Below are 98,567 nucleotides of genomic sequence, written 5' to 3'. Positions count from 1 at the left end.
AATTTCACCACTTGTACTCGCATGGTCAATTGCAGCAATACTTAGAATAGCATTAGGATCTGCAACAGTAGCAGGCCTTACAGCGGCAGGTATTGTAGGACCATTAGTTGTAGCAACAGGAGCTAGTCCAGAACTAATGGTATTAGCTACAGGTGCAGGAAGTTTAATATTCTCACATGTTAATGATCCTGGATTTTGGATGTTTAAAGAATATTTCAATCTATCAATACCAGAAACTTTAAAATCATGGTCAGTATTAGAAACTATAATTTCTGTTGTTGGTTTAATTATGGTTCTATTATTAAGTACAGTTATACATTAAAGTTTAATACAGGAGAAGCTATGCTTCTCCTGTATTAGTTTGTTAATAAGGAGTAAAACCTGTTGATGAAGCTATAGAAACTTTAATACCATATATTTCAAAGGGTGATATCATAATAGATGGTGGTAATTCATTTTTTATGGATACAATACGTAGAAGCAAAGAACTTGAAGATTTGGGCTTTAAATTCATATGCACAGGGATTTGCACTTATGAAAGCTGCATCAATGGAGTATAATTGGGACCTTGAATATGGGAAAATTGCCTAAATATTCAGAGGTGGGTGTATTATAAGAGCTCAATTTCTTAACAAGATAAACGAAGCTTATGAAAATGATGCTAATCTTAAAAACCTAATGTTAGATTCGTAATTACAAAGATAAAGTTACCCCCCAAAAGACTGATTTATTTGATATTGTAAGTTTAATAAAGATAAAAGATTTTTTGTTTTTATAGTTTCTATCTATTTCGCAAATATTGCAATGGGAAGTAATAATAGTTATATTTCATTGCTTATTCAAAAGACAGGTGGAGATGTCTCACAGCTTGGATTATTATGGTTTATTCTTGCTATAAGTGAATTACCCATATTCTTTTTTGGAACAAAGCTTTTAAAATAACATGGAGAACTTAATTTATTTATCTTTGGAATGGCACTCTATATAAAACATAGGATGTCTAATTTTGCGCCCGAAATGGGCGAACAAGCTATATGCTTTACGTACGATTCGAAAAGTGTTCCATGATCTTTGCCCAAATACGTTGCGTTTCAAGGAATTCGTCATAATGGTTTTTCACATTTTTATGGTACTTTTCGAGTTCAGATAAGACATTAATAAATTGAGGCTTTCCAAAATAAGCACAAATTTTAGGCAATGTAACAGTCAGCCTATCCCTCATTTCTTTAATCTTTTTATCATAACAATCTGGCTGCGTTATATAGAGTAGTAATGGCTTATAACGAATCCAACCTATACATGCATTGTAAAAGCGAGTGATAATTTTATCAGTATCAGCTTTAATGAATTTCAATCGAATTGGTAGAACACCTTCTAAAAGGTGATTGTATGTTGAGAATCCATCATGGAATGTGTAACATGGAACACGCATGACCTTTCTATCGCTTAGACACGTAGCTAAAAAAGTATCCTCTCCTCTAGCTCCTGGTGGATTGTAAAAAGGAAAAATACGTTTAGGATCCGTAAGGTTAATACATAGATTTGCTCCAGATATAAACTTTGAATGGTTTATTTCCTCAACCTCTACAGCATCCTGACTAGTTAATATCTTTGTGTCAGCATATGTGATTCCACCATTTTTCATAACAGATTTTAATTTGTCCCATTTGATTATATCGTTGCTTATGGCCTCAATAAATGATCGAAAATCTCCTTCACTCATAGTGTCGTTAAATTCCATATACGGGATGGGAGATATATATCCACAGTGATGCCCATGAGTTATGTCTGCATTAGTTATATTTTTAAGATGTTCTGACAAAACAAACTGCCCGCCCCAAATTGCAGAATTAAGTGTATTAGTCACTGCCATAGGGTACTCGTCGTCATCTAGAAAAACCAAATAATCCATATTGCACTTTATAGCATTATATAACACAGCATTACGCTTGGCTGCGTATCCTTTGCCAAAAATCAAGTTACATTCATCAATAGTGATTACATTTTCCCGAGTTAAATAATCAATTTCTTCTTTTATAGAGACGCTTCCAATAAAAACTTTACTATCTATCTGCTTAACTAAATCTGGGTGTACATTAGTGTAATCCGTTATTTGGGTTTTATTATAATGAAGATCATATGCAACAAAAAGATTTAAACTGATTTTTTTATTTTCAACCAAACCAGATTCCTTCCAGTTGTTTATATTGGTTCTTAGCACCTTTTGAAAACTCTTTCTTCCAGTAGCAAAACCTATCCCTACTTTGATATCTTTTACCTCCTGCATTTAATCACACCTCCTTTTATAAAATAAATGTCAAATCAGATCTGTAACGTAATTATACCATAACCATCAAAAAAATTATTAATATAATGGTTTGTATGTTATAATGAAACATATTAGATTGTTAATTTAATATTAGAACAAAACTTAAATGATGCTTAATATAATAAAAAAGAATATTAACGCCTAGGCCATTGTGTAACTTAGCTATTGAATGAAATTTAGTATAATGATAAAGAATATATATCAAAATTAAGAATGCAAGATAGGTTTTATCCTATAAAATACAATAAAAAGTTAGTAAAGACACTATCAGCAGTTTGAAGCTGATAGTGTCTTTACTATTATAATACATCTAATTAAAATATTATGTTGTAAATGGAAAAAGTAAAGGAGGAACAAGTATGTATTTAATCCCATTGCCACGGAAGATAACAAAGCAGGATGGGTTGTTTTTGATAGGACACAATACTTCTATTGTGTTAGAGGCGGAGCAAAATGACAATGATTTGGAAACAGCAAAGTTATTACAACTGGAAATTAAAAAAGTCATCGCAATTACGTTACCAATTAAAAAAGTGTTACAAGGTTCAGAAAATATTGTAAAGAATAGTATTCACTTTGAATGTAAAAATAAAGATATAAATGAGGAAGCTTACAAGCTAATTGTAACAAGTAATAAAATTACCATTGTAGCTTGTTCTAGTCGCGGTTTTTTATATGGGACAGCAACACTAATACAGTTATGTAAGATATCACGTGCAGAAATTGAATGCACAGAAATTGAGGATGAACCATCCTATTCAAACAGAGGATATATGCTCGACGTTAGTCGCGGAAGAGTACCTACTATGGACAGTCTAAAATCTATGGTTGATAGATTATCTCTTTATAAAATCAATCAACTTCAGTTATATATGGAGAACTGCCTGCGTTTAGATGGTTTTGAAGAAATTTGGTCTCAAACTGATCCTTTTACCCCAGAAGAAATTTTGGAGCTAGATCATTACTGCTATATAAGAGGCATTGAGTTAGTCCCATGCATTGCATCCTTTGGACATTTGTATGATTTACTCCGCTCAGAGAGCTTTGGTAAATACAGAGAAATGGACACAAGTATGGGAGAGGCATTTACTTGGTATAACCGAATGAGATACCACATCATTAATGTTTCTGACCCAGAAAGTTTTACCCTTATAACTAGTATGCTCGATCAATACATTCCTTTGTTCCGTAGCGATAAAATAAACATTTGTTGCGATGAAACATTTGATTTGGGGAAGGGTAAAAGTGCTTCCATGGCTAAACAAATGGTTTATGGAGAGTTGTATCTTTCTTATGTCAACAAGTTAGTAGAATATCTTGAAGTTAAGGGAAAAAAGGTAATGATTTGGGGGGATATTGTGCAGAACCATCACGAACAGATGGGTAAGCTGAATTCACAGGTTACCTGCCTCAACTGGTATTACAATTATGGAGCTAAGGAGGAAATTGTTAAAATATTTTCTGATAAAGGTTTAAAACAATATGTATGTCCTAGCGTATCTGGTTACAGCCGATTAGTTAATGAATATGACATGAGCTTTACTAATATCAGGGAGATGGCGATGCTCGGAAATCAGTATCATGCGGTGGGATTTTTAAATACCGACTGGGGAGATTGTGGACATATTAATATGCCTGCGCTTGCTATTCCATGCATGATTTACGGTGCAGCACAAGGCTGGAACATTGAAGATGACAGGAATTTCAGTACAATAGACCAGGCTGTTTCATTGGTTGAATATGGAGACCGTGAAAAAAATTTAATGGGATTACTGCGGGAACTCTCTCACCAAGATATAATCACTTTTAATGATTTGGCATTTTTCAGAGATTATAAAGTATACAATCAGACTTATAATGAGTGTGGAGTTTCTATGTATGAAAAAGCTAAAGTTGAAATGATGTTGGTTTCTGAGGATCAACTTAAAACAGCAGTTTTTAGATGCACAGAAATTAGTAATTGCCTTAAACAGAATGCTACTGGTTCCTATGTAGACCACCAAGAGGAAATGTTAGAGTATTATCTTGCTGCGCGCGGTGTAGCACTGATGCAGAAATTGACTTTAGTCATTAAAAAATATGAATATGGTCAGGATGTGCATCCTTTAGATACAAACTATGAACTGGCTAGTAAGCTGGAATACTGGCTAATGGATTACTGCATAGAGTGGAGAACGGTCAGTCGAGAGAGTGAACTGTATCGAATAAAAGAATTTATTTGGCAAATATGTACCATCCTCAGAAAATATGATGCAAAATTTGAAAATTGATCCTAACTGCGAATAGAGTATCAAAATAATTAATTATAGAAGCTGTGGACATTAGTTCACAGCTTTCAAAATTAAAACGATAGCAATATTCTATTTATAAAAACTGCTTTCGACTATTATATAAAGATTTATAACCCAAGTTTAGAGATAAGAAAATTGTTGTACAAACTGAGCAGCAAATGGCAATCATAATAGCTATTTGGTACATAATGGCTGTGGTAGGTAATGTACCTGATAACATTTGTCCTGTCATCATTCCAGGTAAAAAAATTATTCCCATCCCTAGCATGGAATTCATGGTAGGAATTAAGGCAGTTTCTAAAGCATTATTAGCAAAGGGTTTTAGAATATCTTTAGGTTCCACTCCTAAGTTAAGTAAAGTATTAATTTTATTTTTTTCTTTGCTTATATCATCCATAAAAGTCTTTATTGCAATGTTTACTCCAGTCATTGCATTACCAATAATCATCCCAGCGAGTGGAATAGTGTATTGAGGGTTAAATATAGATTTTCCAACAACTACGGATACAAAAAATATTAAAACAAAAAGTCCACAAAACGTTAAAGAACATGCTATTGCAATCTTAAAATTGTTGTTTAAATCTTTTCTACCTCCGATTACTCTATGAATAGAAAATGATATCATAAGTATTAAGAAAATTATAGTAAATAGTGGATTTGGATTTTTAAAAACATATTGAAGTATGTAACCCACAAGGACAAGCTGAAGAGTCATCCTTAAACTTGCAACTAAAAGAAGCTTCGATTGATTAACCTTAGATTTTTTCATGATTATGAGAACTACAATAAGAAGTAAATAAATAAGTGAAAACTTGAAAATACTTAGCTGAACAACGCCTGCCATATCTAAGCCCCCTTAACTATTTCAATTTTATTTTCACTAAATTCATCAACAATAGTTTTATTATGGCTTACAATTACAAGCTCAATGTTTTTAGTTTTGCAGAAATTCGTTATATTTATCATCATTTCATGACTATTTTTTTCATCTAATGCAGAAGTTGGCTCGTCAAGTAATATAACACTTGGGTTTAATGATAAAAAAATTGATATGTAAACCCTTTGGCGTTCTCCACCAGACAAAGTAGAGGCATTTTGGTCAAGTGGAACATTTACGCAGCAAAGATTTGTGATGTATTCGATATATTCTTTATCAGGCATAGGTTTTTTTCTAAGTGCGTAAAAAGTTTTAAAATTATCGGTTATATTCTCATCAAAGAGAAATACCTCCTGAGAAACTAGACTTACTTCACGTCTTAGCACTATAGGGTCATATGAACTTACTGGTTTATTTTTATATAATAATTCCCCAGACCTTGCATTTATAGACTGGTTCAATAGCTTTAAAAAAGTGCTTTTTCCACATCCACTTTCACCTACTATAAAATTAATTTTTCCTTGCTCAATTTTTACGTTTTTATAAATTAAATTGTCCTTGTAAATAAGATTACTCGCTTTAAATAAAAATTCCTTCATTTTAATTCCTTTCAAATCTATATTTTATATATGATTATTCAGTATTAACTTTTAATATTTATTTTCAATAGATTTATTATATCATTGTATACGATAAAAGGAGACGATTTAATATCATCTCCCAAATGTATTCTACCATTGCGCCGGTTTACAAATTATTTCTTTTATTTTAGTTTGAAGTATATCTGAGCTATGAGCTGGCCTAAGTATTATAGCACTATCAGCGCCACGTCCAGTGCCACCTATTGATATAATATCCTCGTCATATGGTATCATTCCACCATCTAATGCCATTGTAGATATTTCTACGCAAACTTTAATTCCTTGACCAAACATTCTTAAGGAATAAGCCATAACCTCAATTGGAGATATTCCTCCAAACTTTTTAGAAAGGCTTCTCTCTGCTCCTGAAAGGGCATGAGATGAAGTATAAACCTTAAAGCCATAGCTTTCTAATTCTGTTCTTGTTTTATAGGACATTTCCTGAGTACCTGCCTCTTTATAGCCGTTTGCATGAGTAACTACAACTATATTTATCCCACAATCTTTAAGCACTTTTGCAGTTTCACCTTCATTAGAGGCTACCACAATATAATTAATTCCTCTATCTTTTGCAGTTTTAACAGCAAGTTTTACTGCCTCTTTTGTATTAACATTTCCACATTTCTCAAAATACATTATGTCACTCCTCTATATTTGTCTTCCATTCCATGTTTTTAAAACTTCTTTTATCGTTTCATCTATTATTTATATTTACCTCGATAGAGTTTTGTCATAAGTCCAGCAATCACATTGTCTTTTTTTAGTTCAACAGCTTTATATCTGCATAACTCGTGGCAACACATACATTCAATACATTTAGAGTAGTCAATTTTCTTAGTTTCCTTGTCTATTGCTTGAACAGGGCAACTCTCTACGCACATATTACAACTTTTACATATTGAGAGATTAATCGTTGGTCGTGTTTTTAGAAAATTAATAACCTTTATAAGTGCCTTATAGTTTTGTTTCTTTTTACTAGTGAATTTTTTAGGTAATTTAAATCCTTTAAGTTCTGGAGGAGAATTATAGTCCCCACAAACATGAATGTTCTCTAATTTCCACTCTCCTATGTTTCTCTCTCTAGCTGCATTTAGTATGGGAAGATCAATTATATCTAGTCCTATCATTTTTGTTGCAACAGTATCAAGAGCTAGAGGATCTGTACTTATAAGTATTTTATGTGCATTGTAAACATCACCTGCGGTAGGTCCTTCACCCTGCATTGCAGTAATTCCATCCATAATGTGTAGTGCTATTTTAGAATTTTCATGTATATCTGCCAGCATGCTTCCAAAATTCTTTGGATCTGGTAGTAGCTTATGATATTCTGCTTTTCTAAGCCCAGGTATAAAACCAAATACATTTTTAACTGCCCCTGTGTATATAGCTGCTGTATGGGTCTTGAATTTTGGAAGGCTAATAACTAAATCTGCATCAAATATAGGTTTTGCTAAATACATCTTAGTAGCGTAATCAGATTTTATCAAACATTCTTTAACACCTTCTCTGTCAAAATTCTTAATTTCTGCTCCAGTCTCTAAGGCTACTTTATTTAAACCGGATACTTCAAAGCTTTGCTTTGTAGGTGCTATTCCAGCTATTGCACCACCTGAACTGTCTCCAATCCAAACTGTACAGTCCATTTTTTTTAGAATAATAGCTATGGCTCGTACAAATTCCGAGTGAGTAACAGCAGCAGTTTCTGAAGATTTTGGACCAATTAAATTCACTTTTAGTAGTACTTTCATACCAGGCTTTACAAAGGAACCCCATCCACCTATAAAATCCATGCCAGTGGTTAGCTTTTCTATAACAGCATCTATATTATAGCTTTCGCACTCCTTAATTATTACTTTGCTCATATTTACACCCCTTTAAACATGATATTTTAATATGTCTTAATTTAATAATAGTATACCATTTCATGGTATATATTAACATGGTATACTAGTAACAATAATTAATGTTCATCAGATAGTAATATTAATATGTTACTATCTGATAATATTAATAAAAATCTATTAAAGGAGATTAAGTATGAAACTAAAATCTTGTTCAGATATTACATATCCAATGCTTCAAATTGATTTAAAGAAGGTATATGAAAATGTAAAATTCATGGTAGATTTGTGTAATTCTCAGGGGATAAGCATTACAGGGGTAGTTAAGGGGTTTAATGCGATACCAGAAGTTTCAGAGCAGTTTGCAAATGCTGGGTGCACATATATAGCAAGCTCAAGAATGGATCAAATAATTAAACTAAATGAATATGGCTTAGGTAAACCTTTTATGATGCTTAGAATTCCAATGTTTAGTGAAATAAAAGAATTGGTTAAGTTTGCTGATGTTAGTCTAAATTCTGAAATAGAAACATTAAATTTAATCCAAAAGGAATGTGAATTACAAGGCAAAACACATAAGGTAATTCTAATGTTTGACCTTGGGGATTTAAGAGAAGGTGTTTTTGACGAGGAAGAATTTATTAGCTTAGCAGAATATGTAGAAAATCACCTTGGAAATGTTGAGTTATATGGAGTAGGAACGAATTTAGGTTGTTATGGAGCGATAATTCCGACGGTAGAGAATTTGGGGAGATTATGCACCATTGCTGAAGTAATAGAAAGTAGAATAAATAGAAGATTAGAAATGATTTCCGGGGGAGCTACAAGTTCACTGCCTTTAGTAATAGATGAGAAGATGCCTAAAAGAGTAAATAACTTAAGGATAGGCGAGGGAATATTATTAGCAGAAGACTTAGAGAAGTTCTGGGGATATGATATGAAACATATGCATAAGGATACTTTTGTCCTAAAAGCTCAGGTAGTTGAAATAAAATATAAACCCACATATCCTATTGGGGAAGTATTTATAGATGCTTTTGGATATAAAGCAACTTATGAGGATAAGGGAATAAGAAAAAGGGCGCTACTAGCAGTGGGAAAACAGGATTTTGGGACACACGATAAGCTAATTCCACAAAGGCAAGGTGTCAAAATTGTAGGAAGTAGTTCGGATCATTTAATTATAGATATTGAAGATTGTGATATTGAAATAAAATTAGGAGAAATACTCCAGTTTTCAATGTATTATCCACCACTTATGTATTTGAGTGGAAATCCAAGCATACCAAAAATTTTTATATAATTTTGAAAAAATTGACATATAAAAATATATATGATAGGATTAGGGTGATCTCTTTGCACTGCATACAAATCTACAGTACAAACTGAGCAGGCGATGAACTCCAAAAGAGTTCGTGGGGCTGGGCCTAAATGGCAACAGGATGAATTATACACCTGTGGGACAGTTTATTGTTCTACGGGTTTTTTATACCCATTTTTAGAACAAGTGTGAAGATTGCAAGTTCTGATATTGGAGAAAAGGTTGTTATAAAGAAATTTAAACCGAGCATTTTCAAAAAGAATTCAGAAAAGAACGTATATGAAGCCGTTATATTGTCAAAACTTGTAGATAAAAGAATCCCAGAGTTTTTAGGTGTAATAAATCAAAACAATTATTTCTAAAAAAGTTGTTAGGGCTTGAACTAACATACGAAAATATTGATGATATAGAAACGGATTTTATAAAGGTATTTAGGGGAGCAACTCCAAAGGTGTAATATAGTAAAAGATGTCCATGTTCCCCTAAAATGCTTTAATATTAAGGATGTGTAATTATGCAAACCAGATTTGATAGAAAGTATCTTAAAAAAATATTATATGTTGTCCTCACAGCTACACTTATTTTTATAAGTTATAATGTAGTCTTTAATTTCAGAGAAATTTTTAATAATACTATTAATACAGTAAAATCTATATTTTCAATAATTTCTCCACTTATTATTGGTTGTATAATTGCTTATCTATTATATCCATTATCAAAAATCATAGATTTGTTTCTTATTAAACGTCTAAAACTAAAATATAAAACCCATTTAATTAGTATTGTTTTAACATATTTAGTAGTAATTTTATTATTTATTATACTTATTTATAGCATTTATGCAATGATTGGTGGACAAATTAGTAGTAATGAAACGTTATCAGTTATGTTTGCAACTATTGGTGATTATATAAAACGATATAATGAACTTTTTGATTTTATTAATAAAAAAATTACTGAGAGTGGTCTTTCAATTGATATAAAGAGCTATTTATCGCAAGCTATAAAGCAAGTATACTCCTATTTATCATTTTCTATAAATAGTATCATTGGCATATTTGCAGGTATAGGCAACATCCTTGTAAATAGTTTTATTGGATTGTTTATTTCTTTCTATTTATTAAAGGACTATGAGTTTTTCAGAAAACTCTATTTGAATTCAGTGAGTCTTATAATGAAGGAAAGTAAATTTAAGAGCCTTAATAAAACTATATTTGAAATTAATTATATTATATCTAGGTTTATAAGAGGGCAATTGCTTGATGGTTTAATAGTTGGATTAATTAGCAGTATTGGATTGTCTATTATAGGTCTCGATTTTGCTATTCTTATCGGATTTACTGCAGGTATTGCTAATATTATACCCTATGTTGGTCCATTAATTGGAGGTATTCCAGCAATAATTATTGGTCTTCTTAGCCCGAATCCAATCATAGCTTTGTGGGCAGTGATTGTACTACTTGCTGTGCAACAACTTGATGGTGCGGTTATATCGCCGAAAGTGGTAGGAGATAGCATGGGACTTCATCCAATATTTATAATCATGGCAATAACAATAGGTGGTTCAATAGCTGGCATTATTGGGATGCTTTTATCGGTACCTATTGCTGGTATAATAAAATTATTCTTAATAAAGATTGTAACAAAACGTACAAATGACCTGAGCTCTTAAGATACATTATAAACAAAGAAGGGATTTTTTAAATTTTGTAGAATGTTATACTATAGTATTTTATTTTCAGGAATTAATTAACAAAATTAGTTTAAATAGATTAAAGCGCAAAGGAGAAAAAAATGGAAAAAGATATGAAAATTGCAGTCTTGATTGATGCTGACAATGTATCTGATAAGTATATAAGATATATAATTGATGAAATTTCAAATCATGGAACACCTACATATAAAAGAATTTATGGGGATTGGACCAAACCTCAACTAGCTTCATGGAAAAATGTACTGCTTAATTATTCTATTAGTCCGATACAACAATATAATTATACAACAGGTAAAAATTCAACGGATGCAGCACTTATAATAGATGCTATGGATATACTTTATTCAAAAAATGTTGATGGATTTTGTATTGTATCTAGTGATAGTGATTTTACTAAACTAGCAGCCAGGCTAAGAGAAGCTGGTATGTATGTTATTGGTATGGGAGAAAAGAAAACTCCTACACCTTTCATTTCAGCTTGTGAAAAATTTAAATATCTTGAAGTATTAGCTTCAATGGCACCAAAACAGATTGAGCCTACTAGTAATAAAGGGGCACAAATACAAGAAGAATCAAAAGGCGGTATGATAAGTCCCGATAAATTGGTAGAGGCTATTAAAACTATTATAACTGAAATTTCAGATGAAGACGGCTGGGCATTTTTAGGCGAATTAGGTAGCACTCTTAATAAGAGATATCCAGATTTTGATACCAGAAACTATGGTTATACAAAACTTACACCTTTTGTTGCCTCTTTAAAACATTTTGAGATTAGATCAACAAAAACTAGTAATCCAAGTATAAGTCTTAAATATATTAGAAATAAAGTATAAACAAAAATAAAAAGTCGATGAGATAAAATATCTCATCGACTTTTTACCGTAAGGAATAAGTAAGAAGTATTTAATTAAAAGAATAAAATTTAAGATAGTTAGGAAGTGATAAAAAGATGAAATCTGTTAAACTTACAAATAAGCAAGCTCGCCAATTCATTTTATTAAAACAAGGTTTAATGGGAAAGTATAAGTTTTCAAAAGAAAAAGGTGTTTGTGATTATATAAAGCAAGCAGGGTGTATTCAGTTTGATCCCATTGATATCTGTGGCAAAAATGCTGAATTGGTATTGCAATCAAGGGTAGAAGGCTTTTCTAAAGAGATGCTGGATAAGCTTTTGTATAAAGAAAGAAAGCTTATAGATTATTTCGATAAGAATATGTCTATATTCAGTGTTGATGATTGGAAATACTTTGCGAGAATACGTACTTATTACTATAATAATGGCAGAAGTATGGATAAAGTAAATGAGGCAGCTGTAAAGATAAAGTCAATTTTAAAAGATAGGGGATATGCAGCTTCAAAGGATATAGATTTAAATGAAAAAGTTGACTGGTCTTGGAATCCTACTAGATTATCTCGAGCGACACTTGAAACTATGTATTTTCGAGGAGAGCTAATTATTCATCATAAAAAAGGATCAATTAAGCATTATGCTCTTTCTAGTGAACATATATCTAAAGAGTTATTAAATGCCTTAGAACCAAATTTAACTGAGGAAGAACACATGTCGTGGAGGGTTCTAAGACGTATTGGAGCAGTGGGGATGCTTTGGAATAAACCATCAGATGTTTTGCTTGGAATTGATGGTTTAAAATCTGCTAAACGAAATCTTATATTCCAGCAATTATTAAAGGATGAAAAGATTATAGAAATTCAAATTGAAGATATAACAGATTCTTTTTACTGCTTGTCTGCTGATAGATATTTAATTGATATGGTATTATGTAATAAAGAGTATGAAGGCAGAACGGAGTTTATTGCTGCTCTTGATAATATGATTTGGGATAGAAAACTTATAAAAAAAATTTTTAACTTTGACTATAAATGGGAGATATATACTCCTATTGCAAAACGAAAATATAGTTATTACGTTTTGCCAGTTTTATCTGGAGATAGATTTATTGGTAGAATAGAAATAGTAAATGATAGAAAACTAAAACAACTTATAGTAAGAAACTTATGGTTTGAAGATGATATTGATAACCCAGATAGATTTGAAAAAGAAATTAATGATTGTCTTAAGAGATTTTGTATATTTAATAAATGTGAAAGTATTAAAATAGAGTATAATGGTTTATAATAGGATATTAGTAAAAATAGGGGGGTAATTAATAATGTATAAAAAGATGCCAGTATTATTTGTTGGACACGGAAGTCCTATGAATGCAATTCTCGATAATTCATATACAGAAGCTATTCGTAAATCTACTGAAAATATACCAAAACCAGAAGCAATTTTAGTGATTTCTGCTCACTGGGAAACCGATGGAACATTTATTACGGCTTCAGATTCACCCAATCAAATCTATGATTTTTATGGTTTTCCGCAGGAACTTTATGATATCAAATATAATCCAACAGGTGCTAAAAAGTATGCGGAAATGGTTGAAGAGGAGCTAAAGGATTCGGATGTTAAACTCACTGATACATGGGGGCTAGACCATGGTGCTTGGTCAGTGCTTTCTCATATGTATCCGAAAGCTGATATTCCAGTATTTCAAATGAGTTTAAATAGGTTAGGCGATGAACAGTATCATTATAACCTTGGAAAAAAATTATCAAAACTTCGAGATAAAGGGATCTTAATAATAGGAAGTGGAGATATAGTGCATAACTTAGGAAGAATGGATTATGATATGAATGCGACTCCATTTGATTATGCCACTGAATTCGATAATTATATTTGCGAAGCTATAGTTAATAGAAAACACGATAATATTATATCCTATCAAAGAATAGGGAAAAGTGCTTTATTATCTGTACCTACAAAAGAGCATTATTTACCACTACTTTATATAGCTGGTTTGCAGGAAGAAACAGATAAAGTTAAATTTATATATAAGGGTATACAGCATGGTTCCATGTCTATGACCAGTATACAAATAGGTTAAAACTAAAAATAGTTATAAATAATTTATTTGGTAACCATCCTATTAAATAGGATGGCTACTTTATTATGTAATTTAAGAGAATGTTTTGAAAATAGATGAATTTATGATATAATGTAGGTTGTCTTGCTTTTACAGTAGTTATAGCTTAAAGATTTTTAAACTATAAGAAAATGCTTTAGCGGACATAAACAATTTAATATTTAAATAAATTGTTCTATAAATTTAGGAGTGGGAGAGAATGGAAAAGAAATACAATGATCTAAAGATTGCAGAACGAGGTGCACGCACAAGTATTATTGCTTATATAGTGCTCGCTGCATTAAAGCTGGGAATTGGGCATTTATCTGGCTCAAAAGCTCTAACAGCAGATGGACTTAATAATACAACAGATATAGTTGCCTCGATAGCTGTTCTAATTGGATTAAAAATATCAAGAAAACCAGCCGATGATGATCATCTTTATGGTCATTTTAGAGCTGAGACTATAGCATCGCTTATTGCTTCTTTGATTATGATAGGTGTAGGGATTGATGTTTTATATAATGCAGCTCACTCTATTATTTTCTTTAAAGCGGAGGTTCCGGACGTAACTGCAGCTATAGTTGGTATAATTTGTGCTATAGCGATATATCTTGTTTACCGTTATAATAAAAAAATTGCTATTCAAATAAATAGTTCTGGACTTATGGCTGCAGCTAAAGATAATCTTTCAGATGCTTGGGTTAGTATAGGTACATCTGTGGGCATTGTTGCGTCGCAATTTGGTTTGCCTTGGATAGATCCATTGGCAGCAGTTTTGGTGGGCATATTAATTGTAAAGACTGGTTGGGATATTTTTAGTGAAGCAACACATAACCTTACAGATGGTTTTGATGTTGAGCAACTAGTTAATATAACTCAATGCATAAAAAAGGTTGCAGGAGTTAAAAGTATTAAGGATATTCGCGCTCGCGTAAATGGAAATAATGTTCTTCTGGATGTAATAGTAAGAGTTAGTGCTGATTTAACAGTAGTTGAAGGGCACAATATCACGGAAGAAATTGAAAAAAAATTGAGAAGTGAGCTTGATATTACAGAAGCAGTAGTTCATGTAGAACCTGAAATGTAAATAACTTAAATATGAAATTTATAACTTTATAAATGCAATTTAATAAATTAAAAGCTGTGAAGAATTCTTCACAGCTTTTATTATTAAAGTAAGGGGGGGGCCCTTTGCTTTAATTAATTAACTATATTTAAATGATAACATAAAATTGTAAAGAGATAATGAAGGGAAGGTTACATGTTTGTTAATTATTATTACAAAAATGCCTTATATTAAGCAGTTTTAATAAGGTAAAAACAAAAAAAATGGTAGCTTTAGTAAAATACATGAAATATTGAGTGACATTATGGAAAAAACGAGTATAATATACCCAACACTAATTTACGATAAGTAATAAGATTATGTGTATGGATAGCTGTTATTTTTTATGAAGAGGTGTAGCTCTAAATATACATACTAATCTTATAAGAGAAGCAAATGCAGAGCCTGGGGAAATGGCAAAAGGTAATATGTAGGAGGGAAAAATTTAGGGGGAAAAATTATGAAAGTTAAAGTTACAAAATTTGGTGGGAGTTCATTATGTGATAGCATCCAATTTAAAAAAGTAAAAGATATTGTTTTATCGGATGCAAGTAGGCGTTATGTTGTACCATCAGCTCCAGGTAAAAGAAACAAAGGTGATTATAAAATTACAGATCTTTTATATTTATGTCATGAACATGTTAAAAAATCACTACCATTTGATGAATTATTTAAATTAATTGAAGATAGATATACTCTTTTATGTAGTGAATTGGAGCTTTCTATTGATATGTCAAAATATTTAAGTGAGGTTAAGAAAAAAGTAATCAATGGGGCTTCAAAAGACTATGTAGCAAGTAGAGGTGAATATTTAAATGGTTTAATATTAGCTGAATACTTAGGGTATGAATTTATTGATGCCGCGGAGATTATTATTTTTAAGAAAAGTGGCCGTTTGGATGAGATTGAAACCTACAAGGCTATAAAAAGTAGATTATCAAAGGTAGAAAAAGCAGTAATACCAGGATTTTATGGCGCAACCAAAGATGGTGTTATAAGGACATTTTCTAGAGGTGGCTCAGACATTACCGGGGCAATAATTGCTAAAGGCACAGGGGCAAAGGTTTATGAGAACTGGACAGATGTGTCAGGATTCTTAATGGCAGATCCAAACATCGTTGCCAATCCAAAACCTATTAAAGAGGTAACATATAAGGAACTTAGGGAACTTGCATATATGGGGGCAAATGTTTTTCATGAAGAGGCTATTTTTCCTGTTAAAAATGATGGAATACCAATAAATATAAAAAATACAAATGATCCACTAGGTGAGGGTACATTTATTTTAAATGTTAAATCAAAGGTTGCCACTGGAAATATTACAGGAATAGCAGGTAAAAAAGATTTTACAGTAATAGCAATTGAAAAGACACTTATGAATAGGGATGTTGGATATTGTCGCAGAATTCTTTCAGTTCTTGAAAGCAATGATGTAGCCTTCGAGCACATTCCATCGGGCATAGATTCTATTTCACTAGTAATTGATGACTTAGAACTTGATAATAAAATTGATAAAATATTAGAAGAAATTGAAAATTCCTGTAATCCAGACTCAATAATAACTCATCCTAATATGGCGCTCATAGCAGTTGTTGGAGAAGGTATGATAAAAACTAAGGGAATATCTGCTAAAGTGTTTGGCGCATTATCAAAATGTGATATAAATATCAGAATGATAAATCAAGGGTCAAGTGAATTAAGCATAATTGTTGGCGTAGAAAATGATGATTTTGAAAATGCTATTAGGGCAGTGTATAAAGCATTTGAAAATTAATTATTATAATCAAAGATGTTCATCAAACGCGGTAATGTTATAATAAATGTAGGTTAAGAGGGGGAGAAATTAATATGGAAAAAGTTAAAATAGCAATTTTAGGTTTTGGTAATATTGGTACCGGTGTGTGGAGAATATTACAAGAAAATAAAAAAGAGATAATGAAACGCTCAAATTATGAAATAGAGGTATCTAAAATATTAGTAAATGACATAAATAAAAAAAGAGATATAGTGCTTCCTGCGGGAATATTAACAGATAATATAAATGATATTATAAATGATGATAGCATAAAGATAGTGGTTGAACTTGTTGGGGGACGGGAAGAGGCTAAGCAGTATATGATAAGAGCAATGAGAGCTAAAAAACATATTGTAACTGCTAATAAATTGGTTATTGCAAATTGGGGCGAGGAATTATTTAAAATAGCTGAAGAGGAAAACGTATTATTTTATTATGAAGCAAGTGTAGCAGGTGGAATTCCAATAATACGTGAAATTAATGAGAGTCTTACAGCAAATAGAATTGAGCAGATAATTGGAATTATAAATGGAACAACTAATTATATATTGAGTAAAATGACCAATGATGGAATTAGCTTTGATGAGGCATTAAAAGAAGCTCAAGCAAAGGGTTATGCAGAGGCTGATCCAACTTCTGATGTTGATGGTTTTGATGCTGTTTATAAGCTTGCTATAATGGCTTCACTATCTTTTGGAACTAAGGTTAATCATGATTGTATTTATAGGGAAGGAATAAGAAAAATTAGTGCTGTTGATATAGAATATGCTAGAAAATTTGGTTACACAATAAAACTTTTAGCAATAGCAAAGCGTGATAATAATAAGTTAGAGCTAAGAGTACATCCAACACTAATACCTTCAAGTCATCCAATGGCAAATGTAAATGATGCTTTTAATGCAATTTTAATAAAAGGAAATGCAGTTGGAGAACTAATGTTATATGGAAAAGGAGCAGGAGATCTGCCAACTGGGAGTGCAGTTGTAGGAGATATAATTTCTATATTAAGAAATAATGTAAGACCTTCTGACCTTTTGATACTAAATGAGGACTCTGATTTTAAAGAAGTGAAAAAATCAGAAGAAAATGAATCGGAATTTTATATAAGGCTTAATGTTAAAGATAAAGCAGGAGTTTTAGGAGATACAGCAAAAATATTTGGAAGCAACAACGTTAGCATTACATCAATAACTCAAGATGTAGTGGATAAAGAGTATGTGTTACTTGCATTTATTACACATAAAAGTGAGGAAAAGAATATAAGAAATTCACTTGAGAAAATAAAACAATTGGAAAATGTTAACGAGATAGAAAGCATAATTAGAATAGAATCCTTTAATTAAAAGCAAATTTGATATTTAGGTCAAGAATGTCACTAATTTTAAATATATAATTTAATAAATCCTCTTAAATCTGATATTTTTGTATTTTACATTATATTATTTTTAAGAGGATTTTTATGGTTAATTTTGATGGGGTAAATTGAAAGCTTTTCAAGCAATTTTTTTAATATACATAATAATCAAACAATTGAATAATAACTATCAAAATAGACATATATAATTCGTTTAATTGCAGAATAAAACATCTTATGAGTCGTTTTTATAGAAAAAGTTAGATTAAATCAATCTAAGCCTAACAAAACTAGTATTATGGAAAAATTGAAGGATTTTTTTTTAAAAACTTCTAAATTTTTAAAATTATTAATAAAATAGTATTGAAATGCTTTAATTTTTATGATATTATTAATAAAAATTATGAATTATGAATAATTTATAAATTATAAATTCATAAAAACATTATCTAAAAAAGTCTATTCATGAAATATTATTCATCTATATGTTAAGAAAGATAGAAATAATATTTTAACAAAGGGTTGAAGTAAACAAAATTAGGGGGGTTATTAAATGTTCAAAAAGAAAATTTCATTATTACTATCAATGGCTATGACTGTAGGACTACTTGCAGGATGCGGCGCAAAAACAGCTGACACTACTGGGGATATTAAAATTGGAGTTGTATTGCCACTAACTGGTGCAGTTTCATCTTTCGGTAAATCTGGTCAAAATGGTATAAAATTATTAGAAGATCAAGTAAACAAAGCAGGCGGAATTAATGGACGAAAAATTAAGTTTTTCTTTGAGGATGATGAAGGCAAACCAGATGTTGCAACAACAGTTGGTACAAAACTTATAAGTAATGACAATGTTGTAGCGATAGTTGGACCATTAACAAGTGGATCGGCTATAGCACTAGGACCTATAGCTACTCAAAGTAAGATTCCAATGATAACGGGAACAGGGACGAACCCTGATGTTACTATAAAAGGTGGAGAATATGTGTATAGAGCCTGTTTCATAGATCCTTTCCAAGGAACAGTTTTAGCAAAGTTTGCAGCAGGAGATTTAAAGGCAAAAACAGCTGCAATTCTTTATGATAACGGTAATGATTATTCTAAGGGATTGGCTGAGTTCTTTGAAAAGAATTTTATAGCAGCAGGTGGAAAGATTGTTGCCAAAGAAACGTATGCTACAAACGATAAAGATTTTAAAGCACAACTTACAAAAATAAAACCAACAAAACCAGATGTAATATTACTTCCTGATTACTATTCAACAGTTGGTAATATCGCAAAACAAGCAAGAGCTATTGATATAACCGTTCCATTACTAGGTGGAGATGGTTGGGATTCAGCTGATTTGTTTAAGGTTGGAGGGACTGCAGTTAATGGATGTTATTTATCTGATCATTATTCAGCACAGGATACAGCAGCAATCGCTGTTGCATTTAGAAAAGAATATACAGCAAAATATAACTTACCTGCAGATGCTATGGCAGTCTTAAATTATGATGCTGCAAAAATAATGGTGGAAGCAATAAGAACTGCTGGTAAAACAGATGGACCAAGCATTATAGCAGCACTCGCTAAAACTAATATTGATGTAGTATCTGGTAATGTAACTTTTGATAAAAATAGAGATGCAATAAAAGGAGCTGTAATTTTAAAAGTTGAGAATGATAAGTTTAATTTCGTAAAGAAACTTATTCCTTAATATAAGAAAAGGCAGGCACATTTCACTAGTACTAACAGGTGGAATGTGTCTGCATATATAATTAAAAAGGTGAGAAATGGGGGAAGGTAAATGGATTTTTTACAACAGGCAATTAATGGTCTATCACTTGGTTTTGTATATGCAATAATTGCAATAGGTTATACAATGGTTTATGGAATTATAGGGCTTATAAATTTTGCTCATGGAGATGTTTTCATGGTTGGAGCATATTTTGGATTTTTCGCTTCAACTAATTTACATTTAGGATTTATCCCATCCCTATTAATAGCAATGGGAGGAGCTGCGCTATGTGGTGTAATTGTTGAAAAGATAGCATATAAACCTTTAAGAAACTCGCCAAAGCTATCTATATTAATTACAGCTATTGCGATGTCAGTACTTCTTGAAAATTTAGTTAGGTTAAAAATGACTACTGATCCGCAAACATATCCAGAAACTCTTTTACCACAAAAGATAATTCATTTTGCTGGATTAAGTATTGATAATCGACAAATTATTATTATATTAATATCCATTTTACTTGTAATAATACTACAATTTATAGTTTTCAAAACAAAAACAGGTAAAGCTATGAGAGCAGCTTCTTTTGATAAGGATGCAGCAGCACTTATGGGTATCAATGTAAACTCAATTATATCTATAACATTTGCAATTGGTTCAGCACTTGCAGGAGCAGGAGGAGTGTTATTTGGAATTTTATATTCTAGTATAGACCCTTATATGGGTATAATGCCAGGTCTCAAAGCTTTCGTTGCAGCAGTGCTCGGTGGAATTGGCATAATTCCAGGTGCCTTATTGGGAGGACTAATAATGGGACTAGTTGAGACCTTTAGTAAGGTTTATATATCCTCTAGTTACTCGGATGCTATTGCATTTTCAATTCTTATTATTATTTTAATTGTAAAACCTTCTGGCTTGCTTGGTAAGAAAACCAGAGAGAAAGTGTAGGTGAAAAGCATGAAAAAAGAATTTAGAAATACTCTAATATTACTTGGTGCTTCAGTTTTATTATTTGCTATTTTAACTATTTTAATGGACTCTGGAGTTTTAAATATATATTATTCAAGAATAGTAGTATTAATTTGTATTAATGTAATTCTAGCAGTAAGTTTGAATCTCATTATTGGAGTTACAGGGCAACTAACGCTCGGACATGCGGGCTTTATGTCTATAGGGGCTTACTCTGCTGCAATGGCTACAATGGCAATGAATCTACCTTTTCCTATAGCGTTACTTTTTGGTGGAATAGTTGCTGCAGTAATTGGATTTCTAATTGGGATGCCTACTTTAAGGTTAAAAGGGGATTATCTTGCTATAACAACATTAGGATTTGGAGAAATAATAAGAGTTGTAATTACAAATATTGACCAACTTGGAGGAGGACGTGGACTAGCAGGTATACCTCCTAAAACTAATTTTGCTTGGGTATTTTTTATAATGGTATTTACCATTTTAATAATCTATAACATAGCACGGTCATCTCAAGGAAGGGCTATGATGTCTGTTAGGGAAGATGAAATAGCAGCAGAAGCTATGGGCATTAATACTACAAAGTATAAGATTATGGCTTTTGTCACTGGCTCCTTTTTTGCCGGAATCGCAGGTGGACTATTTGCTCATTATCTAATGTATATCAAACCAGAACAATTTAATTTCTTGAAATCAGTAGATTTTGTTACTTATGTAGTTATGGGAGGAATGGGTAGTTTAACTGGTAGTATATTATCAACAGGTATACTCACAATTCTTCCAGAAGGTTTAAGATTCTTAAATGATTATAGAATGATTATTTATCCATTAGCGCTTATAATTATTATGAGATTTAGACCACAAGGTTTGCTAGGAACAAAGGAATTATCTATGAAGGTGTTCGATAAATTTTCAAAAGGGAGTGATAAATGATGTCACTACTAAAGGCAAAGGATCTTACAATAAAGTTTGGTGGGCTTACGGCTGTTTCTGATTTTTCACTTAACCTTGAAGAACATGATCTTGTAGGGCTAATTGGACCAAATGGAGCAGGAAAAACTACAATTTTTAACATGCTAACAGGAGTTTATTCTCCAACGTCTGGAACTATAGAATTTAATGGGGAATTTATACAAGGAATAAAACCATATGAAATTACTAAAAAAAGGATTGCCAGAACTTTTCAGAATATAAGGTTATTTAAAGAGTTAACAGTTTTGGATAATGTGAAAATATCCTTTGATTATAAAGTTAAATATAATTTGTTTCATTCAATACTTAGACTTCCAAAGTTTAATAAAGAGGAAGCTGAAATTGAAGAGAAAGCGCTTAAAATTCTAAAAGTGTTCAATCTTGAGGGTAAAAAGGCTGAGCTTGCGTGTAATCTTCCCTATGGAGAGCAGCGAAGACTTGAAATAGCAAGGGCACTAGCAGCAGAACCTAAATTATTACTGCTAGATGAACCAGCAGCTGGTATGAATCCACAGGAAACACATGAATTAATGGGACTTATAAATTGGGTAAGAGATGAATTTAAGATAGCTATTTTATTAATTGAACATGATATGAAACTCGTTATGGGAGTTTGTGAGAGAATAATAGTTGTTGATTACGGTAAAGTAATTGCAGAAGGAACACCGGATGAAATAAAGAATAACCCTAAGGTAATAGAGGCATACCTTGGTGAGGAGGTAACTGATGCTTAAAATAGAAGGGTTAAATGTAAATTATGGTGCAATACATGCTTTGCATGATATTAGTATAAATGTAAAGGTAGGAGAGATAGTTACACTTATAGGTGCCAATGGTGCTGGAAAAACTTCAATACTACGAGCTATTTCAGGTCTCATTCCTATTAAGTCAGGAAGTGTAATGTTTGAGGATAAGCCAATTCATAAAACACCCTCTTATAAACTTGCAAAGCTAGGCATAGCGCATGTTCCAGAAGGAAGAAGAATTTTTGCAAACATGACAGTTAAGGAAAATCTTGAACTAGGAGCTTATATTAGAAAAGATAAGAGTAAAATACAAGAGGATTATGATATGGTTTTTGACAAATTTCCAAGACTTAAAGAAAGAATAAAGCAAATGGCTGGAACATTAAGTGGTGGAGAACAGCAAATGCTAGCTATGGGTAGAGCTCTTATGGTAAGACCTAGAATATTATTACTAGATGAACCATCTATGGGACTTGCACCACTCGTAGTAAGAAATATATTTTCTATAATACAAGAGATTAACAAGACGGGAACTACGATTTTACTTGTAGAACAAAACGCACATATGGCACTTTCAATTGCAAATAAAGCTTATGTTTTAGAAACGGGGAAAATAGTTTTAGAAGGCAATGCGAAAGAATTATTAACTAATGATTCTGTAAGAAGTGCATATTTAGGAGATTAAAAAAAGACCTTTATGGTCTTTTTTTTATAAACAAATCATTATAAAATAAATATTTTATTCGCAGTCAAATAATTTTCTGGCAATTTTTACAGTTTGAGTTGCATCTTTTGCATAAAAGTCGGCTCCTATCATTTTTGCATATTCCTCATTTAAAACTGCACCTCCGACAACAACGGTGCAATCCAAATTGTTATCACGAAGTGCTTTTATTGTTTCTCCCATGCTCCTTACAGTTGTAGTCATAAGTGCACTCAATCCAACTAATTTAATATTACCATCACGTACTGCATTAACTACAACATCTTCGTGTACATCTTTACCAAGGTCTATAACATCGAATCCATAATTTTCGAGCAGTATTTTAACTATATTTTTACCGATATCATGTATGTCACCTCTGACAGTTGCAAGCACAATTGTACCTTTGCTTATTTTTTTATCTGTGCTTTTCATCATTTTTTCTTTGATTACCTCAAAAGACTTTTTTACTGTTTCTGCAGATTGCAATAATTGAGGTAAAAATATCTCTCCACTTTCATATTTACGTCCTACAATATCAAGTGATGGAATTAAATAAGTATTCACAACGTCCATTGCTGGCATTGTTTTTAAAAGTTCCATTGTTACTTTTGTGGATTCTTCCTTCATACCATCAATAATAATTCTATTTAAATCCTTAGTTTTAGATTCATCTATAGTAACCGCTTTTCCATCAAAGGACGAATAAGCAGATATATATTTTTCCGAATTTATATCTTTATTCCACAAAACATTAAATGCATTAACAGTAGACATCATAGCCTCGGATAGAGGATTGAGTATTGGGGCATCAAGTCCAGCTGTTAAGGCAGCAGCAAGGAAAGTTCTATTAAGTAGCTCTCTTTGTGGCAAGCCAAAGGACACATTGCTTACACCAAGGGTAGTTTTAACGCCTAGTGTGGTCTTTACAAGCTCTACAGCCTTAATAGTTTCCTTTACCTCAGATTGCTGAGCAGATGCAGTTAAAACAAGGCAGTCAATTATAATATCTGATTTATCTATTCCATACTCCGCGGCCCGACGTACAATTTTCTCGGCTACCTTAAGTCTACCTAAAGCCGTTGGAGGAATGCCATCCTCATCTATGGTGAGTCCTATTACACATGCACCGTACTTTTTAACTATAGGAAATATTGAGTCCATTATTTCATCTTTACCATTAACAGAATTTATAAGTGGTTTCCCATTATATATTCGAGATGCGGCCTCAATTACGTCTGCACGTACACTGTCAATTTGAAGAGGAAGATTTACAACACTTTGAAGTTCTTTTATAACTTTTATCATAACTTTTTCCTCATCAATTTCAGGAAGGCCTACATTTACATCAAGTATATCCGCTCCTGCATCTCTTTGATTAATAGCTTCATAAAGTATATAGTCCATATTATTATTTTTTAAAGCCTCTTTGAGCTTTTTCTTGCCGGTAGGGTTTATTCTCTCACCAATTATTTTTATTTCTTCCCCAAGGGATACTGTTAATGAAGGGGAACTTACCGCTGTAAATCTTTTAATATCACGTTTTACAGGTTTTAAACTGTCTAATATATTTTTTATAGCTCCTATATGATCACTTGTGGTTCCACAGCAACCTCCAAGTATAGTTACACCCATTTCTGCCATGATTTTCGCATACTCTGCAAATTCATGTGCATGAACATCAAATACTGCTTCCCCGTACTCTAGCCTTGGAAGGCCTGCATTTGGCTGAACTATAACTGGAATACTAGAGTATTTAAGTATCTCTGTAATTATAGGAAGCATTTCATTTGGGCCTAGGGAACAATTTACCCCAATAGCATCCACTCCAAGGCCTTGAAGTACATTAACCATAGTTATAGCGTCTGTTCCTGTTAATGTTCTCCCATCACCTTGATATGACATTGTGCATATTACTGGAAGTGAACTATTTTCCTTTGCTGCAAGGATAGCTGCCTTTGCTTCATAAATATCGGACATGGTCTCAATAAGTATTATATCGGCTCCTTCTCGTACGCCAATATTTATCTGCTCTGAAAAAGTCTCATATGCATTATCAAATGATAATATTCCAAGTGGCTCCATTAGCTGTCCAATAGGTCCAATATCAAGGGCAACAAATTTATCTCCAGCTGCTTTTCTTGCAATGTTCACAGCATTTGTAACAATTTGTTCAACTGTATACTTTGTGTTTTTAAGTTTGTATCTATTTGCACCAAATGTATTTGTTGTTATAACATCGCTTCCTGCGTTTAGATATTCTTTATGTATTTTTTCAATTATTTCAGGATGTAATATATTATAACTTTCAGGGAGTTCACCCCTCTGAATTCCGTATTTTTGAAGCATTGTTCCCATAGCTCCATCAAATAATAAAAAGTTTTTTAAATTTATTTTATTTCTCACAATATCCCCCATCCTTTCTAAAATTACAATTTATATTTTTACAATTTCCACAGCTTTTATCCTTTTGGGGACTCCTAAATTCGCTTAGGCCTATAAACGCAGTTACCGATTTTCTTGGTAACATAATATTATTTTCAGTAACAGATAAACCTATTTTTTTATATGATTCCAAAACATTTAATATCTCTGATTGATTATCAATTGAAAAATCTCCATATCCCGGACTATACCTTGTTGTAATAAATAAATTATCTTTTAATGCGTTTTCCATAATTTCATTTTGGACTTCATCACATAAGTATTCTATTGCTGTTGTTGCACAGGCATCCATAATTAGACCCTTTGTAATATTAAATCTTGAGTAGTATGATATTTTGCTATCAACTTCGGAACCTAACGTGGCAGCCATAACTACACATTTTTTTGAATTTAACAGTAGATTTTTTATGTCAGTATCTTTTAAAACTAAAGTGCTACCCGTGAGGAATATCATATCATTTTTTCTTTCAATATCAAAAATTTCATATACAAAAGACTCCTTACAAATATCAATAATCTCGCTGCAGCAGATATCAATTAAATCCATCATATTATTATCAATATTTTGATTTTTATAACCTAAATATCTTAACACTTCTTTTTTATCAATTTTCATAAGAGCCTCCTATCAGTTTTATAATATAATAAAGTATAATTCTAATAATTGCAATTAAAACATTATAATATTTCATTTTGTGTTGACATTTAATTCTATGTGAGTTACAATAAAAAACAATAATTTAATATATTTCTTATTTAGAGAGGCGGAGGGACTGGCCCTATGAAACCCGACAACCAATATTCATATTCGAATATAAAGGTGTCAATTCCTGCAGAACATAGTTCTGAGTAATAAGAAAATCAGTTTTTTACGGATTGTAATATAGAAAACTGCTTTCTTACCTGAAAGCAGTTTTTTTTATATACATATTAATAGTTTAATAACCAACAAAATTAATGGGTTTGGGAAGAAAAAGATTACAAAAGGGAGTGTTATTATGAAATATATAGTAGTGCTAGGTGATGGAATGGCAGATTATCCTGTGGAGCAGTTAGATAATAAAACACCGCTTCAATATGCTAATACACCAACTATGGATTATATGGCGAAACATGGTACGTTAGGTACCGTTAAAACTGTACCAGAGGGTATGCCAGCAGGGAGTGATACTGCAAACATGGCTGTTTTCGGTTATGATCCATTTGTGTATTACAGTGGACGGTCACCTTTTGAAGCAGCAAGTATGGGAGTCCCAATGTTAGATACAGACATAACCTTTAGATGTAATTTGGTAACAGTGTCGGACGCTAAGCCTTATGAAGAAAAAATTATGATTGATCATAGTTCTGATGAAATAACAACTGAGGAAGCAAGGGAATTAATTAAAGCAGTAAGTGAGTATTTAAGCACCGAGGTTATAAAATTTTATCCAGGTATTAGCTACAGGCATCTCATGATTTGGGATAATGGACCTTATGCGTGGGAACTTACACCACCACATGATATTCTAGGTAAAAAGGTAAAGGATTATATGCCAAAGGGACCTGGTAGTGAAATAATTGAAGAAATGACAAAGAAAAGTTATGAATTTTTATCTAAACATGAAATAAATAAAAATAGAGTGGCAAGGGGACTTAAACCAGCTAATTCAATATGGATTTGGGGTGAAGGAAAGAAGCCTCTATTATCTAGCTTTTATGAAAAATATAATTTAAAAGGCTCAGTAATTTCTGCGGTTGATTTAATAAAGGGAATAGGAATGTGCGCAGGAATGGATGTAATTGATGTAGAAGGCGCCACTGGAAATATTCATACTAATTTTAAAGGGAAAGCAAAGGCGGCTCTTGATGAAATGGCAAAGGGTAAAGATTTTGTTTATATTCATGTTGAAGCTCCAGATGAATGTGGTCATAGATATGAAATAGAAAATAAATATAAAGCCATAGAGCTTATAGATAATCAAATAGTTAAGGTTATTAAAGATGAAATGCAGAGAATAGGTGAAGATTATAGGATGATAATACTTCCAGATCATCCCACACCATTATCTCTTCGAACTCATACAAGTGAACCTGTACCATTTTTAATATACCAAAGCAATGATGAAAAGAACAACCTAAATGACGTTTATAATGAATTCACATCAAAAGATGCAGGTTTGTATTTCCCAGAAGGATATAAGTTAATGGATTATTTTATAAAGGGCATCTATTTTATAAAAGGGAGTATATAAAAGGATCAGATAAGGAGGATAATATTATGAAACAAATATATTACAAGAGCACCCGTGGAAATGAAAATGAAATAAGTTCAGCAGAAGCAATTGCAAGAGGACTAAGTGATGATGGTGGGCTTTTTGTGCCAACGTCGATTCCTATGTTAACTATAGGGCTTGAAGAATTAAACAAAATGAATTATAAAGAATTAGCATTCACTATAATGAAGGAATTTCTAACTGACTATGAGGAAAATGATATTAAAGAGTGTATAGATAAGGCCTATGATGAAAAATTTGATACAACAAAAATTGCACCACTTGTAAAACATGGTCAAACATATTTTTTAGAGTTATACCATGGTCCAACCTTAGCGTTTAAGGATATGGCTTTATCAATATTACCTTATTTATTAAAAAAAGCAGTAAAAAAGTTAAACATTAATAAAGAAATGGTTATTCTTACTGCTACATCTGGGGATACAGGAAAGGCAGCACTTGAAGGTTTTTCAGATGTACCTGGTACAAAAATAATAGTATTTTTTCCACAGGAGGGTGTAAGCGAAATTCAAAAGAGGCAGATGTTAACTCAGTCTGGGGATAACACCTTTGTAATAGGTATTGAAGGGAACTTTGATGACGCACAAAATGGAGTTAAACAGATGCTTACAGATGAGAATCTTCTGAAAAAACTTGCGAAAAACAATAAAATGTTTTCATCTGCTAATTCAATTAATATTGGAAGGTTAATACCACAGGTTGTTTATTATTTTTATGCATATACTCAGCTTTGTAATAGTGGAGAAATCAAAAAAGGTGAAGAGATAAATTTCTGTGTACCTACTGGAAATTTCGGAAACATATTAGCTGGATATTATGCGAAAAAAATGGGACTTCCTATTAAAAAGTTAATTTGTGCTTCTAATGAAAATAAAGTTTTATTTGATTTTATAAATACAGGCACATACGACAGGGTGAGGGATTTTGTAATTACCATGTCTCCATCAATGGATATATTGATTTCAAGTAATCTTGAGAGACTTTTATATGCTATAAGTGGGGAAGATTCACTAAAGATAAAAAAACTTATGGATGAGCTTAAGAGCCATGGTAAATATGAGATTGATAATGATATGAAAAAAGAGTTAAAGGACTTCTTTGGGGGTTATGCAAGCGAGGAAGATACAGCAAAGGCGATAACAGAGGTTTATAAAACTACTAGTTATGTAATTGACACGCACACTGCAGTTTCTTATTCTGTTTATCAAAAATATTTAGAATCTACAAAAGATGCTACAAAGACAGTTATTGTATCCACTGCAAGCCCATATAAATTTACACCAGATGTTATGAAGTCAATAGATGAAAAATATATAGGATTAAATGATTTTGAACTTATAAAGGAACTTAGTTTAATAACAAAGGTCGATATTCCAGTGGGAATAAAGGATTTAGAAACAAGACCTTTGCTTCACAAAACTGTCTGTAAAAAAAATGAAATGCAAATACAAATAGAAAAAATTCTTAAATTATAAATTATACTTTTTATATAAAAGTGGGGAAGGGGAGGTTGGTATGGAAAAGGTAAGAATAGCAATTTTAGGTTTTGGGAATATTGGAACTGGCGTGTGGAAAATATTAAAAGAGAACAAAAAAGAAATAACAAAACGATCTAATTATGAAATAGAAGTAGCTAAAATATTAGTAAAAGATATAAATAAGAAAAGAGATATTGCGGTCCCGAGTGGAATTTTAACAGATAATATTGATGATATTATAAATGATGACAGTATAAAAATTGTGGTTGAACTTATTGGGGGACCAAGCGAGGCCAAGGATTACATGATACGGGCAATGAAGGCTAAAAAACATATTGTAACTGCAAATAAATTAGTTATTGCAAACTATGGCAAAGAGCTTTTTAAAATAGCTGAGAAAGAAAATGTATTATTTTACTATGAAGCAAGTGTAGCCGGTGGAATTCCAATAATACGTGAAATTAAGGAGAGCCTTACAGGTAATAGAATTGAACAGATAATCGGAATTATAAATGGAACAACTAATTATATATTAAGTAAAATGACCAATGACGGGGTTAGCTTCAATGAGGCACTTAAAGAGGCTCAAGAAAAGGGTTATGCAGAGGCTGATCCAACATCTGATGTTGATGGTTACGATGCTGTATATAAGCTTGCTATAATGGCTTCCCTATCCTTTGGAACAGAAGTTAATTATGATTGTATTTATAGGGAAGGAATAAGAAACATTAGTGATATCGATATAGAATATGCGAAGCAATTTGGTTATGCAATAAAACTTTTAGCAATAGCTAAGGAAAAGAACAACAAATTAGAACTGAGGGTACATCCAACCTTAGTACCAGCAAACCACCCAATGGCAAATGTAAATGATGCTTTTAATGCAATTCTAATAAAAGGAAATGCAGTTGGAGAACTAATGTTATACGGAAAAGGGGCGGGAGATTTGCCAACTGGTAGTGCAGTTGTAGGTGATATAATATCGATTTTAAGAAATAATGTAAAACCATCTGATCTAAATGAAGTAGCTGCAGAATTGGATTTTAAAGAAGTGAAAAAATCAGAAGATAATGAATCTGAATTTTATATTAGGCTTGATTTTAAAGATAAAGCAGGGGTTCTAGGAGATACAGCTGCAATATTTGCAAGCAATAATGTTAGTATTGTATCCATTACTCAAGATGTGGAGCATAGGGATCATTCAACACTGGCATTTATTACACATAAAAGTACTGAGAAAAATATAGAAAATTCACTTAAAAGGATAATAAAACTGGACAGTGTAAATAAGGTAGAAAGTAAAATAAGAATAGAATCATTTAATTAAATTTGGAATAAAGAACATATAAACAAATCCTCCTAAATCTTATATTAATGTATTTTATAATATAAGATTTAGGAGGATTTTTATAATTGTAGTGACGATCAACTATTTACTACTTTGTTTTTAGCAATAGGATTTAAATCATATAATTCAGAAGATCTATTTCCTTTAAAAATCACACTATTTTTAAGTTCATTGTAACTCATTGTACTTGCAATTATATATAAAGGCCTGTTTTTACTCTCATCAGAAATTCTACCAATATATAACCCCATAATAGCTAAAACGCAAAACATAATGCCAAACATAATTAGACTTATGGAAAGAATAAGCCCTAAATTTAATATAGCAGTTTGATTAAGTAACGAGGTTATAATACAACTAATGAATAAAACAGTACCAATGATACCACTAAATGCTCCAAAATAGCCAGCAAACATTAATGGTTTATAAGAAAAAGATGTTATTCCATCAAAAGCTAATGTCATCATTTTTTTTAGAGAATATTTCGTTTGGCCAGCAAATCTTTCTTGGCGTACAAATTCTACAAAGGTTTGTTTATATCCAACCCAACTAACTAAACCTCTTATATATCTATTTTTTTCTGGTAATGAATTTAGAGAATCACATACTGTTCTGTCGATTAGTCTAAAGTCTCCAGCATCCACTGGAATATCAATACTCGTCATGCTTTTTAGTAATCTATAGAAAGTTTTAGCAGTGAATTTTTTGAAAAAGGTTTCACCCACTCTTTTAACTCGTTTACCATATACGACCTGGTAACCTTCTTTCCATTTTTTAATCATGTCTATTATTGCTTCAGGGGGATCTTGTAGATCTGCGTCTATTACAATAATAGCATTCCCAGAGGCTTTATTCATACCAGCAGTTATTGCAGCCTGATGTCCAAAGTTTCTTGAGAAATTTATAAGTTTTATTGTCTTGTCTTTTCTACATATATTTTCTACCATGTCTCTAGTTGAGTCATAACTTCCATCGTTAATAAATAAAATTTCATAATTTTCTAATGTAGAATCCATTACGGATTTTAATCTTTTGTAACTTTCCTCTATAACAAGTTCTTCATTATACAAGGGTACTACCACAGAATAAATTATTCCATTACTCATTTCTATCATTCCCTTCAATTTAATTTCTAGATTTTTAATCCAATTTAATTTCCTAATGTCTCTCTATAATAAAAATTATAAGGGCAAATTGTAGCACCAGTATCAAATCAATATGTAAACTTTATGTGAGGGTAAAAAGTGAAAATCAAGTAAGCATCAAATAATTACAAATTTAGCTTATATAGCTTATATTTTTACCTAATAATAGTATAAAAAGATTTTAAAACCACAATTTACATAATATCAGTGCTATAATAAATAAGTACGAAATCATCATATTTCGAATAAATATTGGAGGTAACAAATGAAAAAAAGAGTAGCTTTTATAGTGATGTTAATGACTATGGCAAGTTCCCAAATTGCATTTGCTGATAGTGGAACAGTTAATGCCACTTCATTAAATGTTAGACAAAAACCTTCGCTTTTGTCATCCATTACAGGTTCTCTTTCAAGAAACACAGTAATAAATACACTTGCAAAAGAGGGCGATTTTTACAAAATAAGCTATAAAGGAAAAACTGGATACGTATCTAGTTCATACATAAAAATAGTGAAAAAAACTACTACGACTACAAGTGTAGCGTCAACGTACATTGAGAAATATGGACAAATAACAGCAAGTTCTTTAAACGTAAGGTCAGGAGCTGGATCAACTTATCCGGTGACTGGTGTTATAACACTTGGAAGTAAAGTGACAATGTATTCAAGTTTAAATGGGTTTTATAAGATAATTTATAAAGGAAAAACAGGTTATATAAGTTCACTATACGTAAAAGTTACAGGAGTTAAGACAACGGCTACAAATAGTCCAAGCAGGGGTACTTTGCCTGTGGAACAATCTACTCAGTATATTAAAAATGGGAAACAATATGATTTGGATATAAACTTAAAAAGTTTAGTATCATATTCAAATGCTTTTTTGGGGACACCATACTTATGGGGTGGCACTACGCCAGCAAAATTAGATTCTTATGGTAAATATATAAGTGGCGGATTCGATTGCTCAGGTTTTGTACAATATGTGTATAAACACTTTGGTATAAATTTGCCAAGAATAACTATGGACCAAATAAATATAGGCGCATCTGTTAATATAAATAATCTTGCTTACGGTGATTTAGTCTTTTTTACAACAAATTTAGCTTCACCTTATGAAGTATCACATGTTGGAATATATATTGGAAATAATAAATTTATACATTGCCCTAAACCTGGTGATGTTGTAAAAATATCTGAACTAACTGCATATTATAAAGATAATTTTGTAATAGGTAAAAGAGTAATAAAGTAAATAAATTTATTTAATTATAAAAGGCTGCCTATTATAGGCAGCTTTTTATAATTAAATTATTTTATAGTTTATTATTGTTTTTAATTTTGTTAAACAATTCTGAAAACAGATACAGTTCCAATAGGTCCAACTAAACCTACCAATACTATACTAATAGGACCACTTGAATTATTAACAAATCTGAAAGTTTCCCCTGCTGTTGCGGCATAGATTCTATTAGAGCCGCTTATTATTGGATTTGTTGCTGTAATAGATATACCGGCAATAACTCCACGAAGGGATGATACCAAGTCAATTTCTATAGAAACTGTCCCAGGATTTGGAGTAACAGCTATTTTCCAGTCGATTACATAAACACCTGTTGTATTAACTGTAAATACACCTGTTGCTGGATTATAACTTAAGTCAGGGCCTACAATACTTACAGTATCATAAATAATAGTGCCTCCAACTGGAATTGATAGTTTATTTGTTGTTATTACACCATTTAAATAGGAATTAAAACTTGGACCTGTAGGACCTGTAGGACCTGTAGGACCAGTAGGACCAATAGGACCAGTTGGGCCAGTAGGACCGATAGGACCAGTAGGGCCAATAGGACCAGTAGGGCCAATAGGACCAGTAGGACCAGTAGGACCAGTAGGACCAATAGGGCCAGTAGGACCAGTAGAACCAGTAGGACCAATAGGGCCTGTAGGGCCAGTAGGGCCAGTAGGACCAGTAGGGCCAGTAGGACCAGTAGGTCCAGTAGGGCCAGTAGGACCTGTAGAACCTGTATTACCAATAGGGCCAGTTGGACCTGTAGGACCTGTTAGACCTCTAGGACCTGTAGGGCCAGTTGGACCAGTAGGGCCAGTTGGACCAGTAGGACCTGTAGGGCCTTCTGCACCTGTATTACCAGTAGGACCTGTAGGACCAGTTGCACCTGTAGGACCAGTTCTTCCTGTAGGACCAGTTGGACCTGTAGGACCAGTAAAACCTCTAGGACCAGTAGGACCTGTAGGACCTGTAGGACCTGTAGGACCAGTTGGTCCAATTATACATGCTGGAAAGCAATGATTGACGCAATCACATTTATCATCACAATGTTTTTTTTCATCACATTTACATTTATCATCACATTTCCTTTTGTCTTCACAATGTTCTTTTTTAAAAATAGGACTTCCATAAGTTGAATCTATCTCGGTACAATGATACTTTTTAGAAGAATCATCATTGGATTTACCCATAATATACACCTTCCTTATATATATTTTCTTTATATAAATTGCAGATATTCTTTGAATAAGATATTGATAGTTTTTTATATAATATGCATATGCTTTCTTTACATAACATATAAGACTGTCCGTACATAGTATGCAGATACTTTGTTTTACGATATATAGATATATTAAAAATATTAATTAAATTTTAAAAAAATATAGCACAAAAAATAATCAACCAAAATAATATTTGGCTGATTATTTTCTATATTATATAAAGAGAAATAATTTTACATTTATAAACTATCTAAATAAAATTTATGATTTGATAATAGCCTTTCATCATTAGGTGAAAGTTTAATAGCTTCATTAGAGAATTCTATTGCCTTATCTATCATTTTTAAATTATAACAGCCTAAAGCTGCTAAATCATAAGGATTAGAATCCCAAGCATTTGCTTCGTTAGCAAAGTTAAATGTTTTTTCCTTGATTTTTAGTGCTTCGTTTGCATAATAATAAACACCGAGCCAATCCTTCTCCCTATAAGCTAATAAAGATAACTCTATATAGGGTTCTCTTAATGAAATAGTTTCACTTATTGCTTTATGGAACCATTCTTTAGCGCTTAATATTTCCTCTTTTTCAAGATATGCCCTTGCAATAAACCTCATAGCAGATGATCTTTCTTCTATATAATTTGATGTAGGAAGTGATAAATAATTTTTTAATGTTAAAATACAATCATCCCAGTTACTATCAAACATATATTCACGTCCAAGATAATATATGTTTCTACTACTATTAGGATTTTCTTCAACTGCTAATTTTAATAATGGAAGATTTAAACTTCTGTTTTTTGTTGCATCAGGATAGTGATTAAGCACCATACCCTCAATATAAACTTCTTTTTCAGCTCCATCTCCTAAATATTCTAAAATCTCATGTGTTGGATATATCCATTTAAACCCATGTCTTGCATGAATTCTTTGCCAAGTATATTGTACTGATGGGGAACCATCCGCATTAATGCTCCAATTATATAGATATAATCCTCTTGTGGTTTCTTTTTTCCATGCTTTTTCTAAATGACCTCTCCAACCATCCTCAATAACATCATCAAGATCGGAGGATACACAAATATCTATATCATCTGGAATGAATTTTAAGCATTCATTTCTTGAATAATCAAATCGAAATGGATTAGCATCTATAGAATAAACAATAGCTCCTCTTTCTTTTAGCTTTTTAATTGTATTATCTGTAGAACCTGTATCTGCAACTACAACAATATCAGCTTCACTAACATGATCCATCCAACGATCAACAAATTTCTCCTCGTTTTTACAAATTGCATATACACAAACTTTATATTTATTACTCACGTAAAAACCCCCAATTAAATTAATAGTCATCATACATTTCAGTATATGATTATAAATAATTATGGGTGACATACTAATACAAAGCAAAAGCAACCAACAAATTGTTGGTTGCTTTTGTAGCGTTTATGAATATTCCTAAGCATAAACATCAATTATGTTATTATTAGGTTTGTCAGTACTGCTACTGGTACTGCTTGATTTTGATGAATTATTTTTATCTATGTTTAAGCTATTATCAATACCTTTTGATGATGATACCCTAGAACTAGAATCTGTTTTGCTAGATTCCGTTTGTTGAATTTGTGATTGGATTTGTTGTATTTTAGCGTTTATTACATCAATTTTTGCCTTTTTTGTTTTTGCATCATCATTACTTGAATTAACCCCATTTAATTGTGAATTAAGTGACGATAGTTGGGATTTAAGCGAACTTACATCACTGCTACTACTAGTTGCTGTTGTTAAATTAGATGTTGATTGAACTAATGAAATACTCATATTTTTAGACTCCTTTTATTTTAATTTTATTAAGAATACATAATATTAGCTTCTAAAACTAAATTTCGTTAATTAAATGATTTCTAAATGAGTATAATAAATCGATAATAACTATAAATAAAACTATAGAAAGATCAATTATATAATCTGTTGATGTGTTATATAAAAATGGGAAATAGCACAATAATGATGTTAGAGGTATTATTATAGCTATATAAAATTTCTTTGGAAAACAAAATGCATATAAGAGAGAGATTATATCTGCCATAAAGAAATACCGCTCATGCATCCTTGGCAATAGAAAGGGCACAACAACAGCAAATATTAATGATAATTCTATAATATTTTCATATTTTATAACCTTTATATATCTTACACTTACATAAATAATTATAAGTACAACTACAAAAGCAAATAAAATTCCAATATTACCTACAAGTGTTGTATTGCTAAAGAAATTATTAGAAAACCATTGATATATAGAGGGTGCATTATAAGTTAAATTTGTATACTCTCCAGATTGGTTAAAATAAGTAAGTAAAATATCTTTAAAAGGTCTACCCATGATTAAACTAGGTATACTTAAGACCAGATAGGTTAAAGGTATAATAACAAATTGATATATTTTAACTCTATTTTTAAACAATAAAATTCCGAATAATGGGAATGAAAATATTGCTTGTAGCTTAAAGGATAATGCAATCCCATAGAAAATTATTGATATAATCGTTTTTTTTTGTAAAATATAATAAATAGAACCAATGACAAAGGAAGTATAAATTATATCGCATTGGGACCATACAGACCCGTTAAAAATAACTGTTGGAATGAAAAGTAGAAGTCCAAAAGATATATAGCCAAATTTTTCGTTTTTATATTTCATTTGAACAATTTTCATAATAAAAAATGCAGCCATTATCTCAAAAACAAAAGATATCATTTTTATATAAAATAATTTATTTATATTTGTATAAGTGCCTATTGTTAATAAGTATAGGTAAGGTTGGGTGTAATCGCCCATTGAACTTTTTAAGGCGCTAAAACCACCACTATTTTTTATAGTATCAAACCACCTACTTAAAAAGGCATTATAGTCTGCGCTTGCAAATGGCAAACCAGGAATTCTAACAATTAGGGCAAACCATATAATAGAAGCCAATTTAAGAAATTTCTTTAAAAAAAATTTATTCTTATCCATAAATATCCTCCAATCTAGTTTTTGATTTTTTGAGAATCCCCAATTGAAGAACCTCCATTCTGGTTACCATCATCATTTTTCTGAAATTGACCTTGAGAATTTCCACCATTTTCATTTTGAAATGAATTATTAGAAGCTTCATGGCTTGTGGTATATTGGTATGCATACAAAATTGTACACATCATAATTGAAAGAGTTACCATCACAGTTAACGCGCTCTTTATTATGTATTTTTTTATTTTTAAGGTTATCCCCATCTTTACTACTCCTTTAAATTTTCTAGTAAAAGCAGATCCTATTTATTTTCTTAGAATCTGCTAATATAAAAGTTTAGTACCTATTATTATTTTGTAGTATTGGCACCTTTTAAATCATATAAAACTTCTGAACTTCCACCACCAGATTGTTGAGCTTTTGAATTTGATGAAATCGTAGTGGCAGTAGTTTCAGTTGATGTTTCAGTATTTGTTGCTGGTGTTTTAGTAGTCGACTGAGTAGAAGTTGTATCCTTCCATTCACTCTCTGCAACCAATTTACCAGCTGATTTAGCCCATGTCATGATTTCGTCACTTGAGCCTTGACCTCCTATCATTACGTATCTAACTTCACCTTTCTTAACCAGTGCCTTAAACTGGGTTAGTGTTAATACTTTATCAGTTCCGAAAAAGCCCCAAGTCATTACAGATTCATCAGTGTTAAGTATTATATCTGTTGCGTTACCGCTGGTAGAGGATGTAACAAGAATATATTTCTCAGTTGTTTTATTTTTAATTAAGAATTTTATTAATTTTGAAGTATTAGAAGTACTAGAAGTATTCATGCCGAATCCACCCTTTTGAGAACTAGAAATTAAACTAAGTCCTGCAGAGGGGAAGGTTCCAGAAATAGCGTTAAACATAGTAGTTCCTGACCAAACAATAGGGGTTATCAAAAGACCTACTAAAGCAATAGCTACTAATGATTTTTTAAACATTACATTTCCTTTTTTTCCTATCTTAAGGATAACAAGTAAAAGTGACGAAACAAAACATAAAACAGACATTGTTATCATTAAAATTTTAGTTATACTTGAGGTGTTATAAAAATAGGATAAAACTAAAAGTTGAACTAATCCATCTACAATTAGAGTTACCGGTAGAATCCAAGATGTTAATCCAGCTTCTTTATAAAGTTCCCACATCGACACAATTCCAATTCCGGCCAGAGCAGCAATTGGTGGAGCTAGCATTGTTAAATAATAGGGATGAAATAAGCCAGTTGTGAAGCTGAAATATATAAATTCAGGTATTAACCACATTGACCATAATATTAAAGCTAATTTTTTCTTATTACTAAATTTTGGTTTGAGTTTTTCCTTTAATGCTGCTGCTATAAAACCGAAAACAGCAATAGGAAATAGCCAAATTATTTGATCAGACATACCAGAAGTGACAAATAATCTTGTAATGCTAGATACCGCGCTACCACCCATGCTACTGTTACCGCCGCCACCAGCATTTCCGCCTTGAGCCTGACCACCTTGTCCTCCTGTTGGCCTCGTGCCACCTTGACCATAACCGGTTGGTGGAGTACCTCCTTGCATTCCTCCTTCAGTGGATGTACCAGCATTGTTTTTTGAAGCAGCGGTGACAATATTAGTACCAGTAGGAGGGGTGCCACCCTTAAATCCTTCCATGTTCGCACCTTGTGTTTTAGAGCCACCCATGCCTCCAGTTCCAGTGGTAGTGCTTCCAATTCCAAGCCGTTCTAGTCCATTATGTCCTATTATAAGTTCTAGTTCTGAGTTATTTGTACTACTTCCCACATATGGCCGGTTTGCAGCAGGGACTAAGTCTACTATAATAGCCCAGGAGAAAGAGACAACAAGTAGAACCAGAGTTCCGCAGATAAGATGAATTATTCTCTTTTTAACAGAAATAACGTTTGATAAAAGATAAGTTAAATATATAGCTGGAATCACCATATAAGCTTGAAGCATTTTTATGTTAAAACCAACACCAACAATAGCTAAACTAATTAGAAGATATTTAAGCTTGCCTTTCTCAGCGGCTATAGAAATAGCCCAACATGCAAGTAGAAGAGTTAAAACTAGTAAGTTATCACAAGTATTATTTCTACTTACCGCAACGAAAATCGGTGTTACTGCAAGGAATAGTGCTGAGAGAAGACCAGCTGTGCGCCCAAATGATCTTTTAACAATAATGTATATTATTAAAACAGAGATAACTCCGGCTAGTGCCTCTGGAAGAAGGAGACTCCATCCACTAAATCCAAAGATCTTAGCGGAGATTGCTTGAATCCAAAAACCTAGAGGAGGTTTGTCGATGCTTACAAAACTGGTAGGGTCAAAAGATACGAAAAAGAAGTTTTTCCAGCTCATAGTCATGCTTTTAACACCAGCTGCATAATATAGATTTGAATATCCCTCGATGCCTAAGTTTGTAAAATTTAATATTCCGGACAATAATAAGATTAGGGATAATAATAGCTTTTCTTTTGTAAGTTTTAATTTTTTCATTTTAATTTTCTCCTTTTTAGAATGATTATTGATAAAACAGGTTTCAAACCCTTTATTATTTTAGTCTATATATCCATTTACTGCTGGATGAAATACCCACAGCTTATATGATAGAAAATTTGATATTTGAGCTACAAAGGTAACAATTATTTTGGATATATAAACGTTAATATTTAAGCTCTTTATTAAAAAATTCATTGTTATAAGGGTTATGAGAAGTGAAATTAAGTTAACTACAATAAATTGAAAAAGTTCATTTTTAGTTTTTTTATTAGATTTTGTTGTAGAAAAAGTCCATTTTTTATTAAGTACAAAACTGTTAACAACTCCAAAGCTATACCCAATTATCTGACTACCAATATAATTTAGCCCAATAAATCCATTAAATAATGTAAATATTAAAAAGTCTATTAAAGTATTTGCTATCCCAACTAGTGAAAATCTGGTTAGATGCTTAAGCTTTCCATTTAAGATCACATTTGTAAGGTTAAGGAATGGCTTCATGTTTTTCACCTCCATTAAATCTTGAATATGTTATCATAGTTACCCTCAGGTATATTAATTACATCTCTTAATGAAGATTATAATCATAAATTGTATTAGTAGTATCAAATAAATATGTGAGCTTTATGTGATTGTGTGCAGCACGTAAAAAGCAACCAACATTTCTGCTGATTGCTTTTATTTATAGCGGATATTTAATTAAAAAACTAACACCAATATCTCTATTCGTAACCTTTATTTCTCCATTATAATAATTAATAATTTTCATACAAATAGCAAGCCCAAGACCAAATTTCCCGGTTTTATCTTTATAGAAATTATCAAAGATATGAGATAGATGTTCCTCTGGAATATTAGGCCCATCATTATATATCTCAACCACTGCAAAAGCACCTTCTTTTTTTAAGCTTACGCAAATTTTATCTTTAGCATATCTAAGGCTATTATCTAATATATTTTCAATAGAAACCTGTATTTTGTCCACGTTTCCAATTATAGTAGCATCGTCTATGTTTAAATCCCATTGGATATTATTATTAATTACTTCAAATCTCTTTATAATATGGTAAAGTAAGCGTTGCATATTAATTTCACTATTTTCAAAGTTATTTTCTAAAACATAATCAAGTGTATTCAAATATAACACCTGCTTAACTTTCTTTTCGAGACTTATGGCCTCATCCCTTATTATTTCAGCATTTTTCTCCACAGACTCTACATATACACCATCAATAATAGCCTCTGCATGACTCATAATTACCATAATGGGTGTTTTCAAATCGTGGGATATACTCTGTAAAAACATTTTTTCTTCTTCAGCAGTGCGTTTTAATTCTTTCTGCATTAAATTCATCGAGTTCGCAAGGCGCCCAATCTCGTCATCATTTTTAACATTTATCGGCTGGTCCCAATCTTTACGGGATATCCTAATAGTATAATTTTCAAGCTCCTTAAGTGGTTTAGAAATATAATTTGCAACTAATTTAGCAGTTAAAAAACCTATAGCTATAAATATGAGCCCTACCCAAAGCACCATGTAAAGCAAGCCATTATCTTTCATTTCGGGCATAAAAGTTATTAAATATGACTTTCCAGAATTTTCGTATTTGATTGAACTTATAATAAAAATGAACTTCATATTATTATAAGTCCCTTTAAATTGTTTTTCATAAAGAGTACCATTTGTAATGAAACTTGCCATCCAAAGTTTAACAGCATTATCATTTATTTTAATAGGTGAATTAGGATCATTCTGAGCTGCCGGTGGTAATCCGTGCGCTTTGTTTATACTTATAATCTCAGTTTTATTATTTTTATCCACATTAAAAATATAATAATCGCTTCCTTTTAAGTTTCCGATGTTTCCTAGCCCATCAAATCTATTAGGTTGTGTAAAATTATTAGATTTTAGCAAAAAATCGTGAGCTACTTTTAAGTCTTCCGTTTTAGCCTTCTCAGTTATGGTTTTAAAAGCAACAAGATAGAAAAATGAAATGCTAGAAATTATTATAAGTATTATTATCGTAAAAGTTGTCCAGATTCTCATGGTTAGTGAGTTGAATTTAAATTTTAATTTACTCATGATTTGTACACCAATTTATAACCATATCCATATACAGTTTCTATAGTGAATTTATCTATTTTTTTTCTAAGTCGACGTATAACATCATCAACTACTCGATCTGAACCGAAATAATCATCGCCCCAAACAGTATCTAATATTTGATCTCTAGACACTAAATTATTTTTATTATCAATAAAATAACAGAGCATCTCAAATTCTTTTTTGGTCAAAATAATTTCTATATTTCCCATAAAAACTGTTCTTTGTTTCTTACTAATAAGGTATCCACCCATATTTAAGTTATCATCGATTTGATTGGTTTCTTCTTTAGCTACGCCATAAATTCTCTCTAAAAGTTTATTGGTCCTTATAATGAGTTCTCTAGGTAAAAATGGTTTTGACAAATAATCATCACTGCCTAGCTCTAGTCCAACTACGCGATCAAGTTCCTCATTTCTCGCAGACATAAAAATAACAGGTGTATTTTTATTGTAGGCTTTAATAGCTTTTATAATTTCATAACCATCAGTATCTGGAAGCATTATGTCTAGTATCCAAAGATCTGGTTTATCCTTTATTTTCTCTATAGCAGAATTACCATTAGAAAAAGTAGTTACTTCATAACCCTCACGTTGTAGATATTTTTCAAGCAAAAGATTTAAACTTATTTCATCCTCAACAAGATATATTTTCATTGACAAGTAAATCACCCCTGATTTTTTAATTACTAAGTTCTATAATTTATAAAAATAATTTAAATATGACCCATAAAATACCTATTATCTTATATTCTATCATATAATTATAAAAACATTTTAAGATATTTATGTTAAAATTATGTGATTGTGAATAAAATAGATATTTATTTACATATTCAATAAAAATGTAATATAATTAAAATGGGAATTAATATATTTAATAAAATATAAAGGAGATAAAAATGAAAAAATTATTTAAAAACTATAAATCTACAATTATACTTTTGGGTTCTGTGTTACTTGGAGGTATCATTGGCAGTGTTATGGGGTCAAAGGCTTTGATTCTAGAACCTTTTGGAAGCTTATTTATAAATTTAATGTTTATGATTTTAGTTCCATTAGTATTTTTTAGTGTGGCCTCTGCAATGGCTAACATAAGTGGAATGAATAGACTTGGCAAAATTATGGGTAGTATTATGTTAGTATTTTTATCTACAGCACTTATTGCTGCTATTATTGGAACAGTAGGCGCTCTTATTATGAAGCCAACTAATGGTCTTAATATAGAAATGTTTAAAAATTTAATGAAGAGTGCCGTAGAAACTCAAACAAGTGAAAAAGTTTCATTTTTAAATCAGCTTGTAAATACATTCACTGTTTCAGATTTTGTTAACCTACTTTCAAGAAAGAATATGCTACAACTTGTTATATTTTCAATTATTTTTGGCATATCCGTTTCTCTTTCTGGTGAAAAAGGAAAACCTCTTGCTAATTTACTAGAGGCCGGTTCCGTTACTATGATGAAAGTTGTTAAAATTATAATGTATTACGCACCTATTGGCCTTGGATGTTATTTTGCTTCCATTGTTGGTCAACTAGGAGGTCAAATTTTAAATGGATATTTAAAAATATTTATATTATATATAATTATTTCTGTAATCTATTATTTTGGATTTTTTAGCCTTTATGCATTTATTGCAGCCGGGAAAAACGGTATAATAACATTTTGGAAAAATGTTGTTACACCTTCAGTTACAGCTTTAGCAACTTGTTCAAGTGCTGCTTGCATACCAGTTAACCTAGATGCTGTAAAGAAAATTGGTGTACCTTATGATATTGCAGAAACAGTAATTCCGCTTGGTGCAAATATGCATAAAGATGGGTCTGTATTTGGAGGTGTTATGAAAATTACACTCTTAATGGGCCTATTTGGTAAAGATATAACTAGTCTGAGTTCTATTCTTGGTATTATTGGCGTTTCACTTCTCGTAGGGGCAGTCATGGGAGCTATTCCGAGTGGTGGAATGATTGGAGAAATGTTAATATTAAGTGTATATGGATTTCCTCCAGAGGTTCTTCCAATTATTGCAGTTGTTAGTGTAATTATAGATGCCCCAGCGACAGTGCTCAATTCTACTGGAAACACAGTATGTTCTATGCTAGTAACTAGACTTGTAGAAGGTAAAAATTGGTTGAAACATGATAAAAAAATTGTTGTAGAGTCAAATATGTAAAAAATGTTTATGTTTTTAAATAAGTGTGTAAATACAATTTTATTTAAGTATTAATTAAGGGAAGCCATTTGGCTTCCCTTTTAATTGTAATTTGTCTAAAATTGTAATAATTTTAGTTTGATATATTTAGGAAATAATATATAATAAGTAAGTAATGGTAAAATCATGAGAGAAAAATAGTTTTAATATAAGATTTATACAAAAGATTATAATCATAATACTTATAGGGCATGTATTAAAAAGTGGGGGTTATATAATTGTGAATACTTTTGTTGAGAAAAGTCAAAGTTTAGACAATCAAATGGGGATAATACAGTTGCAAAAGAAGCAGTTAGAGTATCAAGAAAAGCAGTTAGTGCAGCAAGAAAAACAGATAGAGCATCTAAAGCATCAATTAGATCAGCAAAGTATACAGCTGACAAATATAATAGAAAATTTAGCTGAGGGAGTAGCTTTTGTAGATAATAAAGGTAATTATATAATGGTGAATTCAGAAGCAAAGAGGCTACTTTATAGGGCGAGCAAAGGAGTTGTTTTATCTGATGTTTTTAAAAATATTAAATCATTTGAGTTGATGGGCAATGGGATACCATACGAAAATTACCCTTCGATTAGAGCGTTAAGGGGTGAAAGTGTAAAAAATGTTAGATTGCTCGTAAGCCATCCTGATAAAGAGTATTTTGTTGAAGTTAGTTCAATGCCAATTTATAATGACAATGGTGATTTAGCAATGGTAGTTTCGTATTTTCATGATATTACTGAATCAATAAAGAAATCTAGGAAAATTGAAGAACAGAAAAAACAATTAGAAGCTATTATAGAAAATATTGCTGATGGCATTTGTATTATTGATAATAAAGGAAAATATATATTATGTAACAAAGCATCAAGAAAAATATATTCCCCAAAATATAATTATCCACAGGAAGTATGTCATGGGTGTATTAGCTGTAAACGAGAGCTTTATGATATTGATCATAAGAAAATTGACTCGCATAATATTCCGGAAAGTAGAGTTATTCGGGGTGAAAAATTTGAAAATATGAGGGTAACAGTAAAACATCCTCATATAACTTCAGAAATAGAAGTTAGCGGAACGCCTATTTATGATAGTGAAGGAAACGTTATTTTAGGAGTGCTTTGCAGTAGGGATATGACAGATTACTATAAGCGTGAAGAAGCTATAAGAAATAGATTTGAAATATTGGATAGAATTATAGATACTTTTAATTTACCTGTTGCCAGATTATCATGTCCAGATTTATTGATTGTTGATATTAATAAAAAGGCATTTGATTTTCTTAAATTGGTAATGCCAAATGCAAAATCAATAAACAAAATTATAAATACTAAATTTGAAGAGTTATTTAGCAACTTGAAAGAAAGTGAATATTACCAGTGTATTAGCAAAGTGCTAAAAGAAAAGAAAACTAAGTGTTTGAGTAAAAAAAACCATTTGGTAAATGGCAAAGCGATGTATTGGAATGTTATCTTTGAACCTGTTTTTTTCGTAGATGGAGAAATTGAGGAAATATTAATTTTAATAATAGATGTTACTGCTGAAATAAAGTCGGCTATAGACATGGAAAAAGCATTGAAATTGCAGGGAGAATTTCTTGTTAATATATCCCACGAGCTTAAAACACCACTAAATGTTATATTTGCAACAGCTCAATTATTTAACATGTATTGTACTAGTGGATCCCTAGACAAGAAGAAGGATTCAATTGTTAAATATATAGATTCAATCAAGCAAAATAGCTATCGATTATCTAAAATGATTAATAACATAGTTGATTTATCTAAAATTGAAGCAGGATTTTTTAAACTTAACTTGTCAAATATTAATATAGTCGATTTTGTAGAAGAAATAGTGATGTCTGTAACTAATTTTACTGATAGTAAAGGGTTAAATATTATATTTGATACAAATATAGAAGAAAAAATTATTGCTTGTGACCCTGAAAAGATGGAGAGAATAGTCTTAAATCTTATATCAAATGCAATAAAATTTACAGATAAAGGCGATGAAATACTTGTATCCGTTAAAGCTGAAAACGAATTTGTTGAAATATCAGTCGCAGACAATGGGATTGGCATTGAGGATAGAAACCTAAATATGATATTTGAAAGATTTAAGCAGGTAGACAAATCACTATCAAGAAATTCAGAAGGTACAGGTATTGGATTAAGTTTGGTTAAGTCTATTGTAGAATTACATGGTGGCAGTATTTATGTTGAAAGTGAATTTGGAAAAGGAAGCACATTTACAGTTAAACTAAGTTCAGCAATGGCACTACATCCAAATACGTCATATAATAACAAAGTTAAGAGTGGAGATCAAAATATTCGAGTTGAATTATCAGATGTTTATTCATAAACATGTTTAATGGCTTTGTCTTTCTTTCTAATTAGTTTATTTAAAGTACCATATAAATTTATGATATAATAGATAAACATAGTTAGAATAATATATAGAAGATTGTACATAAAGTACAATAATAGCTATGTATTTAAGGTGTGTTTAACATGTTCAAATGAAATGGTTGTAGTAAAATGATTATAATATATAAGAAAATTTTGATGCAAAACAAGAGAAGAGGATGTATATGGAAGGTATAATGCTATTTATGCTAGGTGCACTAAAAATTACAATACTTGATTTAACGTTATCCGGTGATAATATTGGTATTATTGCACTTGCAACAAAAAAATTATCGCCAGAATACGCTAAAAAAGCTAGTTTTATAGGAATATCAGGAGCTATAGGACTAAATGTGTTTTTTGCATGTATTATTACTCAAATAATGAGTATACAGTGGTTACCAATTAAATTAGTTGGCGGACTAATTCTGATAAAAATCACATGGAGTTTCATTAAGCCTGAGTGCCAGGGAGAGGATTGTGTAGTAAAGAAAGCAGATAATTTTTGGGGAGCTGTAGCTACTATTATTATTGCTGACATTAGTATGAGCCTTGACAACGTGCTTGCTATAGCAAGTACAGCAGATGGTAATGACCTATTAATTATTGTTGGTGTTTTGATAAATATACCTATAATTTTCTTCGGAAGTCAATTTGTTTCAAATTTAATGAAAGAACACCCTATTGTTATATACTTAGGTGGCGCAATATTGGCACATACCTCTTTTAAAATGATATTAGAGGATAACATAACAATAAAATACATAGGTCTTGATCCTACACTTTCAACGATAATTCCAGTGTTACTTGGCATTGGTGTATTTATTTATGGATATGTAACATTAAGAAAAAATCATAGTGAGTATGGTTTGAGTATAAAAGGTAAGTAAGTATATGATATTATTATATAAAAAAGCAATCATCAGAAATGATTGCTTTTTTTGTATTCAGTATTAAATTAAGAAACTAACACCAATATAACTTTAAGAAGTAACTATAGTTAAGAGATAACAACTTCTTCCTCTTCCTCCCATACTGGACTTGGTCCTCTTAAGTAGGATATAAAAGCAGCTAAGAGACTAAATATAAAACAGATTGTAAATGCTGTTCTAAGCCCTGAAATAAATTGCGCTGTAGCGATTCCGTTACCACCTACTTGACTTCCGATGAAAAGTGCCTGCATAGCTTGTGGAGAAATACTAGTTGATATAATTGCCATGCAGATAGCAATACTTAAAACCATACCAGCATTAGTAAGCATTGTTCTAAGGCCAGCTGCGATACCTCTTTTATCAGCAGGTACTGCACCCATTATTGCGCTTGTATTTGGTGCGAAGAACATCCCTGATCCCAGGCCCATAATTGACATCCAAATAACAAGTTCAATTGTTGAGGTGTCAGCCGTTATCATCATAAGCCCTGCAAGGCCTACAGCGGAAATAACTAACCCAACTGAACTTAGAATTCTTACACCATATCTATCGGATAACCAACCACTAAATGGTGATACAATCATCATAGCTAAAGCAAATGGGGATAAAAGTATTCCAGCAAGCATTGGATCAATCCCCTTTACTCCTTGAAAGTAGAATATCAGTAAAAAAGTTACTGCGCCTCTAGCAACGCCGTTTAGAAAATTAGCTAAAAAGGCAAAGGCAAGTACTCTAGTTTTAAGTAATCTTAAATCAAGCATTGGATACTCAATTTTATTTTCTATATTAATAAATAATCCTAAAAGAACTATAGAAGCTATAAATAATGTTACTACATATATGTTTGTCCATCCGCTAAAGCCACCTAAAGTTAAGGCCGTTAGTAGAGCAAGCATACCTGCGGAAAAGGTAACCATACCACTAATATCAAATTTTTGTTTTTCAGAAATTAATTTTGTTTCTTTAAGACTAAAACCTGCCCAAAATGTTCCTATAACACCTATTGGAATGTTGACATAAAAAATACTTCTCCAACCAATACCGATAAGAAAACCTCCAAGAATAGGCCCCGCAACTGCAGCAACACATATTATCATACTATTTATTCCTAAGGCTTTAAGTAACTATACTCATACTTGTTTTTAAGTCTTTCATAATAACGGGAAGTGCTATCATTAAAGTACTCCCGCTAAGAACTGAAAAAAGGGCCCCTAATGTGGTACATAAGAGTGCCGTCCATTTGTAATCAATTTTTTTCATTAGTTTATTCCTCCTGTTTTGTTCGACGAAATTCTTCTAGCTTCGTTAGAGCTATTTTAAACTTTTCTCTAGATCTCCTAAGGGAAAGTTCTTTTTCTTCGATTGAAGCTATTTGTTTTTTAATAAGGTTTATCGAATTATCTACCATAATATCATCTTTTAAGTCTTCTTTAAAAATTCGTTTAAAGTCTTTTTCTAAGTCTAGAATTGCTTTAACATCATTTAAGCAGAATCCTAGACATTCTCGTAAATCCTTTATTCTATTAATTTTTTCAATATCTTCTTCGCTGTATAATCTATAAGAAGCTTCAGTTCTTTTAGGGATTATAAGTTCCAATTCTTCATAATATCTTAAAGTTCTTTTTGTAAGTCCAGTTTTAATAGCAACTTCTTCGATTTTATAATATTTTGTATCCATGATTCACCCCCAATGAAGTATTCTACACCACTATAACATTCACGTCAAGGATACAGTTGTGAATGTTAGTGACTCAGTTTTAATGATTATTATAAATTATAAAAAAAATAGTGCAAAGATTTGTCTAAACACAAATCTTGCACATTTCAAGATAGAGTAAATTATTTTATTTTTATGCCTTTCTGTATTTTTTAAGAGCCAGGGTATTTAATATAAGAAATAATAATGCGTATCCTACGAGCATCAGTAAATCATTTTTAACATCTATTAAACTCTTTCCTCTTAGCATTACATCTCTTAGTGCTTCTGCTCCATAAGTCATAGGAAATATCTTTGATAATATCTTTGCCCAAGCAGGCGCATTTCTCAAATCAAAAATACCACTGAACATAATTTGAGGAACTATTATAATAGGTATAAACTGAAATAATTGAAATTCATTACGTGCAAAGGCAGATAAGAGAGTTCCGAGGGCTAAGGATCCTGATGCAAGGGCCAAATTTATTACAAGTACCGCCCAAAAGCTTCCTTCCATAGGTACCTTAAGTCCATAAATACTAAAGACCTGAAGTATTATAGTTTGGATACATACAAATAAACCAAAACCTAAAAAATATCCTAAAACAATCTCCCATCTTTTTAAAGGTGTTGCAAGTATTCTATCTAGTGTTCCGCTTATTCTCTCTCTCAAAAATGCAACTCCAGCGATTAAAAATACGAAAAAGAAGATGAAGAAGCCCATAAGAATTGGAGCCATGGAATCGAACGCTCCCATATCCTTAGATCCATGTAAAAAAAAAATTTCTGGCTTTAACATAACACTGCTATTTGAAAGCTTATTAAGTGTGTTCATAACAAGGCTTGTGATAGACGGGTCAGCACCTTCTAATGTGATTTTTGGTTTATTTCCATTAAAGATGATATAAGCATCTATACTTTTATCTTTTAAATTGTTCAAAGCAATCTCTTCACTATCAACTTTAGTAACGTTAGCCAGGCTTTGTAACTTGTTTACATAGGCATTTGGTGCTGAAATAACATCAATATTTGGAGTTGTAGTTGCTGAGGTTAAAATAGCACTTAAAAGGTACATTACAAAAACTGGAGCAACAAACATTAGAGCGATTGATCGTTTATCTCCTCTAAGCTGCTTTATTAATCTTTTAGCAATTGATAATACTCTCATATGCTTTTCACCTCTCCTTCTTTACCATAATAGAGAAATGCGCCTTCAACAGTACTTTCTCCAGACCTTTCCTTTAATTCCTGTGGAGTTCCTATGGCAATTATTCCTCCATTTCTAATTAGTGCAAGCCTATCACAATGATCAGCTTCATCCATAACGTGAGTAGTTATTATTATTGTAACGCCCTCTTTTCTTACACGTTCAAATTCCTTCCAAAATTCAATTCTAAGAACTGGATCAATACCTACAGTAGGTTCATCAAGAATAAGTATTTCAGGTTTATGGACCAAGGCTATGGCAAGGGACAATCTTCTTTTCATTCCACCAGAAAAATCTTTAATAAGTTTTTTGCCTTCTTCTTTTAGAAGAACTAATTCTAAAACCTCATCAGCTCTTTTTTTAGCGACTTTTCCCTTCATACCATATAACGATGCAAAGAATAATATGTTGTCATATGCATTCAAGTCTTCATAAAGAGCATCACTTTGAGCCATATATCCGATTTTTGAAACAGCAACAAGCGAAGGCATTTTAGTTCCAAGCACAGACACTGTGCCTTCTGTAGGTTCACTCATTCCTACAATAGCCTTTATTAAAGTGGTTTTACCTGAACCAGAGGGTCCAAGGAGGCCAAGTATCTCACCTTTTTTTACTGAAAGATTGATATTTTTGAGGACTACAAATTTTCCAAACTGCTTTTTGAAATTATCTATTTTTATGACATTTTCAACACTCATTTATTACACGCTCCTTTTGATCCTATTCCATTTATTAGAATATCAACTATTTTGTCTATTTCAGTTTCATCTCCATCATTTGTAAATACCTCAGGTAATGCATTGCTTAGAATAGAAAATCCTGCAACTAAACTAATTAAGCTCCTTGTCATAAGCCTGGGATCAATATCCCTTAAATTTCCGTTTTCTATATTTTCCTTAAAAAACTTATCTACTATAGGAATGACTTTAGGTGCAATTTCCTTTTGTAATGGCTCTAGTAACTCTGGATGGTAAATTGACTCAACCATAACAGTTTTTACTAAAGGTGCATTTTTCTTAATCAAAGTTACTCTATCCATCATTATATTTTTTAATACTACATTTATAGAATCATTTTTTTCATTATCCATAATTTTTTCCATTGATTTAAACATAAGTGGCCTAAAAAACTTTACAATCAGAGGCATTAATAGCCCAACTAACAAATCTTTTTTAGTTTTAAAATACCTGAATATTGTTCCTTCAGCTATATTGGCCTCTTTCGCTATATCACTAGTTCTACCACCCTCATACCCTTTTTCAGCAAAAATCTTTGTTGCAGCATCTAAAATATCCCATTGCCTTTTTGATATTTCTTCTTCAGATATGTTTTCATCAAATAAGTAACTATACGAATCTTTTTCATCTGCCACTATATCAACTCCTTACAGGTTATCATTCTATATAAAATGAGTGACTACTCACTTTTATTATATCAAGAAAAAATATTCTGTCAATGAAAATTGCTATGCGTGGCATTAATAGTGTGTACTTCTTGATTATACAAACATACTATAATATAAAAATTAGAAAGTGGTGATAACAATGTATATATGCCCATATGATACATCTTATTTGTTAACTCAAAGGTACCGTCTTGCTGCAACGAAAATTAGTAAAGTCGAGGTAGATTTAAGAAACACCATGCGTAAGCTCTGGGAACAACATATAGCCTGGACGAGGATGACTATAATAAGTATAATAAAAGATTTGCCAGATGTAGATTTTGTAACCAAGCGAAAAATCTAAGTATTTTATGATTAGATTTTTATGGCGTTTAGTTAATATATACCTTAGCAGCAAGGTTATTTTATAGGCTATTGAAAATGCCTTAGAACAGAAAAAATAACATGATTCTTACTTTATTATCCTTTTACCTATAACAAATTTTTCTTTGTAATATCCAATCAATTCAGAAATTTTTATAACATCACCAGATTTAGGAGAGTGTATAAATTTATTATTTCCAATATATATGCCAACATGAGATACTTCAGAGGGCAGTGATGGGTTAGTTTTAAAAAAGACTAAATCTCCATTTTTAAGTTTATCTATGTTAATAGAAGTACCTATATTTATCTGATTCATACTTGTTCTAGGCAAATTTATTCCGAATTTTTTATAGATATATTGTACAAATCCCGAACAATCGAAACCTCCACTTACATATTTGCCTGAAACATCTGATATAACGGGTGTTGTGCCATTCCATAAGTAATTCATTCCTAGAAATGTATTTGCATAGGATACAACATCATTTCCATTTATTAAAACATTGTATTGTTGTCCATTTGATATATATTTAGCATTATTTAATGGAGTTTTAAAATTTGAGAAAATAGTATAAATCATATATACTAGTGATATTATTATAAGAATAAAGGTTATCAGTAAAAGATTTAATGGTTTTCTTTTATTAAAGGACTTTCTCATATTTCCTCCCCTTTTTTAATGTTTAATATAACATTATATTAAATTAGTGCCTTATATTAAATTACTGCCTTATATTAAATTACTGTAGAATTTTTAAAAATATTCTGAAATGTTTATAAAAATCAGAAAACACTTCAATTTATATTGCTAATACAAAGGTTAATGGGGAAGTATAAATTTATTGAATAGAGTTATATTTGTTAAACATAAAATAAGCAGGGGTGATTGCTTAAAGGATATTAATCTAAATAGGAGGTAATGTTCGATGAAAACTAAAATATATTACGTTATGGATACTATGTGTGGATGGTGTTATGGTTCTAGCGATGTGATAACAAAGATACAAGAAAAGTATAAAAATATTTATGATTTCAATCTTTTGCCAGGAGGAATGTGGACTGGTGATAATGTTAAAAAAATGAGCCCCAGCTTACGGGATTTCGTGAAAGTGCACAATGTTGAAATAGAGAAATTAACCGGTAAGAGTTTTGGACAAGACTATAATAAAAATGTATTAGAAGGAACTTCTATTGTTCTAGATAGTTTTCCCGGCGCAAAAGCAGTGGTTATAATTCAAAAGATAAAAAAGGAAGTGGCTTTTAGTTTTCTTAAGAAAATTCAAGAAGCTTTTTTCGTATATGGAAAAGATATGAATAAAATAGATGTATACACCGAAATAGCTGAAAGTTTTAATATTTCTAGAGATGAGTTTGTTAAAGAGTTTAATTCTGATGACTTAAGACAAGAGACTTTTAAGTGTTTTGATATGGCAAGCTCTATGGGCGCTACATCCTTCCCTACTATTATATCAGTAGGAGGTAGCGAAGTAACCATAAAGTCACAAGGTTTTAGTAGTTTTGATGATTTAGATAGAATCTTTTCTTCTTCTAAACTTTCTAATGAATATCTTGATAAATAGAAATCAAAATAAAAGAAAGAGCTGTGAAGTTTAACTTCACAGCTCTTATTATTAAAGTAAAGGGGGACTTCGCTTTAATGATTAATCACTTTATATTAAAATGATAACATAAAATTGTGTAGATATCATGAAGAAAATATGTAGTAATTGTAAACATTTAAAATGATTAATGGAATTTTGATTCTTATTAAAATTTATACTGTAATATATATATATAATTAAGAAAAACATAAATTAATTGTATTATTTTGATCCGGGGGGACTATTATGAAGAGAATTTCACCATTTTCACAAAAAATGTGGGCAATAGATGGATTTATCGCAACAACGGAGATGATCTAGTTGTGATGAGATGCAGAAATCTTTCAAGGGTAACGGTTATAATTCAAAGGGAATGTGTTCAGTCAATGGAGAAGAAACAAAACATTTTTCAAAAAAGAAAAGCTATTGCCAAATATAAAGTAACTATATCTGGAGATATTGTAGGTAAATCATATAAGATTGGGTATATGGATGAACGTTATATTGAAGACATTATTAATTAATTTAAATATTTGTATCTTCATAGATTGAGTCAATACTATAAATAATTATCCACTTATGTTATTATATAATTATATTAATTGGGCAATTATGGTTTTAGAAATCATTTTATTATTATATGAATATATTGTAATATGAATATATTACTAATACAGAATTTTTGAAAAATGGGGGATGAGATAAAATTGAAGAAGTTATCAAAGATATTATCTATATTATTGATGGTATCATTATTAATAACAATAAATTTTGACGTATATGCTAAAGGAAGATCTGGTGGATTTAAATCGAGTAGCAGTTATAAGAGTTCAAGCAGTAGCAGTAGTAGTGGTTTTAAATCAAGTAGTAACTATACGAAACCTTCAACATCAACTAATAGTACAAGTGGTGTAAATAAAAATAGTAGTGGATCATCAACAGGTTTATTTGGTAATAATAGAAGTTTTATGCCAATGATGTTTTTCGGAAATTCGTCCTCAGGCGGAATATTAGGGTTTGCAGGTTTAGTAGTAATAATATTGATAATATACTTTGTGTACAAATCTCGTAAAAGAAGACGCTAATATAAGGACAGGAGGGTCAAAATTTTAATGGGTAATGAAAAAGAGTATTTAACTAAAATGAGAGATACCTACTCAAAAGCTCATGGAGATTTATTTTTAAAAGTATATTCCAATGAGTTTAGAGATGAAACATTAAAGAATAAAGTTAAAGGATTAAAATTTGAGAAAATATCAGAAGAATTTATCAATATAATAGAGAAATCTACTAAAGAATCTAACAAACTTATGCACTTTGCAGTAGATGATACTAAGGAAGTTAACGAATATTATAATAAGTATAGAAATCAATTGAATCAAGTCCAAAATTGTTCTAATTGTGAATGTATAGATTGCGCATATGAGTGTAAATTCAGTTCTTGTGGTAATTGTTTATCAGGATGCAGAGTTAAGGATTGTGATAAAAAAGATAACTGTATAATAGAAAGTAGTAAGACGCTTAAATTATATAATGATCAAAAACAAAGAGATGTTGAATTTGAAATATTAGCAATAGTAGAAAGTAATATATATGATAAAAGATATATATTACTACAAGAAAAGTATGATGAGGATAATAAACAAATGTTTATTATGACTGATGGACTAGAAGATACGGAGTATGTAAATATAGAAAACGAAGAAGAACTTGAGAAAATTGCTGGATTATTCATGGAAAGCTAATATACAATAAAAAATAAAAGGGAGGAATACAAACAATGGGAATATTTGATAGGTTAGGTAATAGTTTAAAAGCTGGGGTTAATAAGATTATGGATGCAAATGAGGATACAGCGGCACTAATAGACCAAGCAATAAGAGATAAAGATGCATCTTTGAATGAAGCTAGGACTAAATCAGCTGTAGTTTTTGGAAATGTAAAAAGACTTGAAAGAGAAATGAATTCATCTAAAGAAGACATGAATAATTGGGAATCTAAAATAAAAATGGCTATAGAAAAAGGTAATGATGAATTAGCTAGTAAAGCTATAGCAAAACAAAAAGAATGTGAAGCTACAAGTGTATCATTATCAAAATCGTATCAAGCAGCCAAAATTACTGCAGATAGCTTAAAGAAAAGCTTAATAGAATTAGGTGAAGATTTAGAGGATTTAAGAGGTAAGAGAGATGGTTTAATAGCTAGACTTAAAACAGCTGAAGCAGCACAACAAGTTAATGCAATTACAGCTAATGTTAGAACAAAAGGTAATAGTATTGATTTAGATAGATTAGAACGTAAGATAGAAGAGAAAGAATGTTTAGCAGAGGGGTTAGGAGAACTTAAAGTTGAATCTTTAGAAGATGAATTTGAAGCTCTAGAAAAAACATCTGTAAGTGATGATTTAGCAGCTTATAAAGCTAAATATTCTAAACAGTAATTGATAATATAGGGTTGAGTATAATGGATAGACATTTAGTGTCTATCCATTATTTTTCCTGTTTTTTGCCTCAATTCATGTATCATTATGCAAATGATATATTTTTGTAGTATAAAATATTAATTATTTCTAATGCTATAGTTATAAGGAGATGATAAGTTTGGACAAAAAAAGACTTGGAGAAATACTGGAGTCTTATGGTATTATAAATGTTACATATAAAAATAATCCTGTTTGGCTTGAAAGTATTAGTACTGATAAAGATGGAGTAATACAAGTAAGAGATTTGAAAGCAGATAAACTTATGTTAGTAGATATTGAGGACTTAAAAGAATGAATTATACTAGCAGGTGCCACTAAAAATGAATTGTAGAAAGCTTAGCATAAATGCTAGGCTTTATTCATTTTGTGACGCAAGAGCTGTTTTTATAGGAGAGGGAACCGTTGGTGCACTTGGTGTAGTAATATTGATTAGGTTGTGGTTTATAGCAAAGAAACAGGGAAGAGAACGATTGATAAGTAACTAATAAAAGACCAATTGAGTGAAGTTTTGTGTATATTTATATATTGACCAAGAAGTGAAAATTTTATTACGGAATAATTAATTAGAATTTTTGAATATTTTTTTATTAATATTTTGTTGGTATATTTCTACCCAATTATCCAAATGATAAAAGAAATTAACAAAAAAATATAAATAAAATAAGGGTGGCGAAAACATGAAAAAAGCAAAAACTGCTTCAATATTAATTATTGGAATTTTATCTATTCTGGTAGTTAGTGCTTGTAATTCTATGAAATCACCTACTACTGTGAAATCACCGACAAATAAAATTATTGAAAAAAGCACAAGTTCAAAAACTGTCAAAATTGACCCAACGGTAGCAATGGAAACATTTTATTCTAAAACGCTTAAGACATTAGTTACTGCTAAGAAAATAACACAAAAACAGTCTGATAAAGTAATTGTAGCATTAACAAATAATATATCACAAAATGCTGGAACAGCTAATCAAAGTTCCGCTAAAACACATGCTGGCACAGGAACAACACCGCGTACATTTCCGACAAAGCAAACAGAAACAGTAAATGAAACACCAGTTACTGATAATGGATTAACTCCATTAGTAACAAATGGAGTAATTACACAAGAACAAGCTAATATGATAAATCAAAAAATTCAAGAAGATATGACAAAAACTAAATAGTAACCTAAATACAAATTAAGGCATCCAAAGAGGTGTCTTTTTTATTTTTCTCAATATTATATTTAGGGAGGGAAGTATATTCTTTTTAGAAAAAATTAAAATTTTGAAGGATTATAGATACATTTGTGGAAATTATAACTAATATTACTAATGTTTTACTTAATTTAGAAACGTAGGAAAGATTGAATCTACATAGTAAAAAAAGTGAATTGGGGGGAATACCGTATGAATGATAGTTTTTACAAACAGTTAATTGAAGAGTCACAAACAGGATATGCATATTACAAAATAATATGTGATGAATACGGTATTGCTTGTGATTATGAATTTATTGAAGTCAATTCCATCTTTGAAGAACTTACCGGATTAAAGAATTCTAATATAGTTGGCAGAAGGGTTACTGAAATTCTACCACGGATAAGAACTTCTGAATTTGATTGGATTCATTTTTATGGAGATATTGCAATTAATGGTGTTAAAAAAGAATTTGAGCATTTTTCACAAATGTTAAATAAGTGGTACAGGGTAAAAGCATATTCTCCAGAAAAGAATCGTTTTGTAACACATTTTATTGACATAAGCGATCAAAAGCAGGCAGAGGAGATGAGGCAATCAAAAACAGCTTTCTTTAACGCACTTACAAATGCATCATTCGATGGAATACTGGTAGTAAACGAGAATCAGAAAAGGATTCTTACCAATCGTAGAATGTTTGAGATGTTTAATGTTCCTCAATATATTATAGATGACGAAGATGATACCTTGATGTTTAAGCATGTTATAAGTTTGACCAAAGACCCTGAGAAATTCTTAGAAAGGGTCAGAGGTCTCTATAATGACATTAATAATACTAGTCATGACGTGATTGAATTCAAGAACGGGATGGTTCTAGATAGATATTCCGCTCCTATTTTGGACAAGAAAGGGAAATATTATGGTAGGATTTGGACATTCCACGACATAACTGAACGCAGAAACTTACAAAAGGCTCTTTCAAATGAGAAGAAGCTTTTAGAAATAACACTCCTATCAGTGGTAGATGGAGTGATTTCTACCGATAATAAGGGTAACATCATGTTTTTGAATAGAGTTACGGAGCTCTTGACTGGTTGGACGCAAGAATCAGCAAGAGGAAAATCCATTGAAGAAGTATTTAATATTGTTAATGAGTTTACACGAGAGAAGGATGAAAATATAGTGAGAAAAGTACTTGAAAGCGGTAAGGTACTTGAATTTGCTAACCATACAATATTGATTTCTAAAGATGGTATTGAAAGAGCTATTGAAAATAGTGCCGCACCTATTGTGAAGGAAAACGGAGAAATTGTTGGCGTAGTATTAGTATTCAAAGATGTTACAGATAAAAGAGAAAGACAAAAGGAAATTTTATATTTAAGCTATCATGATCAGCTAACAGGTCTATATAACCGCAGATTTTATGAAGAAGAGATAAAGAGACTTAATATTGGAAAAAACATACCATTGACTATTGTTATGGGTGATGTAAACGGGTTAAAGCTTATCAATGATTCATTCGGGCATGTTATGGGTGATGAGCTTCTTAAGAAAGTGTCAGAAGTTATAAGAGCGGGATGCCGAGCAGGTGATGTTATTGCAAGGCTAGGTGGGGATGAATTTGTTGCTATATTACCTAAAACTGATGCTTTAGAAGCAGAGCAAATCATTAAACGTATAACTGATTTGACATTAAGTGAAAAAGTAGGTCTCATCGATATTTCTATATCCTTTGGGTATGAAACCAAGAATAATGCGGAAGAAAAAATTGAAGAGATATTAAAGAAAGTTGAAGATAATATGTATAAGAAAAAACTATTTGAAAGAAGTATGAGAGGAAAAACAATCAAAGCTATAATAAGCACTCTTCATGAAAAAAATAAAAGGGAAGAGCAACACTCCCATAGAGTTTCAGAACTGTGTAAAAGCATGGGAGAAGCCCTTGGCTTAGCAGAAAAAGATATTCAAGAACTTAAAACAGTTGGGTTACTTCATGACATAGGGAAAATAGCAATTGATGAAAATATACTAAATAAACCAGGTAAACTTGCAAATGATGAATGGGAAAAAATTAAGCGTCATCCAGAAATAGGCTTTAGAATACTTAATACAGTTGATGATATGTCTGATATGGCGAACTACGTGTTGAATCACCATGAAAGATGGGATGGGAAAGGATATCCAAAAGGTTTAAAAGGGGATGAGATACCATTTATTTCAAGGATAATAACTATCGTGGATGCCTATGATGCAATGACAAGTGATAGAAGTTATAGAAGTGCTCTATCAGATGAAATTGCAATAGGGGAATTAAAAAAGAATGCAGGGAGCCAATTTGATACTGAATTGGTAAATGTATTTATTGAAAAAGTAGTAAAATCGGATTGAACTATGTTGTAATAAATATTAGTTAAGCATTATATCACCTTTTGGACAAGTATTGACATCCCTAAAATTTTTATCTATTATATAAATAATAGAATACGATACAAAGGTGTCATTTAATGTTTCTAGTAAAAGGAGAGTTTAATTATGAAAGTATTGTACTTTACAGGGACAGGAAACAGTTTGTATGTGGCAAAGAAACTTGGAGGCGAATATTACTCCATTCCTAAGTTAATAAAAGAAGGCAGATATGAATTTGAAGATGAAAAAATTGGAATTGTATTTCCATGTTATTATGGTGGTGTTCCTAAAATAGTTGAAGAATTTTTAAATAAAGCGATATTAAAAAGTGAATATATTTTCAGCGTAACAACCTATGGATTTATTTCTGGGGCAACAACAAAACACCTTTTAGAAATTGGTAAGAGAAATGGAATTGATTTTTCTTATATTGATGAAATAGTTATGGTTGACAATTTCCTTCTTGGGTTTGATATGAAGAAGCAAGTACAAAGTCAACCTAAGAAAAACATAGAAGAAAACTTGGCGAGCATAATTAAAGATATTGAAGATGGTAGGAAATATATTATGAAACAGTCTGTTTTTTTAGGATTATCAAGATTTATAGGAAAAAAAATATACAACTATCATTTTCAAAAGAATTTCTACGTAGAAAACAATTGTAATGGATGCAAGGTGTGTGAAAAAGTCTGTCCTGTAGATAATATAAAAGTAGATAAGAAGCCTGTTTTTAAGGATAATTGTCAACAGTGTTTGGCATGCATTCATAATTGTCCACAGAGGGCGATAAGGCATAAAAAGGAAAAAAGTAAGGCAAGATTTATTAATGAAAATATTGAACTTAAGGAAATAATTGATGCCAATAATTAGTCCATACTTTAAGGATTCTCATATTGATTTTTTACAGAATGGAAGAATATAGGGGGATACTCAACATTATGAATGATAAAAAGCAATGTAACATCAAAATATTAAAAAATGGACCATATATAGTCACTGGGTATGTCCCTTTGTCCGAAAAGATAATAGTTTCTAAAGGTAAATTAAATAAATTTAGGGAAGGACGTAAATTACCACAGGCTGAAGTATATGCACTGTGTCGTTGTGGTAAATCAAAAAATGCACCATTTTGTGATGTTTCCCATAGTTTTAATGGAATTGAAGAGGCATTAATAACAAAGTATGAAGACCGAGCTAAACTGATTGAGGGGCCTGAGCTTGATCTTTTTGATGATTATCGCTGCTCCCTTGCCGGTTTCTGCCATAGAGGGGATGGAGATGCATGGGGGCTAACAGAAAACTCAGATAATCCAAAATCCAGAGAAGAGGCAATTTTGGCGGCCTCTGAGTGTCCATCAGGAAGATTAGTTGCATATACTAAAACAGGAAACGCGATTGAACCTAAATATGAACCTTCCATTGAAATTCTTCAGGATCTTGAAAAAGAAGCCAGTGGTCCAATTTTTGTTAAAGGCAATATTCCCATTGAATCTACAGATGGATCTAAATATGAAATAAGAAATAGAGTAACTCTTTGTCGTTGTGGAAACTCAAAAAATATGCCTTTTTGCGATGCAACACATATTTCAATAAAATTCTCTGATAAGTAAGAGAGTTACCATCTAAAATAATAACTCCATTAAAAATGCTACTATAGATATTATAGTAGCATCTTTAGTGGAGTTTTTTTAAATATAAATTTTTGGAAATCAAATATAGATATGGATATAAATGTTAAATAATAAAAGTACTAATTGCAATAGTACAGAATATGATAATAGTTGAATAGTTTTAAATTGAGGAGTGGTAAAGTTGGCTATTATAGATGTCATAAAATTTAATGGCATAATAAAACGAGATTGGTTAGTTTATCGCTATCCAGGGGATAGCTTTGTCTTTGGTACACAGCTTATTGTGGGTGAGGGTCAAATTGCGGTTTTTGTCAAAGGTGGAAAGGCCTTGGATTATTTTTCAGCAGGAACTTATACTCTTAGTTCTCAGAATATTCCGATTCTAAAGTCTTTAATTAATATTCCTTTTGGAGGAAGAACTCCTTTTACAGCAGAAGTGATTTTCATAAATAAAACTGCGAAGTTAGATGTTCTATGGGGAACCACAGACCCCATTAGTTTAATTGATCCTAAATATTCTGTAAGACTTAGAGTGCGCGCTTTCGGCCAATTTGGTATTAAAATTTCTGATTATCGTGTTTTTTTAACAGAGCTAATAGGAGCTTTGGGGGATAATCAAATTGTAAAATTTGATATAGTACTTAAATATTTCAAGGGTGTAATCGTAACAAAGGTTAAAACTATTCTTGCAGATATAATTATTAATCAGAAAATTTCTGTGTTAGAAATAACCCCTAGGTTAGAGGAGATTTCTATGGTTACAAAAGAGCGTCTTGAAACAGAATTTGATCGATTTGGAATAGATATTGTTAATTTTTATATATCTTCAGTAAATTTCCCGGACGAAGATTTTGCTATTGTAAATAAAATACTTGGAGAAAAAGCTGCTTTTGATATTATTGGTGATAATCGTTACAATGTTAAAAGATCTTTTGATGTTATGCAAACTGCTGCTGGTAATGAGGGCGGGGGGAATTTGGCTACTGCAGGTATTGGAATGGGTCTGGGAGCTGCAGCCGGAATAGCCGTGGGAAATAATTTTGCAAATAGTGCGGGTAGTGTTATTAATACACCAGCTAAAACATTATCTTGCATTAAATGTGGAGAATTGAATGCACAGGGAGTTAAATTCTGTTCTAATTGTGGAGAAAAACTAGTAACTGCAAGAATTGAGTGTTATTCCTGTAAAACCTTAGTCAATGATAATATGAAATTTTGCCCTAATTGCGGATGTTCAATATTAAAAAAAATATGTTCGAGCTGTCATGCAGAGAATTTACCAGGAACTAAGTTTTGCTCTGAATGCGGTAATAAATTGGAGGGTTAATAATGAATAGTAATAAACTTTCATCTATTAATATGTTGAAAATTTTAGGATGTTTTGCTTTTGATATTGCATTAATATTAGGCTTTTTAAAAACATTTGGTTTATTTCTTATTATTGCCCCGGGTAAATCTGTCTTAATACTTATTGTTTTACTTCTAGGACTTTTGATTCTTAATGTTGTAGTTGTTTTTTCAGATATGTTATTTATAAGTATAGGAATACCATATTCAGCAGTTACTGTAACATTAGCTGTATTGTATGTTATTGTATCTAATATTCTTTCTATTTTTTTAATTCCAGGAAGTATTATTTGGTATATAGTTTGGCAATTAATTATTTTTGCGGTCTTCATTCTTATATTTGCAGTAATTGTAGCATTTATAAATGCTGCAGCCAAGGATATTGTAAAAGTTGAAAATGAACAAGCTGATAAAACTTCTATTATGTTACAACTGATGGAAATTGAAGATGCATTTATCGCAAAAGAAGATCAAGAAGCCCTTCTGCATTGCCTTAATCTATTTAAAGCTTTGAAGGAACGCATTCATGCTTCAACACCTTTTGGGAGAATTGTTGGTAATAGTGTTGTTTTAAAAGCAGAAAATCAAATTAATAATAATCTAGTATCTATGAAAATAAGTCTTAAAGAAAATTTAACTAATGAAAATTTAGTTGAATTGCAAAAATTAATTGAAGATTCGCTAAGACTTGTTATTTATAGGGAAACCTTAAATATTAAATAGTCTTTAAAAATATATCAAATCATAGATATATAACAAACTTAAAAATAAGGAGAGATTTAAATGAGTGAGAATAAATGTTTATCTTGTGGTGCGTCAATTGATCTAAATGCAACAGAATGTAAATACTGTGGGGAAGCAACGTCTGTCCAGTCGCCACAGGGGCAAGTACCACAATATCAGGCACCCCAGTTCCAAGAACCACAAGCATCACCTATGTATACTCCCACTGGTGCTCCAGCCAAATATAAAAGTAAAACTACCGCTGGAATACTTGGTATTTTACTTGGAGGTCTTGGAATACACAAATTCTACATGGGAAGAATTGGAATGGGGATTCTCTATATAGTTTTTTGTTGGACTTATATACCAGCTTTACTTGGTGTAATTGAAGGAGTTATTTATCTAACAGCAAGCGATGAAAAGTTTTATAACAATTATGTCAAGCATTAAGTGTTAGGCTAAGTTGTATTTTTACGTTGAAGTTTAAAAATAAGTAGTCTTAACAATAAAATCGCACTAATATTTTAGTGCGATTTTATTGTTATATTTCTTGAATATTTCAATACCTCATTAGGATGCCTAAAGATAATGATTTTAAATTATCCAAAATCTAATTTAAAAATGGATGTCATATGATAATATAGAAGAATGTAAATGTTGTATATTAAAGATTAAGTGAAAAAAGCAACAACCTAAATAAAATCGGACAAAACAAAGCACATAAACACAGGAAACCATGCTTTAAATTTTATATAATTATGTTGAAAGGAGATGGGAAATTTGGGGACTATTAAATTACTAAATAACGTTATTGATTATATTGAAAGTAATCTGTATACAACACTTGATATAGATGAGATATCAAAGGTTGCATATTCATCACGATATCATTTTCAACGTCTTTTTTATGCATTAACGGAATTAACTGTAACTGAGTATATAAGAAATCGTAGACTTAGTCTTGCTGCAGAAGAGCTGGCTGCAACAAATAAAAAAGTGATTGATGTAGCATTAAAATACGGGTACGAAAGTCCCGAAGCCTTTACTAAAGCTTTTAAAAGGCTTCATGGAATAACACCATCAGCTTTAAAAAAGCTTGATGTAAAAATCAAAGCTTTCCCAAAAATCTCTTTTCAAATATCAATAAAAGGAGCATGTGAAATGAGTTATAGGATAGTAGAAAAGGAAGCTTTTAAAGTTTTTGGTGTTGGATTTGTAACAAGTACAGTTAATAATGTCATCTATAAGGAAATACCTGAATTTGTTAATAGAATATTCGAAGATGGAACACATGATAGGATTAATAAATTATTAGGAAATACTATAGGTACATTATTAGATGGGTTTCATTATGATTTTAATGAAGATGGAACAAGAAAATATATGATGGGATATGAAAAACCAGAAATTGAAGTGCCAGATGAATTTACAACGTTGCAGATACCGAAACTTACATGGGCAGTTTTTGAAGGTCATGGAGTTATGCCAGATAATTTAATTATACAAGATATATGGAAAACTATATATTCAGAATGGTTTTCTTCATCAGGATTTGAACAGGTGGAAGGTCCATGTCTCGAAAAAAACTTTTGGAATGATGAAAATTGCGTTGAATATAAATGTGAGGTATGGATTCCTGTAAGAATAAAAGCAAATGAGATCTAATTTAAAAAGAGGTGTCTTATGCATTTATAAGATACCTCTTAAATTCTTATTAAATTTAACAAGAATTTAATTCACATTAATAACAACATTTAGTAATCCACTGAAATTACTGGCTTGCGTAGAGTTAAGTTTTAGTTAAAATTCTGACAAATCAAATTAAATTTAATAATCTTTTTAATAATATACATATTTGTGCACAACGTGATATCATGAAGTATCTAGGTTATAACTTATTATAAATATAGAAAAGCAAATTACAAAAGGGGGATGAAAACAATGTCAGAATGTATATTTTGTAATGTTAAAGAATCGGAAATAATAGTTGAAAATAGGTACGCTTTTGCAATACTTGATCATTTCCCAGTAAATAATGGTCATTGCTTAATTATAACTAAAAGACATTTTGCTGATTTTTTTGAGGCAACCGAGGAAGAAATTAAAGCAATATATAAATTAATGCACGAGGTAAAAGAAATGTTTGATATTCAATATGAGCCAAACGGATACAATATAGGTATAAATGTAGGGACTTATGCTGGACAAACCATAAATCATTTACATGTGCATTTGATTCCTAGATATATTGGTGATGTGGATGATCCAAAGGGTGGAATAAGAAATTTTAAACAATCAATGGTTGAGTATGATTAAAAAATTGAGAACTTCTATTTTATTTAAATATATCGAGCAATTAATATTTAGATACAAAGATGAAGATTTGCCTTCAATGAGCGCACAAATTACATATTATTTAATATTATCCTTTTTTCCTTTTTTACTTTTTTTAATTAACTTGCTGAGCTTTACGCCTCTTTCAAATGAAATATTGATTACAAACTTTAATTCGTTTCTTCCTAAGGATACAGGGATTTTAGTGAAGAATGTGATTGTGCAGACTTTGCAGGTTAAAAGTACAACTCTTTTAATTTTAGGTATGATAGGAAGTCTTTGGGCAGCTTCACAAGGAATGGCAGCTATTACAAAAGGTCTTAATAAAGCCTACGGTATAGAGGAAAACCGAAGTTTTATTAAACGTAATTTAATAGCTATTATTTCAACCATTGGGATAACAATTATGATAATACTTTCATTTATTATGATAGTATTTGGAAAAACTATAGGAACTTATGTCTTTGGGTTAGTAGGAGCAAAGTCTTTGTTTAGTATTGTCTGGTCATTTTTAAGATATGCGATACCACTTACCGTAATGATTATTACATTTTCTTTAATATATGTGTATGTGCCTAATAGGAAATTAAAATTTAATAATGTTATATTAGGTACTATTTTTACAACAGTTGGGTGGGTAACTGCATCTGTGTTATTTTCTTTTTATGTAAATAATTTTGGAAATTATGAAAAGGTTTATGGAAGTTTAGGCGGAGTTATAGCTTTAATAAGTTGGTTATACATTAGCACCTTAATAATTCTCATTGGGGGTGAACTAAATTCTATTAATAGCTATTTTAAAAACAAAGAAAGTAATAAAAAATATGACTCTATTAAATTAAATATTCCCTTCCTTTAACTAGAAACAGTCATATCATAATTTGATATGACTGTATATTTTATTTGCCTTCCCAATATTCTTCTGCTACAGTTTCCATTTCTTCAAGTCTAGTATAGTAGTCAGGAAATTCATTCAAATGTGCAAGTGCAATTTTGCCTGTAACTAATGGATCATTATCTGTAACATTTGTATGTAGAGATATGCTACCATGTTCCAGCTCAACGTTCAGTCCCATTCTAAATTGTTCTATATTAAATTTGCTCCAATTTACTCCAAGGTTTTCACCAATTTCCTTAGCTTGTTCAGACATAAATATCTTTTTTTCTAACATAAAATCACCCTCCGTTAAAATTTAGAATATTTTCTTTTCAATATATCATTTTCACCAAAAAAATTCAATATTTTTAGACAAATTATTTTGTTTTACAAAGGTTTTATGATAATTTAAACGTTTATGGTATTTGTTTTGTAGAAAATATATGAATATTCATTATTTTCTTGCATATTTAGATAAAAACGGTGTAAAATTAAAGTAGAATATTTCCAAGAAATTTATTTTGGGAGATATATAAGTTTGAATTAGATATAAGAATAGAAAGGGAGAGATATTATGACAAGCAATACTTTTAGTGGACCTGAAATGTTTAAAATCGCTATTCTAATGGAAGATGAAGGTTACAATTTTTATATGAATGCAGCTAAGAATACAAAAGGAAAAGCTATGGAATTTTTATTAGTCGCTGCTGGTCAAGAATTTATTCATAGAGAGAAATTTCAAAAGCTTTTTGATGAATTAAGAACCAATAAGGAAACAGATTCTGAATATCTATTTGATCCAGAAGTATCTAAATATTTGAGTAACTTAATAGAAAATCAAGTTTTTAATAAAGAAGAAAAGCCAAAAAACGTGTTCACAGATTTAAAGTCAACACTAGCTTATGCACTCAAAACGGAAGAGCTTACAATAGTCGTTTATACAAAAATGTATGAGAGTATAACTGAAAAGGATGTTACAGAAATATTATCTAGTATACTTGAAGAGGAAAAGGCTCATGCAGCATATTTTTCAAAATTACTTCAGGAAATAGTAGCTTAGTTCGTATTGGTTATACCCTTCTGTTTTATAATTTCAAACAAAAAATGCCACCCGATATGGGTGGCATTTTTTGAGCTTTTATAGGATGCAATAAGTCTTTTAATAGATTTATAGCACTCTATGAAAGAATATATGCTAAAATTAACTAATAGGATTAATTATCTTTTGATTGGAGAGCTTAATATGTGTATAAACGAAGATTTTCTACTAACAATTTTAGAAACCAGTGATATTCATGGAAATATATTGCCTATAAATTATTCGGATAATTCCGTTGCAAACTGCGGTCTTGCAGCTTTATCCACTATAATTGCTGCACAGAGAGAAATAAATCAGAATACCTTACTTATAGATAATGGGGATATGCTTCAAGGGTCGGCACTATCATATTTTCATGCTAAAATAAATAATAGTATGCCAAATCCAATGATTGAAGTTATGAATCTTATGGGATATGATGCTGCTGTAATGGGCAATCATGAATTTAATTACGGTAGGGCATATTTAGATAATGCTATTAAAACTTCAAATTTTCCATGGCTATGTGCTAATATAACAAATAAAACTACAGGGGAAAATTTTATTAATAAACCATATATTATAAAAACCTTTGATAATGGCTTAAAAGTAGGTATTTTAGGATTAACAACTAAATATATTCCTAACTGGGAGAATCCTGAGACAATTCAAGATTTAAATTTTAATGACGCTGTAGAGAGTGCAAACCAGTGGCTTGAAATAATGAAAAAACAAGAATCTACGGATGTAAATATAGTGTCCTACCATGGTGGATTTGAAAGAGATTTAGAAACTGGCAAACCCTCAGAAGCGCTTACAGGAGAAAATCAAGGCTATGAGTTATGCATGAAAGTAAAAAATATGGATGTACTTTTAACTGGGCATCAACATAGAGTAATAGAAAATTTATCGCTAAATGGTGTTTTAGTTGTGCAACCAGGTTATAACGGCAAATGTCTTGGAAAAGTCACCATCGAACTTACTAAAAGCTCTAGCAAATGGGTTATAACTAACAAAAAGTCCATAACTATTAATGCTAATGCCAATGATGTGGATAAAAAGGTTTTGGATTCTATAAGTAATATAGAAACGAAGGCACAAGCATGGCTTGATACTCCTATTGGAAATATAGAAGGTGACATGATTATTAGAGATCCATTTAAGGCAAGGCTTAAAGACAATGCTTACACTGAGTTTATAAATAAAATTCAAATGGATGCAGCAAAGGTTGATATATCCAATGTAGCTATTTTTGATAACCACTGCAAGGGATTTGAGCATAATGTTACTATGAGAGATATTATATCAAATTACAAATACCCAAACACCCTAAAGGTAATAAGCTTAAAGGGTGCTGATATTAAAGCAGCTCTAGAAAAAACTGCAGAATATTTTTGTATAGTTAATAGCGGAATAGAGGTAAACATGGCTGGTATTTATTCTAAACTTAAACATTATAATTATGATATGTGGGAGGGAATAGATTACATTATAGATATTTCAAAACCCATAAACTCAAGAATTACGAAAATTACTTATAAAAACCATCCTCTTAAAATGGAGGAGGACTATGCTGTTGTAATGAATAATTACAGAGCAGGTGGTGGTGGTAATTATTTAATGTATAAGGGAAAACCTGTCCTTAAAGATATACCCATAGATATGGCTGAACTTATTGCAAATTACATACTTGAAAGAAAAACTGTTAAAGCAACAGTGAATGAAAATTGGAAAGTTATATACTAGGTAGTATTACATAAAGACTTAAAGAGAGTTAAGGAAGGAGAAATTATGGAAGACAATAAAATTACACCTAAATCAATAGATGAATATATTTTAAATTTTCCTCCTGAGATTCAGGGAATTCTTAAAAAGTTAAGAAAAGTTATAAAAGAGTCGGCGCCAGATGCACAGGAAAAGATAAGTTATCAAATGCCTACTTTTGTATTACATGGAAATCTGGTGCATTTTGCTGCTTTTAAAAATCATATTGGACTTTATCCAACACCTAGTGGGACGGATTCATTTAAACTTGAAATAGCAGAATATAAAAGTGGAAAAGGATCAATACAGTTTCCTTTAGATAAGCCAATTCCTTATGAATTAATAAGGAAGATAGTTGAATTTAGAGTTATCGAGAATATAAAAAAAGCGGAAGATAAATTGAAAAAGAAAGGATGAGAAATAAATCTTCAACTCTTTCTAGATCAAAGATATCCGTTGCTATTTGTTCAATAAACTACATAATAATTAGCCAATAAACTAATTTTCAATTGCTCTTTTAAAATAATGCCAACACCAATTAGAATTAACAAATTCCCATCCTTGTTGCCCATACTCGTTCATTACTTTTGTTGTTTGTTCACCATTTCCAGCTATAAACACACATTTATATTCATACTTTATCACAGAAACACCTTCCTTTTTTATAATGATTTTATTTTATACTAATGTAAATATTGAGTAGGTTACCAGTGATAGAATTAATTGTCCTTTTGTAATTTGTTTGTACTTTCGCATTTTTACCTCTACAATCAATCTTATTTTTATTATAGTGTTACAAGGTCAACATTTAACTTATGTATGCCTTAAATTGCATGATTAACTATATTATACAGCAAATTTTCAACGATTAATATTATAAACAAAGATAGAAAAAAACAACAATAAACTTGACATAAATTTATCTTCCCTATATTATATGTATATACATATATTGTACTGGAGTTGAATTTATGTGCAGTTTAATAACGCCAAATAAAGAAAATACACAGAGTTGTGCTTGTGGTAACTTGAGAAAAACCACCCGTACAATTACTCAGTTTTATGACAAAATGCTACTACCAACAGGACTTCGTAGTACTCAATGTTTGTTATTATTGGATATTTCTTTAAATGAAAATGTTTCTGTTTCTAATCTTGGTAGCATTTTACTAATGGATCAAAGTACTGTAACAAGAAATGTTGAGTTACTTAGAAAGAGTGGATATATTGATATAAAGAAAGAAGAACAGGACTCTAGGAAAAAGTGTATAACTATAACTAATAAGGGATTAAAGAAACTTGAAGAGGCTCTACCTATTTTCAAGAGTGCACAAAGTAAAATTGAGGATGGTATTGGCAAAGAAAGAATTGAAGAATTATTAAAAACCTTAAAGGATATTGAAAACTTAATTTTAACAAGGGGATGACATAATGGATCTTATAACTGTAAATGAAGAAAAATGTATTAAATGTGGACAATGCATAAAGGAATGTCCATCATTTGTATTAAAAATGGGAGAAAAGGGGCCTGAGGAAGTAGAAAATACCACTTGCATTGCCTGTGGACATTGTGTTGCTGTATGCCCCACCGAAGCTATAGATAACAAAAAAACACCACTCGCGAAGCAAGTTGATGCAAAAGATTTTCCTAAATTAAATGAAGAGCAGGCAGAGCATTTTATAAGGTCACGTCGATCTATAAGAAATTATAAGGATCAATCTGTATCAAGAGAAAAATTAACAAAATTAGTTGATATTGCAAGGCAAGCTCCTACTGGAAGCAATAGTCAAGGCATATCATTTCTAGTAGTTGAGGACACGCAATTAGTTAGAAAAGCTGCTGAACTTACTATTCGAATGATTGAAAAATCCCCACTAAAGGATTCATTAAAAGAATTAATCAGAATTTACAGAGAAGATGGAGTTGATTCAATTTTGCGTGGTGCTCCAAATTTAATCATAACTACTGCGAAAAAAGAATTTTCAAACGGTAGGGCTAATTCGATTTCTTGTTTGACTTATCTAGAATTATTTGCTCCTTCACTAGGACTTGGTACTTGTTGGGCTGGATTTTTTGAGTATTGTGCATCAATTAAGGGTTCACCAATGCTTAAACTATTTAATATTCCAGAAGGAAAAGTTATAACAGCAGCTGTTATGGTAGGGTATCCTAAGTATAGCTACAAGAAGATAGTGGATAGAAATCCATTAGAGGTTACTTATTTATAATATAATGATGTTCTAAGGCAATAAATTTAATAAATATAAACCAACTTCATTAAGAGGTTGGTTTTTTTATAGTGGATTCGGGATGGTATTCCAAATAGTGATTTTGCAGAAATATCCGTGCCAACACTAAAAACTAATCCTAATATTCAGTTGAAATTTATAAATGAAAGTGATTTATTATAGATTTTCAATCAGTTTACAAAAAGTTTACAATTAACAATTAGTTGTAAAAAAATTAAATTAAACTTAGTACTACAACTTCAAATTGAGTGGAAGATATTTCAGATGTTTTAAATAAGGCTTAATCTAGAATTACTAGTATTTACAAAGACATTACAAGATTAAAATAAATTAAATAAAAATGCCATTCGATTACATTACAGATGGCATTTTTCACTATATTTTAATATGTTAACAATTATTGAATGCTTGTCCATATATTTGACTCTCATTATATGCAGTAACTATTTTAAATAGGCTTAATCCCTTCCGGTGTGTGGGATAGAAGAAAAAATACTATTTAGTTTTTGTACCTAAACTTGGAGTAAATTCTTAAAACAGCGTAAATTGACATTTTATTCATGCTGTATTAAACTTATCAAGTAGCCGAATCTTCTAAAAGAAGTACCGGGGATTTATTTTTGGGGTGAAACTTTAATTCACGAAGTGGGGTACCTCTAACCCTAACCCGTCAACTAACCTGGGAGGCATTAGGAGGAAAAATATTGATTAAATTTAAAAACCACAAATCCATTATCTTAACATCTGCATTAACAATGGGCATTTCAATTATTTTATCACAAAATATATTTGCAGCTACATTAACTAAAAACTATACTGTAAAAAGTGGTGACACTTTATCTGCAATAGCGCTAAAGAACGGGGAATCATTAAGTACTTTAAGGCAAGTTAATAACAAATGGAATAATTCTATTTTTCCAGGACAAATTCTTAAGGTTTCAGTAACATCTAGCGCTACAGTAAAAAAAACCGTAGTTAGTGCAAAGACTATCGCACCTATTGCAAAAAAATATACTGCAAGTGATTTAAGCTTGTTAGCTAGATTAATAGATGCAGAGGCTGGCGGAGAGTCTTATAATGCTAAGGTTGCTGTGGGAGCAGTAGTTATGAATAGGGTTAAGAGCAGCAGGTTCCCAAATACAATTAGTGCTGTAATTAACCAAAAGTATAACGGTAGTTATCAATTTACATGTGTACAAAATGGTAATATTAAAAGACCTGCAACAGCAAGCGATATTAAGGCTGCAAAGGCAGCACTTAATGGAACTAACCCAATAAAGAATGCATTGTTTTTTAATAGTGGTGTCATAAAAGCTGGTTCCATAAGAATTGGTAATATGGTATTTATGTAAAAAATCATAAAAGATTTAGGGAAGGCACTTACAGAAATGTAGGTGTTTTTTTTGTTCTCATTTAAGATACATAATATGTGAAATATTTTATCAATAGATTGCTGCTGTACTACACAAAAGTCTTGAATTTAATTCACGACATTTACTTGTTTACATGTTATGCTATATATATAAGTAATTTAAGGAGGCGTTGTATATGAAAAAAATAAAAATATTAGTACCATTAGATGGTACGGAAAGAAGCATGCACTCTCTTAATTGGCTAAAAAAAATTTTTAGTAAGGATACTATTTCCATTACACTAATTAATGTAATGCAGACAATTTTAACTAACGAGATGATGGATCCAGTTTCAATTCCAATGGAATATGAGTTTATAACAAAAGACAGTACCTTGATTTTAAATAAAGCAATAACGGAGCTAGAGGGCTATGAAGTTGAAAAGTTTTCAACTTTGGGATACGCTGGAGATGAAATATTAAGAAAAGCTGAAAAAGATAGCTTTGACATAATAATAATGACAAAGTGTAGTAAAAATGGTTTACATAGACTAATTGGTTCTGTAACAAGTAAAGTTGTAAGAAATGCTAAAATATCAGTAATTGTTATTCCTGATTAGTATTTGATAATAACAGAAGATAGTGTAAATTCACTAATATATTTAAGGAAGACTTGAAATGTTAGATAAATAAAGATGATTAATTAACCCTTCATAGCGATAATATGAAGGGTTAATTCTATTTTTAAACTTTTTATAGACTAGTATCGTTTTTATATTCGAAATGACAGCATTCCCCTAATTTAGCAAAGTTACTGTGGTAGAATAACTTTAATGGAAGTTTTAATAATAAAATATAAAATTTTGAAGTGAAATAGATATGTTATAAATAAAAACTTCATATTGAGCATAATAAATAAGTTTAGGTGGAATAGTTATTTTGGAGCCTATACTTACATAAAAGTTAACGTTTAAGGGGGAAATAACTATGAAAAACAACAAAGTTTTAAAAATTATGGGGGTAATTTTATTTTCATTCTCATTGGTAGCATGTGGACCTAAGCCGGAAGCAACTGTTAAGAGCTTCTTCGCCAGTGCTCAAAAATCAGATATAGTATCTATGGCAAATTATATTAACAAAGCTACTAATAAAGAAAATTTTAAGTATACAGATGCCAATCAAGAGAAAATAGTTAAATCTGTTTTTTCTAAAGTCAGTTATGTAATTGTATCTTCCAGCGTTACTGGCAAGAACGCTGTAGTAAAAACTAAAGTAACATCTTTAGACTTACCGAAAATATATAGTAAATTAATTACTGATATGATGCCTACGCTATTTGCACAAGCGTTGTCAGGCCAGAAAGATGATTCGCAGGCTCAATTAATGACGGCTTTGGGCAACTCTATAAATGATCCGAGTGCTCCCAAAACTATTACCGATGTTGATATTAAGCTTATAAAAGGAGATAACGGTTGGTTAATTGAAGCTAACGATGATTTGCTGAATGCACTTACAGGAAATATGAACAAAGCCTTGGCTAATAATCCGAGCACTACTCAGGCACCTGAGGTTAAGGCAGATCCTAAAATTTATTCTGTTAATGAACAAGCTAAAATTGGGAGAGCAGCAATTACAGTTACTAAGTTTGAACTGTCAGTTGGGAAAGACTATGAAAAACCAAAAGATGGTTATGTATTTGCAGTGGTAACATTAAAGAAGACAAATACAAGTAAAGATGTTCTGTCTTACGGTGCAAATGAGTTTAAGATGCAGAACAATAAAGGTCAGATAATTGATTCTTCCTACACCGAGATAGGAAAGGTATTAGGTGAAGGCCAGCTTGCATCAGGCGGAGAAGCTAGTGGCACGATTACCTTTGAAGTACCAAAGGAAAGCACCAGCTTAACATTTATGTTTTACGGCAACGATAAAGCATTGTTAAAATTCAAAGTAAAGTAATTGTAGAATTCTAGGAGGTAGTAAAACGAATCAAATAACAACAAATGGTTATGTGGATATCTAGAGGAATCAATAATATAGAGAGTGTCGGATTCTATTTTGGTTCATCACGTGTGTGGCAGTATACTCTGTGGCATATTTCTGTTATAATAGAAAGAAATATCTGAATATTTCGAAAGCATCTATTCACATGATGAAGAGGAGGATTATTATGAATATTCAATTCTATGGAGCAGCAAAAACTGTTACAGGTTCATGCCACATTTTACACATAAACGGAAAGACTGTTTTGCTTGATTGTGGTTTATATCAGGGTAAAGGGGAAAAGGTATTTGCAAATGAGATATTTGATTTTAATCCTAAAGATGTAGATTATGTGATTTTATCACATGCCCATATAGATCATAGTGGAAGAATACCGCTACTTTATAAGATGGGATTTAAGGGAGAAATTTTATCAACTGAAGCAACAATGGATTTATGCAGCATTATGCTTCCAGACAGTGGGCACATTCATGAATCTGAGGTTGGGTGGAAAAATAAAAAAAGAAAACGTCAGGGATTAAAAACTTTAGAACCGTTATATACAGTTAAATTGGCTGAGGCGTCTCTTTCGCTTTTTAGAGCATTTCCCTATGATGAGATGATAGAGGTTTTTGATGGGTTAAAAATAAGATTTAGAGATGCAGGGCATCTTTTGGGTTCGGCAATTGTTGAATTATATATGACTGAAAAAAATCAAGAAGAAGTAAAACTTGTATACAGTGGTGATTTAGGCAATTTAAACAAGTCAATTATAAAAGATCCAACCATTATTAATCATACTGATTACTTGATAATTGAGACCACATATGGCAATAGGGTTCATCCTGAGATGCAGGAAGATTTAAAGCAGTTATTAAAAATAATTAAGGAGACCTTTGCAAGAGGAGGGAATGTTATTATACCTTCATTTGCAGTAGGGAGGACTCAGGAGATTTTATATGAATTAAATAAATATGTAGAAAATGAAGATTTGAAGGATATTAAAGTTTACATCGATAGTCCTTTAGCTATTCAAGCAACAAAGATATTTGAGAGCCATAATGAGGATTATGACAATGAAGCTAAAGAACTTGTAATGAAGGGTGAATATCCTTTTAGATTTGATGGTTTGAGATTTTCTGTGACGATGAATGATTCAATGGAAATAAATAAAATTCAAAGCAGGGCAATAGTTATCTCTGCAAGTGGTATGTGTGATGCAGGTAGAATAAAACATCATCTTAAATATAATTTGTGGAGAGAAGAATCTTCAATTGTTTTTGTAGGATATCAAGCAGAAGGAACCTTGGGACGAAATATAGTGCGTGGTGCAAAAACAGTTAAGATATTTGGAGAACAAATTGCTGTTAAAGCTCATATCTATAACCTAGAAGGATTATCAGGACACGCCGATAGAAATGGATTATTTAACTGGATAGAAGGGTTTATGGACAAACCAAAGGAAATTCTGCTTGTTCATGGAGATAAAGAAGCACAGGATAGCTTTAAACAGTTATTAGATTCTAAGGGTTACAGATCCAAAATTGTTGAAAGTGGAGAGGAATTCTATATAAATGAAGTTAATAAAGTTAACAAAACTGACAAGACTTATAGTGCTAATAGAGATTATAAAGTATATAAGGCTGATGAAAATTTAAGAAGCAAATTGATAAAGGAGATAAAAGAAATAAATAATATAGAAACGATAGATAAGGGGAAATTACTCGATATTATAAAAGATTTAATTTACGATGAAGAGGAATTCAAGTAATATTATGAAATAAAAATCTTTTATAAAAAAGTAATAAATATAAAACCAACTCCATTATCAATTAAAAGAATTTATAACTTGCCACTTGCCATGTGGGTGGCAGTAGGTATTGAAATAATAAATAACTCTGGTGGCTACCAGAGTTATTTATTATTTATCTTATTTAAATTCCTATTACCTTGACCCAGATAACCTGACCTAATAGTATTTTCTATAAGTATTTTTTTATATCATCAACACTTTCTAAATCAAAGATATCCGTTCCTATTTGCTGAATGACATCTTCGGGTAAACATTTAATTTTTTCTATATAGTAATCAGAAAGTCCATTGAATTTTTTCATTAACTGATTTATAAGGAGTTCGGCTTTACCTTCTGCAATACCCTTTTTCATCCCTTCTTTGATGCCTTCATCTAAACCTTCTTTTATCCCATCACTTTTTAATTTAACAAAGATGTTTGATGCATTAGAAACCATAATTTCAACCTCCTCATTTTTATTTTCGTCAAATATATTTTCTACTAGCTCATTCATATTATATATTTGATTGTTACTAGTTGTATTTTTAATCCATCCTTTTAATAGTAATTTCTCCTCAGAAGTTAATTTATTAAAACCAATTACTATATCCTTTAATCTTTCCAAATATTCAATGGCATTTATATTTTGATCTAACAAAAAGATGGCTGCGGCAATATTTTTAAACCCATATAAATATTCTTTAGAATATCTGTTTATGTCTACTAGTATGTATTTAAAGTCTAAAATATTATCTCCAAACAATCCACTTTTATTTACAATATCCTTAAAATTCCTAGCACAGGTCCATTTTTTTGTGCCATTATAAAGAACTATGGGAATGATTGCAGGAAGTCTATAGGTTTTTCTTTTAATTTCGTTTTTTTTGCTATCTCTTAATGTCTCTCTCCATAGTTCTACCATATACATTAACAATCGTATAGGCATGCTGTGATCTACACTGGATTGTAGCTCTAGAAGAACATAAAATATTACATTCTCTTTTCCAATAGTTGCACTGTATACTATATCGGATTCTAATTCTTCATAATCAGATAAAATGTAAGATTTATCAGTGAGTATTAATTTATCTTTTTCTAATTTATCTACCCATTGTTCTTCAATAAAGGTGTTAACAAAGGATAAAAAAGCATCCTTTGTAGAAAACAAATCTTTATAACTTTTGTCATGAATGTTATTTAAATCTTTTTTAAAACCCATTTCAACTCTCCTCATTATATCAAATTTAACACTGAAATAATATATGTTATATTAATATTATTACCGTAATGGGAACATATATTCGCATACGAGAAATTATTTGATATTGATGAGGGTTAGTTAAAATTGTACATTTTTACATTTAATATAAGGTAATAATGGTATAATAAAATAAATATTTTGTCGAGCAAAGTATAAAAAATATAATAGTAAAAGTGCTTTAAAAGAATTTATAACTTGCCACTTGCCACGTGGGTGGCAGTAGGGAATAGGGAGTAGATTGGAGGGAATTATATGAAATTGTTTAATAAAATTTTCAAAGTTAAAGTTAAAAAAGCAATTATGGGATGGAAATTTATTAAGTATATATATGGAGACAAAGCTATTATGTTTGTTATAGAACCTATGGTAGGTGTTCCTGATTTGGTATATCTACCGGACGCAGAATCCTGGAAGAGCTATGCTCCGGATTGGGCAAAAGACAGATATTCAGAAATAATCAATTTTATTAAATTAATTCATTGGAATAGAAAACTTGAGTGGATTATAAGACCTACATGTTCTATACCTGATTATAATGAGAACTCAGATACAGCTGTTCCAGGCTCACTTGAAGCTACTACTGGTGGAAGACAGATGGAAAACGAAAATCTGTTTAAACCTGGTGGTGTTATTAAACATGAACAAGCCCATGTCATTTGGGAAGGACTAGAAAAGAAGTTTGCCAACAAGCCCAAGGCGTGGTTAAATTAATTGTAAATGACATTATTCCAAATAGCGTTTTTGCGGAAATATCAGTGCCAACACTAAAGGCTAATCCTAATATTCAGTTGGAATTTGTGAATGAAAATGAATAATAATATTTCAATATATAAATTCAAGCAAAGACTAGGTATAATTAAGGAGATGTTACGATGAATTTAATTAAGAATTTCAAACCATTTATAGGTCAGCATTGTGAAACAACAAAATATTCCTGTTGGACTCAAGCTTGATTGTTATCATTTAGATTATTTCACAAATAAAATACACTTCGCTGGACATTATGTGGCTATGTATGGGTATGATGAAAATTTTGCTTATTTAGTGGATACCAAACAACAGGGCAGTAAAGTTAAAACTCAACTTAACAATCTTGAGTTGGCAAGAAAAGAAAAAGGTCCAATGTCCTCGAAAAATCTAAGCTATACAATACACAGTACTAATAAAAATTATGACATAAAAAAATCAATAGTTGTTGCCATAAAAAATAATGCTAAAGATTATTTGAATCCACCTATAAAAAATATCGGATATAAAGGAGTGCTAAAAGCGAGTGAAGAAATAAAAAAATGGTTTAAAAATAGCAAGGACATTGAACGAGATTTTGAAACAACGGCAATGTTGATGGAAAAAGGAGGTACTGGGGGTGCTTTATTTAGAAATTTATACAGAGATTTCCTGAAAGAAAGTTATAAGAAAGTTGATATTAGGTTCTAATTAGTAAATAAAAGGATCAATTAATTAACCATAGAAGAAACTGGAAACAGTTTCTTCTTATTAATTTTTTGGAGATACCTATAAATAATTCTTAGATTAACTCGATATATAATAGATTGTTGTTTTTTATCATATTATATCAAAAAACAAATGAAGGAGGTAACTTTTTTGAAAAAGAAAATTAGCACTAAAATAGTAGTTGCTATAGTGAGTTGTTCAATTTTAGTATCAGCACTTGTTGGAGTTACAAGTATTGTTAAATCCACAAGTATAATCAAGCAGGAAGCCACAGAGAACTTATTAAACATAGCTTCTAGTATAGGAAATGAATACACAGTACAGACAACAAAGGTGGAAAACACTGTAAAAGAGTTATCTGGACTAGTTTTAGGGACAATGAAAGTTTCTAAGGTTAAAGATAGCAGTTATATGAGTACATACGAAAGTCAGTTAATTCCTTTAATGAAGAGTTTAGGTGATAGCAATACTGGTCTTGTAGGATTATATATAAATTTCGAACCTAGCTTTACAGGAAGTGGTAAACCATATGCTGCAACTTATAAATATGATGAGCAGAAAAAACAAAGTTGGATGACTCGGGATAATGCAAATTTAGCCGACTTTAAGGAAAGTAATCCCGATATGGATTGGTATTATAGCCCGATTAAAGCTAAACAAGGGGTTTGGTCAAAACCTTATATAGACTCAGCTAGTAAAGTAAATATGATTTCTTATACCATGCCTGTGTATGCTAATAATGAATTAGTCGGAGTTGCAGGTATGGATATTTCCTTTGAAAGTTTGAGAAAAATAATTTTAAATACAAAGATATATGATACAGGTTCTGCATTTTTGCTAGATAAGGATTACAGTTTTGTAGTTTCTACGGACAAAAAACCGACGGATAAATTAGACACTTTAGAAAATGCAAAATATAAATTTATAACAGATGAATTAAGTAATAAAAAATCTATGGTACTCGAGACAAACTTTGAGGGTCATAAGCAGATGATGGGTTTTTATACGTTGAATAATGGTCAAATTATGGGTGTTAAAGTACCTAGTTCAGAAGTATTTAAAGCCTTAAATGATTCAATATATATTATTCTTTTAATTATAACCCTAGGAATTATACTTTCTATAATTATTGCATTAATTATTGGCAGAAGAATATCTAGACCAATAGAAGTTGCAACAGGTTTTATTGGTAAATTAGCTGAGCTAGATTTAAGTTATAATGACATTAACATTAGCCAAATGATATCAAGCAAAGATGAAATAGGTATTATGGGAAACAGTTTAATAAAACTAAGGGAAGAATTAATAAAAATTGTTGGAGAATTAACAAAAAATTCAACTGAGGTATTAGAATCTTCAAATACTATTTCTGCTACAACCGAAGAAATATCATCAAAAATGGAGCTTATTAATGAATCAGTAAAGCAAGTATCTTTAGGTGCAGAACAGTTAAGTGCAACTACAGAAGAAGTAAATGCAACTACAGAAAGTATTGCAGAGAATGTGGCTAATGTTACTGGACGTGCAAATAAGGGAACTGAGATTGCGAATAATATAGAAATAAAAGCCAAGCAAGTTAGAAAAACTGCTGAAAATAGCTCTAGTAACACAAATAAATTATATTTGGAGAAGCAAGAAAGTATATTAAAAGCAATTAAAGATGGTAAGGTTGTTAGTGAAGTTAAGATAATGGCAGAGGAAATAGGAAATATAGCAAGTCAGACAAATCTTCTTGCACTTAATGCAGCTATCGAAGCAGCAAGAGCAGGAGAACAGGGTAAAGGCTTTGCCGTGGTTGCTGATGAAGTTAGAAAATTAGCTGAAGCGTCAGAGGCTACAGTTAAAAAAATTAAGGAGGTAACTGAAAAAGTTGAGAATGCATTCCAAAATCTTACGAGAAACGCTCAGGAGGTATTGAACTTTATTGATACTAAGGTTAAACCTGATTATGATTTGTTTGTAGATACAGGTAAACAATACGGCGAAGATGCCGTAGAAACCAATAAGATATCCTCGGATATTGGAGCTTCAATGAGTATAGTAAATGAAACTATATCAGAAATCAGAAATGCAATTGAAAACATATCTGCTACAGCTGAGGAATCAGTTGCTAGCTCTGAGGAAATATTAGCAAGTGTTAATGAATCTGTTATGGCAGTCCAAGAAATATCAAAAGCTTCTGAAAATCAAGCAATATTAGCAGAGAAGCTAAATAATATAATTCAAAAATTTAAGTTATAAAATAAATAAAAAACCGATAGGACTTTATAAGTCTTGTCGGTTTTTAATGCTGTGAAAGTATTTAGAAAATAATTAAAGGCAAGCTATGTATATTATCATATTTCTGTTATAATAGAAAGAAATATCTGAATGTTTTGAAAGATTTAGACGAAATTTAGCGTAATTCTGCAGCACCCTTATCCAATGAAAGTAGTTCTAAGATCCTTAACTGTATATAAAGCACCTATTCACATGATGAAGAGGAGGATTATTATGAATATTCAATTCTATGGAGCAGCAAAAACTGTTACAGGTTCATGTCACATTTTACACATAAACGGAAAGACTGTTTTGCTTGATTGTGGTTTGTATCAGGGTAAAGGTGAAAAGGTATTTGCAAATGAGACATTTGATTTTAATCCTAAAGAGGTAGATTATGTGATTTTATCACATGCCCATATAGATCATAGTGGAAGAATACCGCTACTTTATAAGATGGGATTTAAGGGAGAGATTTTATCAACTGAAGCAACAATGGATTTATGCAGCATTATGCTTCCAGACAGTGGTCACATTCATGAATCTGAGGTTGAGTGGAAAAATAAAAAAAGAAAACGTCAAGGATTAAAAACTTTAGAGCCATTATATACATTTAAATTGGCTGAGCTGTCTCTTTCACTTTTTAGAGCATTTCCCTATGATGAGATGATAGATGTTTTTGATGGGTTAAAAATAAGATTTAGAGATGCAGGGCATCTTTTGGGTTCGGCAATTGTTGAATTATATATGACTGAAAAAAATCAAGAAGAAGTAAAACTTGTATACAGTGGTGATTTAGGCAATATAAACAAGTCAATTATAAAAGATCCAACCATTATTAATCATACTGATTACTTGATAATAGAGACCACTTACGGTAACCGGGTTCATCCTGAGATTAAGGAAGATTTAAAGGAGTTATTAAAAATAATTAAGGAGACCTTTGCGAGAGGGGGAAATGTTATTATACCTTCATTTGCAGTGGGGAGGACTCAGGAGATTTTATATGAACTAAATAAATATGTAGAAAATGAAGATTTGAAGGATATTCAAGTTTATATTGATAGTCCTTTAGCTATTCAAGCAACAAAGATCTTTGAAAGCCATAATGAAGATTATGACAAAGAAGCTAAGGAACTTATAATGAGGGGAGAGTATCCATTTAGATTCGATGGTTTGAGATTCTCTGTTACTTCGAATGATTCAATGGAAATAAATAAAATTCAAAGCAAGGCAATAATTATTTCTGCAAGTGGTATGTGTGATGCAGGTAGAATAAAACATCATCTTAAGTACAATTTGTGGAGAAAAGAATCATCAATTGTTTTTGTAGGATATCAAGCAGAAGGAACCTTGGGGCGAAATATAGTGGGAGGCGCAAAAATAGTTAAGATATTTGGAGAACCAATTGCTGTAAAAGCTCATATTTATAACCTTGAGGGATTATCAGGACATGCTGATAGAAACGGATTGTTTAATTGGATAGAAGGATTTATGGAAAAACCAAAGGAAATTCTGCTTGTTCATGGAGATAAAGAGGCACAGGATAGTTTTAAACAGTTGTTGGATTCTAAGGGCTACAGCTCCAAAATTGTTGAAAGTGGAGAGGAATTCTATATAAACGAAAAAGTTAATAAAATTAATAAAACTGACAAGACATATAGTGCTAATAGAGATTATAAAGTATATAAGGCTGATGAAAATCTAAGAAACAAATTGATAAAGGAGATTAAAGAAATAAATAATATCGAAACGCTAGATAAGGGGAAATTGCTCGATATTATAAAAGATTTAATTTACGATGAAGAGGAATTCAAGTAATATTATGAAATAAAAATCATTCTATAAAAAAGTAAAAAATATAAAACCAACTCCATTATCAAGGAGTTGGTTTTTTCGTAGTGGAATTCGTGTATCTATTTCTAAATGTTATACTTCTCCTTTTGCCCCAATGTAAGAATTATTACTGAGAACAAAATCAAAACACATCCAATTACAATGGAAGTGGATAGATGTTCCCTTAAAATTAAAACCCCAAGTACAATACTCGCAATAGGTTCTAAAGTACTTAGTATAGCAGCATTCGATGGCCCTATAATTTTTATACCCTTTAAAAACAGTGAAAGGGCTAAAACTGTAGATACTAGAGCAATTCCACCAGAAGCTAAAAAGCTATAAGGTCTCAAATTAAAATCCAATCCTCCACTAATCATTCCCATTATGAAAACGCCTAGCGCAGCTGCAGAGGATAAATAAAAATTAAGAACAAAAATATCAATACTATTAACTTTATTATGTGAAACTCCAATAATGTAATATGCATAAAAAAAGCCTGAACTAATAGCAAAACATATCCCTTTAAAATTTAATGAACCACCACTACCAACTAGCATATATATTCCCAGCAAAGACAAACCTAGTGCTAAAATTTTACTCAAATATAATTTTTCTTGGTACAAAATTACTGCAAAGACCGTTACTATTACGGGGTAAACAAAATGAAGCGTAGTAGCTAACCCCACGGTTACATAATTATAGGATATGAATAGTGTATAAGTTGTAGCAATATATCCTATAATGGCCAAGAAAATAATATGTATTATTCCTTTCTTGTTTATTCTAAAATCCTTTTTTTTAATAATTATATAAGGTAATATAATTAAAGCCGCTAAAAGGAACCTAAGAAATAATACTGTTAATACATTTGCACCACCACGATAAGCTACTTTTGCTAAAATCGGCATAACTCCAAAAGCCGCTGAGGATAGTACAGTATATATTATTCCGTTTATCTTTTTCATTGCTTCACGACCTTTGCCTTATTTTATCAGGTAAGTTGTAAAATGAAAGGACGATAAAACAAAAAAAGCCTCTTGTCTTGAAGTATTATTTAATATTTTTTTGTTCGCATACAACCCTAACCAATTGAGATCGGCTTGAAACGTTAAGCTTTTCAAAAATGTGAGCCACATGTTTTTTTGTTGTATTTTCTGAGATGAAAAGCTTTGAACTAATCTCGCTGTTATGCATTCCAGCATTCAGCATCGGTAGGATTTCATATTCACGTTGTGTCAATCTATATTTATTCATTATATCGTTTTCAATTAATGTAGATGATTTATAACTAATTCCATTTGGAAAAGTTTGTCGAAAACACCTGCAAAGATGGCTGTTTAAAATGCTACATACCTCTAGATCATGGTCACTGAAGTCACCTGTATTTTTACTTCTCATTAAGGTAATCGAACCAAAAAGAGTACCATTTTCAACAATACTTGTGCCTCCACAATAAAAAACATCCATTGGTTTTAGCCACTCATTGCAAAATAATGATTTTTCACGAAGTCCATTCGGTATCAAATCGGTGTCTCGGTAGATAATTGCTGAGTTTTGAGAAAGCACCCATAAGGCATAATCTAACGGCTCAAAGTGAGTGTAGTAGTTATCTAAATTTGTATCTGACATATCCACAGCAATAGGATCAAAAAAAATATTATTACTTCCTTTGTTATCACCGAGATCAAAGAAAGCCTTTTGATAAGGAACCAGCTTTCTGATTTCCGCTAGAAGATCCCCACGTAACGTTATAATATTCTTACAGCTGTAAACTTTGGTAATAATACTGTTGATCTGACACCATTCATTATGTGTTAATACTGTCATTATACTTCATCCTTTCTAAAAATATCTAATAATAACTAATAATAACTATGTCTATATTTTATTAAAATACAACCCATTTGTCAATTACTATATATGTAGAAGTATTCCCAGTTTCTTAAACTCAACAAAAATATAATCTTTAGTACCAATATCACCCATTTAGGTGATATTATTAGTGTAAAGGTTATCTTTTGTATGTAATGCCTTTGGGTAATAGTAAGTTTTGTATGAAAATACTACAATAAATTTACAAAGATGAATTGTAATTTTTTTTATTTTTGTAAAAAATATTACTTGGAGGGATTATGATGGCTAGAATTAAAAACTTTGTCGACACTAATGATTTCACAAAAGAGGAACTATTGGATATTATTAGTTTAGGTCTTAAAATTAAAAAATGTATTAAAGAAGGGTACTACCCTCAACTTTTAAAAAACAAAACATTAGGTATGATTTTTGAACAGTCTTCAACTAGAACTAGAGTATCTTTTGAAACTGCAATGGGTCAACTTGGTGGTCATGCACAATATTTAGCTCCTGGTCAAATTCAATTAGGTGGTCATGAAACAATTGAAGATACAGCTAGAGTGCTTTCAAAATTAGTTGATATTTTAATGGCTAGAGTGGAAAGACACAAAACAATTGTTGATCTTGCAACTAATGCAACCATTCCAGTTATCAATGGAATGTCCGATTATAATCATCCAACTCAAGAAATGGGCGATGCAATTACTATGGTCGAGCATCTTCCAATAGGTAAAAAACTTGAAGATTGCACAGTCGTATTCGTAGGCGATGCAACACAAGTGTGCGCTTCACTATGTTTCCTATGCACTAAATTAGGTATGAATTTTGTACAATTTGGGCCAAAGGGATTCCAGTTAAATGAAAAACATATTGCTATTGCAAATGCAAACTGCAAATTGTCGGGCGGTAGTTTCTTGATTACAGAAGATCCAAAAGAAGCTTTAAAAAATGCTGATTTTGTCTATGCAGATGTTTGGTATGGCTTATATGAGGCAGAACTTTCAGAGGAAGAAAGATTAAACGCTTTCATGCCAAAATACCAAGTAAATAAAGGGCTTATGGCTCTTGCAACTCCAGGTGCAAAGTTCATGCATTGTCTTCCTGCTTCAAGAGGTGAGGAAGTAACAAGTGAGGTAATGGATTCTGATATTTCTATTGTGTTTGATGAAGCAGAAAACAGACTTACAGCAATGAGAGCTTTACTTGTTTATTTCTTGAATCCAGCTCCTATTAATGAATTTAAAGCTAACGCTGCAAAGTTGAATCTTGAAAACTTCTTGGCAGAAAGGATTCTCTAAGAACAGGACGAGATTATAGTATGGTTAAATAAATTTAATTAATGGAGGAGTGTTTTATGGTAAAAAAACAGTTTAAAATGTCTGATGCCATTTTGTCTGTTATATGTGTTGTATTCGTAGCAGAAGCTGCTGCACCAGCGGCTTCAATCGGTAACTCACAGTTCTTCTGGTGGATTTTTCTAATAATTGCGTTTCTTCTCCCTTACGGTTTGATTGCTTCAGAACTAGGTACAACCTATGATGACGAAGGGGGCCTTTATGACTGGGTTCGCAGAGCGTATGGAGAAAAATGGGGTTCAAGAGTTGCATGGTACTATTGGGTTAACTTCCCTCTTTGGATGGCATCCCTAGCAGTTATGTTTCCATCCACAATCGACTTAATTACCGGTTCTAAAATGAGCGTGTTTCCGAGTATTTTAATTGAACTTGCATTTATCTGGATTGTAGTTTTATTAAGTTTCTCTCGTATTAGCGACAGCAAATGGATCTTAAATCTGTCAGCGTTTATTAAAGTCTTTATTGCCCTTGTACTGGGTGGCTTAGGCATTTATGTTGCTGTAACTCGTGGAGTGGCAAATGAGTACACACTTAAATCTATGCTTCCCTCACTAGACTTAAAGAGTTTATCATTTATTTCCGTTATTCTCTTTAATTTTATGGGATTTGAAGTAATTACTTCTTTCGCATCTGACATGGAGAATCCGAAAAAACAAATACCAAAGGCTATCATTGCTGGTGGGATTGCTATAGCAGTTATTTACATTTTTTCATCTTTTGGTATCGGCGTTGCAATTCCAGCCGATAAAATAAGCACTTCCAATGGTTTAATGGACAGTATTCAGCTTCTTGTAGGTCCAGGTGGCGGTATATTTGTTGCTATCATAGGCATATTGTTCTTGATTACTTTGTTTGGCAACATGGTATCTTGGTCTTATGGTGTAAACTATGTAGCAGATTATGCAGCAAAAAACAATAGCTTACCAAAAGTATTCGCACATGAGAATAAAAAGACTGGTATGCCAACTGGTGCTGCCGTTATGAATGGTATTGTTGCAACTGTTCTTATTGTTGCCGCACCATTTCTTCCAAGCGAGGAATTATTCTGGAGCTTCTTCGCACTTAATGTTGTCACCCTTTTGATGTCCTATATTCCAGTTTTTCCTGCTTTCTTGAAACTACGTAAGATTGATCCAGACAGAGAAAGACCATTTAGGGTTCCCGGTGGAAAATTTAAATTACGCCTAATTGCTATATCTCCATTGGTTTTACTCATTGTTTCAAGTATTCTGTTATGTGTTCCGTTAAACACTTCCGCAGATGAACTTTCATCAAAAATACCTCTTACTGTGGGTGTAATTATTGCAATTTTCGTAGGTGAAGTTATATGTCATTTGTCATTAAAAAAAGCTACAATAGGTTCAATAGATAAAATAAAAGAAGCTAAAGACTTAAATTAAGAAAGGGTTGATAAAATATGAGAATTATACATCAAGATATCTCTACTCCTAAAAAAGATGGATACAGAATGCCCGGAGAATATGAAAAGCATACAGGTATATGGATGCTTTGGCCAGATAGACAAGATAACTGGCGCAATGGAGCAAAACCAGCTCAACAGGTTTTTAGTAATGTTGCTAGAGCGATTGCACAGTTTGAACCAGTTACAATGTGTGCAAATCAATGTCAATTTCAAAATGCTACGGCTATGCTAGCTGACTGTGAGCAAATTCGTGTAGTTGAAATGACTAGCAATGACGCATGGATTCGCGACTGTGGTCCTACTTTCGTGGTAAATGATAAAGGCGACGTGAGAGCTGTTGATTGGAACTTTAACGCATGGGGCGGATTATATGATGGACTGTACTTCCCATGGGACCAAGACGACTTAGTTGCTTCAAAGGTATGTGAAATTGAAAAGACTATACGCTATAAGCCTAATCATTTTGTAATGGAGGGGGGGTCCATTCATGTAGATGGCGAAGGGACTTTACTTGTTACAGAGTCTTGCCTGCTTAGCCCTGGAAGAAACCCAGAGTTGACAAAAGAGCAAATTGAAGAAAATTTACGTGAGTATTTGAACGTTGAAAAGATTATTTGGGTAAAAGAAGGAATTGATCCAGATGAAACTAATGGCCATATAGATGATGTTGCCTGTTATATACGCCCAGGTGTAGTTTCTTGCATTTGGACTGATAATAAAAATGATCCTTTCTACAAAATTGCACATGATACTTATGACTTTCTATGTAATACCGTTGATGCAAAGGGAAGAAAGCTTCAAGTTTATAAACTTATTCTACCTCAAATCCCTGTTCGCATTACATTAGAAGACACTCAAGGTGTTGATGTTGTAGAAGGAACTCTTCCAAGAGAAGAGGGTGATCTTTGCCCTGGTTCTTACATGAATTTCCTTATTGTTAACGGTGGCGTTATTGTACCACAGTATGGCGATCAAAATGACACCATAGCGCTTGGACAATTGCAGGGAATGTTCCCTGATCGTAAAGTTGTAGGCGTGTTAACTCGTGAGGTTGTTCTTGGCGGCGGTAATATTCACTGCATTACTCAACAACAACCTAGCGGAAAGTAATAAAACTTCAGAATGAGCTTTTTTATTGTAGCGGGATACATTAAACCATGAATTCCCGCTATATATTTCAAAAGAATTAAAATATATTTTTAGGAGGATTCAATATGTCTAGAATAGTAATTGCATTGGGTGGTAATGCTTTAGGAAATAACTCAGAAGAGCAACAACGCATGATTGATGATGCGGTACCATCTTTAATTGGATTAATTAAGCAGGGCAATGAAATCATTGTAAGCCATGGTAATGGACCACAGGTTGGTATGATTAATTTGGCATTTGACTCTGCATCACAACACACAAAAAATATTGCAAAAATGCAATTACCTGAATGTACTGCTATGAGTCAAGGCTATATTGGCTACCATTTACAAAAGGGAATTGCAAAAGAATTGACAAGAGTAGGAATGCCGTGGCATGTAGCTACGGTTATTACTCAGGTTGAAGTAGATGAACATGATCCTGCATTTTTGAACCCTACCAAACCTATCGGTGCATTTTATGATGAGGTTACTGTTAATCAATTAATAAAAGAAAATCCAGATGCAGTTTATGCAGAGGATTCAGGTAGAGGGTGGAGAAAAATGGTAGCATCACCTAAACCTGTAGAAATCGTTGAGCGAGATTCTATTTTGAATTTGCTTGATCATGAATTTATTGTTATTGCCTGTGGTGGTGGTGGAATACCAGTTATTAAAGATGATAATGGTTTTTATCATGGAGTATCTGCAGTAATTGATAAAGACTTTGCTTCCGCAAAGCTTGCAGATGCAATTGGTGCAGAATATCTGTTCATTCTTACTGCTGTGGATAAAGTTGCAATCAACTTTGGTAAAGCAAACCAGCAAAATCTCGATAAACTCACAGTTAAGCAGGCTGAAATGTATTGTATAGAAGGTCAATTTGCTGCAGGCAGTATGTTACCAAAAGTACAAGCAGCTATACAATTTGCTAAGTCCGGCAAAAATCGCAAGGCAATAATTGCATCTTTAGAAAATGCACCATTGGCAATGCAAGGTCTTAGCGGAACTGTAATACAAGAGAGTTAAAATGTTTAAAAGTATAAAATATAAATTGTTATTTTCCATGATTTTCTTATGCTTAATAAGTGTTTTTATATGCTCGTATTTTAGTTATGATTTATCTAAAAAGAATGTGTTAGATTATTCAAAAAAGACAGTTGATATTTCGGCTAAAGCTTCAGCTCAAAGTATAGATAATTTGTTTAATGAAAAAGTGATTTTATTAGATAATTTGGTTTATGAAATTGAGCATAATAAAAATTATCGTTTTAATTATGTTCAACCCTATTTAAAGGGTCTTGATAAAAAGTATAACAATTTATTTTATGTAGGAATAAAAGGAAATCCATTAATATCATCAGATGGATGGATACCACCGCATGGTTATGATTATAGAAAAGAAGATTGGTATACCTACGCAGTAAATCAGGGAAAAGACTTTTTTATAAAACCATACATAGATGAAGGTACAGGAAATATGGTGATATCTATAGTATCACCTATAAAAGAAAATGGTAAAACCATAGGTGTAGCAGGTATTGATATAGGATTAGACAAAGTTTCAGAAATGGTTAAGAATTCTAAAATCTATTGGAATAATGTTTGCAATATTTGTTAGTGGTGTTTTTGTAAAGCCTATTATTACTTTAACATCAGTTATAAAAAAACAGTCTAATTTAGATTTTCGATTTGATGAAAAATCAGAATTATTAAGCTATATAGATAAAAGAGATGAAATAGGAATAATGGCAGTTTCACTTAATGATATGGAGGAAAATATCCGAAAATTGATTGTAAAAACTTCAGATTCAGCACAACAAGTAGTAGCAACTTCAGAAGAACTGACAGCAACATCTGAACAGTCAGTTACAGTTTCTAAGGAAATAGCAAAAACTGTAGAAAATATAGCTACAGGGGCAATAAGTCAAGCTCAGGATACAGAAACAGCAGCTTTTAATGTAGAAGAGATGGGAGATTTATCAGAAGAAAATAAAAAATATACAAAAGAATTAAATGAAGTTGTAAAAAATATAGAAAAAGAAAAAGAGGAAGGTTTTACTATATTAAAAGGCCTTGTACTAAAGACAAAACAAAATAATATAGCATCAAATGATATATATGAGACTATATTAAGCAACAACCAAAGTGCAGAAAAAATAGAAAAAGCAAGTACTAGGATTCATTCTATAGCAGAACAAACCAATCTACTTGCTTTAAATGCAGCCATAGAAGCGGCTCGGGCAGGAGAGCATGGAAAAGGTTTTGCAGTAGTAGCAGATGAAATTAGAAATCTAGCAGAAGAATCAAATAACTTTACAAAAGAAATAAAGAAAGTTATAAAAGAATTAGAAGAAAAATCACAAAATGCAGTAAATAAAATGGAACAAGTTAAAGAAATATCAAAATTACAATCAGAAAGTGTAAACAAGACAAAAGAAAAATTTGATAAAATAGCAATCTCTATAGAAGTAACTCAAAGTGTTATAGCAAAAATCAATGAATCATCAGAAAAAATGAATGAAAATAAAGATAAACTTGTAGACATAATGCAGAATCTATCAGCCATAGCAGAAGAAAACGCAGCGGGAACTGAAGTAGCTTCATCGGAAATAAAGCAGCAATCAGCTAGTATGGAAGAAATAGCAAATGCTAGTGAAGGTTTAGCTGATATTGCACAGGATCTACAAAGTATTATTAATAAATTTAAAATTTAATAAATATTAGGTAAAATCAATCTGTGTATAAGCAAGCAAACAGATATATAATGGAGGAATTATTATGGAAATGAATAAATTGCCAAAGTATTTTAAAAAAGTTGATAATGAACTATGGTTTGAAGAAGTTGAAGTTGAGAAAAAAAATCTGAAAATTACTTATAAAATAAATAAATGTTTTTCTTATTCCAAATCGATATATCAAGAGGTTGCTTTAATAGATAGTGTTGCATTTGGTCCGTGCCTTGTGCTTGATGGTGTAATGCAGACGACTTCTGCAGATGGTTTCATATATAATGAAATGATTACTCATATTCCAGTACTGACTCATAAAAATCCACAAAAGGTGTTAGTAATTGGTGGAGGAGACTGTGGAGCGGTGAGAGAATTATCAAAGTATAAAGAGCTTGAGACAATTGATATGGTAGAGCTCGACGAAGTAGTAACAAAAGAATGCATAAAATTTCTTCCAGAAATAACTGGAGTTTCTGATTTTGATAAAAGAGTCAATTTTAAATTTGGGGATGGCGTTGAATATGTAAAGAATACTGATATTAAGTATGACATAATCATGGTTGATTCACCAGATCCTGAAGGTCCTGCTAAGGATTTGTTTGGAGAGGAATTTTATAAAAATGTAAAAAAATCATTAAATACTGATGGAGTAATGGTATGTCAAAGTGAATCACCAATGATCCATCGTGATATAATCGAGAATACAAGAAAGATATTAAAGAATAACTTTAAAATTGTAAGGACTTATATAGCTTTTGTTCCTACTTATCCAGGAGGATTATGGAGTTTTACAATGGCTTCAGATGTTTATGATCCCTGTAATATGGATGTAAATAGACTACCTTTAGATACCCGTTATTTAACAAAGAAAATTGTAAAATCATGTTTTGATCTTCCAAATTTTATAAGTGATCTAAAATAGAGAAGGTAACTAGAGGAAGGGGCTGTCTCAAAATGGTTAAAAAATCATTTGAAAAGACAGCCTCCTTTACTATTTACATTATTTAATAATTTGTTCGCCATCTAAAGTTAAAATTGTTTTATATAATTCAGGCCTTCTATCTCTAAATAGTCCCCAAGAAGCCCGTTTTAATTCTATATCATCCAGGTCAAATTCCTGAACTAATACAGTTTCTTCAGTCCTGTCAGCTTCTTTAACCTTGCAGCCAGTCATATCAGTAATGAATGAGGAACCGTGGAATGTTATACTTGAATCATCAATAACTTCAACACCAACTCTATTGGATGCTATAACAGGAACCAGGTTAGAAGCAGAATGTCCTTGCATGCATCTTTGCCAATGGTCACGAGAATCAATGCTCCTGTCTTGAGGTTCTGAACCAATGGCAGTAGGATAAAAAATTAATTCTGCTCCCATTAAGGCAAGGCTTCTTGCTACTTCTGGAAACCATTGATCCCAACATATACCTATTCCTATTATTGCATATTTTGTCTTCCAGACCTTAAAACCTGTATCTCCGGGATTAAAATAATATTTCTCTTCATAGCCTGGACCATCTGGAATATGGGTTTTTCTATATACTCCAAGCACTTCACCGTCTGCATCTATAACAGCAATAGAATTATATTTCGCTTTATTATGTCTTTCAAAAAAGCTAATTGGAATAACAACTTCAAGCTCCTTTGCTATTTTTTTAAAATGATTAATAGCTTTGTTGTTTTCTGTATCAGTTGCTAGTTGTAAATATTCCGGTTTTTCCTTTTGGCAAAAATACGGAGTTTCAAAGAGCTCCTGGAGAAGAATTATTTGTGCTCCTTGGGAAGCTGCTTCCCTTACTAATTTTTCTGCTTTACTGATATTCTCTTCTATATTCCAACTGCAGCTCATTTGTGTTGTTGCTACTGTTACATTTCTCATGAAATAATCACCTTCCTTATATAAATCAGCTATAATCTAATGTATTTGAGATTTTTTGTACTTCTTCTCAATCGAGAAAATCTTTCGATAATAATAGTATCATAATGTGTGGTTACTGTTAATATATTTTTGAAAAAAATTTGAATGTTTTTACACACATCCAATTTTTAATATTGTTTATATTGCTAGCTCCTACTGTAAGCAATAGTCAAGGTATATCATTTCTAGTAGTTGATGACAAACAATTAGTTAAAAAAGCTGCTGAACTTACTATTCGAATGATTGGAAAATTACTCTTTTAAGATACATAATAGGTGGGACAGTTAAATTTATTTGAAGTAAGAGGGAAAAAATTATACTTTAGTATATGCTATAATATTATTAGAAATAAAGTAAAAAATCCCAACCACGGTAGGTCTAGCGGGTTATGAGAAGGTAACAAGTGATAAGTGTAGTTGGTGCAGGTATAGAGAGGAGGTTACAAATATGAATAATAAGATTTCAATATATAAATTCTATAATTATTTGTCAAACCCTATAATTACTAGTTATTTTAATGTTCAAGAAAAAAGTTGTTACTTCCACTCATTAAAGACAGTATCTAATAAAAGAAACTTCTATCCAGAAATGATTTCTTGCGTTTCACACTTTATAGAGATATCGAAGGATGACCAGAATTTGAAGTTTTTAGATGAATATATTTTAAAAAGTACAAATAAAATTACCCTAAATTCAAATGAGACATTGATAGATCAAGTAAAAATAATAAATAGTGAAGGCTATAAACTTTTAAAAATTAAAGATCCTTTAGATTTTGATACTTTAAAAAAGTTATATGTAGCTGCTGCAAAAGAGTATCACCCAGATTTAGGAGGTGATACCCGTAAAATGCAGATAGTAAATGAATCCTACGCACAGTTTCATGAGCTAATTACTCTTAGTATTGATTTTAAAGAGGGTAGTGAAAGAATTAAATCTTCCATGGATTATGTTTATTATGCATATATTGATTTAATTAATATATTAATTGATAGTTGGAATGTTGATGGTGCTTATAAATACTTAAAGGAAGCTATTGATAGATCTATATTTAGCAGTAAACCTAAAGACTTATATAATTTTTTTGAGTGTTCCACATGTTTTAATGTATGTAAAAGACTTCCTAACATTGGATTTAATAATGAAGGATTAGAAATACTAAATTATGCTGAGACATTTGTAAATAATATAAAGGGTAGAAATATGGATTACTATACAAATGAGATTAATACCCTAAGAGGCAGCTTAAATAGCAATAAAAAATATAGGGTTACATTATCACACAAGACTCAGACAGAGAACGCTAAGAGGTTAGGAATCATAACAGATAGTAAATATAATGAATATATAACTAAATTTAATATAATTGAAATAAATGAAAAACAACTAAGTAATGAATTAGAGAATTCTTTACTTAGTATCTCATTTATTGTACCTCTAATATATGAAAAGAAATTATTCGGAAAGTTAACAAAACCAAAAACTGAAAAGCTAGTGCCTGAAACTAATTATTTTGAATGCAATATATATGAAATTACAAAGGCACAGCAACAGGAGTATTTTAAAGCCTTTTCTGAAAAAACAGATTTAAAGCTTATAAGAAAGTATGTATTTGTAAGATTATATAGTTTTATAAATTCTGTATATGGAGATTTTAGTAAAGAATTATGTATTGATGTAGTTAAAGAACTTATGCTAATTATTAAGTTGTATAAAGAAAATCAATCAGTTCAGTCTTATTCTAATAAGATACTAGAAAGTTTTAATATACTACTAAATTTAGATGACATAGAGCTTAATAAGAGAATAATGCTTATAAAAAAGTATTGTACTAGGGGAAGTAAGATACTACACACTCCAATTACAATTGGATTTATGGAATTTATTACACTAAACGCTGATGAAATAGAAAAAGTAGTAAATAAAAATATGCCGTATAATCTAATAACACATTACGATAAGATGGAGAGAACAAAATTAGATGAAGAATTTTTAAATCCATTAAAGAAGGATGAAGATAATGCATGGTTAGCTCTAAGAACACTTAAAAAAACCGATTTAAATAAAGCTGGTAGCTATATAGAAATTTTTGTAGCAAAAGGGTTAGAAGTCCTTGAAAAATTACATGCACCAGAATGGTTTGAAATAACGTTTTGGCTTGAAGAATTGTGTAAAGTAAATACGCGTTTAGGGAGGAATGAAAGTTCAAAGTTTTATCTTGAGATATTTTTTGAATTACCGGATAATAGAAGAGGTAGGACAGGCCCTTACATAATAAAAAGACTTGAGGAAAGGCTTCTAAAGCTTAAAGAGAAGTTATAATACGATTAGAGAAAATTTGCCACTTGCCATGTGGGTGGCACTGCGCTTGGCATTGCGATTGTTAGTATCCTACAATAAAAAACCTCTGGTAGCTACCAGAGGTTTATATTGTAGGAATTCTTTTGAAATAAGATTAAAAAAGGTCCATTTGATCAATAGCTACTTCTTCTAATTTAAATCTTGAAGCAACTATAGTTTCTATGTATTCTTCCCCTTTGATATGCTCAGATTTTAAATACTTTAACCCACTTTTAAGCTTTGATGGTATTAGATCCAGCACATATATATTATCAAATCTATTTAATACGGATTCCCCACCTAAACCAGACAAACAAATAAGCTGCGTGTTACTTTTTTTAGCTATATCCATAAGAGGTTTTAATAAGTGTTCTGCATTAGTTTGGGCAAAAGGGTTATCCATTACGATAACTTTTCCATCTTCATTCCTTGAAAATATATCTGTTTCATCTCGCCTCATGTACGATAACAAGCTAGATAATATTACAAAAGCAGATAGGAATCCTTCTCCACCTGAGTTCAGTGCGATCTCGTCCCAGCCTAACTGGATTTGTCTATCCTCTTCTATTTTGTAAAGTTTAACCTCTATATTACTTATGGATACAACTTCATTGTAAAGATCTCGGGTAGTAATGCTCTTAGATATTAAGTCTTCTATATTCTCGTTATTTTGAAGTCTTTCGAGGGCTTTTATAGTAAGGCCTTCTAAAAAATCACTAACTCTTAATCTATAAAGTTCAATGTTAGGTTCCCACTCGGGTAGATTTATATTGAGCATCTTTACATATTTATCTCTTATTTTTATTGAAGAGTTATTATCAATTTTCCCTAAATTAGTATGTACCTCTAACACGTATTCGTAAATGATTTGAGCTACATTATCTTTTTCCCTTGTTATTAAATCAATATCTGCCTGAAGTTTTTCCATTAATGCACTGTGAGCAGCGAGTGTTATGTTTAAATTTTCTATTACCATATCTGGTTTATCTATACTTGCCTCAATAATTTCTAAGGACTTTTTAAAGAAATCATCATTTAAAAATAGTGGTTTTCTTGATACTTTATTTATTTCAGTACTTAATTCAAGACTTTTCTTTGATTCTTCTACAAGCGAATATCTATAATCCCTTTTAAGTTCTCCGCTATATTTGTCAAGACCTTGAATTTTAACATCTAGTGTAATCTCTTTAGTTATAAGAAAATCTTTAAACTCTTCAAGGTTGGATAGATTATTTTTAAGCTTTTCTATAGCATTTTCCGATAATGACTTTTCGCTTTTAATTGATTCTAATTCGTGATTTTTATCAAAGGTCCTTTTACTAAAATCTATATCCCAAATTTCTTCTTTTGGTTTAGGAGTATCTTTATTAAAATCATAGTTTATCTTTTGCATTAGATTTTCTATATTTGTATCAATTTTAGCAGAAGCTATCTTTAAGGCATTTATGTTATTAGTGATTTTATCTAGGGATTCTTTGAGAGTTTTTAAGGATACCTTTATTTCTTCTTCTTTAAATCTATCATAGATTACTTCTCTATACTCAATTTCATTTAAATCATATTCTTTTGCTTTAGCAATTATTTCTTCTTCTTTTGTTTTAAATCGTTCATTTGCACCTTGGAGATTTTCTTCTAAAAGCTGAATATCTGTGGAGATCTCCTTAGTTAAACTGTCATATCTAGCTTCTAAGTCTTCAATATCCTTTTGCAGAAGTAGACCGTGATTATATTGATTGTACTTATTAAAATTATCTACAATTTTTTTTAGTTTTTCTGTTAGATCTCTAAATCCATCTTGAAGATTT

Annotated in this window: 94 protein-coding genes, 2 pseudogenes and 3 riboswitches (1 of these 99 only partly in view); of the genes and pseudogenes, 65 read left to right on the top strand and 31 right to left on the bottom strand. The window is 31.2% G+C overall.

The annotated features are described in order from the left end of the window. From VIM70_RS05905 to VIM70_RS23400, 4 genes and pseudogenes are all read left to right on the top strand, one after another. Positions 1–322: pseudogene (locus VIM70_RS05905) on the top strand (gluconate transporter); the annotation flags it as partial. A gap of 73 nt (positions 323–395) precedes the next feature. Continuing rightward, positions 396–560 (top strand): NAD(P)-binding domain-containing protein, encoded by a 165-nt coding sequence (locus tag VIM70_RS05900; protein ID WP_414648670.1) that lies wholly within the window; start codon positions 396–398, stop codon positions 558–560. A gap of 31 nt (positions 561–591) precedes the next feature. Next, positions 592–693 (top strand): hypothetical protein, encoded by a 102-nt coding sequence (locus tag VIM70_RS23405; RefSeq protein WP_331944812.1) that lies wholly within the window; start codon positions 592–594, stop codon positions 691–693. A 69-nt stretch (positions 694–762) separates the two neighbouring features. Continuing rightward, positions 763–942 (top strand): annotated as a pseudogene (locus tag VIM70_RS23400) (hypothetical protein); the annotation flags it as partial. A gap of 97 nt (positions 943–1,039) precedes the next feature. Here VIM70_RS23400 and VIM70_RS05890 read toward each other — a convergent pair. After that, on the bottom strand, positions 1,040–2,287 hold the full coding sequence (locus VIM70_RS05890) for a hypothetical protein (protein ID WP_331944807.1): 1,248 nt from the start codon (positions 2,285–2,287) through the stop codon (positions 1,040–1,042). Between the two features lie 401 nt (positions 2,288–2,688). Here VIM70_RS05890 and VIM70_RS05885 point away from each other — a divergent pair, with 401 nt between their 5' ends. Beyond that, positions 2,689–4,599, top strand: coding sequence for a glycoside hydrolase family 20 zincin-like fold domain-containing protein (locus VIM70_RS05885; protein ID WP_331944806.1), 1,911 nt, complete (start codon positions 2,689–2,691; stop codon positions 4,597–4,599). 94 nt (positions 4,600–4,693) lie between these two features. Here the strand turns inward: VIM70_RS05885 and VIM70_RS05880 are convergent, their stop codons facing one another. The 4 genes from VIM70_RS05880 to VIM70_RS05865 form a co-directional block, all read right to left on the bottom strand. Further along, positions 4,694–5,464: an ABC transporter permease gene (locus VIM70_RS05880; protein WP_331944805.1), complete on the bottom strand. Its 771-nt coding sequence runs from the start codon at positions 5,462–5,464 to the stop codon at positions 4,694–4,696. Positions 5,465–5,466: 2 nt separating this feature from the next. Next, positions 5,467–6,096 (bottom strand): ABC transporter ATP-binding protein, encoded by a 630-nt coding sequence (locus VIM70_RS05875; RefSeq protein WP_331944804.1) that lies wholly within the window; start codon positions 6,094–6,096, stop codon positions 5,467–5,469. 132 nt (positions 6,097–6,228) lie between these two features. After that, positions 6,229–6,774 carry a pyruvate kinase alpha/beta domain-containing protein gene (locus VIM70_RS05870; protein ID WP_331944803.1) on the bottom strand — a complete coding sequence of 182 codons (546 nt, stop codon included), beginning with the start codon at positions 6,772–6,774 and terminating at the stop codon, positions 6,229–6,231. A 65-nt stretch (positions 6,775–6,839) separates the two neighbouring features. Further along, a complete protein-coding gene (locus tag VIM70_RS05865) occupies positions 6,840–8,000 on the bottom strand; it encodes a DUF362 domain-containing protein (RefSeq protein WP_331944802.1) in 1,161 nt (386 codons plus the stop codon). A gap of 175 nt (positions 8,001–8,175) precedes the next feature. On the opposite strand from VIM70_RS05865, the gene VIM70_RS05860 reads away from it, so the two are divergent. The 14 genes from VIM70_RS05860 to VIM70_RS05795 all read left to right on the top strand — a co-directional run bounded on the left by VIM70_RS05860 (position 8,176) and on the right by VIM70_RS05795 (position 23,329). Then, entirely contained in the window at positions 8,176–9,282 is a 1,107-nt protein-coding gene (locus tag VIM70_RS05860; protein WP_331944801.1) for an alanine/ornithine racemase family PLP-dependent enzyme, read from the top strand. 72 nt (positions 9,283–9,354) lie between these two features. Then, a riboswitch (NiCo riboswitch) is annotated at positions 9,355–9,447 on the top strand. Between the two features lie 2 nt (positions 9,448–9,449). Then, a complete protein-coding gene (locus VIM70_RS05855; RefSeq protein ID WP_331944800.1) occupies positions 9,450–9,662 on the top strand; it encodes a hypothetical protein in 213 nt (70 codons plus the stop codon). Positions 9,663–9,814: 152 nt separating this feature from the next. Continuing rightward, positions 9,815–10,972 (top strand): AI-2E family transporter, encoded by a 1,158-nt coding sequence (locus VIM70_RS05850; RefSeq protein WP_331944799.1) that lies wholly within the window; start codon positions 9,815–9,817, stop codon positions 10,970–10,972. Positions 10,973–11,094: 122 nt separating this feature from the next. Continuing rightward, on the top strand, positions 11,095–11,847 hold the full coding sequence (locus VIM70_RS05845) for an NYN domain-containing protein (RefSeq protein WP_331944798.1): 753 nt from the start codon (positions 11,095–11,097) through the stop codon (positions 11,845–11,847). A gap of 116 nt (positions 11,848–11,963) precedes the next feature. Further along, complete coding sequence (locus VIM70_RS05840) at positions 11,964–13,151, top strand: winged helix-turn-helix domain-containing protein (RefSeq protein ID WP_331944797.1); 1,188 nt, start codon at positions 11,964–11,966, stop codon at positions 13,149–13,151. A gap of 34 nt (positions 13,152–13,185) precedes the next feature. Next, entirely contained in the window at positions 13,186–13,962 is a 777-nt protein-coding gene (ygiD, locus tag VIM70_RS05835) for a 4,5-DOPA dioxygenase extradiol (protein ID WP_331944796.1), read from the top strand. A 238-nt stretch (positions 13,963–14,200) separates the two neighbouring features. Then, positions 14,201–15,070: a cation diffusion facilitator family transporter gene (locus VIM70_RS05830; protein WP_331944795.1), complete on the top strand. Its 870-nt coding sequence runs from the start codon at positions 14,201–14,203 to the stop codon at positions 15,068–15,070. A 478-nt stretch (positions 15,071–15,548) separates the two neighbouring features. Further along, positions 15,549–16,862 carry an aspartate kinase gene (locus VIM70_RS05825; RefSeq protein ID WP_414648668.1) on the top strand — a complete coding sequence of 438 codons (1,314 nt, stop codon included), beginning with the start codon at positions 15,549–15,551 and terminating at the stop codon, positions 16,860–16,862. A gap of 74 nt (positions 16,863–16,936) precedes the next feature. Further along, on the top strand, positions 16,937–18,226 hold the full coding sequence (locus VIM70_RS05820) for a homoserine dehydrogenase (RefSeq protein ID WP_331944794.1): 1,290 nt from the start codon (positions 16,937–16,939) through the stop codon (positions 18,224–18,226). A gap of 564 nt (positions 18,227–18,790) precedes the next feature. Continuing rightward, positions 18,791–19,936 carry an ABC transporter substrate-binding protein gene (locus VIM70_RS05815; protein ID WP_331944793.1) on the top strand — a complete coding sequence of 382 codons (1,146 nt, stop codon included), beginning with the start codon at positions 18,791–18,793 and terminating at the stop codon, positions 19,934–19,936. Between the two features lie 90 nt (positions 19,937–20,026). Further along, positions 20,027–20,905 (top strand): branched-chain amino acid ABC transporter permease, encoded by an 879-nt coding sequence (locus tag VIM70_RS05810; protein ID WP_331944792.1) that lies wholly within the window; start codon positions 20,027–20,029, stop codon positions 20,903–20,905. 9 nt (positions 20,906–20,914) lie between these two features. Then, on the top strand, positions 20,915–21,859 hold the full coding sequence (locus VIM70_RS05805; RefSeq protein WP_331944791.1) for a branched-chain amino acid ABC transporter permease: 945 nt from the start codon (positions 20,915–20,917) through the stop codon (positions 21,857–21,859). Beyond that, entirely contained in the window at positions 21,859–22,632 is a 774-nt protein-coding gene (locus VIM70_RS05800; RefSeq protein WP_331944810.1) for an ABC transporter ATP-binding protein, read from the top strand. Before VIM70_RS05805 ends, VIM70_RS05800 begins: the two co-directional genes overlap by 1 nt. After that, on the top strand, positions 22,625–23,329 hold the full coding sequence (locus VIM70_RS05795) for an ABC transporter ATP-binding protein (protein ID WP_331944790.1): 705 nt from the start codon (positions 22,625–22,627) through the stop codon (positions 23,327–23,329). Before VIM70_RS05800 ends, VIM70_RS05795 begins: the two co-directional genes overlap by 8 nt. 54 nt (positions 23,330–23,383) lie before the next feature. Here the strand turns inward: VIM70_RS05795 and VIM70_RS05790 are convergent, their stop codons facing one another. Beyond that, on the bottom strand, positions 23,384–25,765 hold the full coding sequence (locus tag VIM70_RS05790; protein WP_331944789.1) for a homocysteine S-methyltransferase family protein: 2,382 nt from the start codon (positions 25,763–25,765) through the stop codon (positions 23,384–23,386). Beyond that, positions 25,743–26,408, bottom strand: a complete 666-nt coding sequence (locus tag VIM70_RS05785; RefSeq protein WP_331944788.1) for a vitamin B12 dependent-methionine synthase activation domain-containing protein — start codon at positions 26,406–26,408, stop codon at positions 25,743–25,745. The genes VIM70_RS05790 and VIM70_RS05785 overlap by 23 nt, the downstream gene beginning before the upstream one ends. 133 nt (positions 26,409–26,541) lie before the next feature. Further along, positions 26,542–26,651: riboswitch (SAM riboswitch) on the top strand. A 139-nt stretch (positions 26,652–26,790) separates the two neighbouring features. On the opposite strand from VIM70_RS05785, the gene VIM70_RS05780 reads away from it, so the two are divergent. From VIM70_RS05780 to VIM70_RS05770, 3 genes are read left to right on the top strand one after another with little or no spacing between them, the layout of a single operon-like run. Further along, the gene (locus VIM70_RS05780) at positions 26,791–28,026 is read left to right on the top strand and encodes a cofactor-independent phosphoglycerate mutase (protein ID WP_331944787.1); all 1,236 of its coding nucleotides are present in this window, start codon (positions 26,791–26,793) and stop codon (positions 28,024–28,026) included. 26 nt (positions 28,027–28,052) lie between these two features. Next, complete coding sequence (gene thrC / locus VIM70_RS05775; RefSeq protein WP_331944786.1) at positions 28,053–29,543, top strand: threonine synthase; 1,491 nt, start codon at positions 28,053–28,055, stop codon at positions 29,541–29,543. 40 nt (positions 29,544–29,583) lie between these two features. Then, positions 29,584–30,873 (top strand): homoserine dehydrogenase, encoded by a 1,290-nt coding sequence (locus VIM70_RS05770; protein WP_331944785.1) that lies wholly within the window; start codon positions 29,584–29,586, stop codon positions 30,871–30,873. A 98-nt stretch (positions 30,874–30,971) separates the two neighbouring features. Here the strand turns inward: VIM70_RS05770 and VIM70_RS05765 are convergent, their stop codons facing one another. Next, the gene (locus tag VIM70_RS05765) at positions 30,972–32,000 is read right to left on the bottom strand and encodes a glycosyltransferase family 2 protein (RefSeq protein WP_331944784.1); all 1,029 of its coding nucleotides are present in this window, start codon (positions 31,998–32,000) and stop codon (positions 30,972–30,974) included. A gap of 304 nt (positions 32,001–32,304) precedes the next feature. Here VIM70_RS05765 and VIM70_RS05760 point away from each other — a divergent pair, with 304 nt between their 5' ends. Beyond that, on the top strand, positions 32,305–33,291 hold the full coding sequence (locus VIM70_RS05760) for an SH3 domain-containing protein (protein WP_331944783.1): 987 nt from the start codon (positions 32,305–32,307) through the stop codon (positions 33,289–33,291). 89 nt (positions 33,292–33,380) lie between these two features. On the opposite strand, the gene VIM70_RS05755 is transcribed toward VIM70_RS05760, so the two are convergent. From VIM70_RS05755 to VIM70_RS05715, 9 genes are all read right to left on the bottom strand, one after another. Further along, positions 33,381–34,520: a collagen-like protein gene (locus VIM70_RS05755; RefSeq protein ID WP_331944782.1), complete on the bottom strand. Its 1,140-nt coding sequence runs from the start codon at positions 34,518–34,520 to the stop codon at positions 33,381–33,383. A 272-nt stretch (positions 34,521–34,792) separates the two neighbouring features. Beyond that, positions 34,793–35,878, bottom strand: a complete 1,086-nt coding sequence (locus VIM70_RS05750) for a tetratricopeptide repeat-containing glycosyltransferase (protein WP_331944781.1) — start codon at positions 35,876–35,878, stop codon at positions 34,793–34,795. Positions 35,879–36,013: 135 nt separating this feature from the next. Further along, positions 36,014–36,376, bottom strand: a complete 363-nt coding sequence (locus tag VIM70_RS05745; RefSeq protein WP_331944780.1) for a FlxA-like family protein — start codon at positions 36,374–36,376, stop codon at positions 36,014–36,016. Positions 36,377–36,434: 58 nt separating this feature from the next. Further along, positions 36,435–37,574 (bottom strand): hypothetical protein, encoded by a 1,140-nt coding sequence (locus VIM70_RS05740; protein ID WP_331944779.1) that lies wholly within the window; start codon positions 37,572–37,574, stop codon positions 36,435–36,437. A 14-nt stretch (positions 37,575–37,588) separates the two neighbouring features. After that, positions 37,589–37,831, bottom strand: coding sequence for a hypothetical protein (locus VIM70_RS05735; RefSeq protein WP_331944778.1), 243 nt, complete (start codon positions 37,829–37,831; stop codon positions 37,589–37,591). An 86-nt stretch (positions 37,832–37,917) separates the two neighbouring features. Then, on the bottom strand, positions 37,918–40,092 hold the full coding sequence (locus tag VIM70_RS05730; RefSeq protein WP_331944777.1) for a glycosyltransferase family 39 protein: 2,175 nt from the start codon (positions 40,090–40,092) through the stop codon (positions 37,918–37,920). 60 nt (positions 40,093–40,152) lie between these two features. Further along, positions 40,153–40,596, bottom strand: coding sequence for a GtrA family protein (locus VIM70_RS05725; protein WP_331944776.1), 444 nt, complete (start codon positions 40,594–40,596; stop codon positions 40,153–40,155). Between the two features lie 181 nt (positions 40,597–40,777). After that, complete coding sequence (locus VIM70_RS05720) at positions 40,778–42,178, bottom strand: HAMP domain-containing sensor histidine kinase (protein ID WP_331944775.1); 1,401 nt, start codon at positions 42,176–42,178, stop codon at positions 40,778–40,780. Next, complete coding sequence (locus VIM70_RS05715; RefSeq protein ID WP_331944774.1) at positions 42,175–42,861, bottom strand: response regulator transcription factor; 687 nt, start codon at positions 42,859–42,861, stop codon at positions 42,175–42,177. The genes VIM70_RS05720 and VIM70_RS05715 overlap by 4 nt, the downstream gene beginning before the upstream one ends. Before the next feature lie 239 nt (positions 42,862–43,100). Here VIM70_RS05715 and VIM70_RS05710 point away from each other — a divergent pair, with 239 nt between their 5' ends. The 3 genes from VIM70_RS05710 (at position 43,101) to VIM70_RS05700 (ending at position 47,686) form a co-directional block, all read left to right on the top strand. Then, positions 43,101–44,372 (top strand): dicarboxylate/amino acid:cation symporter, encoded by a 1,272-nt coding sequence (locus VIM70_RS05710; protein WP_331944773.1) that lies wholly within the window; start codon positions 43,101–43,103, stop codon positions 44,370–44,372. Between the two features lie 259 nt (positions 44,373–44,631). Further along, positions 44,632–46,752 (top strand): PAS domain-containing sensor histidine kinase, encoded by a 2,121-nt coding sequence (locus VIM70_RS05705; protein ID WP_331944772.1) that lies wholly within the window; start codon positions 44,632–44,634, stop codon positions 46,750–46,752. Positions 46,753–46,981: 229 nt separating this feature from the next. Continuing rightward, complete coding sequence (locus tag VIM70_RS05700; RefSeq protein ID WP_331944771.1) at positions 46,982–47,686, top strand: TerC family protein; 705 nt, start codon at positions 46,982–46,984, stop codon at positions 47,684–47,686. Between the two features lie 110 nt (positions 47,687–47,796). On the opposite strand, the gene VIM70_RS05695 is transcribed toward VIM70_RS05700, so the two are convergent. The 6 genes from VIM70_RS05695 to VIM70_RS05670 form a co-directional block, all read right to left on the bottom strand. After that, complete coding sequence (locus VIM70_RS05695) at positions 47,797–48,825, bottom strand: MFS transporter (RefSeq protein WP_331944770.1); 1,029 nt, start codon at positions 48,823–48,825, stop codon at positions 47,797–47,799. A 19-nt stretch (positions 48,826–48,844) separates the two neighbouring features. Then, positions 48,845–48,988, bottom strand: coding sequence for a hypothetical protein (locus tag VIM70_RS05690; protein ID WP_331944769.1), 144 nt, complete (start codon positions 48,986–48,988; stop codon positions 48,845–48,847). A gap of 4 nt (positions 48,989–48,992) precedes the next feature. Beyond that, positions 48,993–49,406, bottom strand: a complete 414-nt coding sequence (locus tag VIM70_RS05685; RefSeq protein ID WP_331944768.1) for a MerR family transcriptional regulator — start codon at positions 49,404–49,406, stop codon at positions 48,993–48,995. Positions 49,407–49,578: 172 nt separating this feature from the next. Beyond that, positions 49,579–50,592, bottom strand: coding sequence for an ABC transporter permease (locus tag VIM70_RS05680; RefSeq protein WP_331944767.1), 1,014 nt, complete (start codon positions 50,590–50,592; stop codon positions 49,579–49,581). Next, complete coding sequence (locus VIM70_RS05675; protein WP_331944766.1) at positions 50,589–51,329, bottom strand: ABC transporter ATP-binding protein; 741 nt, start codon at positions 51,327–51,329, stop codon at positions 50,589–50,591. Before VIM70_RS05675 ends, VIM70_RS05680 begins: the two co-directional genes overlap by 4 nt. Beyond that, entirely contained in the window at positions 51,326–52,003 is a 678-nt protein-coding gene (locus tag VIM70_RS05670) for a TetR/AcrR family transcriptional regulator (RefSeq protein WP_331944765.1), read from the bottom strand. The genes VIM70_RS05675 and VIM70_RS05670 overlap by 4 nt, the downstream gene beginning before the upstream one ends. A 172-nt stretch (positions 52,004–52,175) precedes the next feature. On the opposite strand from VIM70_RS05670, the gene VIM70_RS05665 reads away from it, so the two are divergent. After that, positions 52,176–52,379 (top strand): hypothetical protein, encoded by a 204-nt coding sequence (locus tag VIM70_RS05665; RefSeq protein ID WP_331944764.1) that lies wholly within the window; start codon positions 52,176–52,178, stop codon positions 52,377–52,379. Between the two features lie 108 nt (positions 52,380–52,487). Here VIM70_RS05665 and VIM70_RS05660 read toward each other — a convergent pair whose 3' ends face one another. Next, positions 52,488–53,063 (bottom strand): C40 family peptidase, encoded by a 576-nt coding sequence (locus tag VIM70_RS05660; protein ID WP_331944763.1) that lies wholly within the window; start codon positions 53,061–53,063, stop codon positions 52,488–52,490. A 265-nt stretch (positions 53,064–53,328) separates the two neighbouring features. On the opposite strand from VIM70_RS05660, the gene VIM70_RS05655 reads away from it, so the two are divergent. The 17 genes from VIM70_RS05655 (at position 53,329) to VIM70_RS05575 (ending at position 66,966) form a co-directional block, all read left to right on the top strand. Further along, positions 53,329–53,982 carry a DsbA family protein gene (locus VIM70_RS05655; protein ID WP_331944762.1) on the top strand — a complete coding sequence of 218 codons (654 nt, stop codon included), beginning with the start codon at positions 53,329–53,331 and terminating at the stop codon, positions 53,980–53,982. Positions 53,983–54,281: 299 nt separating this feature from the next. Continuing rightward, a complete protein-coding gene (locus VIM70_RS05650) occupies positions 54,282–54,527 on the top strand; it encodes a PH domain-containing protein (RefSeq protein ID WP_331944761.1) in 246 nt (81 codons plus the stop codon). 183 nt (positions 54,528–54,710) lie between these two features. Continuing rightward, positions 54,711–55,088: a hypothetical protein gene (locus VIM70_RS05645; RefSeq protein ID WP_331944760.1), complete on the top strand. Its 378-nt coding sequence runs from the start codon at positions 54,711–54,713 to the stop codon at positions 55,086–55,088. Between the two features lie 27 nt (positions 55,089–55,115). Next, the gene (locus VIM70_RS05640; RefSeq protein WP_331944759.1) at positions 55,116–55,748 is read left to right on the top strand and encodes a DUF1292 domain-containing protein; all 633 of its coding nucleotides are present in this window, start codon (positions 55,116–55,118) and stop codon (positions 55,746–55,748) included. Positions 55,749–55,783: 35 nt separating this feature from the next. Further along, positions 55,784–56,443 carry a PspA/IM30 family protein gene (locus VIM70_RS05635; RefSeq protein WP_331944758.1) on the top strand — a complete coding sequence of 220 codons (660 nt, stop codon included), beginning with the start codon at positions 55,784–55,786 and terminating at the stop codon, positions 56,441–56,443. A gap of 151 nt (positions 56,444–56,594) precedes the next feature. After that, on the top strand, positions 56,595–56,780 hold the full coding sequence (locus VIM70_RS05630; RefSeq protein WP_331944757.1) for an H-type small acid-soluble spore protein: 186 nt from the start codon (positions 56,595–56,597) through the stop codon (positions 56,778–56,780). A 25-nt stretch (positions 56,781–56,805) separates the two neighbouring features. After that, complete coding sequence (locus VIM70_RS05625) at positions 56,806–56,970, top strand: hypothetical protein (RefSeq protein ID WP_331944756.1); 165 nt, start codon at positions 56,806–56,808, stop codon at positions 56,968–56,970. Positions 56,971–57,162: 192 nt separating this feature from the next. Next, positions 57,163–57,651 carry a hypothetical protein gene (locus VIM70_RS05620; protein ID WP_331944755.1) on the top strand — a complete coding sequence of 163 codons (489 nt, stop codon included), beginning with the start codon at positions 57,163–57,165 and terminating at the stop codon, positions 57,649–57,651. Positions 57,652–57,876: 225 nt separating this feature from the next. Beyond that, a complete protein-coding gene (locus VIM70_RS05615; RefSeq protein WP_331944754.1) occupies positions 57,877–60,054 on the top strand; it encodes an HD domain-containing phosphohydrolase in 2,178 nt (725 codons plus the stop codon). Between the two features lie 144 nt (positions 60,055–60,198). Then, positions 60,199–60,942 carry an EFR1 family ferrodoxin gene (locus VIM70_RS05610; RefSeq protein WP_331944753.1) on the top strand — a complete coding sequence of 248 codons (744 nt, stop codon included), beginning with the start codon at positions 60,199–60,201 and terminating at the stop codon, positions 60,940–60,942. Positions 60,943–61,010: 68 nt separating this feature from the next. Then, positions 61,011–61,682: a CDGSH iron-sulfur domain-containing protein gene (locus tag VIM70_RS05605; RefSeq protein ID WP_331944752.1), complete on the top strand. Its 672-nt coding sequence runs from the start codon at positions 61,011–61,013 to the stop codon at positions 61,680–61,682. 202 nt (positions 61,683–61,884) lie between these two features. Beyond that, the gene (locus VIM70_RS05600) at positions 61,885–63,030 is read left to right on the top strand and encodes an SPFH domain-containing protein (protein WP_331944751.1); all 1,146 of its coding nucleotides are present in this window, start codon (positions 61,885–61,887) and stop codon (positions 63,028–63,030) included. A 2-nt stretch (positions 63,031–63,032) separates the two neighbouring features. Next, positions 63,033–63,773, top strand: a complete 741-nt coding sequence (locus VIM70_RS05595) for a hypothetical protein (RefSeq protein WP_331944750.1) — start codon at positions 63,033–63,035, stop codon at positions 63,771–63,773. Between the two features lie 60 nt (positions 63,774–63,833). Beyond that, positions 63,834–64,223 (top strand): TM2 domain-containing protein, encoded by a 390-nt coding sequence (locus tag VIM70_RS05590; RefSeq protein WP_331944749.1) that lies wholly within the window; start codon positions 63,834–63,836, stop codon positions 64,221–64,223. A 330-nt stretch (positions 64,224–64,553) separates the two neighbouring features. Beyond that, a complete protein-coding gene (locus tag VIM70_RS05585) occupies positions 64,554–65,438 on the top strand; it encodes an AraC family transcriptional regulator (RefSeq protein WP_331944748.1) in 885 nt (294 codons plus the stop codon). Positions 65,439–65,663: 225 nt separating this feature from the next. Further along, positions 65,664–66,089, top strand: coding sequence for an HIT family protein (locus VIM70_RS05580; protein ID WP_331944809.1), 426 nt, complete (start codon positions 65,664–65,666; stop codon positions 66,087–66,089). Beyond that, positions 66,082–66,966 carry a YihY/virulence factor BrkB family protein gene (locus VIM70_RS05575; protein ID WP_331944747.1) on the top strand — a complete coding sequence of 295 codons (885 nt, stop codon included), beginning with the start codon at positions 66,082–66,084 and terminating at the stop codon, positions 66,964–66,966. The genes VIM70_RS05580 and VIM70_RS05575 overlap by 8 nt, the downstream gene beginning before the upstream one ends. Positions 66,967–67,006: 40 nt before the next feature. On the opposite strand, the gene VIM70_RS05570 is transcribed toward VIM70_RS05575, so the two are convergent. Beyond that, positions 67,007–67,279 carry a DUF5661 family protein gene (locus VIM70_RS05570; RefSeq protein WP_331944746.1) on the bottom strand — a complete coding sequence of 91 codons (273 nt, stop codon included), beginning with the start codon at positions 67,277–67,279 and terminating at the stop codon, positions 67,007–67,009. Positions 67,280–67,558: 279 nt separating this feature from the next. On the opposite strand from VIM70_RS05570, the gene VIM70_RS05565 reads away from it, so the two are divergent. From VIM70_RS05565 to VIM70_RS05555, 3 genes are all read left to right on the top strand, one after another. Then, entirely contained in the window at positions 67,559–68,044 is a 486-nt protein-coding gene (locus tag VIM70_RS05565) for a ferritin family protein (protein WP_331944745.1), read from the top strand. A gap of 183 nt (positions 68,045–68,227) precedes the next feature. Continuing rightward, a complete protein-coding gene (locus tag VIM70_RS05560; RefSeq protein WP_331944744.1) occupies positions 68,228–69,808 on the top strand; it encodes a bifunctional UDP-sugar hydrolase/5'-nucleotidase in 1,581 nt (526 codons plus the stop codon). A gap of 45 nt (positions 69,809–69,853) precedes the next feature. After that, positions 69,854–70,243 carry an iron chaperone gene (locus VIM70_RS05555; protein ID WP_331944743.1) on the top strand — a complete coding sequence of 130 codons (390 nt, stop codon included), beginning with the start codon at positions 69,854–69,856 and terminating at the stop codon, positions 70,241–70,243. Positions 70,244–70,324: 81 nt separating this feature from the next. On the opposite strand, the gene VIM70_RS05550 is transcribed toward VIM70_RS05555, so the two are convergent. Beyond that, positions 70,325–70,471: a DUF4177 domain-containing protein gene (locus VIM70_RS05550; protein ID WP_331944742.1), complete on the bottom strand. Its 147-nt coding sequence runs from the start codon at positions 70,469–70,471 to the stop codon at positions 70,325–70,327. A gap of 326 nt (positions 70,472–70,797) precedes the next feature. Here VIM70_RS05550 and VIM70_RS05545 point away from each other — a divergent pair, with 326 nt between their 5' ends. The 6 genes from VIM70_RS05545 to VIM70_RS05520 all read left to right on the top strand — a co-directional run bounded on the left by VIM70_RS05545 (position 70,798) and on the right by VIM70_RS05520 (position 77,181). Then, complete coding sequence (locus VIM70_RS05545) at positions 70,798–71,253, top strand: MarR family winged helix-turn-helix transcriptional regulator (RefSeq protein WP_331944741.1); 456 nt, start codon at positions 70,798–70,800, stop codon at positions 71,251–71,253. 4 nt (positions 71,254–71,257) lie between these two features. Further along, positions 71,258–72,055 carry a nitroreductase family protein gene (locus VIM70_RS05540; RefSeq protein WP_331944740.1) on the top strand — a complete coding sequence of 266 codons (798 nt, stop codon included), beginning with the start codon at positions 71,258–71,260 and terminating at the stop codon, positions 72,053–72,055. A gap of 594 nt (positions 72,056–72,649) precedes the next feature. Beyond that, positions 72,650–72,780, top strand: a riboswitch (cyclic di-AMP (ydaO/yuaA leader). Beyond that, a complete protein-coding gene (locus VIM70_RS05535) occupies positions 72,781–73,428 on the top strand; it encodes a cell wall hydrolase (protein ID WP_331944739.1) in 648 nt (215 codons plus the stop codon). It abuts the riboswitch before it with no gap. Positions 73,429–73,624: 196 nt separating this feature from the next. After that, a complete protein-coding gene (locus VIM70_RS05530) occupies positions 73,625–74,047 on the top strand; it encodes a universal stress protein (protein WP_331944738.1) in 423 nt (140 codons plus the stop codon). Positions 74,048–74,414: 367 nt separating this feature from the next. Next, positions 74,415–75,386 carry a DUF4352 domain-containing protein gene (locus VIM70_RS05525; RefSeq protein ID WP_331944737.1) on the top strand — a complete coding sequence of 324 codons (972 nt, stop codon included), beginning with the start codon at positions 74,415–74,417 and terminating at the stop codon, positions 75,384–75,386. A 211-nt stretch (positions 75,387–75,597) separates the two neighbouring features. Next, positions 75,598–77,181, top strand: coding sequence for an MBL fold metallo-hydrolase (locus tag VIM70_RS05520; protein WP_331944736.1), 1,584 nt, complete (start codon positions 75,598–75,600; stop codon positions 77,179–77,181). 211 nt (positions 77,182–77,392) lie between these two features. Here the strand turns inward: VIM70_RS05520 and VIM70_RS05515 are convergent, their stop codons facing one another. Next, positions 77,393–78,421, bottom strand: a complete 1,029-nt coding sequence (locus tag VIM70_RS05515; RefSeq protein WP_331944735.1) for an Rpn family recombination-promoting nuclease/putative transposase — start codon at positions 78,419–78,421, stop codon at positions 77,393–77,395. Positions 78,422–78,715: 294 nt separating this feature from the next. On the opposite strand from VIM70_RS05515, the gene VIM70_RS05510 reads away from it, so the two are divergent. The 4 genes from VIM70_RS05510 to VIM70_RS05495 all read left to right on the top strand — a co-directional run bounded on the left by VIM70_RS05510 (position 78,716) and on the right by VIM70_RS05495 (position 83,998). Beyond that, positions 78,716–79,174, top strand: a complete 459-nt coding sequence (locus VIM70_RS05510) for a hypothetical protein (RefSeq protein WP_331944734.1) — start codon at positions 78,716–78,718, stop codon at positions 79,172–79,174. Between the two features lie 204 nt (positions 79,175–79,378). Next, a complete protein-coding gene (locus VIM70_RS05505) occupies positions 79,379–79,900 on the top strand; it encodes a BtrH N-terminal domain-containing protein (RefSeq protein ID WP_331944733.1) in 522 nt (173 codons plus the stop codon). A gap of 168 nt (positions 79,901–80,068) precedes the next feature. After that, positions 80,069–82,159, top strand: a complete 2,091-nt coding sequence (locus VIM70_RS05500) for a methyl-accepting chemotaxis protein (protein WP_331944732.1) — start codon at positions 80,069–80,071, stop codon at positions 82,157–82,159. A 252-nt stretch (positions 82,160–82,411) separates the two neighbouring features. Further along, entirely contained in the window at positions 82,412–83,998 is a 1,587-nt protein-coding gene (locus VIM70_RS05495) for an MBL fold metallo-hydrolase (protein WP_331944731.1), read from the top strand. A gap of 101 nt (positions 83,999–84,099) precedes the next feature. On the opposite strand, the gene VIM70_RS05490 is transcribed toward VIM70_RS05495, so the two are convergent. Both VIM70_RS05490 and VIM70_RS05485 read right to left on the bottom strand, forming a co-directional pair. Beyond that, positions 84,100–84,978: a DMT family transporter gene (locus tag VIM70_RS05490; protein ID WP_331944730.1), complete on the bottom strand. Its 879-nt coding sequence runs from the start codon at positions 84,976–84,978 to the stop codon at positions 84,100–84,102. An 85-nt stretch (positions 84,979–85,063) separates the two neighbouring features. Further along, positions 85,064–85,840 (bottom strand): helix-turn-helix transcriptional regulator, encoded by a 777-nt coding sequence (locus tag VIM70_RS05485; protein WP_331944729.1) that lies wholly within the window; start codon positions 85,838–85,840, stop codon positions 85,064–85,066. A gap of 308 nt (positions 85,841–86,148) precedes the next feature. On the opposite strand from VIM70_RS05485, the gene ptcA reads away from it, so the two are divergent. The 7 genes from ptcA to speE all read left to right on the top strand — a co-directional run bounded on the left by ptcA (position 86,149) and on the right by speE (position 93,426). Further along, positions 86,149–87,165: a putrescine carbamoyltransferase gene (ptcA, locus tag VIM70_RS05480; RefSeq protein ID WP_331944728.1), complete on the top strand. Its 1,017-nt coding sequence runs from the start codon at positions 86,149–86,151 to the stop codon at positions 87,163–87,165. A 56-nt stretch (positions 87,166–87,221) separates the two neighbouring features. Next, on the top strand, positions 87,222–88,622 hold the full coding sequence (locus VIM70_RS05475) for an APC family permease (RefSeq protein WP_331944727.1): 1,401 nt from the start codon (positions 87,222–87,224) through the stop codon (positions 88,620–88,622). A 17-nt stretch (positions 88,623–88,639) separates the two neighbouring features. After that, a complete protein-coding gene (gene aguA / locus VIM70_RS05470; protein ID WP_331944726.1) occupies positions 88,640–89,755 on the top strand; it encodes an agmatine deiminase in 1,116 nt (371 codons plus the stop codon). Between the two features lie 104 nt (positions 89,756–89,859). Further along, positions 89,860–90,801 carry a carbamate kinase gene (gene arcC / locus VIM70_RS05465; RefSeq protein WP_331944725.1) on the top strand — a complete coding sequence of 314 codons (942 nt, stop codon included), beginning with the start codon at positions 89,860–89,862 and terminating at the stop codon, positions 90,799–90,801. 1 nt (position 90,802) lies between these two features. Then, a complete protein-coding gene (locus VIM70_RS05460; RefSeq protein ID WP_331944724.1) occupies positions 90,803–91,393 on the top strand; it encodes a cache domain-containing protein in 591 nt (196 codons plus the stop codon). Continuing rightward, positions 91,374–92,489, top strand: a complete 1,116-nt coding sequence (locus tag VIM70_RS05455; RefSeq protein ID WP_331944723.1) for a HAMP domain-containing methyl-accepting chemotaxis protein — start codon at positions 91,374–91,376, stop codon at positions 92,487–92,489. The genes VIM70_RS05460 and VIM70_RS05455 overlap by 20 nt, the downstream gene beginning before the upstream one ends. A gap of 64 nt (positions 92,490–92,553) precedes the next feature. Beyond that, positions 92,554–93,426: a polyamine aminopropyltransferase gene (speE, locus tag VIM70_RS05450; RefSeq protein WP_331944722.1), complete on the top strand. Its 873-nt coding sequence runs from the start codon at positions 92,554–92,556 to the stop codon at positions 93,424–93,426. A gap of 78 nt (positions 93,427–93,504) precedes the next feature. Here speE and aguB read toward each other — a convergent pair whose 3' ends face one another. Beyond that, positions 93,505–94,383 carry an N-carbamoylputrescine amidase gene (gene aguB, locus VIM70_RS05445; protein WP_331944721.1) on the bottom strand — a complete coding sequence of 293 codons (879 nt, stop codon included), beginning with the start codon at positions 94,381–94,383 and terminating at the stop codon, positions 93,505–93,507. Between the two features lie 486 nt (positions 94,384–94,869). On the opposite strand from aguB, the gene VIM70_RS05440 reads away from it, so the two are divergent. Then, the gene (locus tag VIM70_RS05440; protein ID WP_331944720.1) at positions 94,870–96,744 is read left to right on the top strand and encodes a J domain-containing protein; all 1,875 of its coding nucleotides are present in this window, start codon (positions 94,870–94,872) and stop codon (positions 96,742–96,744) included. A gap of 133 nt (positions 96,745–96,877) precedes the next feature. Here VIM70_RS05440 and VIM70_RS05435 read toward each other — a convergent pair whose 3' ends face one another. Continuing rightward, positions 96,878–98,567 carry the 3' end of a hypothetical protein gene (locus VIM70_RS05435; protein WP_331944719.1) on the bottom strand. It continues 2,708 nt past the right edge of the window, so 1,690 of the gene's 4,398 nt are visible here — the last part of the coding sequence; its start codon lies off the right edge, out of view; its stop codon occupies positions 96,878–96,880.

The sequence above is a fragment of the Clostridium sp. genome, from assembly GCF_036569345.1.
Lineage (GTDB): Bacteria > Bacillota > Clostridia > Clostridiales > Clostridiaceae > Clostridium_AD.
Note: the sequence above shows the minus strand (reverse complement) of the source record. Positions and strands in the feature narration are given on the sequence as shown.

Coding starts and splice junctions, on each gene's coding strand:
- VIM70_RS05760 (WP_331944783.1), top strand. CDS start 32,305: ATGAAAAAAAGAGTAGCTTTTATAGTGATGTTAATGACTATGGCAAGT.
- VIM70_RS05590 (WP_331944749.1), top strand. CDS start 63,834: ATGAGTGAGAATAAATGTTTATCTTGTGGTGCGTCAATTGATCTAAAT.
- VIM70_RS05595 (WP_331944750.1), top strand. CDS start 63,033: ATGAATAGTAATAAACTTTCATCTATTAATATGTTGAAAATTTTAGGA.
- VIM70_RS05530 (WP_331944738.1), top strand. CDS start 73,625: ATGAAAAAAATAAAAATATTAGTACCATTAGATGGTACGGAAAGAAGC.
- thrC (WP_331944786.1), top strand. CDS start 28,053: ATGAAACAAATATATTACAAGAGCACCCGTGGAAATGAAAATGAAATA.
- VIM70_RS05680 (WP_331944767.1), bottom strand. CDS start 50,592: ATGAGAGTATTATCAATTGCTAAAAGATTAATAAAGCAGCTTAGAGGA.
- VIM70_RS05780 (WP_331944787.1), top strand. CDS start 26,791: ATGAAATATATAGTAGTGCTAGGTGATGGAATGGCAGATTATCCTGTG.
- VIM70_RS05515 (WP_331944735.1), bottom strand. CDS start 78,421: ATGGGTTTTAAAAAAGATTTAAATAACATTCATGACAAAAGTTATAAA.
- VIM70_RS05455 (WP_331944723.1), top strand. CDS start 91,374: ATGTTTGCAATATTTGTTAGTGGTGTTTTTGTAAAGCCTATTATTACT.
- VIM70_RS05815 (WP_331944793.1), top strand. CDS start 18,791: ATGTTCAAAAAGAAAATTTCATTATTACTATCAATGGCTATGACTGTA.
- VIM70_RS05520 (WP_331944736.1), top strand. CDS start 75,598: ATGAATATTCAATTCTATGGAGCAGCAAAAACTGTTACAGGTTCATGC.
- VIM70_RS05635 (WP_331944758.1), top strand. CDS start 55,784: ATGGGAATATTTGATAGGTTAGGTAATAGTTTAAAAGCTGGGGTTAAT.
- VIM70_RS05440 (WP_331944720.1), top strand. CDS start 94,870: ATGAATAATAAGATTTCAATATATAAATTCTATAATTATTTGTCAAAC.
- VIM70_RS05640 (WP_331944759.1), top strand. CDS start 55,116: ATGGGTAATGAAAAAGAGTATTTAACTAAAATGAGAGATACCTACTCA.
- VIM70_RS05485 (WP_331944729.1), bottom strand. CDS start 85,840: ATGACAGTATTAACACATAATGAATGGTGTCAGATCAACAGTATTATT.
- VIM70_RS05690 (WP_331944769.1), bottom strand. CDS start 48,988: ATGAAAAAAATTGATTACAAATGGACGGCACTCTTATGTACCACATTA.
- VIM70_RS05675 (WP_331944766.1), bottom strand. CDS start 51,329: ATGAGTGTTGAAAATGTCATAAAAATAGATAATTTCAAAAAGCAGTTT.
- VIM70_RS05770 (WP_331944785.1), top strand. CDS start 29,584: ATGGAAAAGGTAAGAATAGCAATTTTAGGTTTTGGGAATATTGGAACT.
- VIM70_RS05495 (WP_331944731.1), top strand. CDS start 82,412: ATGAATATTCAATTCTATGGAGCAGCAAAAACTGTTACAGGTTCATGT.
- VIM70_RS05730 (WP_331944777.1), bottom strand. CDS start 40,092: ATGAAAAAATTAAAACTTACAAAAGAAAAGCTATTATTATCCCTAATC.
- VIM70_RS05630 (WP_331944757.1), top strand. CDS start 56,595: ATGATAAGTTTGGACAAAAAAAGACTTGGAGAAATACTGGAGTCTTAT.
- VIM70_RS05865 (WP_331944802.1), bottom strand. CDS start 8,000: ATGAGCAAAGTAATAATTAAGGAGTGCGAAAGCTATAATATAGATGCT.
- speE (WP_331944722.1), top strand. CDS start 92,554: ATGGAAATGAATAAATTGCCAAAGTATTTTAAAAAAGTTGATAATGAA.
- VIM70_RS05785 (WP_331944788.1), bottom strand. CDS start 26,408: ATGAAAATTGATAAAAAAGAAGTGTTAAGATATTTAGGTTATAAAAAT.
- VIM70_RS05790 (WP_331944789.1), bottom strand. CDS start 25,765: ATGGGGGATATTGTGAGAAATAAAATAAATTTAAAAAACTTTTTATTA.
- VIM70_RS05765 (WP_331944784.1), bottom strand. CDS start 32,000: ATGAGTAATGGAATAATTTATTCTGTGGTAGTACCCTTGTATAATGAA.
- VIM70_RS05870 (WP_331944803.1), bottom strand. CDS start 6,774: ATGTATTTTGAGAAATGTGGAAATGTTAATACAAAAGAGGCAGTAAAA.
- VIM70_RS05560 (WP_331944744.1), top strand. CDS start 68,228: ATGTGTATAAACGAAGATTTTCTACTAACAATTTTAGAAACCAGTGAT.
- VIM70_RS05885 (WP_331944806.1), top strand. CDS start 2,689: ATGTATTTAATCCCATTGCCACGGAAGATAACAAAGCAGGATGGGTTG.
- VIM70_RS05700 (WP_331944771.1), top strand. CDS start 46,982: ATGGAAGGTATAATGCTATTTATGCTAGGTGCACTAAAAATTACAATA.
- VIM70_RS05710 (WP_331944773.1), top strand. CDS start 43,101: ATGAAAAAATTATTTAAAAACTATAAATCTACAATTATACTTTTGGGT.
- VIM70_RS05605 (WP_331944752.1), top strand. CDS start 61,011: ATGAATGATAAAAAGCAATGTAACATCAAAATATTAAAAAATGGACCA.
- VIM70_RS05725 (WP_331944776.1), bottom strand. CDS start 40,596: ATGAAGCCATTCCTTAACCTTACAAATGTGATCTTAAATGGAAAGCTT.
- VIM70_RS05745 (WP_331944780.1), bottom strand. CDS start 36,376: ATGAGTATTTCATTAGTTCAATCAACATCTAATTTAACAACAGCAACT.
- VIM70_RS05795 (WP_331944790.1), top strand. CDS start 22,625: ATGCTTAAAATAGAAGGGTTAAATGTAAATTATGGTGCAATACATGCT.
- VIM70_RS05460 (WP_331944724.1), top strand. CDS start 90,803: ATGTTTAAAAGTATAAAATATAAATTGTTATTTTCCATGATTTTCTTA.
- VIM70_RS05860 (WP_331944801.1), top strand. CDS start 8,176: ATGAAACTAAAATCTTGTTCAGATATTACATATCCAATGCTTCAAATT.
- VIM70_RS05565 (WP_331944745.1), top strand. CDS start 67,559: ATGACAAGCAATACTTTTAGTGGACCTGAAATGTTTAAAATCGCTATT.
- VIM70_RS05540 (WP_331944740.1), top strand. CDS start 71,258: ATGGATCTTATAACTGTAAATGAAGAAAAATGTATTAAATGTGGACAA.
- VIM70_RS05575 (WP_331944747.1), top strand. CDS start 66,082: ATGATTAAAAAATTGAGAACTTCTATTTTATTTAAATATATCGAGCAA.
- VIM70_RS05685 (WP_331944768.1), bottom strand. CDS start 49,406: ATGGATACAAAATATTATAAAATCGAAGAAGTTGCTATTAAAACTGGA.
- VIM70_RS05800 (WP_331944810.1), top strand. CDS start 21,859: ATGTCACTACTAAAGGCAAAGGATCTTACAATAAAGTTTGGTGGGCTT.
- VIM70_RS05820 (WP_331944794.1), top strand. CDS start 16,937: ATGGAAAAAGTTAAAATAGCAATTTTAGGTTTTGGTAATATTGGTACC.
- VIM70_RS05720 (WP_331944775.1), bottom strand. CDS start 42,178: ATGAGTAAATTAAAATTTAAATTCAACTCACTAACCATGAGAATCTGG.
- VIM70_RS05875 (WP_331944804.1), bottom strand. CDS start 6,096: ATGAAGGAATTTTTATTTAAAGCGAGTAATCTTATTTACAAGGACAAT.
- VIM70_RS05510 (WP_331944734.1), top strand. CDS start 78,716: ATGAAATTGTTTAATAAAATTTTCAAAGTTAAAGTTAAAAAAGCAATT.
- VIM70_RS05665 (WP_331944764.1), top strand. CDS start 52,176: ATGTATATATGCCCATATGATACATCTTATTTGTTAACTCAAAGGTAC.
- VIM70_RS05830 (WP_331944795.1), top strand. CDS start 14,201: ATGGAAAAGAAATACAATGATCTAAAGATTGCAGAACGAGGTGCACGC.
- VIM70_RS05735 (WP_331944778.1), bottom strand. CDS start 37,831: ATGGGGATAACCTTAAAAATAAAAAAATACATAATAAAGAGCGCGTTA.
- VIM70_RS05880 (WP_331944805.1), bottom strand. CDS start 5,464: ATGGCAGGCGTTGTTCAGCTAAGTATTTTCAAGTTTTCACTTATTTAT.
- VIM70_RS05655 (WP_331944762.1), top strand. CDS start 53,329: ATGAAAACTAAAATATATTACGTTATGGATACTATGTGTGGATGGTGT.
- aguA (WP_331944726.1), top strand. CDS start 88,640: ATGAGAATTATACATCAAGATATCTCTACTCCTAAAAAAGATGGATAC.
- VIM70_RS05620 (WP_331944755.1), top strand. CDS start 57,163: ATGAAAAAAGCAAAAACTGCTTCAATATTAATTATTGGAATTTTATCT.
- VIM70_RS05660 (WP_331944763.1), bottom strand. CDS start 53,063: ATGAGAAAGTCCTTTAATAAAAGAAAACCATTAAATCTTTTACTGATA.
- VIM70_RS05740 (WP_331944779.1), bottom strand. CDS start 37,574: ATGGATAAGAATAAATTTTTTTTAAAGAAATTTCTTAAATTGGCTTCT.
- aguB (WP_331944721.1), bottom strand. CDS start 94,383: ATGAGAAATGTAACAGTAGCAACAACACAAATGAGCTGCAGTTGGAAT.
- arcC (WP_331944725.1), top strand. CDS start 89,860: ATGTCTAGAATAGTAATTGCATTGGGTGGTAATGCTTTAGGAAATAAC.
- ptcA (WP_331944728.1), top strand. CDS start 86,149: ATGGCTAGAATTAAAAACTTTGTCGACACTAATGATTTCACAAAAGAG.
- ygiD (WP_331944796.1), top strand. CDS start 13,186: ATGTATAAAAAGATGCCAGTATTATTTGTTGGACACGGAAGTCCTATG.
- VIM70_RS05755 (WP_331944782.1), bottom strand. CDS start 34,520: ATGGGTAAATCCAATGATGATTCTTCTAAAAAGTATCATTGTACCGAG.
- VIM70_RS05810 (WP_331944792.1), top strand. CDS start 20,027: ATGGATTTTTTACAACAGGCAATTAATGGTCTATCACTTGGTTTTGTA.
- VIM70_RS05625 (WP_331944756.1), top strand. CDS start 56,806: ATGAATTGTAGAAAGCTTAGCATAAATGCTAGGCTTTATTCATTTTGT.
- VIM70_RS05615 (WP_331944754.1), top strand. CDS start 57,877: ATGAATGATAGTTTTTACAAACAGTTAATTGAAGAGTCACAAACAGGA.
- VIM70_RS05490 (WP_331944730.1), bottom strand. CDS start 84,978: ATGAAAAAGATAAACGGAATAATATATACTGTACTATCCTCAGCGGCT.
- VIM70_RS05555 (WP_331944743.1), top strand. CDS start 69,854: ATGGAAGACAATAAAATTACACCTAAATCAATAGATGAATATATTTTA.
- VIM70_RS05845 (WP_331944798.1), top strand. CDS start 11,095: ATGGAAAAAGATATGAAAATTGCAGTCTTGATTGATGCTGACAATGTA.
- VIM70_RS05475 (WP_331944727.1), top strand. CDS start 87,222: ATGGTAAAAAAACAGTTTAAAATGTCTGATGCCATTTTGTCTGTTATA.
- VIM70_RS05610 (WP_331944753.1), top strand. CDS start 60,199: ATGAAAGTATTGTACTTTACAGGGACAGGAAACAGTTTGTATGTGGCA.
- VIM70_RS05545 (WP_331944741.1), top strand. CDS start 70,798: ATGTGCAGTTTAATAACGCCAAATAAAGAAAATACACAGAGTTGTGCT.
- VIM70_RS05850 (WP_331944799.1), top strand. CDS start 9,815: ATGCAAACCAGATTTGATAGAAAGTATCTTAAAAAAATATTATATGTT.
- VIM70_RS05890 (WP_331944807.1), bottom strand. CDS start 2,287: ATGCAGGAGGTAAAAGATATCAAAGTAGGGATAGGTTTTGCTACTGGA.
- VIM70_RS05825 (WP_414648668.1), top strand. CDS start 15,549: ATGAAAGTTAAAGTTACAAAATTTGGTGGGAGTTCATTATGTGATAGC.
- VIM70_RS05695 (WP_331944770.1), bottom strand. CDS start 48,825: ATGATAATATGTGTTGCTGCAGTTGCGGGGCCTATTCTTGGAGGTTTT.
- VIM70_RS05840 (WP_331944797.1), top strand. CDS start 11,964: ATGAAATCTGTTAAACTTACAAATAAGCAAGCTCGCCAATTCATTTTA.
- VIM70_RS05805 (WP_331944791.1), top strand. CDS start 20,915: ATGAAAAAAGAATTTAGAAATACTCTAATATTACTTGGTGCTTCAGTT.
- VIM70_RS05570 (WP_331944746.1), bottom strand. CDS start 67,279: ATGTTAGAAAAAAAGATATTTATGTCTGAACAAGCTAAGGAAATTGGT.
- VIM70_RS05525 (WP_331944737.1), top strand. CDS start 74,415: ATGAAAAACAACAAAGTTTTAAAAATTATGGGGGTAATTTTATTTTCA.